Source organism: Verrucomicrobiaceae bacterium (assembly GCA_016713035.1).
Classification (GTDB): Bacteria; Verrucomicrobiota; Verrucomicrobiia; order Verrucomicrobiales; family Verrucomicrobiaceae; genus Prosthecobacter.
The window spans coordinates 1,324,140-1,439,482 of the sequence record JADJPW010000001.1; the positions used below are offsets into that span (position 1 = coordinate 1,324,140).

83 protein-coding genes, 4 tRNA genes and 8 pseudogenes (2 of these 95 cut by a window edge) are annotated in these 115,343 nt (G+C 57.6%); 44 read left to right on the plus strand and 51 right to left on the minus strand.

The window, feature by feature from the left end:
• The 7 genes from rpoN to IPK32_05750 form a co-directional block, all read left to right on the plus strand.
• Nucleotides 1-99, plus strand: the 3' end of a protein-coding gene (gene rpoN / locus IPK32_05720; GenBank protein MBK8091488.1) for an RNA polymerase factor sigma-54. It extends 1,320 nt beyond the left edge of the window; only the last 99 of its 1,419 coding nucleotides appear in the window; its start codon lies off the left edge, out of view; it ends in the stop codon at nucleotides 97-99.
• A 97-nt stretch (nucleotides 100-196) separates the two neighbouring features.
• Nucleotides 197-916, plus strand: coding sequence for a C40 family peptidase (locus IPK32_05725; GenBank protein MBK8091489.1), 720 nt, complete (start codon nucleotides 197-199; stop codon nucleotides 914-916).
• 203 nt (nucleotides 917-1,119) lie between these two features.
• Entirely contained in the window at nucleotides 1,120-2,028 is a 909-nt protein-coding gene (locus IPK32_05730; protein MBK8091490.1) for a DUF58 domain-containing protein, read from the plus strand.
• A 102-nt stretch (nucleotides 2,029-2,130) separates the two neighbouring features.
• On the plus strand, nucleotides 2,131-2,532 hold the full coding sequence (locus IPK32_05735; GenBank protein MBK8091491.1) for a BatA domain-containing protein: 402 nt from the start codon (nucleotides 2,131-2,133) through the stop codon (nucleotides 2,530-2,532).
• Complete coding sequence (locus IPK32_05740; GenBank protein ID MBK8091492.1) at nucleotides 2,435-4,132, plus strand: VWA domain-containing protein; 1,698 nt, start codon at nucleotides 2,435-2,437, stop codon at nucleotides 4,130-4,132. The genes IPK32_05735 and IPK32_05740 overlap by 98 nt, the downstream gene beginning before the upstream one ends.
• 61 nt (nucleotides 4,133-4,193) lie before the next feature.
• Nucleotides 4,194-4,439: a hypothetical protein gene (locus IPK32_05745; GenBank protein ID MBK8091493.1), complete on the plus strand. Its 246-nt coding sequence runs from the start codon at nucleotides 4,194-4,196 to the stop codon at nucleotides 4,437-4,439.
• Between the two features lie 42 nt (nucleotides 4,440-4,481).
• Nucleotides 4,482-8,336 (plus strand): hypothetical protein, encoded by a 3,855-nt coding sequence (locus IPK32_05750; protein ID MBK8091494.1) that lies wholly within the window; start codon nucleotides 4,482-4,484, stop codon nucleotides 8,334-8,336.
• Between the two features lie 271 nt (nucleotides 8,337-8,607).
• Here the strand turns inward: IPK32_05750 and IPK32_05755 are convergent, their stop codons facing one another.
• The 10 genes and pseudogenes from IPK32_05755 to IPK32_05800 all read right to left on the minus strand — a co-directional run bounded on the left by IPK32_05755 (nucleotide 8,608) and on the right by IPK32_05800 (nucleotide 17,703).
• Nucleotides 8,608-10,185 (minus strand): peptidase S10, encoded by a 1,578-nt coding sequence (locus IPK32_05755; GenBank protein ID MBK8091495.1) that lies wholly within the window; start codon nucleotides 10,183-10,185, stop codon nucleotides 8,608-8,610.
• Between the two features lie 165 nt (nucleotides 10,186-10,350).
• Nucleotides 10,351-10,761, minus strand: a complete 411-nt coding sequence (locus IPK32_05760; GenBank protein MBK8091496.1) for a hypothetical protein — start codon at nucleotides 10,759-10,761, stop codon at nucleotides 10,351-10,353.
• Nucleotides 10,758-11,564 (minus strand): iron-containing redox enzyme family protein, encoded by an 807-nt coding sequence (locus IPK32_05765; GenBank protein MBK8091497.1) that lies wholly within the window; start codon nucleotides 11,562-11,564, stop codon nucleotides 10,758-10,760. Before IPK32_05765 ends, IPK32_05760 begins: the two co-directional genes overlap by 4 nt.
• A 4-nt stretch (nucleotides 11,565-11,568) precedes the next feature.
• Complete coding sequence (locus tag IPK32_05770; protein ID MBK8091498.1) at nucleotides 11,569-12,231, minus strand: GNAT family N-acetyltransferase; 663 nt, start codon at nucleotides 12,229-12,231, stop codon at nucleotides 11,569-11,571.
• A gap of 84 nt (nucleotides 12,232-12,315) precedes the next feature.
• Nucleotides 12,316-12,939, minus strand: coding sequence for a GAF domain-containing protein (locus tag IPK32_05775; GenBank protein ID MBK8091499.1), 624 nt, complete (start codon nucleotides 12,937-12,939; stop codon nucleotides 12,316-12,318).
• A gap of 51 nt (nucleotides 12,940-12,990) precedes the next feature.
• Nucleotides 12,991-13,663: pseudogene (locus IPK32_05780) on the minus strand (ATP-binding cassette domain-containing protein).
• Between the two features lie 2 nt (nucleotides 13,664-13,665).
• On the minus strand, nucleotides 13,666-14,820 hold the full coding sequence (locus IPK32_05785; protein MBK8091500.1) for an ABC transporter permease: 1,155 nt from the start codon (nucleotides 14,818-14,820) through the stop codon (nucleotides 13,666-13,668).
• Nucleotides 14,821-14,823: 3 nt separating this feature from the next.
• The gene (locus IPK32_05790; protein ID MBK8091501.1) at nucleotides 14,824-15,693 is read right to left on the minus strand and encodes an HlyD family efflux transporter periplasmic adaptor subunit; all 870 of its coding nucleotides are present in this window, start codon (nucleotides 15,691-15,693) and stop codon (nucleotides 14,824-14,826) included.
• Nucleotides 15,694-15,812: 119 nt separating this feature from the next.
• Nucleotides 15,813-16,964 carry a GNAT family N-acetyltransferase gene (locus IPK32_05795; GenBank protein MBK8091502.1) on the minus strand — a complete coding sequence of 384 codons (1,152 nt, stop codon included), beginning with the start codon at nucleotides 16,962-16,964 and terminating at the stop codon, nucleotides 15,813-15,815.
• A 7-nt stretch (nucleotides 16,965-16,971) separates the two neighbouring features.
• Nucleotides 16,972-17,703 carry a hypothetical protein gene (locus IPK32_05800; protein MBK8091503.1) on the minus strand — a complete coding sequence of 244 codons (732 nt, stop codon included), beginning with the start codon at nucleotides 17,701-17,703 and terminating at the stop codon, nucleotides 16,972-16,974.
• A gap of 167 nt (nucleotides 17,704-17,870) precedes the next feature.
• Between IPK32_05800 and IPK32_05805 the strand changes: the two genes are divergently transcribed.
• Nucleotides 17,871-22,037 carry a protein kinase gene (locus IPK32_05805; protein ID MBK8091504.1) on the plus strand — a complete coding sequence of 1,389 codons (4,167 nt, stop codon included), beginning with the start codon at nucleotides 17,871-17,873 and terminating at the stop codon, nucleotides 22,035-22,037.
• 57 nt (nucleotides 22,038-22,094) lie between these two features.
• Nucleotides 22,095-22,826 (plus strand): sigma-70 family RNA polymerase sigma factor, encoded by a 732-nt coding sequence (locus IPK32_05810; GenBank protein ID MBK8091505.1) that lies wholly within the window; start codon nucleotides 22,095-22,097, stop codon nucleotides 22,824-22,826.
• Nucleotides 22,827-23,206: 380 nt separating this feature from the next.
• Here the strand turns inward: IPK32_05810 and IPK32_05815 are convergent, their stop codons facing one another.
• The 3 genes from IPK32_05815 to IPK32_05825 all read right to left on the minus strand — a co-directional run bounded on the left by IPK32_05815 (nucleotide 23,207) and on the right by IPK32_05825 (nucleotide 37,108).
• Nucleotides 23,207-35,779: a choice-of-anchor D domain-containing protein gene (locus tag IPK32_05815; protein ID MBK8091506.1), complete on the minus strand. Its 12,573-nt coding sequence runs from the start codon at nucleotides 35,777-35,779 to the stop codon at nucleotides 23,207-23,209.
• A 199-nt stretch (nucleotides 35,780-35,978) separates the two neighbouring features.
• Nucleotides 35,979-36,063 (minus strand) — tRNA-Leu (locus tag IPK32_05820).
• Nucleotides 36,064-36,364: 301 nt separating this feature from the next.
• A complete protein-coding gene (locus IPK32_05825; GenBank protein MBK8091507.1) occupies nucleotides 36,365-37,108 on the minus strand; it encodes an alpha/beta fold hydrolase in 744 nt (247 codons plus the stop codon).
• A 102-nt stretch (nucleotides 37,109-37,210) separates the two neighbouring features.
• Between IPK32_05825 and IPK32_05830 the strand changes: the two genes are divergently transcribed.
• Nucleotides 37,211-37,741 carry a septal ring lytic transglycosylase RlpA family protein gene (locus tag IPK32_05830; protein MBK8091508.1) on the plus strand — a complete coding sequence of 177 codons (531 nt, stop codon included), beginning with the start codon at nucleotides 37,211-37,213 and terminating at the stop codon, nucleotides 37,739-37,741.
• Between the two features lie 10 nt (nucleotides 37,742-37,751).
• Here IPK32_05830 and IPK32_05835 read toward each other — a convergent pair whose 3' ends face one another.
• From IPK32_05835 to IPK32_05845, 3 genes are read right to left on the minus strand one after another with little or no spacing between them, the layout of a single operon-like run.
• Nucleotides 37,752-38,144 (minus strand): rhodanese-like domain-containing protein, encoded by a 393-nt coding sequence (locus IPK32_05835; GenBank protein MBK8091509.1) that lies wholly within the window; start codon nucleotides 38,142-38,144, stop codon nucleotides 37,752-37,754.
• Between the two features lie 14 nt (nucleotides 38,145-38,158).
• Nucleotides 38,159-38,893 (minus strand): hypothetical protein, encoded by a 735-nt coding sequence (locus IPK32_05840; protein MBK8091510.1) that lies wholly within the window; start codon nucleotides 38,891-38,893, stop codon nucleotides 38,159-38,161.
• A 60-nt stretch (nucleotides 38,894-38,953) separates the two neighbouring features.
• Complete coding sequence (locus IPK32_05845; protein MBK8091511.1) at nucleotides 38,954-41,881, minus strand: insulinase family protein; 2,928 nt, start codon at nucleotides 41,879-41,881, stop codon at nucleotides 38,954-38,956.
• 284 nt (nucleotides 41,882-42,165) lie between these two features.
• Here IPK32_05845 and IPK32_05850 point away from each other — a divergent pair, with 284 nt between their 5' ends.
• From IPK32_05850 to IPK32_05885, 8 genes are all read left to right on the plus strand, one after another.
• The gene (locus IPK32_05850) at nucleotides 42,166-43,560 is read left to right on the plus strand and encodes a tyrosine-type recombinase/integrase (GenBank protein MBK8091512.1); all 1,395 of its coding nucleotides are present in this window, start codon (nucleotides 42,166-42,168) and stop codon (nucleotides 43,558-43,560) included.
• Between the two features lie 535 nt (nucleotides 43,561-44,095).
• Nucleotides 44,096-44,677: a JAB domain-containing protein gene (locus IPK32_05855; protein MBK8091513.1), complete on the plus strand. Its 582-nt coding sequence runs from the start codon at nucleotides 44,096-44,098 to the stop codon at nucleotides 44,675-44,677.
• A gap of 93 nt (nucleotides 44,678-44,770) precedes the next feature.
• On the plus strand, nucleotides 44,771-44,983 hold the full coding sequence (locus IPK32_05860; GenBank protein MBK8091514.1) for a helix-turn-helix domain-containing protein: 213 nt from the start codon (nucleotides 44,771-44,773) through the stop codon (nucleotides 44,981-44,983).
• A gap of 77 nt (nucleotides 44,984-45,060) precedes the next feature.
• Nucleotides 45,061-45,276, plus strand: a complete 216-nt coding sequence (locus tag IPK32_05865) for a hypothetical protein (GenBank protein ID MBK8091515.1) — start codon at nucleotides 45,061-45,063, stop codon at nucleotides 45,274-45,276.
• Nucleotides 45,273-45,713 (plus strand): hypothetical protein, encoded by a 441-nt coding sequence (locus IPK32_05870; protein MBK8091516.1) that lies wholly within the window; start codon nucleotides 45,273-45,275, stop codon nucleotides 45,711-45,713. Before IPK32_05865 ends, IPK32_05870 begins: the two co-directional genes overlap by 4 nt.
• Nucleotides 45,710-46,771: a hypothetical protein gene (locus IPK32_05875; protein ID MBK8091517.1), complete on the plus strand. Its 1,062-nt coding sequence runs from the start codon at nucleotides 45,710-45,712 to the stop codon at nucleotides 46,769-46,771. The genes IPK32_05870 and IPK32_05875 overlap by 4 nt, the downstream gene beginning before the upstream one ends.
• A gap of 14 nt (nucleotides 46,772-46,785) precedes the next feature.
• Nucleotides 46,786-48,336: a hypothetical protein gene (locus IPK32_05880; protein MBK8091518.1), complete on the plus strand. Its 1,551-nt coding sequence runs from the start codon at nucleotides 46,786-46,788 to the stop codon at nucleotides 48,334-48,336.
• Nucleotides 48,337-49,521: 1,185 nt separating this feature from the next.
• Nucleotides 49,522-50,136, plus strand: a complete 615-nt coding sequence (locus IPK32_05885; protein MBK8091519.1) for a recombinase family protein — start codon at nucleotides 49,522-49,524, stop codon at nucleotides 50,134-50,136.
• Between the two features lie 87 nt (nucleotides 50,137-50,223).
• Here the strand turns inward: IPK32_05885 and IPK32_05890 are convergent.
• Nucleotides 50,224-50,296 (minus strand) — tRNA-Arg (locus IPK32_05890).
• 92 nt (nucleotides 50,297-50,388) lie between these two features.
• On the opposite strand from IPK32_05890, the gene IPK32_05895 reads away from it, so the two are divergent.
• Together IPK32_05895 and IPK32_05900 are read left to right on the plus strand one after the other, a co-directional pair.
• Nucleotides 50,389-51,492: a site-specific integrase gene (locus IPK32_05895; protein ID MBK8091520.1), complete on the plus strand. Its 1,104-nt coding sequence runs from the start codon at nucleotides 50,389-50,391 to the stop codon at nucleotides 51,490-51,492.
• A 347-nt stretch (nucleotides 51,493-51,839) separates the two neighbouring features.
• Nucleotides 51,840-52,070 carry a DUF2188 domain-containing protein gene (locus tag IPK32_05900; protein MBK8091521.1) on the plus strand — a complete coding sequence of 77 codons (231 nt, stop codon included), beginning with the start codon at nucleotides 51,840-51,842 and terminating at the stop codon, nucleotides 52,068-52,070.
• A 3-nt stretch (nucleotides 52,071-52,073) separates the two neighbouring features.
• Here IPK32_05900 and IPK32_05905 read toward each other — a convergent pair.
• Nucleotides 52,074-53,001, minus strand: a pseudogene (locus IPK32_05905) (tyrosine-type recombinase/integrase).
• A gap of 298 nt (nucleotides 53,002-53,299) precedes the next feature.
• Here IPK32_05905 and IPK32_05910 point away from each other — a divergent pair.
• From IPK32_05910 to IPK32_05920, 3 genes and pseudogenes are all read left to right on the plus strand, one after another.
• A pseudogene (locus IPK32_05910) lies at nucleotides 53,300-56,372 on the plus strand (DEAD/DEAH box helicase family protein).
• A 1-nt stretch (nucleotide 56,373) separates the two neighbouring features.
• Nucleotides 56,374-59,158: pseudogene (locus IPK32_05915) on the plus strand (site-specific DNA-methyltransferase).
• 4 nt (nucleotides 59,159-59,162) lie between these two features.
• Nucleotides 59,163-61,241, plus strand: coding sequence for a DEAD/DEAH box helicase (locus IPK32_05920; GenBank protein MBK8091522.1), 2,079 nt, complete (start codon nucleotides 59,163-59,165; stop codon nucleotides 61,239-61,241).
• Between the two features lie 76 nt (nucleotides 61,242-61,317).
• Here the strand turns inward: IPK32_05920 and IPK32_05925 are convergent, their stop codons facing one another.
• Nucleotides 61,318-61,845 carry an ImmA/IrrE family metallo-endopeptidase gene (locus tag IPK32_05925; protein ID MBK8091523.1) on the minus strand — a complete coding sequence of 176 codons (528 nt, stop codon included), beginning with the start codon at nucleotides 61,843-61,845 and terminating at the stop codon, nucleotides 61,318-61,320.
• Nucleotides 61,832-62,185, minus strand: coding sequence for a helix-turn-helix transcriptional regulator (locus IPK32_05930; protein MBK8091524.1), 354 nt, complete (start codon nucleotides 62,183-62,185; stop codon nucleotides 61,832-61,834). The genes IPK32_05925 and IPK32_05930 overlap by 14 nt, the downstream gene beginning before the upstream one ends.
• Before the next feature lie 164 nt (nucleotides 62,186-62,349).
• On the opposite strand from IPK32_05930, the pseudogene IPK32_05935 reads away from it, so the two are divergent.
• The 5 genes and pseudogenes from IPK32_05935 (at nucleotide 62,350) to IPK32_05955 (ending at nucleotide 67,019) form a co-directional block, all read left to right on the plus strand.
• A pseudogene (locus tag IPK32_05935) lies at nucleotides 62,350-62,634 on the plus strand (DUF3892 domain-containing protein).
• A gap of 79 nt (nucleotides 62,635-62,713) precedes the next feature.
• A pseudogene (locus IPK32_05940) lies at nucleotides 62,714-63,864 on the plus strand (SAVED domain-containing protein).
• Nucleotides 63,857-65,055, plus strand: a pseudogene (locus IPK32_05945) (nucleotidyltransferase). Before IPK32_05940 ends, IPK32_05945 begins: the two co-directional pseudogenes overlap by 8 nt.
• Nucleotides 65,056-65,307: 252 nt before the next feature.
• Entirely contained in the window at nucleotides 65,308-65,799 is a 492-nt protein-coding gene (locus tag IPK32_05950) for a hypothetical protein (GenBank protein ID MBK8091525.1), read from the plus strand.
• Between the two features lie 95 nt (nucleotides 65,800-65,894).
• Nucleotides 65,895-67,019 (plus strand): Fic family protein, encoded by a 1,125-nt coding sequence (locus tag IPK32_05955; GenBank protein ID MBK8091526.1) that lies wholly within the window; start codon nucleotides 65,895-65,897, stop codon nucleotides 67,017-67,019.
• Between the two features lie 38 nt (nucleotides 67,020-67,057).
• On the opposite strand, the pseudogene IPK32_05960 reads toward IPK32_05955, so the two are convergent.
• Nucleotides 67,058-67,877 (minus strand): annotated as a pseudogene (locus tag IPK32_05960) (TIGR02391 family protein).
• Nucleotides 67,878-68,346: 469 nt separating this feature from the next.
• Between IPK32_05960 and IPK32_05965 the strand changes: the two are divergent.
• Nucleotides 68,347-68,709, plus strand: coding sequence for a hypothetical protein (locus IPK32_05965; protein ID MBK8091527.1), 363 nt, complete (start codon nucleotides 68,347-68,349; stop codon nucleotides 68,707-68,709).
• Nucleotides 68,710-69,177: 468 nt separating this feature from the next.
• On the opposite strand, the gene IPK32_05970 is transcribed toward IPK32_05965, so the two are convergent.
• Nucleotides 69,178-69,639: a hypothetical protein gene (locus IPK32_05970; protein MBK8091528.1), complete on the minus strand. Its 462-nt coding sequence runs from the start codon at nucleotides 69,637-69,639 to the stop codon at nucleotides 69,178-69,180.
• Nucleotides 69,640-70,199: 560 nt separating this feature from the next.
• On the opposite strand from IPK32_05970, the gene IPK32_05975 reads away from it, so the two are divergent.
• The 4 genes from IPK32_05975 to IPK32_05990 all read left to right on the plus strand — a co-directional run bounded on the left by IPK32_05975 (nucleotide 70,200) and on the right by IPK32_05990 (nucleotide 72,008).
• Complete coding sequence (locus tag IPK32_05975; GenBank protein ID MBK8091529.1) at nucleotides 70,200-70,586, plus strand: ArdC family protein; 387 nt, start codon at nucleotides 70,200-70,202, stop codon at nucleotides 70,584-70,586.
• The gene (locus IPK32_05980) at nucleotides 70,544-71,092 is read left to right on the plus strand and encodes a hypothetical protein (GenBank protein MBK8091530.1); all 549 of its coding nucleotides are present in this window, start codon (nucleotides 70,544-70,546) and stop codon (nucleotides 71,090-71,092) included. Before IPK32_05975 ends, IPK32_05980 begins: the two co-directional genes overlap by 43 nt.
• The gene (locus IPK32_05985) at nucleotides 71,089-71,283 is read left to right on the plus strand and encodes a hypothetical protein (protein ID MBK8091531.1); all 195 of its coding nucleotides are present in this window, start codon (nucleotides 71,089-71,091) and stop codon (nucleotides 71,281-71,283) included. Before IPK32_05980 ends, IPK32_05985 begins: the two co-directional genes overlap by 4 nt.
• Nucleotides 71,284-71,708: 425 nt before the next feature.
• Nucleotides 71,709-72,008: a hypothetical protein gene (locus IPK32_05990; GenBank protein ID MBK8091532.1), complete on the plus strand. Its 300-nt coding sequence runs from the start codon at nucleotides 71,709-71,711 to the stop codon at nucleotides 72,006-72,008.
• A gap of 145 nt (nucleotides 72,009-72,153) precedes the next feature.
• Here the strand turns inward: IPK32_05990 and IPK32_05995 are convergent, their stop codons facing one another.
• The 7 genes from IPK32_05995 to IPK32_06025 are packed head-to-tail and all read right to left on the minus strand — an operon-like array spanning nucleotide 72,154 to nucleotide 77,371.
• Entirely contained in the window at nucleotides 72,154-72,828 is a 675-nt protein-coding gene (locus tag IPK32_05995; GenBank protein MBK8091533.1) for a hypothetical protein, read from the minus strand.
• Nucleotides 72,829-72,833: 5 nt separating this feature from the next.
• Nucleotides 72,834-73,478: a hypothetical protein gene (locus IPK32_06000; GenBank protein MBK8091534.1), complete on the minus strand. Its 645-nt coding sequence runs from the start codon at nucleotides 73,476-73,478 to the stop codon at nucleotides 72,834-72,836.
• A gap of 12 nt (nucleotides 73,479-73,490) precedes the next feature.
• The gene (locus tag IPK32_06005) at nucleotides 73,491-73,928 is read right to left on the minus strand and encodes a hypothetical protein (GenBank protein MBK8091535.1); all 438 of its coding nucleotides are present in this window, start codon (nucleotides 73,926-73,928) and stop codon (nucleotides 73,491-73,493) included.
• 6 nt (nucleotides 73,929-73,934) lie between these two features.
• Complete coding sequence (locus tag IPK32_06010; protein ID MBK8091536.1) at nucleotides 73,935-75,641, minus strand: hypothetical protein; 1,707 nt, start codon at nucleotides 75,639-75,641, stop codon at nucleotides 73,935-73,937.
• On the minus strand, nucleotides 75,638-75,949 hold the full coding sequence (locus tag IPK32_06015; protein ID MBK8091537.1) for an AAA family ATPase: 312 nt from the start codon (nucleotides 75,947-75,949) through the stop codon (nucleotides 75,638-75,640). The genes IPK32_06010 and IPK32_06015 overlap by 4 nt, the downstream gene beginning before the upstream one ends.
• A complete protein-coding gene (locus IPK32_06020; protein MBK8091538.1) occupies nucleotides 75,934-76,704 on the minus strand; it encodes an AAA family ATPase in 771 nt (256 codons plus the stop codon). Before IPK32_06020 ends, IPK32_06015 begins: the two co-directional genes overlap by 16 nt.
• Nucleotides 76,640-77,371, minus strand: a complete 732-nt coding sequence (locus tag IPK32_06025) for a relaxase domain-containing protein (protein ID MBK8091539.1) — start codon at nucleotides 77,369-77,371, stop codon at nucleotides 76,640-76,642. Before IPK32_06025 ends, IPK32_06020 begins: the two co-directional genes overlap by 65 nt.
• 345 nt (nucleotides 77,372-77,716) lie before the next feature.
• Between IPK32_06025 and IPK32_06030 the strand changes: the two genes are divergently transcribed.
• The 3 genes from IPK32_06030 to IPK32_06040 all read left to right on the plus strand — a co-directional run bounded on the left by IPK32_06030 (nucleotide 77,717) and on the right by IPK32_06040 (nucleotide 80,144).
• Nucleotides 77,717-78,388 carry a hypothetical protein gene (locus IPK32_06030; protein ID MBK8091540.1) on the plus strand — a complete coding sequence of 224 codons (672 nt, stop codon included), beginning with the start codon at nucleotides 77,717-77,719 and terminating at the stop codon, nucleotides 78,386-78,388.
• Between the two features lie 149 nt (nucleotides 78,389-78,537).
• Nucleotides 78,538-79,272, plus strand: coding sequence for a TraM recognition domain-containing protein (locus IPK32_06035; protein ID MBK8091541.1), 735 nt, complete (start codon nucleotides 78,538-78,540; stop codon nucleotides 79,270-79,272).
• A gap of 554 nt (nucleotides 79,273-79,826) precedes the next feature.
• Nucleotides 79,827-80,144 carry a J domain-containing protein gene (locus IPK32_06040; protein MBK8091542.1) on the plus strand — a complete coding sequence of 106 codons (318 nt, stop codon included), beginning with the start codon at nucleotides 79,827-79,829 and terminating at the stop codon, nucleotides 80,142-80,144.
• Here the strand turns inward: IPK32_06040 and IPK32_06045 are convergent.
• Nucleotides 80,133-80,729, minus strand: a complete 597-nt coding sequence (locus IPK32_06045; protein MBK8091543.1) for a replication initiator protein A — start codon at nucleotides 80,727-80,729, stop codon at nucleotides 80,133-80,135. The two genes, IPK32_06040 and IPK32_06045, sit on opposite strands and share 12 nt — an antisense overlap.
• Nucleotides 80,639-81,232 (minus strand): replication initiator protein A, encoded by a 594-nt coding sequence (locus IPK32_06050; protein MBK8091544.1) that lies wholly within the window; start codon nucleotides 81,230-81,232, stop codon nucleotides 80,639-80,641. The genes IPK32_06045 and IPK32_06050 overlap by 91 nt, the downstream gene beginning before the upstream one ends.
• Before the next feature lie 604 nt (nucleotides 81,233-81,836).
• Here IPK32_06050 and IPK32_06055 point away from each other — a divergent pair.
• A complete protein-coding gene (locus IPK32_06055; protein MBK8091545.1) occupies nucleotides 81,837-82,460 on the plus strand; it encodes a ParA family protein in 624 nt (207 codons plus the stop codon).
• The gene (locus IPK32_06060) at nucleotides 82,453-82,857 is read left to right on the plus strand and encodes a hypothetical protein (protein ID MBK8091546.1); all 405 of its coding nucleotides are present in this window, start codon (nucleotides 82,453-82,455) and stop codon (nucleotides 82,855-82,857) included. The genes IPK32_06055 and IPK32_06060 overlap by 8 nt, the downstream gene beginning before the upstream one ends.
• 275 nt (nucleotides 82,858-83,132) lie before the next feature.
• On the opposite strand, the gene IPK32_06065 is transcribed toward IPK32_06060, so the two are convergent.
• A complete protein-coding gene (locus IPK32_06065) occupies nucleotides 83,133-83,873 on the minus strand; it encodes a haloacid dehalogenase-like hydrolase (protein MBK8091547.1) in 741 nt (246 codons plus the stop codon).
• 125 nt (nucleotides 83,874-83,998) lie between these two features.
• Here IPK32_06065 and trpB point away from each other — a divergent pair, with 125 nt between their 5' ends.
• Nucleotides 83,999-85,216 carry a tryptophan synthase subunit beta gene (trpB, locus tag IPK32_06070; protein ID MBK8091548.1) on the plus strand — a complete coding sequence of 406 codons (1,218 nt, stop codon included), beginning with the start codon at nucleotides 83,999-84,001 and terminating at the stop codon, nucleotides 85,214-85,216.
• A 6-nt stretch (nucleotides 85,217-85,222) separates the two neighbouring features.
• A complete protein-coding gene (locus IPK32_06075) occupies nucleotides 85,223-86,689 on the plus strand; it encodes a hypothetical protein (protein MBK8091549.1) in 1,467 nt (488 codons plus the stop codon).
• A 4-nt stretch (nucleotides 86,690-86,693) separates the two neighbouring features.
• Here the strand turns inward: IPK32_06075 and IPK32_06080 are convergent, their stop codons facing one another.
• Nucleotides 86,694-87,500 (minus strand): class I SAM-dependent methyltransferase, encoded by an 807-nt coding sequence (locus IPK32_06080; GenBank protein MBK8091550.1) that lies wholly within the window; start codon nucleotides 87,498-87,500, stop codon nucleotides 86,694-86,696.
• Between the two features lie 12 nt (nucleotides 87,501-87,512).
• Nucleotides 87,513-88,391: a YicC family protein gene (locus IPK32_06085; protein MBK8091551.1), complete on the minus strand. Its 879-nt coding sequence runs from the start codon at nucleotides 88,389-88,391 to the stop codon at nucleotides 87,513-87,515.
• Nucleotides 88,392-88,583: 192 nt separating this feature from the next.
• Between IPK32_06085 and IPK32_06090 the strand changes: the two genes are divergently transcribed.
• Entirely contained in the window at nucleotides 88,584-90,677 is a 2,094-nt protein-coding gene (locus tag IPK32_06090) for a hypothetical protein (GenBank protein ID MBK8091552.1), read from the plus strand.
• Between the two features lie 7 nt (nucleotides 90,678-90,684).
• Complete coding sequence (locus IPK32_06095) at nucleotides 90,685-91,110, plus strand: hypothetical protein (protein MBK8091553.1); 426 nt, start codon at nucleotides 90,685-90,687, stop codon at nucleotides 91,108-91,110.
• Nucleotides 91,111-91,354: 244 nt separating this feature from the next.
• Here IPK32_06095 and rpoC read toward each other — a convergent pair whose 3' ends face one another.
• The 11 genes from rpoC to IPK32_06150 all read right to left on the minus strand — a co-directional run bounded on the left by rpoC (nucleotide 91,355) and on the right by IPK32_06150 (nucleotide 104,702).
• A complete protein-coding gene (rpoC, locus tag IPK32_06100; protein MBK8091554.1) occupies nucleotides 91,355-95,473 on the minus strand; it encodes a DNA-directed RNA polymerase subunit beta' in 4,119 nt (1,372 codons plus the stop codon).
• 58 nt (nucleotides 95,474-95,531) lie between these two features.
• Nucleotides 95,532-99,401: a DNA-directed RNA polymerase subunit beta gene (rpoB, locus tag IPK32_06105; protein ID MBK8091555.1), complete on the minus strand. Its 3,870-nt coding sequence runs from the start codon at nucleotides 99,399-99,401 to the stop codon at nucleotides 95,532-95,534.
• A gap of 453 nt (nucleotides 99,402-99,854) precedes the next feature.
• Entirely contained in the window at nucleotides 99,855-100,232 is a 378-nt protein-coding gene (rplL, locus tag IPK32_06110; GenBank protein MBK8091556.1) for a 50S ribosomal protein L7/L12, read from the minus strand.
• A gap of 150 nt (nucleotides 100,233-100,382) precedes the next feature.
• Nucleotides 100,383-100,886: a 50S ribosomal protein L10 gene (locus IPK32_06115; GenBank protein ID MBK8091557.1), complete on the minus strand. Its 504-nt coding sequence runs from the start codon at nucleotides 100,884-100,886 to the stop codon at nucleotides 100,383-100,385.
• A gap of 21 nt (nucleotides 100,887-100,907) precedes the next feature.
• Complete coding sequence (locus tag IPK32_06120) at nucleotides 100,908-101,606, minus strand: 50S ribosomal protein L1 (GenBank protein MBK8091558.1); 699 nt, start codon at nucleotides 101,604-101,606, stop codon at nucleotides 100,908-100,910.
• 68 nt (nucleotides 101,607-101,674) lie between these two features.
• Nucleotides 101,675-102,100, minus strand: coding sequence for a 50S ribosomal protein L11 (gene rplK, locus IPK32_06125; GenBank protein MBK8091559.1), 426 nt, complete (start codon nucleotides 102,098-102,100; stop codon nucleotides 101,675-101,677).
• Nucleotides 102,101-102,166: 66 nt separating this feature from the next.
• Nucleotides 102,167-102,745: a transcription termination/antitermination factor NusG gene (gene nusG / locus IPK32_06130; protein MBK8091560.1), complete on the minus strand. Its 579-nt coding sequence runs from the start codon at nucleotides 102,743-102,745 to the stop codon at nucleotides 102,167-102,169.
• Nucleotides 102,746-102,832: 87 nt separating this feature from the next.
• Nucleotides 102,833-103,057, minus strand: coding sequence for a preprotein translocase subunit SecE (gene secE, locus IPK32_06135; GenBank protein MBK8091561.1), 225 nt, complete (start codon nucleotides 103,055-103,057; stop codon nucleotides 102,833-102,835).
• Nucleotides 103,058-103,140: 83 nt separating this feature from the next.
• Nucleotides 103,141-103,216, minus strand: a tRNA-Trp gene (locus IPK32_06140).
• A 153-nt stretch (nucleotides 103,217-103,369) separates the two neighbouring features.
• On the minus strand, nucleotides 103,370-104,554 hold the full coding sequence (gene tuf, locus IPK32_06145) for an elongation factor Tu (protein ID MBK8091562.1): 1,185 nt from the start codon (nucleotides 104,552-104,554) through the stop codon (nucleotides 103,370-103,372).
• Nucleotides 104,555-104,627: 73 nt separating this feature from the next.
• A tRNA-Thr gene (locus tag IPK32_06150) sits at nucleotides 104,628-104,702 on the minus strand.
• 559 nt (nucleotides 104,703-105,261) lie between these two features.
• Between IPK32_06150 and IPK32_06155 the strand changes: the two genes are divergently transcribed.
• Nucleotides 105,262-106,008 carry a hypothetical protein gene (locus tag IPK32_06155; GenBank protein MBK8091563.1) on the plus strand — a complete coding sequence of 249 codons (747 nt, stop codon included), beginning with the start codon at nucleotides 105,262-105,264 and terminating at the stop codon, nucleotides 106,006-106,008.
• Between the two features lie 81 nt (nucleotides 106,009-106,089).
• On the opposite strand, the gene lpxA is transcribed toward IPK32_06155, so the two are convergent.
• From lpxA to IPK32_06175, 4 genes are all read right to left on the minus strand, one after another.
• The gene (gene lpxA / locus IPK32_06160; GenBank protein ID MBK8091564.1) at nucleotides 106,090-106,887 is read right to left on the minus strand and encodes an acyl-ACP--UDP-N-acetylglucosamine O-acyltransferase; all 798 of its coding nucleotides are present in this window, start codon (nucleotides 106,885-106,887) and stop codon (nucleotides 106,090-106,092) included.
• A gap of 47 nt (nucleotides 106,888-106,934) precedes the next feature.
• A complete protein-coding gene (locus IPK32_06165) occupies nucleotides 106,935-108,254 on the minus strand; it encodes a bifunctional UDP-3-O-[3-hydroxymyristoyl] N-acetylglucosamine deacetylase/3-hydroxyacyl-ACP dehydratase (GenBank protein MBK8091565.1) in 1,320 nt (439 codons plus the stop codon).
• Between the two features lie 214 nt (nucleotides 108,255-108,468).
• On the minus strand, nucleotides 108,469-108,873 hold the full coding sequence (locus tag IPK32_06170; protein ID MBK8091566.1) for a YlbF family regulator: 405 nt from the start codon (nucleotides 108,871-108,873) through the stop codon (nucleotides 108,469-108,471).
• A 75-nt stretch (nucleotides 108,874-108,948) separates the two neighbouring features.
• Nucleotides 108,949-109,695 carry a 2-dehydro-3-deoxyglucarate aldolase gene (locus tag IPK32_06175; GenBank protein MBK8091567.1) on the minus strand — a complete coding sequence of 249 codons (747 nt, stop codon included), beginning with the start codon at nucleotides 109,693-109,695 and terminating at the stop codon, nucleotides 108,949-108,951.
• Between the two features lie 121 nt (nucleotides 109,696-109,816).
• On the opposite strand from IPK32_06175, the gene IPK32_06180 reads away from it, so the two are divergent.
• Nucleotides 109,817-112,519 carry a DUF1592 domain-containing protein gene (locus tag IPK32_06180; protein MBK8091568.1) on the plus strand — a complete coding sequence of 901 codons (2,703 nt, stop codon included), beginning with the start codon at nucleotides 109,817-109,819 and terminating at the stop codon, nucleotides 112,517-112,519.
• Between the two features lie 359 nt (nucleotides 112,520-112,878).
• Here the strand turns inward: IPK32_06180 and IPK32_06185 are convergent, their stop codons facing one another.
• Both IPK32_06185 and IPK32_06190 read right to left on the minus strand, forming a co-directional pair.
• A complete protein-coding gene (locus IPK32_06185; GenBank protein MBK8091569.1) occupies nucleotides 112,879-114,435 on the minus strand; it encodes an ammonium transporter in 1,557 nt (518 codons plus the stop codon).
• Between the two features lie 109 nt (nucleotides 114,436-114,544).
• A protein-coding gene (locus tag IPK32_06190) for a hypothetical protein (protein MBK8091570.1) crosses the window boundary here: on the minus strand, nucleotides 114,545-115,343 show its 3' portion. 281 nt of this gene lie beyond the right edge of the window; 799 of the gene's 1,080 nt are visible here — the last part of the coding sequence; its start codon lies beyond the right edge, outside the window; its stop codon occupies nucleotides 114,545-114,547.

Below are 115,343 nucleotides of genomic sequence, written 5' to 3' on the forward strand. Positions count from 1 at the left end.
CTACTCGAAAAACAGGGCATCCAAGTCGCCCGCCGCACCGTCGCGAAATATCGCGAAGCACTCGGCATCCTCCCCAGTCACCTGCGAAAGAGCTTCTGAGCTCGGACAAACTTCCTGCGAGTGCCTCTCAGCGAGCCGGCAAAGCAGACAGCGCCATTTTTTGCTTCCCGCACCGATTTGCCGCGTAGCATGAGGCATGAAAAAACGTGATTGGCTCATTCTCTCGCTCGCAGCAGCAGTCCCTCCACTTTGCAAAGCGCAGGAGGCCGTGAAACTGCCAGCGATGGTTTCCAGCTTGGAAGCAGAGGAATTGCAAGACTTCGCCCAGATGCCTCCACGGGTGCAAAAAATCATCCGCACCGCCTTAGCGCTCACCAAGCGCCAGCTCACCTACCTGCTAGCCTCGCACGACCCCGAGCGCGGAGGCATGGACTGCTCCGGCTCCATCTACCGCGTGCTCATGGATGAAAAAGTGCCCCAAGTGCCACGCCAGTCCGATGAGATGTGTCTCTGGACCCAGCAATCAGGCACCTTCCAGCGCACAGCGGGCGTGCAGAAGCTCGATGAGCCCATTTTTGCCAAAATGCAACCCGGCGACCTACTGTTCTGGGCGCGGCGCGATGGCGAAGTCCCCGGCCGCAAGTTGCCCGTCACGCATGTGATGCTCTACCTCGGCAAGCGGGCCAAAGACGGCAAACCGCTCATCTACGGCTCCAGCGATGGCCGCAGCTACGACGGCCAAAAGCGCCGTGGCGTCAGCGTCTTCGACTTCACCCTACCGAAGAAAGACTCCGTCACCGAGCTCTACGGCTACGGCACCATCCCCGAAATCAAGAAGCCGAAAACCGAGCCCAATCCCAAGACAAAAACCACCACCTCAAAGCCCAAGGCCAAGAAATCCACTCTCGACAGATAAATAGAGACAGGAGAACGACGCATCGGGCAGTGAGTCATCCGTTTTAGGATTTTATTAACCTGCTCCCAAACCGTCTGAATCAGCGTCCAATGAGCGTCCTATCAGCGGTTTAAAACTGTCCGCTTCAATTCTTCGCATTCATTTCCAATTTACCGCAACCTCATGAAAGGCCGGTGGCGGAACATCCGATCAGCACTTGCGACATGACCACCTTTCTTGATCCCGCCGCGCTCATGCGCATCAAATCGCTCGAACTGCGGGCCAAGGTCGTCGTCGAGGGGCTCTGGAAAGGCATGCATCGCAGTCCGTATCACGGCTTCTCCGTCGAGTTCTCCGAATACCGCGCTTACGTGCAGGGCGATGATCCGCGCTACATCGACTGGAAGGTGCTCGCTCGCAGCGACCGCACCTACATCAAGAAATTCGAGGACGAGACGAATCTGCGCTGCCAGCTCGTCATCGATCACAGCAAGTCGATGAAATATGGCTCGCAGGGCTACACGAAGGCGGACTACGCATCCACCCTGGCTGCCACGCTCGCCTCCTTCCTCATGAAACAAGGCGATGCCGCTGGGCTGACCACCTTTGCCGATGGCGTCGAAGAACACCTACCACCGCGCAATCGCCCTGGCCACCTACGCCGCATCATCACCGAGCTGGAGCGTCCCGCAAAGGCCGCTGGCACCTCGCTCGATCTCTCCGTCGGCCAGCTCGCCGATCTGCTGCGGAAGCGCGGCATGATCTGCCTCATCACCGATCTACTCGCCCCCATCGAGCACTTGGAGAAGCAGCTCGCCCTCCTAGGAGCGATGGGGCATGACCTGGTGCTCTTTCACCTCATGGACCGTGCGGAGATCGACTTCACCTTTGAAAAGTCCGCGCACTTCCGCGATGCCGAGACGGGCGCTGAGCGCTTCATTGACCCACAAATCGCCCGCGAAGGCTACTTGCAGCGCCTTCAGGCCCACCGTGACACCATCCAGGCCGCCACCGATCGTCACAACGTCGAGTACCACTTCTGCCCCACCGATCGCCCTCTCGAAGAAGTGCTCTTCGACTTCCTCAGTGTCCGTCAGCGCAAAAAAACCTCCAAGCGTCTTTCTGCCGCCTAATTCGACTCCTACTCTTCCTCCTACTCCTACTCTTCCTCCCTTATTTTGCTGGGAGTAGGAGGAAGAGTAAGAGGAGGAGAAAGATTCCATACAAAGTCATCCATGTCCTGGCTCTTTCCACTCTACCTCGCAGGTGCCGCAGCGGTCATCGCGCCCATCCTGCTGCACCTGCGCCGCCGCCCGCCGCAGGATCGCGTGGAGTTCAGCTCGCTGCTCTTTCTCGATGCCCAGACGCCGGTGCCCGTGAGCAAGCGTAGGCTCGAAAACTGGCTCCTGCTCGCTACTGCGCTGCCTTGCGCTCATTTTGCTCGCCTTGATGTTCTCGCGACCCTTTCTCCAGAGCGACTCCGCCACAACTGCATCGCCAAACAGCGCCACGCTCATCCTACTCGACCGCAGCGCCTCCATGCGCCGCGCGGACTTGTGGCCCCAAGCCCTCGCCCAGGCCGAAAAGCAGCTCCAAGCCGCCAAACTCACGGATCGCGTCGCTTTGGCTGTTTTTGACCGCGACTTCACCTCCGTGTGGTCTTTCGATGAAGATCGGCAATCTCCCGCGAATCGGCGCAGCGCCATCCAGAGCCGTCTTGCGGCCCTCACACCGACTTGGAGTGCCACGCAGCTCGACCGCGCTCTGATCGCGGCGGTGCCCAGTTTTGACTCCAGCACCGCCACGCTGCAAAAGCGCATCCATCTCATCTCGGATCTCCAAGAAGGCAGCAAGCTCGATGCCCTTCGCTCCATCGCTTGGCCGGCCGAGCTCACGCTGAGCGTCCATCGCCTCGATTTGGCCTCCAAAGACAATCTCAGCCTCGCACTCGCCGCGAGCGAGCCAGACGGAGCCTCCGACGCACGCATCCGCCTGCGTTTATCCAACACTCGCGACTCACAGCTCCGTGACTTCGCACTCTCTTGGGATGGCGCAGCGAAAGCGGACACCATCACTGCGCAGATACCACCCGGAGCCTCCCGCATCATCTCCGCACCGCCAAACACCACGCAGGCCACCACACTCACGCTCACCGGCGACACGCATGACTTTGACAATCGCCTCTTCATCGCCCCGCCACAGCCACGCAGCGTGCGCATCCACTTCCTCGGCAAAGACGCCACGCGTGATGAAGCTGCCGCGCCGCTCTACTACCTCGCTCGTGCGCTGCAGCCCACCGCCACACTCGCCCCCGTGCTCACGGCGGATGAAAAAATGCCCGCCCAGGCCCCGGATATGCTCTTCATCGTCGGCAGTGCACCAGCCGCTGGCTTGCGAGACTACATCGAGCGCGGCGGCTTCCTCATCACCGTCCCCAGCGATGCCGCTTTGCTCAAATCCCTGCTGCAAACTGATCTCACCATCACGCCAGACACCAGCGACGACTACCGCATGCTCGGCGATGTCAAAACCGACCACTCATTACTAAAACCCTTCGCCGACCCTAAACTCCGCGACTTCACCAAACTCCGCTTTTGGAAGCATCGCATCATCGCTGGACCGAATCAGGAATCAGGAATCCAAAATCTGGAATCCTTAGCCACCTTCGACAATGGCCACCCAGCCATCCTCAGCACCCGCATCGGCAAAGGCACGCTCATCGTCCTCGCCGCCGGTTGGCATCCCGCAGACAGCCAACTCGCCCTCAGCACGAAATTCGTCCCGCTTCTCTACGGTTGGCTCTCTGCCGCAGGTTTCAGCCATGATCCGACTGCCACGCTGCTCGTCGGCGATGCCTTGCCGCTCGCTGCCGATCAAGCCCACACACTCATCGACCCCGCAGGTAAAACCCACAGCCTCAAGCCCGGTGAAAGCTTCACCACCACGCAAATCGGCCTTCATCAGCTCCAGAGCACGCCGAAGCAGACCTTCGCCGTCAACCTCTCGCCCGATGAGAGCCGCACCCTACCGCTCGATCCGCAAAAACTCACCGAATACGGCGTCAAGCTCACCACCGATGCCGAAAGCACCGCAAGCGCCGCCACCTCCGCTCAGCGCCTCACCGCCACCGACACCGAGCAGCGCCAGAACCTCTGGTGGTGGTTCCTCATCGCCCTTTTAGCCATCCTCCTGCTCGAAACCGCCCTCGCCACCCGTTCCCAACCCGCCGCAGCCTAGCTCTTTCCCAATTTTCAGTTCTCAGTTTTCAGTTTTCAATCCCCACCGCTCCATCATCGCCATGAGCCTCACGCCCCATAGCAAGCCTCTACACTTCGGCTGTGGCTTCCTTTTCGGCATCGGCATCGCCACCCTTATTTGGCTCATCAGTATGGACACCTTCACCAGCGTCCCGTGGTTGCCACTCACCGCCGTCGGATTCATCACCGCCACGCTCGCCATGTTCCAAGGTGAAACCTTTTGGTCTGCCGCCTCTTCCATCATCAGCACCCTCTCCACCTGGTCCGGCAAACCACCCCGACACTAATCTTCTCTCCTCTATCTTCTCTCTTCTCTTCCCTCCGCCCCCATGATCGCCCGCACCATCCTCACCGCCCGCATCGACGAAGTCCGCGAGGCACTGCGTCGTGCACGGCTCCTGCGGCATCTCGCCGTCGTTCTCGTCATCGGCATCCTGGTGCGCGGGGCCTTTCTCATCGCCAGTTGGCAAGGCGTGCGCATCCCGCGTCACATCGACCGCTGGAGCATGCTCGCCCTCATCGCGCTCGGCCTTTTCGCTTACCTCAAAGGCCGCCGCAGCATCTGGAGTGACCGCGACATCGCCCGACTCATCGAGCAAAAGCACCCCACGCTCGACTCCCTCCTCCTCACCGCCATCGAGCATGAATCACCGGCCGCCGAGCCCGCCGGTTATCTACATGAGCGACTCATCGACCACGCCCTCGCCCGCAGCGCCACGCAGAACTGGCCCGTCACCGTCGCTGATGCGCCCTACCGCCGCGCCCTGACCGCCGCGTGGATCGCCGCCCTCGCATTCGTCGCCATCTTCCTCGCGCCGCGTCCAGGCGGCTCACTTCAAAAATCAGCCATCAAAAATCCTCCATCGGCGGTTCCTTCTTCGTCCACCTTCTCCGCCACCCTCACCCCCGGCGACACCGAGGTCGAGCGCAACTCCCGCCTCATCATCGAGGCACGCTTTGAAGGCCCCGTCCCCGCCGATGCCACGCTCGTCCTCAGCGACACCGACGGCAAAGAACGCGACCGCCAGCCCATGCGTCTCACCGTCGATGGCCAGGTCTATGGCGGCCTCATCGCCAAAGTCGAGCGCGACACCCGTTACCACGTCGAGTTCGCGGGCGAAAAATCCCAGCAGCACACCCTCACCGTCTATGACTTTCCCGCCCTCGTCCGCAGCGATGTGATCGTCACCCCGCCCGCCTACGCCAAGCTCCCGTCCAAAGAGACCAAGAACACCCAAAAAGTCACCGCCCTCGAAGGCTCCAAGATCGCCTGGAAGATCAAAGTGAACAAACCGCTCCTCGCCCCTGGCGCCACCACCACCAGCGTCTCCCCATTCACACCGCATCTCACCGCCGCCGAGCTTTTTGGCGAGGACAAGACCATCATCCCACTCACACCCAGCGCCACCGATCCCACACTGCTCGAAGGCACCCTGGATGCCAAACAGACGCAAAAATACCGCCTCCACCTCGTCGATGAAGCCGACCGCGCGAACAAAAATCCGCCTTGGTTCACCGTCACCGTGCAGAGCAATCAGCTCGCCAAAATCGAAGTCGTCTTCCCCAAGCGCGACCTCCAAGTCTCCAGCATCCAGGAGCTACCCGTCGAAGCCAAAGTCTCCGATGACCTCAGCGTCTTGCGCTCTGGTGCCGTCTTCAGCATCAACGGCAACACCCACGAAATCCCCTTCACCCACGCACCCACCGCCCCGCAGAAAAAGCAGGACGTGCAGACCCAGCTCGCGCTCGAAAAACACGGCACCCAACCACGCCAACTCGTCAGCTACTACTTCTGGGCAGAAGACACCGGACCCCAGGGCGAAATCCGCCGCAACATGAGCGACATGTTCTTCGCCGACGTGCGCCACTTTGAAGACATCTTCCGCGAGGCCGAAGCCCCACCGCCCGAGCCCGGCCAGCCCAAACCCAAAGCCGCCAAGCTCGTCGAGCTGCAAAAACAAGTCGTCAACGCCACCTGGAAACTCATCCGCGACACCAACGGCGGCCGCAGCATGGACAGCGCCGCACCCGATGTCGGCGTCGTCCACCAGAGCCAGGGCCTCGCTATGGAGCAGACCAAAGAAGCCATGGAAGAAGTCGAAGACGCCGAAATGAAACAGGCCCTCACCGAAGCCTGGAAAAGCATGAAGGACGCCCTCGACCCGCTCAACCAAGCCGCCGAAGAAAAAAAGCGCTCCCCGCTGAACCAAGCCCTCACCTTTGAGCAAAGCGCCCTCGAATGGCTCCACCGCGCCCAAAGCCGCGAGCACCAAGTCATGAGCTCAGATAAGGCGATGGCTGGGCAAACAAACAATGAGAATCAAATCATGGACTTGGAGCTCAAACAGAAAGAGCAGCGCTACGAAGAAGAAAAAGCCGCAACCGAAGAACAAACCGCCGAGCAGCAAGAAAACCTCCAAGTCCTCAACCGCCTCAAAGAACTCGCCCGCCGCCAAGAAGCACTGGCCGAGAAAATGAAGGAACTGCAAAACCAGCTCGCCAAAGCCAAAACCGAAGAAGAAAAACAAGAGCTCGAAAACCAGCTCAAACGCCTCCAAGCCGAGCAAGAAAAGCTCCTCAGCGACCTCGACGAGCTCAAAGAGCGCATGGAAAACCCCGAGAACGCTCAAACCATGGCCGAAGCCAAAGAGCAGCTCGAACAAACCCGCGAAAAGGTCAACGAAGCCGCCGAACAGCTCAAAAACCAGCAACTCACCGAAGCCACCAACGCCGCCACCCGCGCCCAACGCGAGCTGGAAAAAATGCAGGAAGACTTCCGCCAGAAAACGAGCAAAAAATTCGCCGATGAGGTGAAGCAGCTCAAACAGCAAGCCCAACAAGCCGCCGAAGCGCAGAAGAAAATCAGCCAAGCCATCGAAAACCAAAAACCAGAAAGCGAAGGCGAAAAAGACCTCTCCCAAGCCCTCAAAGACCAAGCCCAGGCCCGCCAAATCGCCGAGCAGCAGGAGAACGTCGAAAAGCTGCTCAACAACATGCGCCAGCTCAGTGAACAGGCCGAGCAGAGCGAGCCTATCCTCCACAAAAACCTCTACGATGCCGTGCGCAAAGCGCAGACCAGCGGCCTCGAAGAAAACCTCCAAGAAACCCGCGACCAACTCCGCTACGGCACCCAAGCCGAAGCCCAAGAAGCCGACCGCAAAGCCTCCAACGCCATCGAAGACCTGAAAAAAGGCGTCGAAAAAGCCGCCGAAAGCGTCCTCGGCAGCGAAACCGAAGCCCTACGCGTCGCCAAGAGCGAGCTCGACAAACTCATCGAAGAAGCCAAAAAAGAAGAAGCCAACGGCAATGCTCAAAAACCCGGCGAAGGCGAACCCAAAGGCCAAGCCTCCTCTCAAAGCGAAAAACCCGGTGAAGGCCAAAAACCCGGTGAAGGTGAACCCAAAGGCCAAACTGCCTCAAAAGGCGAAAAACCCGGTGAAGGCCAAAAACCCGGTGAAGGCGAACCCAAAGGCCAAACCGCCTCAAAAGGCGCAAAACCCGGCGAAGGCCAAAAAACCGGCGAGGGCGAACCCAAAGGCGAAAAACCCGGCCCGGGAGCCGCCAAGGGCTCCCAAATGGCCCAATCAGACCAACCCAGCAGCGAATCACCGCAGCCTGGTGATCAACCCGCTGAAGGCGAAGGCAAACAACCTGGCCAAGGCCAATCCAAAGGCCAAAACAGCAACCGCCAAACCGCTGACTCATCCGATCCCTCTGCCCCCAACACTGCACGCGGCCCCACCACCGACCGCGACAGCGACAACGACCGCCGCCGCCCGCAAATCAACGGCGGTGCAGTCTCCGAAGCCCTCTTCTTCGACGACACCCAGCAGCAGCCTGACAACACCATCTTCACCGGCGACGGCTATGACCGCTGGAGCGACCGTCTGCGCAATGTGGAGGAACTCCTCAACAACCCCGAGCTTCGCAACGAAACCGCCAAAATCCTCGACCGTGCCCGTGAGTTGCGCGTGGACCTCAAGCGCAGCAACGAAGCCCCCCAGGTCACCACTTTGAACGCCCGCATCACACAGCCGCTCATCGAGCTACGCGACCGCGTCATCGAAGAGCTCTCCAAAAAAGACGCCGGCAAAAATCTCGCCCCCGTGGACCGCGATCCCGTCCCCGCCGAGTTCCGCGACCTCGTGAAGCGCTACTACAAAGAACTCGGTGCCGGGAAGTAATCCGTGTATGATGTCGAGCTCCGCAGTCGCAATAGCGTCGTGGAGTGCGTGCGGCAAGCCTTAGCGCGACGCCGCTGTCGCGTGCCGGACGGTGCTCAATGGCCTGAGTGCACTCTTCATGCGATCGACAGCGGTGTCGTCGATGCAAGGTGCCCTTGCATCTCTGCCACCGCATTGATTCGCTTCGCTCCGGTTCCACGACGCTGTCGCGATTTTTGGAAGCCCATTCTTCAGGCAACATCATTCCGCCGACGCACCCAATGCCCCGCACTCACTGCAAGCAGCCCTGAATGAAGGCACGGATGTCTGCGTGCATCTTTTTCAGGTCCGGCAAGTTCGTGTACATCATGTGACCGGAGTCGTATTCGGCCAGATGGATGTTTTTGCGAAGGCTGGTAGGGATAGCTAGGTGGCGCAGGCTGTGAATCATGTTATCCGGCGGTGTGACGAGGTCCGCCCAGCCCATCAGCGCCAGCACTTGCAGGTGCGGATTGCCCTTCATGGCCTTGGAGAGATCGCGGTTCACGCTGGTGTAACTGTTGCCATCGCCGTGGTTCCAGCCGGGCTGCGGTTTCAGCGCTTCATAGGGCTGATCGCGCTCAAATTTCAGCACATCACGCAGGTAAGCATTCATGCTGGCGGCAGCGATGCCACCGACGACGTTCATGAAGGGATCAATCTCGGGGTGATTCTCGGCGATGTCTGCATCCTGGCCCGTGACGCGTGCATCGTAGGCACCCAGCACCAGTCCACGGTCACGCAGCAGATGCTCACGGAACAGACCGGCACTGATGAGCATGTCATGAGCGTCAATGAGCTTTTCCGGTAGGCCCGTGAGGCGTGCGAGCTTCTTCACCACCGTGGCACGCTCTGCGGCGGGTAAATCACGGGCCATGTGCAGTGCGTAAGCGTATTCACGGTAGGCAAAGGCGCGGGCCTCTGCCACGGCTTGATCACGCGTGCCATTTTGCAGATCTGGCGGGAGTTTGTGGTGATAGTGCGCCACCGCCGTCAGCGCGGGTAGCAGCACTTGATTGGGCAGATCGTTCAAGGTGGTGCCCATGAGCGTATCATAGTCCAGCAGGCCAGATACGATGATCAGGCCATTGAGATAGATGCGGTGCCTGCTAGCCAGATGTTCCGCGAGTCCACCGCCACGGATGCCGCCGTAGCTCTCACCCGCGATGAATTTCGGTGAGGGCCAGCGGCCCTCCCGCGTGATCCACAGGCGGATGAATTCTGCCACGGCCTGGATGTCCTCCCGCACCCCGAGGAACTCGCCTACTTTGCCGGGGTCCGTGGCTTGGCTGAAGCCGGTATTCACCGGGTCGATGAAGACGAGATCGGTTTCACTGAGGAGTGAGTATTCATTCGGCACGAGTCCGCCGGGTGGTCTGGGCGGCTGGAGACCATCAGGCGCTAATCCGACACGCTGTGGACCAAAAGCCCCGAGGTGAAGCCACACACTGCTGCTCCCAGGACCGCCATTGAAGCAAAAAGTGACTGGTCGCACCCGTGCATCCGCCCCTTCTGCCGTGTAGGCGGTGTAGAACATCTGCGCAGAGGGTTTCCCATCCGCTTTCAGCACCGGCAGCATGGCTGCGGTGGCCTTGTAGCGCACTTCCTTGCCACCGATGGTCACAGCACCGTGCGTGATGGAGGCATCCTTCGATTTCTCAGGGGCAGGGGTCGGCTTCGCGTCAGCCGCTGGTTTAGTGTCCTTTTTCTCGTGCTTTTCATCGGCAGCAGGTGCCACAGGCTTAGGAGTCTCCTTGGCGGCCTCCTGCGCATGCGAGTGGAGACATAGTGCGAGTGATAAAGCGGGTGCGAGAACACGTGAAATAGCCATAGAAAATCACGCTACTGGTTTGCTCCCGCAAAGTCGAGAGACGAATCAAATACCTAGCGAAAGAAGATGAAGCGGGGATGTCGATTAAACCCCAACCCACCTTGATCTCTGATGCTTTTCAATGTGGATGATTCGAGGAGGTGGGTTCGAGGAGGAATTACTTCACTAATCAAACTCATGAGATACTTCGACGGTCAAAGAGCCACTATTGTCTCCGAACCCATTCCCTGTTCCAGCTCCAGCCTCGTCGTTTGCAGTTAGCCATAGTTCACCTTTGAGGGCTTCTGGTATACTTGACAGGCCTCCCACAGCAAAAGGGGCACTACCACCGCCATTGTTTACTCCCCCGACCTTGCCTATCAACGAACCCTCTGGTGCACCAGGCAAGAGATAAGTCCCACCAGCAGAGTAGGCCGGATTACCTGCTGCTCCCACAGGACCCCAGTGTGGGTTCGTTCTCCATTCGCCATGCAAGAACTTTACGGTGACGCGGTCACCTTCTCGGATGATGACACCAGTTGCATTCCAGAAGCCCTCGGGACGGGCCTTTACTTCGCAGATGACAGTAGTTTTCATATCGTTTGGTTTGTGTGTTTCTGGTTTTGCGGGTTGAGGGGAATCTGGGTGGTCTGGGACCATCGGCCCAAGGCAGTTTTTGCTCGCTTATAAGCAGCGTTCCAGACGGGGAGGGGATAGACGGCGAGGAAGCGCTCCATGCCGTTGACGACAGAGTCGTAGGCCTGAGGGTAGCGTTTGACCGTCTCCTCGATCATGGCTTTGACCAGAGCGGCGTGCTTTTCATCCTCGGTGGAGTGGAAGGTGAGGTATTCCTTGGCTTTGTCGGGGAAGCCCTTCTTGGCCAGGATTGCCATGACTCGCTTCGAGACGATGGGGGTGAGGCCTTCAAACGGATACAAGGCTCCGAGATACGCGAAGGGATCCCTCAGTTTTGTGATCATCCACCACACGGCAGAGACGGAAAATGAGGCCGTGCTTATCGTGTGTCCGTGCTGTGCATATTCCGCACTCCCTCCGAGTGCTACGTAGTCACGCAGAGCCATTTCACCGTGGTCGAACTCTTCTGCCTGATGGCGTAGCAGTGCCTTGATCATGCGCACTGGCATTGAGCGGGGCATCTGGCCGATGCTGGCGATGGCGGCCTCAATGACGTGCTGCTGATAGGAAACGATTTCCAGATAGACCTCTCGTAGAAAGGCACACACGAACTCTGGCTTGGCCTTTGGGCTAATGAGTTCCTTCCAGAAAACAGTGGCTTCGATTTCAGTGAGCAGCAGCTCAATGCGTGCATCCAGGACCGAGGTAATACTGGGGCGTGCTTTGGCTGGTCCTCTAGCAGTAGGATTCTTGGTGTGTGTCATAAGGTTAGGCGGCGCGGGTTTGGGTTGGACTGGGGTGATGGGCTTGGATGGCGGGTTGCAGAAGCTGCTGAGCGGTGTGGTGGGGGCAGAGCTGGCGGCAGGCGCGTGCGAAGGGGGAGCGCACACTTTCCAGGTGCTGCAGATCCGAGAGCAGCAGCACCAGCGGCAGCACGTCACCGTATTCGGGGTGATGGATTCGGCTGCGATAGCGGCGGTAGCCTAGTCCCTCGAAGAGCGATTCCAGATGTGGATTGCAGTCGATGAAGTCGATTTGAATGCCCTCCTTGAGACCAAACCGATAGATCTCTAGGGCCAATCTGAGGCCGAGGAAACTGCATCGCAGACTGGGGGCCACCATAAACTTGGAGGTGATGCTGACGCGCGGCAGCGGGTAGTCCCCCAGGCACTCCAACCCATACAATTGGCGATAGATTCCAAAGTCGGATTCTCCACCAAAGTTTATCCTGCCGGTGCCCACCACACGGCCCTGCTCATCTTCTGCGATGAACAGGTGAGCCGTGTCATCCAGCGGCTCGATGATGGTGCGTTCATCATGGTTGGCATGATGCTGCGGACGCTGCATCTCTTCTACATACACCTCATATCGGAAACGATAGAGGCGATGGAAGTCGCGCTGAGAGACGGCCTTGCGGACAGTGATCGGCATGGGTAGTGGGAGTGTTCACGCCTTACTGTGCTGTCTGCCGATGGATGTTGCCGACCGAATCAAAAAGTTTTAGCGAACTGCGTTTCAGATCACCAGAGGCACTTCCTCGGCACTGCGTTGATGGAGAGTGATCCAGGTCTCCATGAGTGGGGACAAGTGCTCGGCTAGTTCGTGAAAGTGCTTCTGATCAGCGGAGTCGAAACCGGCGTTGTGGGCCTTGTTGATCAGTTGGACGACGGCGAGCACGTTGCCAGCCCGGCCAAGCAAGGGCATGCACAGGATGTTTCTGGTGCGATAGCCGGTGCGCTGATCCACCTCACGATGGAAGGCGGGTTCAGCATAGGCGTCTGGCACGATCATGGGCAGGCCGGTGGCGGCGACGCGCCCGGCGATGCCTTTTCCCACGGAGATACGAATCTCGACTGGCTGACCATCTCCCCCGACAGATGTGAGCGACCAGAGTTCTTGGTTGGGTGCATCCAACAAAAAAACGGTGCCTCGGTCCGCACTAAGGATGCGGCTAATCTTGGTGCCGAGCACTTCCAACAGTGTCCCCAGGAACTCCCGCAGGGAGGTGTGTGAGAGCAGTGACATGGCATCCAGCATATCGGCCATCTGCTCGGAGAGACGCTGGAGGAGAGCGGTAAAGTCATGCACGGGCAGTTGGCTGACTTGGGCGGTTAACTCGTCCTTCCGACTGTATCGCATGAGAGCAGCGATTGTATTGCGGCTGCTGGTGAGGAACTCCTGTGAGAAGGAGGCGAGACGCCCTTCCTCCAAGCTGAGGATGCGGTCTGCGATGTCGAGGATGCGCTGATCGTGTGACGATGAGGATGGGAATGCCCTGCTGCTTGGCCAGTGTGCGCAGGAGTTCTACCACCTCTCGGCCACTGGTCTTGTCCAGCGCAGCGGTGGGCTCATCGGCTAGCACGAGACGGGGCTTGGCGGCCAGAGCGCGGGCAATGGCCACGCGCTGGCGTTGCCCGCCGGAGAGTGATGCGGGCAGGTGATGCCGGCGATGCTCCAGGCCGACGACTCGCAGCATTTCGGTTGCTCGTGCGTTTGCCTCGCTGCGGCACCACTCGGGCTGATGAGAGAGGGCCATCACCACATTCTGCTGGGCAGTGAGGGCTGGCAGCAGGTTGTGCGCCTGGAAGACAAAACCTATCTGTCGTCTCACTGCCATGAGTGTGGCTGGCGTGGCCCCATGCAGCTCCGTGCCCAGCACACGCAGCGAACCTGTCTGCACGGAGCGCAAGGCACCGATGAGGGAGAGTAAGGTGGTCTTCCCCGATCCGCTGGGGCCAGTCATGAAGACGATCTCACCGGCGGCGATCTCGACATTCACCTCATGGAGAACTGGGGTGCGCAGCTCGCCGGAACCATAGGCATGACCCACACCTGAACCGACGATGACGGAGGGGACATTCATGTTCAGAAAACCTCCGCAGGGTCAGCCCGATGAACTTGTCGCAATGCCAGCAGCGCAGAGATCACGCTCATCAGTAGGGACAGTCCGAGCACTGTCGCGGCACGCGCCCCCGTCATGGCCATGGGCACGCCAGTGGACTGCACTGCGGCGTGGTAAATGACGAGAGCAGCGAGGAAACCAGGCACAAACCCGAGCACGGAGAGGAACAGGGCCTGATCGATGACCACGCGACTCAGGGCTGCGCTGGACCAGCCCATGGCCTTGAGCGTGGCATACTCGGAGAGATGATGAGACACATCGGTGTAGAGGATCTGATACACTGTGACCGCCCCGACAATGAAGCCCACGACGGTGCCTAACAAGAAGACGAAACCAATCGGTGTGGCACGTGCCCAGAAGTCCGTCTCTAGCTGAACGAACTCGCTGCGCGTCAGAACCTGGGTGTCTGCTGGCAGCACTGCGGCGAGGCGGGCCTGCACTGCTGGCACATCTGCGCCGGGACGCAGCTTGATGACACCCGCGTCCATGCGGAACGAATCAAGCTCTGGGAACAGCCGCGCGTAGTTACGTGTGCTGACGATGACGTTCCCATCTGCCACGAAGGAGCTGCCTAACTGTGTCAGGCCCACCACCTCGAAGTCCTGCTTCTGCAACTCCACTAGCAGCTCCCGCCCACTGCGCACCTCCTCGGCTACAGGACCGTATTCGGCTCGTGATCCGGTATCAAACACCAGGGTCCGTGGCAGTTGCAAGACGGACTGATGGTGCCTGATGTCTGGCAACTGCAACGCCTCCGTGTTGGGATCAAAGCCAATGACCAGGATGCTGCGTAGTCGTTGGGTCCATGGGTTCTTCCAACCAGCAAGGGTCCAGCGAATGGGGGCCACGGCTACGACCTCCTCCATGGCCAGTGCTTGCTGCAAGCGGCGCTCAGGTAGGCCTTCGGTGGATAGCATCGCTTCATAAAGCGGACTAATGAGCACCAGTTCTCCGCCGAGATTCCGATGCAGCAGGGTGGCGCTGACAAACAGGGCGTCCTTGAAGCCCAGTTGCATGAGCATCAGCGTGACAGCGAAGGCGATGCCGGCGACTGCCGCGAGCAGCTTCTTCTTTTCATGGGCCAGCTGTCGCCAACCGAGGGGCTGATAGAAGGCCATAGATCAATCCGGTGCTTGGATCACTACGTCACATTCCAGGTGGGTGAGGCCTGTCACGGGTGTGGGATCATCCAACCGAACGGTGACCTCAACGACGCGCCCATCGGAGCGTGCGGCGGGGTCGGCATTCAGGGCGTCCCGACGCTTCACCCGCAGGCCAATGTCGATGACCTTCCCAGTCAAAGGGTTGGCCAACGCGCGACTCGTCACCTTCGCTGAGGCACCGATCTTGATGAAGCGAATGTCCGTCTCATCGACTTCGGCCAGGACATTCCGCAAGTCTGATCCTGCGAACTCCAGCAGCGGGGTGGTGGCGATTTCTCCGGCGTGAAGGAGGGTCTTGAGCACTCGACCGTCGCGGGGCGCGATCACGTAACCGAGAGTCATCTCAGTCTCCGCGCGTCGCACGGCTGCCATGGCCGCCTCGACTGCGGACGTGGTCGTTTTAATCTCCATGTTCAGAGAACTTTCCAAGGCACTTTGAGTGCGCTGCATCTGCTGATGGACGGACTTCTTGATTCTCACTTCGGATTCCCAGCGATCCAAATGGGTCTTTGCCACGGCGGCCTGCGTATGGAGTTGTTCGTTGCGGTGGAGTTCGAGCGCGGCGTAGTCGTGATCTTCCTGGGCACGAGCAGTCGCTGCTGCTGCGGCTTCCACCTCTCCAGCCGTGAGCCGCGCCTGGGCCTGTGATTGACGACTGAGGGCAAGTTTGTGCTCCGCCTGCGCAGTTTCCAGAGCTGCTTGGAATCGCGCGGCGGAATCCAGGGTAGCCAGCCGTTGACCCTTCTTCACATGATCGCCGCTTTTCACATGCAGATCCGTGACGATTTGAGGGGCGCTGAACGCATAAGATGCAGCGATCTTGACCACGCCGCCCTCAGGTTCAATGCGACCCATAGCTGAGACCGCGCGGGCCTCTGCCAGCGCACTGACCTCAAGGGCACAAAGCAACCACAGAGCACCCCATCGCAGCCAAACAGGAATCCTTTTCATGAGGTGGTGTTGAGAGGCTCGGGTGTTTTCTGGGTGGCCAATAGCCAGTCTGTTGTGTCCCTCAGTTTACCGGCGAGCACCTGGCATAGGTTGTAGAGGAAGAGGATGGCCGTTTCCGGCAGAGCTTTCATCGCTCGCTGGAGGAACTCTCGTGAGATCACGAGGACTTTGGCATTCGTGATGGCCTGCACACTGGCGTTGCGTCGCGCTTTGGAAACGAGGGCGAGTTCTCCGAAGATCTGACCACTGCCCAATCTCGCGATTTCCTTCTGTCCGCCTTCTATCTGGCTGCAAGTGAGACTCAAGACGCCCTCCAGCACGAGGAACATTTCATGCCCTGCCTCATTCTCTTGGATGATCAAGTCTCCCGCTCGCAGTTGCAGCACAGTTCCAGCTTGTAACAGACTCTGAGTCTGCTGGGGAGTGAAGCCGTTAAGCAACATCATATCTCCCTCCTGCATCCGTGCAGACCATTGCCGCATGAGTTCATCTACCTCGACTGTGTGTCGGACTGAAGACGTTCTGGCTTCAGGGAAGGTAAGGTCAAACCACTCAGCCGCTTTCATGGACGGCGTGTGGGCACGGCAGACACGTAGAAATGGAGAGCGCACCCTATGAAGGTGCTCAGCGTCTTCATTCAGCATGACCATGGGTGTGACGTAACCTTGTGCCGTGCCGGAGATATTCTCTTTGTAGCGCAGAAAGCCAAGTCGCTCATAGATCTCCACCAGCCGAGGGCGACACCAGCAGAAGCTGAAACGGATGCCATGCCGCCAACCATCCTCATAGCAGCGGGTGAGTAAACGTATCATCACGGTGGAGCCGCGATGCTCAGGTGCCACCACGAGGCGGAAAATGAAGGCGCAGGCCGAAGGAGGACAATGATCGATAAAGCGATGTAGCCCGAATCTCTCCCTCGTGACCTCATCGATCATGATGTCTCCAAAGTGCAACCGACACGTAGCGATCACCTTTCCATCACACTCCGCGTAGTAGAGCGTGGCGTGATCGTCTGCCGCATCCCGCAGATGATGGCGGGCTGTGTCGGCGTGCTGGTAGTGCCATCCCAGTTCCTCCACATAACAGGCATACCTCAGCTCATAGATGGCCTGCTTTTCTTCCAATGAAGTGGCAATGCGTATCTCCATGTGAGTCTTATTCTCCCGAAGTAGTCAGTTCTTCCAGGTTCAGGTAGCGACCGTCCTCATGGCGTTCGATGGTCGAAGAAGGATTGAAGTGCTCACATGTGAGGTCGTCGAGTCCCATTGCCCACTGGGCCATACGCAGGTAGATGATGCTGCCCACGTTAGCGCCTTCCACCAGTTCCACGATGTCTAGTGGATCAAGTGGGGCCTGCTCCAGCGCGTCGATGATCTGATCCCCATGCGGTAGCAGCTCATGAAAGTGAATGGTGAGGAAACGTGTATTCGACTTGGTTAAGAAGGGGGCGCTGTCCAGCAAGTGATGACCTAACGCTCCTGCACCCGAACCCAAGTTCTCCAGCACGCACGTCGCTCCCAATCGCACAAAGGGTCGATGCTCTACAATTTGATCGAAGTATGCCCACCACATGCTCACATCCAGCGGGCAGGGTAGCGGCTGCTCCCCCATCCTCTGCAGATCCACTTCTGCCACTTTGTAGTGAGGCTCTTCCTCCAGACCGAAGCGGAATAGGAACTCCCTCAAGAGGTTCTTGTGCGCGAGTCTTGGGTGCGCAGCCACCTTGAGAAAGTGCCGCTGCACCCCTTTGGTGAGGTGATACTGGAAGGACAAGTAGCGGATGTATTGATCACGCTTCAATCCCCCCTGATCCTGAATGCACTGCAGTTTGGAGCGAAAGACGGTTTTAGCCTTTTCGACGACTTGGAGAACGGGAGCGAGCTTCATGCACTCCCTGCTGCGCTATTGAGTGCAAAATGTTACCGGTGGGATGAAAAAAATACAATTGATGTTCTTAGGGCATCCTTCCGCAGAAAGTTTGTGTCACATTGGCTGAAACAATTGCGTGCAAATGGCGCAGTTATTGTAGTAGAACTACTAATGGTCCTTTTCTGATGGCTTCTGAACTCCCACGCTCCTGTCCTGTTTGTCATTCGGGTATTCCTACCGGATTCCCAGAGGGGCTTTGTCCCAAGTGCCTGCTGGGAGCGCAGGCTGCGCCGAAATCTCCCGTGCCTTTAGATGCTGATTTGGACAAGACAGTGCCTGTTGCTGCACCATCGCCATCGCAAGGGGGGCGTCCCCCAGGTATTCCCAGTGTGGAGATGCTGCGGCGGATGTTCCCAGACTTGGAGATCCTAGAAGTACTTGGTGTGGGCGGCATGGGTGCGGTTTACAAGGCGCGGCAGCCGAGGCTGAACCGATACGTGGCACTGAAGATCATGGTGGCCGCCCCAGGGCATGAGGTGGCTTTTGCGCTGCGTTTTGAGCGTGAGGCGCAGGTGCTCGCCCAGCTCAGCCATCCGCACATCGTCATTCTATATGACTTCGGTGAACTGGGACCGGAGCGCACGGGCGCAGACCCGCTCTACTACTTCCTCATGGAGTATGTGGACGGCACGGATCTGGGGCGTCTCATCAAATCGAACGAGCTACGCTCTACGCAAGCCCTCGCCATCGTGCCGCAAATCTGTGAGGCTCTGCAATACGCTCATGATCAGGGCATCACTCACCGCGACATTAAGCCCGCGAACATCCTGCTCGACAAGAAGGGCACGGTCAAAATCGCCGACTTCGGTCTTGCCAAGATGGTCGGTAGCGGTGCAGCCGATGCGATGATGACGGGCCTGACGCAGACAGGCACGGCAATGGGCACTCCGCATTACATGGCTCCAGAGCAGTGGGAGCACCCCGATCAGGTGGACCACCGCGCGGACATCTACGCCCTCGGCGTGGTCTTTTATGAAATGCTCACCGGCGAGCGCCCGGCAGGTGTCTTTGAGCTGCCCTCGAAGAAATCCACTCCGCCCGTGGATAAGAAGCTCGATAGCGTAGTGATGCGTGCGATGGAGAAGGATCCCGGCCGCCGCTATCAGCACGCCGGGCAGATCGGTGATGAGGTGAGCCGCATCTCTGGGGCCAACAGCGGGAAGCACAAGCCCAGAGACGGTGAAACGGAAACCGCCCCCCGGAATCTCAAGCCCGTGCTCGTCCTGGGTGCTGCTGCCTCTCTCGCTCTAGGCGGTTGGGCACTGTGGCCGGAGGAGGAGAAACTAAGCACCAAGTCTTCGCCTTCTGCCTCCGCGGCCACCTCTTCTGTCAGGCCTGGCCGTCTCCGTGCCGCCGGGGTAACATGGCGGGGGCAGCCACATAATCTCACGAAGTTCGCACCCTATACAGACTTTGTCGATGTGACCGGTGGTGGAGACTCCTGGGTGGCCTTGCGCGAGAACGGTGAGACCGTCTCGCTGGACGGTGGCTCTGACCGCAAAGGCATCAAGCGCATCGTTAGAGCGGTAAGCATCTCTGACGACTTTGCCTTTATCGACCATGCCGGCCAGCTCCTTTTCCGCGCTGGGCGTGAGCATGAGCTGCCCCCTGGATTGAAGAAAATGGTCGTGGTGGATGCGATCCTCGGATCCGAGCATGGTGTAGCTTTGACGGAGTCGGGCGTGGCGGTGCCCTTTGGCAGACGTTACCGTGAAGTCGTGGGTGATCCCGCTGAATCCGCCCGTTGGGGCACACCAGAATGGCCGCAGCCGCCGGAACAAGCACTGCAAAAGGTGAAGGCTGTGGCTGCTACCACCACCCACGCGGCCACCCTGCATCATGATGGCACGGTATCCGTCTGGGGTTGGGAAGGTCTGGTAAAATGGACTGCCGATCCCAGGCAGAAACCCATTCGGCAGGTGGCTTCTGCCTTGGACAGTTTGTGGATGCTCGACGAGGCCGATCAAGTCTGGACATTATCCTTGCCTAGAAATCCGTCACCCCAACAGCCCGTCGGCTCGCTGGGAAAACCCCGCTTGATGGAATCACACCGGGCTCTGCGCATCGGCAATCGCTGTTGGATGCGTGCTACGGGGGGCTGGTGCGCGGAGGATTCTGATTCCAGGTGGATTCTACAACAGAATTCTCTTGGGCCTGATACGGTCTTTTCCCTCATCACCGGAGGCTTTTCAGAAAAGGGGCAGGCCTCCCTGCTGTGGATCGAGCCGGTGAATAAGGCCACGACTGCGGTGGCGGCGGCAACGCCTTTCACCGACCGCGAGGCAGCGGAGTGGGGGCTGAAATATATAGAGGGTATTAATACCAAAGCAGGCGGTGTTCCGTTTGGTGTAAAAGTGCGCGTGGGCAACGGGCCGGAGAAGTTGGTGAAGAACGTGGTGGAGTTGCCAAAGGAAGCCTTCTCTGTGACCGCGATCTATTGTGAGCCGCCCGATGAGCAAAATGGAGATGCCACCATCCAGGGCCGTCTCGCCGATGCTGACGTGCTGCGCTTCGCGGGTCTCAAAGCCGTGAAAGAGCTGCGTCTATTCGGGAAGCTCACCGGACGCTCCCTGGCGGCAGTGATGCGCATACCGGCCTTGGAAGTTCTCTCTATTTCCGCCGACTCCCTCGTGCCTGCCGATCTCGACGCGCTCAAAGACGCCCGCCTTTCCGAGCTGGGCTTCTTTAATCTCAGGGCGCGCGATGCGGGAGCGCTCCAAGTGCTGAGTTCACTGCAGAGCCTGCGCACTCTGATCTTCAATGGCGCGGCGGACCCGGCGCTGGTGGCCGCGCTGCCATCCATACCGAAGCTGGAGCGCCTGCGCCTCATGTTCAGCCCGGCACTGACCGACGAGGCAATCTCCCCGCTCGCCACCAAATTCCCGGCGCTCACCGAGGTCAACTTGGCCCGGTCCCGGAACCTGCATGGCACGACACTCGAATCATTGAAGAGCCTGACCAAGCTGGGGCTGATCGACCTGATCGACACAAAGGTGGACGACGCGGCGCTGGCCACCCTGAGCGGAACGCAAATCCCCCGGCTCAAGCTGGCCTACACCCGCATCACGGATGCCAGCCTGCCTGTGCTCACCAGCCTCCCGCTACTGGAGCTGGACCTCTCTGACACGATGATCACCGACGCCGGGCTGGCAAAGCTGGTGCTGATCAAGACTCTGAGACGACTCGTGCTTAACATCTACCGCAACGCCGGCTTCTCGGCAGAGGGCATCGCCGCCTTCCAGAAGCTGCGCCCGGATGTGGAGGTGCCCAGCATCAGGTATGCGCCGGGTGGGATAAAGCCCGCCACGCCCAAGGGTAAGGCCAATCCTTTCCCCCTACCACGTCCGCAGCGTTCGGCGAAAGGTGGCAAAGTGTCCGCCTGGCATTACCGGGATGGGCCGATCTCCCGGCCGAATGGTGTCCTGGCTGTGCCGCCCGGTTTGGATGATGTGGTGGCGCTGGAACTCGGCCACATGTTTGGCTACGGGCCTGCGGAAGTCCGGCCCACTCTGCAACACGCACTGGCACTCCGTGCTGATGGAAAGGTCATCGGCTGGGGGCGGGACGAGTTTGGGGAGTCGAAGACGCCTCCAGATATGAGGCCAGCGATCGCCATCGCCGCAGGGCAGCGCTTCTCGCTGGCCTTGCATGAGGATGGCACCGTCACGGGGTGGGGAGACGGTCAGAGTTTCATTTGGAATGCGGCCTTATCATGGAGTGATATAGTGGCGATCGCCGCAGGGAGAGGGCATGTCCTCGGGTTGACATCAAAAGGACGTGTCCTAGCCACTGGCGAGAATACTGAACGTCAGACTGACGTTCCTGCGGAGGTACAGGGCCGGGTGATCCGCATCGTCGCGCGGCAAAACACCAACCTTGTGCTGCTGGATGACGGCACCGTGCGGGTGTGGGGCGATGTGAAAAAGGTGGACGTGGACTCGGCCAACCAAGCGCGTGGCGTGGCAGCTATCTTCCTCTCCAGGGAGCGGGTCTTCACAACAGATGCATCCGGCAGGTTGACGGCGCATTTCCTGGCGGGAGACGTGATGTCACCGCCAGAATCCATTCTTGAGCTGCAAGGGGTCTCTCAGATCAGCACAGCTACGGCGGATGACCCAATTGTGGGCGTGTATTCAGATGCCACCCACCGCTGGCACTTCTGGGGTACCAATGAATGGGCATTGCCCGAGGTGCAGAAGCATCTGGAAGCTGCGGGCAACCCAAAGTGGTTGGCTATTCCCTCGCCGCAGCACATGCTTGGCATCAGCACGGCTGTGCAGATCGCGAAGTGAGTCGATTCAAATTTTGGTCTTGGCAGCGTCTCACCGTTCGGTTAAACCATCAGCCGCATGGACGCAGGAAACAGTCGGCTCAAGCCATTCCCCACCACCCAATGGAGCCTCATCGTCCGGGCAGCGGCTGCTGATCCTGCGGAGCGCGACAAGGCTCTGGCGGAGATATGCACGCTCTACTGGCCGCCCGTGTACGCTTTCATCCGCTCGCGCGGTCATGCGCCACACGATGCGGAGGACCTGACCCAGGCGCTCTTCGCCGTGCTGCTGGAGCGCAACGACTTCGCCAAGGCCGACTCCACCCACGGCAAGCTGCGCTCCTACCTGCTCGCCGCCGCCAAGAACCATCTCAGCAGCGAGCACCGCAAGGAGCACCGTCTCAAGCGCGGTGGCGACGCGGTCATGCTCTCCTTTGATGCCGTGGATGCCGAGGCGCGCTGCCTGATCCCCGAACCGATGGATGACATGACGCCGGACAAGGTCTTCGAGCGCCAGTGGGCCATCACCATCATGGAAACCGTCGTAAGCCAGCTCGCCGCCCGTTACGCCGAGAAGGAGCAGACCGATCTCTTCACCGCGCTCAAGCCCTTCATCAATGCGGACGACGCAGCCGCTCCGCAGAGCGAAATCGCACGCAAGCTTGGAATGACGGATCAGGCATTCCGAGTGGCCGTCCATCGATTGCGCCAACGCTACGCCGAGGTACTACGCCAGACAGTGAAATCTACTCTAGGCTCTGGCGAGGATGTGGAGGCAGAGATCGCACGCATGATGAGCGCATTTGGCTGACAGTCGGTCATCCCTCATACCACCAGCTCCAGAGCAACCTGGGAGGAATGCTTCACACTGGGACTGTTTTTTGCCCGCTTTTCAGAAAATTGATCTCTCTGCTGAAGGAAATGTCCGTGGGCTTTTCTTGACAGCAGCGATCTTTCTTCGTGAAGCTCTTCGGGATGAACCGCTAAACCTACTACGGCCAGGCATCTGGAGTCACCATCAGAGCAGGAGCGAAACGGACCGCTTGATCGTCGTGTAAGATCTGGAGCACGAGTGCAAATTGGATATCGCTGGCGTGGTCATCCATCGACTTTCGAACATGCGGTTGAGGTTGTCGCAAAGAAGCTCTACTGGGTGGCATGCCCCTGACAATGGAGGGTGATGTTCTTACTTCATGGAGCAAGTGTCACCTGCACACGGCCAAAACACTTCAGAGTGATCGTGGCGTCATAAGTCTCTTCGTAGATCACACGCTCCCAGGTTGCGTCGATGGGGATAGCGATGGGGGTATCCGTCAACGGTGTCCAGGAGGCGGGATTGGTCAGCTCTCCAGATTTCTGTGGCGTGTAGATCAGATTGCTGTTCTTCCGGCGTAGGAACTCATAGCGGAAGATGCTATTGATGCCGTTTGGATGCACGGTGATAGCCGGCAGGCCACTGGTGCCATTGAGAGACATCGTTGTGGCATCCGGGCCGCCTAAGTTCATATTGAAGGCATATTTGAGCAGGTTCTCCACGCCGTCGTTGTGGGGTGTTGCGTCAAAAGTCGCGTCCGCGCCACTCAGTCCTGCTGCAGCTACGGCCGTGGCGAAGGACTGCCCACCTGGCAAATCTCCGATTTGAATGGGAACAGTTTGGGAGAAGGTGGATGTGTTAATCAAAGTCAAATAATAGGTGTGGCCAGCCAACCAAGGCCAACTCCCCAGAATTTGATCGAGTTGGTTTCCTGGTGTCGTTTCCAGATAATGAACATTAGTTCCCGTCGCCAAGGGAATAGTTCCATTTTCAATTCGCAACTCCACCCCCGCAGGTCGGGAAATCGAATGTTTCCACCTCATCGCGTCAGCAGGGACTCGCACCAGATAGGTCACGTGCCCACCCGCCGGAATGGACGGAGTGTCACTGCCCCCCATAAATGGTAATTCCGGCAACACGCCCACACTTTCACTTGCCGTGGCCGAGGTGATGGAAAACCTAGAGTCGTCTTTGGCTCTGAAACCGGCAAAGTAAGTATGGCCGGGGCGCAGAGGCGGAAGAATGAAATCATAGCTACCCGCATAATCGTAACCTGCGTCAGAATAGGGGCCCTGATTTTTGCTGTCGTCATAGGCATTGAGGATATCAAATTGCGAATTGGAGCTTCGATCATCATGTCCCGGCGGAACAGTGTCGCGTAAATGCATGACCACATCACCCATCTGCTGGCCGAAGCTCAGGGTCCAGCTCAGTGGCGCATCCTCTGGAACAGTGAAGCGGTAATAGCGCCAGTCCCCGCCAGCCTGGACCTGCGAGGTAAGATTACCTCCGACCAGCGCGAGGTCGGCGACCACGCCCGTCGAAACGAGCAAGCGGTAGCGCGCATGGCTGCTTTGTGCCTTCACGCCCAGATACCAGCGCCCAGAACGCAATTGCTTCTCTGTGCGTCCATTGAGCGGCACCCAGTTACCGTATTCAGTTCCACCACCATCAAGTTCCCGGTCAACCAAAGTTCCTCCGGTACTGCCATTGCGCTGGTGGGAGAGTGTGGGCACTCCATCTTCGCGGATGTAGAGTTGCGGATCACCGTTTGGAGCTTCGAGCACGGTGCGCATCAGCCCCAAGTTCCCGCCGGGCACATCCACCGCGTAGAAATGCCATTCGTCTTCGCCGATGTCCACGTCCGCTGAGTCACCAAACTGCGTGTTGAAGGTCAGCGGCATCTGCCACGGTGCCACATTGCGCCGCGTGATATTAGAGCTGGTGATCTGATACTCGGTGAAGCCGCCACCGATCACCTCGACATACCAGCGGGTTCCCGGCGTGAGATACGGCGGCACCAGGATCGCGCTGCGGTTGGTCACGGTGATGGCGTTGGTGCCAGGCTGGTTGAGATCTGGAAAAATGCGCAACGTGGGATTGCCGAGTAGCGCATTAACATCGAGCCGCCATCCAATGACGTTATTGCTCGATAGGACCATCGGCACATCCACGGCATAAAGCGTGCTCTCTCCGTCGAGGAGCGAGCGCGTGTCGGTGTGGCTTTGACCGTTCCCGTTGAGGCTCTCCGTAAAGTTCAGTGTGCGCAGCACCTTCTGCCGGATCACCAGATCACCAGTCGCAGGATCAAGCGGGCTGGCTGCCCGGAGGCTGATGGTGTAAATACCAGGCGTTGGGTTGTTCAGTGTATAGACACCGGCACCTTCCGCCACCGGGGAGACTCCGCCCTCGAAACCATAATTGTCAGTAGGGGAGGCCTTTGGAGGCCTCAGGATGGCGGAACCTTGTTTGATGGCATACAGGAGATTGCCCACTCGGTTCTCCAATAGGAGGTCAAACGCTACAGTGCCTGCGGGCACATCAAAGGAATAATGCCTCACTTCGCCGCCTGCCAGACTCACGGCGCTGGTCACACCCGCGGTGCTAATCGGCCCCAGTGACGTGACAGGCATCGCACCCAAACTGGTAATCACGCCTGAGACCACTCCTGTGCCGATCTGTCCATTGACGGGCCCAGCGCCCTCGCTGATCACGGCAAAGTAATAGTCGCCAGGAGTGATGGTGCTCTGACCCGATGTCGGGAAGAGGTGATACCATTCCTCGCCTACCTTCTTCAGCTTGATACCACCGCCATCTCCTACCCCACTAGGCAAGTAAGCATTGTTGGGGATGCCGCCCAAGCGGCCCGCCAGCATCATGTCGCCCTGCGTAGGCTGGAGCCGCACTTGCCAGGAAGGCTGGCCCGGCGGCACAGTTACTTTGAAATAGGCAGCCTCACGCGGTGGAATCCCGGGGGCGCTGGCTGATCCGCCAGCGAACGCCACAGTGTCTGCAACCTCAATTTCAAGACCGCTGCCCGCCTCGCCAATGCCACGACTTTGCAGCGTATAACTCGTTGCGGATGCCCCATCGGCACGCACTCCGATGCAATAGGTTCCCGGCTCCAGTGGCCGGCCCATCGCCGCCACCATGCGACGATCCTGATAAGATGAACCGTCCGACTGCAACGAATAGCCGGTCCAATCCAATCCTGCGTGGAGGTAATGGCCTGAGGGCCATTGCGAGTCCGAGAGCGACACAACGCTGGCGAAGTTGTCGCCCGGCATTAGATCGCGCCTCACCTCCAGCGTGGCACTTCCAGAGAGATTTTTCAGCCAGAGGTCCCAGCCCAATACGCCAGAGGGCACTGTCACGCGGAAGTATCTCCAAGTGGTCGGCTCTTGGTCGCTCACAACCGTGGAGGAGCCGTCAAAGGAGATATCTGAGACCGGCAGCGCTTTGAACACGATATTGGCAGAGGCTGCTGGATAGCCTCCCGTGTCCGGCCCTGCTCTCATGCTCATGGTGTAAGTGCCTGCTGGTGGATTGGGCAGCGTATAGATGCCGGTACCCATCACCCCGCCCCATTCTCCACCTTCGAATCCATAAACATCGCCGGAGCTTTGCATGAAAGGCACCGGTAAACTGCTCCCCCGAATAAGCGCATAACCCGGGTTCCCTTCTCGGTTGGTGAGTCGAATCTCAAAAGCAGGCGTTCCTGCCTCGATATCGAATTGATAAAGCTTCACCTGCCCGCCCACTAGGCTTACGGCCGTCGTTGTCGGGGTCGTGCTCGCTGTGCCGAGGGATGTCACGGGAATGGGTCCGAGGCTCTGAAAGAGTGCCGATGATGTGCCCGTGCCGACTGTCGAGCCGTTGGCTGGGGCTGTGCCCTCGCTGATGATCGCAAAATTATAGTCGCCGCTAGGTATCGTGGTGCCCGTCGTTGGAAACAGATGAAACAAATCATCGCCTTGTTTCAGTGCGGTTATGCCCGCTCTTTCGATGGACCCGCTCTCAAAACCACGCTGACCCGCGTAGCTGTTCGGGATCGCGCCCCTGGCCAGCGCGAACATCATCTCACCCGCGCTCGGCGTCAGCTTTACCTGCCACGATGGTTGCCCGGCAGGGACTGTGACCTTCACATAGGCAGCCTCGCGAGGCGCTAGATTGGTGACGGTCGTGCTTCCGCCGTTGAAGGCCACCGTACCAGCCAGTTCGACGTTCATGCCGCTGCCCGGCTGGCCGATGCCCCGGCTTTGCAAGTTGTAACTCGCGCTGCTGCCGCTCAATCGCACCGCCACATAATAAGTGCCAGGTTCCAGCGGTCGTCCCATGGATGCCACCATGCGCTGCTGCTCCACAGAGCGTGAGCTTGGCGGATCATAGCTTCGGTGCGTCCAGTCCGCGCTCACCGGCCACTCTGCTCCTGGCGACCAGGTGCTTCCATACGGCAGGCTTGAACTACCTGAGCCTTGGGGCAGCGTATCCCGGGCCACCATGAGTTCCGGATCACCGCCCGTCACGTTCTTGATCCACACATCCCAGCCCAGCAGGTTGGCGCTGGTTGGCACCGTGGTTTGGAAAAGTCGCCAAGTTCCAGCCTCCTGGTTCGTGACCGAGATCGACCCGCCATTGAAAGCCAGCGGCTCTACGGGTAGCGTGCGGAAGACCAGATTCGCCGTGGAGTTTCCTGCAATGCTGTGCGCACCGCGTATCGCCACGGTGTACGTGGTAGCCGCCACCGGGAAATTCAAAATGCGCGTGTAGATGCTGCCAGACTGACCTGATCCGTTCCAACTGGCCCCTCCTTCGTAGCCGTACGAATCTCCGACATAAAACGAATACGGAGATGGGATGGCCGCACCCTCCAGGAGCGTGAATCCGGGCTGACCGGTAACATTGCTCAGTTTCACCTCCAAACCCGCCGCGCCTGCGGGCACGGCGAATTGATACATTGTCACCTCACCCGGAGCCACGCTCACCGCCGTGCTGACGGGCGTGGTGCTGGCATTGCCCAGATTCGCGACTGGCATCACACCGACACTTTGAAAGACAGCGCTTGCCGTTCCTGTCTCGCCCACCGCTGCAAAGTAATAGTCGCCATCGGGGATCGTTGTCTCCCCAATACCCGGGAAAAGGTGGTAAAACTCATGTCCCGTCCTCTGCATCACGATGCCGCATTTGCCGCTAAGTCCCGCATCGCTGTTGGGCAGCACACCCTTCAGCACCACCAGCATCATCTCCCCGCTGGAGGGCGTTAGCTTCACCTGCCAGGATGCCGCCCCGGCAGGCACGCTCACCTTGAAATACGCCGGCTCACGGCTGACGAGATTCGTCAGCGGCGCACTGCCACCAGCAAAGGTCACATCCGGCAGAGTTTGGATAGCACGCCCGCTCCCATTGCGGCCGATCGCTCGGCTTTGGATCGTATAGCCATTGGCTCCAGAACCCTGCGCCAGCACACCGACATAATATGTCCCCGGCTGCAAGGGCCGCCCCATCGAGACCACAATCCTTTCCGCGCTGCCGCCCGTCCAGTCCCGGCTTGCCGCCCATTGCTGACCGCTGCTCCACGACGAGTTGCTCGTGAGACCGCCGGATGTCCCGTTGCTCAGCGGCAGCACATCGCGCGCCACCACCAGTTGCGGGCTGCCCGCCGTGATGTTCGTCAGCCGCAGATCCCAGCCCAGCACATCCGCCGCCGCAGGCACGTCGATACGGAAGTACCTCCAGGTGTCCAAGGCATGCCCGCTCACCGCCTCCGCCGCGCCGTCAAAGGCCAGCCCCGGCGGCTCGATCTCCCGCCGCGTCAGCGTGAAAGCGCCCAGCGCCTGCAGCGGCGAATACACCCCGACATACCAGATGTCCGACTGATGCCCCGGACGCTGGAGCAGGCCGTTCGTGCTGCTGTGGTCCACATGCCCCTCAGTAAACCCCGTGCTTGAACTCTGCGCCGTGGCCCCCCAGCGGTAGCTCCACCGCCCTGGCACCGCATTGCGTCGCAGCGCGATCTCCGATCCGCCCACCTGATTGCTTAGTTGCAGTTCCCAGCCCAGCGTGCCCACCTGCGAGAGAATGTCCCGCACCTGATAGTACCGCCAGCCGGCGCGGTTCGTCAGGTCGTTCGTCACATCCGCAGCGTTCGCGCTATAAAACGGGATCGTCGTCACCTCGGGATGTCCCTGCTTCAGTGTCGCGGTGAAAGCACCCGCGCCATACACCGTGATGAACCACGTCCCGTCCGTCAGCGTCTGCGGCACCAGCGTGACACTGTCCGTCACCGCACCCACCGCCTCAGAAAAGGCCGTATTGTAGAATTCATTCGGCACCCCACTCACCACGGAGCCGGAGCTGTCCGAGTTCAAGGTTCCCACCGCCACCTGCGCATCCCCAGAGCTCGGCGTCACCGCCACATCCCAGGCCAGCGTGTTATTCTCCACCGTCACCCGGTAGCTGCGGTAGGGGGCGCTCGTGCGACCGCCCGTCGCCCCGGCAGGCGTCGTGTTCACCGCCACCCCCGCCTGGTCAAAGGTCAGCGTCTCCACCACCTGGATGCGCGAATCCAGGTTCACCACCTCGCCGGGATTACCGGAAACGCTCAGGAAATACGTCTCCATCCCGCTCCCCAGATACGGCGGTACCACCAGCATCTGCCGCTCTTGCAGCAGGTCATACACACCCGAGTAAGATGGAGCCACTGTCGGCTGATGCGGCACCTGTCCGCGCCGCAGCGCGACCGAGCGCGGCCCACCATTCAGCCACAGCGCCCAGGCAGGTGCCCCCGCTGGCACCGCTTGGCGAAAAAATCGCACCCCCTCCGGTGGTAGCGTCCGTGACCCGCCCGAGCCAGTCACCTCCTCTCCAATGTCATACACATTGTCACTGTCCGTGTCCGTGAATGGTAATGGCCCCAAGTTCTCCACGTAGATCTCCCCGCTCGTCAGGCTCCAACTCCCCGCGCTCGTCACCTCCACCAGTCCGTACCAGACATCATTCTCCACATACTGCTCCGGCCGCAGCACCAGTCCATCCGATCCCGCCAAGTTGGAGCGATGATCGTAGTTTGACGTCGTGGGAAAGTCCGACTTGCGCAGATACAGATTCGCCTCCCCCGCCGCCACTCGCAGGCTCGTGCGCCACCCGCCCTGCACCGTCGGCTGCGTCTGGATGCGGAAATAGTAGCTCCCCGCCGCCGTCACCAGCGAGTGATACGTGCTCGTCCCCAGGTCTGTCTGCCCGTCATCCCAGTCCAGCCTCACTAGGTCATCATCGATCACCGTCACTGTTGCACTGCTATCCGTGATGATCGTGTTAGGGGCGCTGGTCAGGCTTACCAAAAAATACTCATCCAGCTCGGGCACCGTATTGTTGATCAGTGTCACCGGTATGTTGCCGCTCAGTTGTCCCGCCGGAATGGTCAGCGTTCCGCTGGCGTGCGTGTAGTCCGATCCGCTTGAGGCGCTCCCGGAGCTGGTGGACCAGTCGATCATCGTATCCGCCGATGTCGCCTGATTTAGCGTCACCACCACCTGCGCTGTGCCATCGTTCTCGTTCACAGTCAGATCACTCACCGCCGCCTGTGGTGCGCCGTAGCCAGTGATCGGAATATCAAAGGGATTCTCGTCTGTGTCATTGCTCGCGATGTGCAGCGTGGCACTGCGAGGGCCTGTGGCCGCAGGCGCATAGCTCACTGTGAAACCCGCGCTGCCATTCACCCGTGGCAGCGTGGAGGGCACCCCGGACGAGTTTAACTCAAAGTCCGCTGAGTTCGTCCCGCTGATGGTCACAATCAGGTCGTCAAGATCAGCATAACCGAGGCTTTGGATGGTGAATGGTTTCGTAACTGATGGAGACCCCGGCTCTAGAAGTCCGAAATCAACCGTCGTCACACCATCCACCAGATTGGTTCCCGCAGGCTGCTGGATACCGATCTCTGGCGTGGCTGGAATGCCGGTGCCGGTAAGCGTGATGCCGAATGGGTTCTCATCGGAATCACTGCTCGAGACCAGAATAGTGGTTGTCCTAGTGCCCAGAGCAGTGGGCGTGAACGACACACGAAAAGTCGTGGATGAGCCGGGTGAAATTGTTCCGGATGGCAACTGCAAGCGGCTGAAATCCACGACATCACCGCCGCTGATGCTGAAATTCACTCCCGTCAGCGATGCTCCTCCGGTATTGCGGATCGTGAAAGTGTAAGCCGCATCCGAAGTCAACTCGGCGCTCCCAAGACTCACGTCGGACACTCCATCCGTCAGACCATTCCCAGCATACTCCACCACGATCTCCGGCACGGTGCCAGTGCCGTTGAGTGTAATGTCGAAGGGGTTTTCATCCAGGTCATTGCTTGCGATCCGAAGCAGCGCCGTGCGTGGACCTATAGCGGATGGCGTAAACTGTACAGTCAAGGCCGTGCTTTGTCCGAGCTGCAATAAGTTCGCGGGCTGTTCGATCACGCTAAAGTCACTGGCGTTGTTGCCGCTCACAGTGGCCGAAAGTCCGAAGAGGTTCCCTGAGCCTGTATTCAGCACCACAAAATTAAGCGCAACACTACTACCAACCAGACTGCCCCCAAAATTGCTGCTCGAAATTCCATCAGTGAGATTTGTTCCGACGGGTTGCTCAACAGCGATCTCTGGAGTGGTGCCAGTGCCATTCAGAATGATGTCGAAGGGATTCTCATCCGAATCATTGCTCGCGACCCTCATGGTAGTCGCGCGTGCCCCCAAAGCGGTTGGAGCAAAGGAGACTGTGAAAGAGGCTGCCCCAGAAACTGCCAGACTTGACGGGGAAGGTGCCGTTACCACGAAGTCACCCGCATTCCCGCCATTAAATGTTACCGCGATAGTGGTCAACGCGTCATTTCCAGTATTGTTTATTGTGAATGTCCGCGTGGCGTTGTTTCCGATTTCGATACTACCAAAGCCCACTGCCGCAGCGCCGTCTGCAAGATTGGTTCCCACGGGATGTTCAACTCCAATCTCAGGTGCCAAGCCAATTCCATTGAGCGTGATCTCAAAGGGGTTTTCATCAACGTCATTGCTTGGGATCCGCAGCGTAGTTGCGCGCGGTCCAAGCATGGGCGGGGCAAACGCAACGGTAAATGTGGTTGAAGCACCCGGAGCCACCGTTGCTGCCGGAGGTGAGGTGACGCTGAAGTCGGTGCTGTTGCCTCCACTGAAGCTGATGCTGCCGAGGTTCAAGTTGCCATCCCCAGTGTTGCGGACAGTGAAAGTTCGGGTGTCGCTGGTTACTGTCGCCACAGATCCAAAACTCACACTTGTGCTACCATCGACCAGCGAGGTGCCTGCCGGTTGTTCCACACCAATCTCAGGTGCATAGGCTGTGGTGAAGGAACCACCTGTCGTGCTTGCCGTGCCCCCGGAATTGGTGGCCGTGAGCCTATAGTAATAAACCATATTCACAGTCAAGCCGGTGAGGTTCGCGCTCACATTCTGAGGTACGCCACCATTGTTTGGTGACAAAGTGACGTTTACAATGCTGCCATAAGCAGTGGTGAGTCCATACTCGAATCGCGCCGTGGTCGCGGCATCATTGGGATTGGCGGCCCCATGAACAGTGGCACGAGTGCCATAAATGGAGGAGGCGGCACCTAGCGTGAGAATGGGTCTGGGCTGGCCGATATTGGCATTGGCGGCATAGTTTGAAACTTTGCCACCAGCTGTGTAAAATTGCCCTCCGGCGTAAAGATTGGTGCCGCTTATCACTAGTGAATGGACCGCGCCATTCACTCCCGCCCCCAAGACGGACCAAATACCTCCGCTCCACTTTGCGACGTAACGGGCATCATTGACTCCACTGGCGCTCGTGAAGTTCCCTCCAACATAAACATTATCATTGCTCACGGCCAACGCATTCACTACGCCATCGGTCCCAACATAATTGCCTGAGCCGTTAAGTCCCTGCCAAGTCCCTCCTCCTGTCGACGTGGTCCACTTTGCAACTCGATTCACTGTAACGCCACCTGCACTGGTGAAACTTCCCCCAACGTAAAGACTCCCGCCGCTGGAGACCAGTGCCCGCACAGAGCCACTGCTCACACCTGCGCCGAGAGCGGACCAAGTGCTGCCGTTCCACAGAGCGACGCGGTTGGCCTGCTGTCCGCCCGCCGTTGTGAAATCTCCTCCGGCATAAAGATCAGTGCCGTTTACGGCCAGGGCATAAACCCAATAGCCCACTCCTCCACCGGGTTCTGACCAGGTGCTGCCGTTCCATCTGGCAATATAATCGGCTCCGAATCCTCCAGCATTGGTGAATGCCCCTCCTGCGTAGAGATTGCTGCTGCTCCCAACAAGCGCATAGACCGTGTTATTCATCCCTGTGCTCAGTGCCGACCACGAACTACCATTCCACTTGGCAACGCGATTTGCCAAAACTCCCCCGGCGCTGCTGAATTCCCCCCCGGCGTAAACCTCACTACCACTAATTACCAACGCATGTACAGTGCCGTTTACCCCCGTGCCGAGAGCTGACCATGAACTTCCATTCCACCGTGCGACGCGATTAACCTCTTGTCCGCCTGCTGTGGTAAAAGTCCCGCCAGCGTAAAGTGTGCTGCCGCTCAAGGCCAGCGAATTGATGTAACCGTTCATTGTTAACCCGACTATTTCCCAGCGGCTGCCCGGGAAATTATTCCATTGTGCGAGGCGATATGCCGGCCCTGTGGGAGTGTAGGTGAAATCTCCACCGGCATGGACTTTGCCACCGAACACGGCAAGTGCATACACCGTTCCCCCACTCAACTCATGAATACCTCCCCAGCTAGCCCCATCCCACTTGGCAATACCACGATTGGGTGAAGTGAACGTACCTCCCACATAAAGAGAGCCGCCAGTATACACTAACGAATGCACGGTATTACTTACCCCGGACTCCAGCGCAGACCAAGTCGTGCCATCCCAGCGGGCAACTCGATTCGCATCCAGCCCGCCTGCTGTGTTGAAACTTCCGCCGACAAAGAGAATGCTGTTTTGAAGTGCGAATGCATTTACTGAGCCGTTCATTCCAGAGCCTAGGGCCGACCAAACACTGCCGTCCCATTTTGCAACGCGATTGGTTGTCACCCCGCCTGTACTGGTAAAATCTCCTCCAGCGTAGAGAGTGGTACCGCTGACAATCAACGCGCGGACTATGTTGTTTGTTCCAGAGACAAGCGCGGACCACGCACTGCCATTCCACTTTGCAATGCGATTATATGCGGTCCCATCTAAAATGGTGAAATCTCCTGCAACGTAAAGATCGCTGCCACTTACAGTCAAAGCGCGAACTGTGTTGTTTGCTCCAGAACCAAATGCTGACCATGCACTGCCGTTCCATTTTGCAATGCGACTGGCCGCCACCCCGCCCGCCGTCGTGAAATCTCCTCCTGCGTAAATGGTGCCGCCGCTAACGGCAAGCGCACGAACCGTGGTGTTCATCCCAGAACCAAGAGCCGACCATGCACTGCCGTTCCATTTCGCGATGCGATTGGCCGCCAGACTGCCGATGAATGTGAAGTCTCCGCCTATATAAAGGCTGCTGCCTGCGTCCACCGTGAGAGCATAAACGGTGCCGTTTGCGCCTTGGATGTCGGGATTCAAGCTCGTCCAATCCGCATCACTGAATGTCGGATCAATGCGGATGGGATATATGGCGACAGAGTCATCCACCGTGATGTGCAGGCGATTTGGCGCTGGCACTTCCATTCGGGCTGTGAGTTCCTTTCCTTTCGCGTCGGTCACTCGCAGCCTGTTGTAAGCCAGTTCGCGGCGAGTGGCATCAACAGTCAGATTAGCTCCATCCCGCGCGGTCTGCGCTTGCGCACCAGTGACCTCGAGCGCAACCCGAAGCGCGCCCGCAATCGCCGGACGCTCCAGGATGATGAAGTCCTGCCGCACGCCATCCGCACTCACGCTATATTCCTCCACCAGCCCAGGACGAAGCCAGGCCACCACTTCCTGAGTGGCGCGGACGGTCCCATGATCCGCAAGACGGCGTGGAGCGTCTTTGCTTCCTTCTCCCCCTATCTCAAGAGCCTTGATGCGGAAACGGTTCGGCTTCCCCGCATCCTCGTCAGAAGTGGACATCAGCCACAAACCCTCACGCGTGGCCTCCGCCTCCAAGTCCTGCATGACGGCTTTCAGGCTGGCCCCATCCTTTGTCGGAGTGATGCTGATGCCATCCCCCGCATACTGCTTCTGCGCCTCCGCGCCGAGCTGATCCATGCGAATTGGCTGCATCTGTGGCTGCGTCGGCACCTCTGGCTCGCCAGCGGCGGCATGGGGCATTGCGATCAGCAGCAAAACAGCGGCGGTTAGGAGGCGCGATTTCATGCCAGAGTATCTGTGCTTTTTCCCACGCGACGTAATCAGGCAGCACAAATAAACAACCAACCAATCACTGACAATGATAGCCACAATTACACCAAAAGATGCCAGACAGGTGGTTAAATTGATTGTTGAAGATTTAATCCCCTCACCCAAGAGCGCGTCACCTTTATTTACCTCGCCCACCTTGCCGTAGCTATTGTCTCCCCAGGCCCACAGCATGCCATCCGAAAGGATGCCAGCGATGTGAGAGGCCATCGCCGCCATGGAGATCTTCACAAACCGCTGCGCTGCATCCACCACCAAGAACGTGCGATACACCACCGCCGCAGGATCGTAGGTGCCATTGCCCGGCTGGCTAGCCTTCACTGTCACCGCTCCCGCTACACCCGTCAGCGTCAAAGCGCTACCTGACACGGCCGCCACACCTCCCGCGCTGGCCAGCGCGTAACTGATCGGCAGCCCGCTGGATGCCGCCGCTACCAGGGCAAAGGGAGCATCCGTGGACAGCTTGTCAGGAATGGCAGGAAAGTCGATCGTTTGCGGACTTCCGGCCTGAAGCGACAGAGCCTGTAAAACGAGCGCCAGACCCAGGAGGAAGACAGTATGAATGGATGTGTTCATGGCAGCATCTGCGCTTTTCCAAGACAGATGTTACCCGCTTTTTCCGCCCCCCCGCTTTTTCTCCATCGGGGGGGGCATATCCGATGACCAAAGTCTCAAGCACGCTGGTAGAAGAGAATGCCTTGGAACTAGCTGGGGTGGAGGAGCGGAATGTCCTTGAGCGCTCGGATGATTTCGCGATTTCTAATCGAAAACCCCGTGGTGCCTGAGACAGGACTCGAACCTGCACTGATTTCTCAACCAGATCCTAAGTCTGGCGCGTCTACCAATTCCGCCACTCAGGCATGCATGAGCTTCGGCCGGCGGAGAATCCGCGATGCGGCCCTGCGTGCAACGCTTTTTCTGCACATCATCACAAATGTCGCAGGAACCAGTCCGCACAGGTGGCGTAGAGCGGAAAATCTGTCACCAACACGTCATGATGATCCGCTCCGGGCACTTCAATCCACTTTTTCTCCAATGTTGATGGCAGCGCGGCAAAAAGAGCACGCCCCTGATCCACGGAAATCACTCCATCTGCGTTACCGTGAGCCATCAATACTGGACACCGAAGTCGCGATGCCAAAACGCAGGAATCCACTTCGGTCAGAGCATGCTGCGTATGCCGCTGAAAGTCCTGAGCCAAGCCAGTGAACCAGATTTACCGAGGCTGCTCCCCACCCGCTCCTGCGCTTGGTTTTCTAATGTCTTCCCCAAAGAATCGAAGGTGGATACGAGTACGACAGCCTTCCATGCCGATGGGCTAGAAGCAGCCGATCGCACACAGACTGCGCCGCCCATCGAAATGCCCCAAAGAAAGGCATTCGCTTCATGAAAACGGAATTTCTTCTCTGCATCACGCAGCGCCAACGCGGGTATTTCTGCTTCACGGATGCCGTAGGTGGCGATCAGACCTGGATGGTCACCATGGGCGGGTAGATCAGGCATCACACAGCGCAGACCTACTGCACAGAATCGTTCAGCTAAGGGCAGGAGGTCTTCTTTTCGCCCGCGCCTGCCGTGGATGAGCACCACCGTGCCCACGCACTGCCCAGCAGGTCGCAGGGCGTGACCGCGTGATTGGAGCTGTCCACGCAGGACTTCTCCGCGCCTGCCGACTCGCTCCGATGGGGCACCAAATAGGCAAGGCGTGCCGTCAGGTAAAGTCCACGCCGTTAGGTGCATGCCGTGACCGACCGGGTCACTCAGAATATCCAGATGATAGAGCTGCAACGGCCTACGAGGCGGCGAGATGACCTCCGAACAAGCCATTTGGCAGGCCAATAACCAAAGAATCGGAAGTCCCAGCAAGAAGCAAGCGGCGGTGATTTTGAAGAAAGTTTTTCTCACGTCACAAGATCGTCTCACACTATCGCAAGGGCTAATGAACACCATGTGAAATCCAGTTTCACAAATCAGGAAGCAGGCGTTAGTTCGCGTAAGAAGACTCCCATGAAAAATGATCGTTCCATCCTCTTTGCCATCACGGCGGCGCTGCTGCTAGCGAGCTGCTCGCAGGCTTACAAGGAGCGTGGTTGGGCATCTTACATCGCAGATCAATATGCGGGGAAACGCACCACCTCTGGCGAGCCCTACAATCCCTACGGCTGGACAGCAGCCCATCATACGCTGCCTTTTGGCACCATGGTGAAGGTGAAGAACAACTTCAATGGCCGTGCGGTGAACCTCGTCGTCAATGACCGCTTCCCAAGCTACCCCGGACGCATCATCAATGTCTCCCGAGCTGCGGCAGAGTACCTAGGCATCGCACCTTCGCAGATGGCGGATGTCACCGTCAGTGCCAAGAAGCTGCCCGCAGGTGCTGCGCCGATGCCACAGGCCAGTTACAGCGCTCCACCAGCACCAGCGAGCTATGCCCCAGCCCCACCGCAGCAGCAGCAGCCAAATTTTAGCACTCCGCCTCCACCACCGATGATGCAGCCGCCGCCCATGATGCCACCGCCGCAACCTCCGGTGCACTGATTCCGACAGATCACGTATCCGGCTTCCACGACATGTAGCCGCGGTGGATGTGCTGGATGTTTTGAAAACCGAGCTCCTTCAGCTTCGCGGCGGCTTTGCGGCTACGAAAGCCACCTGCACAATAGACCAGGACGGGCTTCGCGCTGTCCAGCGCGGATACTTTACTCTCAAAGGCTGCATCTCCGATGGAGATGTTCACCGCTTTCGGCAGTGCACCGCCTGCGAACTCGCTGGCGGAACGTACATCGAGCACCTGAGTCTCTGGATGCTCGCGGAGCCAGACATTGGCTTCGATGGCGTTGATGTTTCTGCAACCATCCGTGAAGAGGCTCCGGTCCCAACTGCCTTCATAAAGGTACCATCCAGCGACGGCGACGATCAGGATGATGAAGGGCCAAAGCATACGACGCATGGAGCTTACTTTGCCGGAGTGATGATGAGCGTGACCTTGGTTTCCTCCGCAGGGATGTTGGCGGGCATGCTGATCCACAGGTCGTCACGGTGATTGCCTGCGGCGGGGGAATTGATGACGGCACCGGGATCGACATAGACGGAGATGAAATTCCCCGTGGCCTCCGCGACGAAGCCTCGCTCGTCGATCTGTGAGCCATTGAAGACCCATTCACTGAGATCAGGCGGGACGCGGCGCTTGTCGATGTCCTGGATGAAATCAGACAGCGGCACACGCTTCACGGCATCGCCCTCCTTCCACTCACAATGGATGGCGAGACGGTTCGCACGCGGGGTGGCGGGCACGGTGTCTTCCTTCCAGGGGCGTTCCTCCTGGGCGGGGAGTTTTTCCAGGATGCCCTGCGTGGCGGGTTGGTAATTGGCCAACAATAAGGCGAGTTGGAGGTGAATAGGCCGTGCAGTGGTCTGCAGGATGGTCTCGTGGACTTTTTCTCCCGCTTCATGGCAGAGAGCGTATTCGATGGGGAGTTTTTGGTGGAGGATGTTGCAGGGCACACGCAGCTCGCGGGTGGCCACGGTGATCTGGATGCCTCCGAGGTCAAAGACGCCGGGCGAGGTCTGCTTGATGAGCTTTTTGGCCTCTTCGATCTGTGCCTGGGCATCGACTTTCTGCTCGGGGGCAGTTTGTGCGAGCAAGGAGGTCAAACCGAGGGCGGCGAGGAAAAGAGGCAGGAGGCGCATGATGGAGCGAGACGGATGACTAGCGGGCTTTCTTGGCTTTTTTGATTTCGAGGGGCTTTTTCACTTCCTCGGCTGGAGCAGACTGCGCGGAGCTAGGAGGCGCGGCGGTGGTTTTTTCGGCTTTTTCGCTTTTTGGAGCCTCTTTGGCACCAGCGGCGTCAGGGGCAGCTTCACCCTTGGTATTTGGGATGATGTTGGCGGTGATGGCGCGGGCTTTGCCGAGGTATTTTTGGCCAGCGGGATGATGTCGGCCTTTTTGATGCCAGAGATGTCGCTGACGAAGCTGCGAGCCCAATCCAGGCGCTGTGGATGCTCCTGGGAGGCACGCAGGACGGTACTGGACCAGTAGCGATTATCGCGGCGAGTCTGCTCGATCTGCGCTGTCATGGGCTTGAGCGCACGCTCGAACTCATCATCACTGATTTCACCAGTAGCCAGATCATTGGCGATCTGGATGCTGAGCTTGGCGAGCTTTTCCACCTGCTCAGGCTTGCACTCGATCATCACTACGACGTGGCCGTAGCCGGTGAAAGTATCGCTGGCTAAGTGGTAGCAAGCGGGGCTGTAGGTATCTGCCAGCTCCTCACGGATTTTCACGCGGAGGCGATCATCGAGGATGGCCCCCAGGAGCATGAGGCGGCGGGTGCGCTGGATGTCGCTGAACATATCTGTCGTAGGCCAGTAGATGGTGGCGATGGCCTTCGGTATCTCCGTATCAAAGTGGAAGTCTTTGCTGTCTGCGGGTGCAGGCATGGTGATCTGGCGCTGCTTTTCATACGTGGGCTTTTTGTCCGAGCGCTTCGGCATGGTGCCGAAGGTCCATGCGACATCTTCGACGGCTTTTTCGAAGTCGGTGTCGCCGAGCACGGTGACCTCCATAAAGCCCTCGGTGAGCTCTGGCGTGAGCCAAGCGCGGACTTCCTCGAGATTCCGTGCAGTGAGCTCCTCCTTCGCTGGGAAGCCCCAGCGTGAGTCACCACCGTGCATGAATGCCATCACTTTGTCATTCATCACGCCTTCAGCGGTGTGCTGGAGCTGCGTGTAGAGCGGATCGATGCCCTTGGCGAACTGGCGATGCGCCTCCTCGCGATAACCAGGACGGATCAGGTAGGCAGCGAGGAGCTGGCACTGAGCACGCAGATCGGCAGGGGTGGTGCGGCCTGCGAGTAGGAAGGCCTCATCGCCGATGCTGAAATCCGCGCTCACGGTCTGCCCTGCAAAGATGCGGCGCAGCTCATCCACACTATGGCGCTCCAATCCACCGGCCTGGAAAGTCGATCCGGCATAGACCAGCAGCCCAGGCTTTGCCGCAGGCACGGTGAGCTTCCCACCGCCGAAATTCACCAGCACGCGTAGAGTGCCTTTTTCAAACTCCGTGTGCTTGAAGTTCAGTCGCACGCCATTTTCAAAGACGGCCTGCTGCACTTCGAGATCTTTGGCCTCTTTTTTGGAGACGATCTTTCCTGGGGGGCCAAAGTCCGTGTAGAAGAAGGCGATCTTCTCTTCTTTTGCAGGCGGAGTGACTTCCTTGGCGTGGCTTTCATTATAGACGGCGATGATTTGCTTCGCGGCATCGCCATCCAGCTTCAGATTCCCTCCGACGAAGACTTGGATGTCCTCGCCCTTCCACTCTGCTTTCAAGGCGGCATGGCAATCCTCTTTGCTCACGGTCTGGATCGTCTTGGCCACGCGGGCCAGATCGTCACGCGGATGTGTGATGACTCGACCAGCCGCGAGCTGGCTGACCATCACGCTGGCCAGATCACGTGACTTACGGCTTTCTGCCTGGTCAGCGCGGAGCTTTGCCCCCTGGAGAGTCTGCGCCTTGGCTTCATCAAATTCAGTGTCGGTAAAACCATGCTCGATAGCGCGGCGGATTTCTGTTTCGATGAGGGCGAGTGCGGCCTTCCAGTTCTTCGGGTCACATTGCGCCTGGATGCCGACGGTGCGGACAAAGTCGAACTGCTCGTAGCTATAACTCTCTGCGCCCATGATCGGTGCACCCTCCGCCTTCGCCAGCTTGGAGAGGCGCTGATTGATCATCGCATCGGCCAGATTGCTCACCAGCTTCTTGCGGCGATCTGCCGTGGTATCCGGCTCCTTCGCAGCGGGGACGAGGCGTTCGATAGAAAGAGTCAGCGCCTGCGCCTCCATCTCCGTGTGCATTGTGGCGATGAGGCCATGCCCACTGCTGATTTTGCCCAGGGATGGATCTTCCGCACGTTTGGCGGGTGCCTTGGCATCACCGAAGTGCTTCGCGATCTCTTTAGCCACCGCAGCAGCATCTGGGAAATCCCCCACCGCCACCAGTGTGGCACGATCTGGCGTGTACCACTTTTTGTAGAAGTCCACAAAGCGTTGCCGCCCCATCGTCTTCAGCGTTTGTTCGATGCCGATGGGCAGGCGCTTCGGCAGTAGCGAGTCTGGCAGCGCAAAGCGGTAGCCCGCCAGCATGGTGCGGTAGTCGATGCTATCCCGGCTGAGCTTTTCGCTGAGGATGATGCCGCGCTCTTTATTGATCTCCTCTTCACCCAGCAGCATGCCATCGAGATTGTCGCGGAAGAGCTTCAGGCCCTCATCGAGGTATTTGGTATCCACCTTGGGCAGCTCCAGCATGTACACCGTCTCTTTGAAGGAAGTGTGCGCATTCGTATCCGCACCGACTCCCATGCCCAGGCGCTGGAAGAAGTCCACCATCTCGCCGCCCTTGAAGTGCTTCGAGCCATTGAAGGCCATGTGCTCCAAAAAGTGCGCCATGCCCTGCTGGTCATCCTCTTCCATGAGAGAGCCCACATCCATGTAGATGCGCAGGCTAGCGCGGCCCGGAGGCTCCGCATTCGGCAGCACGAGGTAGCGCAGACCATTTTCCAGCGTGCCAAAAGTGATCTTGGCATCCGGTTTCAAATCAGAGCCCTCATGCGGCCAAGTAGCAGCCAGGAGCGCGTGTGTCAGGAGCAGGGAGGTGGCAAAAAGCGTGCGGAACATCATAAGCACCCAGATTCAAGCCGGGAAACCCTCATTCGGAAAATGGAATTCCGCGAAATCACGCGGGCTGTCTGATGGTACAGCCAACCGAAGCGCACCCGGCAGGGATCGAACCTGCGACCGACGGATTAGAAAAGCGAAATTGGACGATTGCGCCTGATAGGGGCTGATTGCCCCTGAGATGGCCCACGTTCGCAAGTCTGAAAAACAATAATCCAGCACCCGCTTTGACACGCTCAGTCCATATCAGGCATGAACATCTAAACCGTTTCAATTTCGTCCAAAAAATGACCACCGATAAAAACAACGGATTTCCCGCACAAGTCAGGTATGCAAAGTCGGATGCACGCTACTGGCGGACTCGCATTTATCGCAACTCCTACACCTACAAAGGCCAGCTCCGCGAGAGTCTTCACTGGTGCATGAAGATCGAGCACGCGGGACGGCGGGAGACGCTGAACCTACGCACGGGGAATCAGGCGGCAGCGGCGCAGAAGGCAGCGGACATCTACCGCACCCTTATGAGCCTGGGATGGGATGCCGTTTTGGAGAAGTGCAAACCAAAGCCTGTCCAGGCTCCGAAGGCGGCCACTGTGGGCGAGTTCATCACGGCGGCCTTTGCTGTCTCCACGGCGCGGCCTGTGACGCTCTGGGAATATGCCGGGGCTCTACGGCAGATTGTGGCCGATGTGGCAGGCGTGAGGCGTGATGATCGCACCAAATGGGGAGGCCGCAGTGGCGGTGCAAAGGCTTGGCGTGACAAGGTGGACGTGCTGCCGCTTTCCTGCCTCACGCCGGATGCGGTGCATGCATGGAGACTCGCCACGCTGAAAAAGGTAGGTGCAAACATGGCTGCGCAGCGGGCCGCGAAGGTGACGATCAATAGCGTGATCCGTAAGGCGGCCTGCCTCTTTGCCCGGAAAGTGCTCCGCCATCTTGACCGCGCTTTGATCCTCCCGGCCAATCCCTTTTCAGAGGTGGAGTTTTTCGAGCGGCAGAGTATGCGCTATGAATCGAAAATCGACACGGGCGCATTGATCGCAGCGGCGCGTGAGGAGCTGGGGGGCGATGCTACGAAACTGGAGCTGTGGAAAGCTTTTGTGCTGCTGATGTTCGCGGGCCTGCGCAGGAATGAAGTGGATAAGCTGCGCTGGGCATCGGTGGACTTCGCCGCTGGTGTGCTGCGGATTGAGGAGCACGAGCACTTTTCGCCGAAGTGCGAGACGAGCAAAGGAGCCGTAGAGTTGGATGCGGAAGTGATCGCCATGATGCGCGGATGGCGTGCGAAGGAACCCGGCCTGTATGTGCTGCGCTCCCGTGTGGCCCCGTTGACGGATGCGAACCAGCGCCATTACCGTGCAAACCGCACCTTCGCTGCGCTTACCCGCTGGCTTCGTGAGCATGGCGTCACGGCTGACAAGGCGCTGCATGAGCTGCGGAAAGAGGCTGGTTCCGTGGTAGCGGATAAGCACGGTATCTTTGCGGCCTCGCGCTTCCTTCGTCACTCAGACATCAAGCTGACGAGTGCTCACTACGTCGATAAAAAAAGCCGCGTCACAGTGGGCTTGGGCGGCCTGCTCACGCTTTCGCCGGCGAATGATGAGCCAGCATCGAACATCACTCCTTTTCCCGCGCCGGTGCATCTGGCCAGATCACACGAACCCGAACGCAAAACCGCATGAGAACAACTCAATATGTATTCCCGGATTGGATGGTGGCAGAGCACGAGGCTGCGCATGCAGTGATGCGTTGGATTCGCATGTTTCATCTTCCGGCAACCAGTGTGATGCTCACAGAAACGGGCGGGCTTTGCGAAGGCACCGGGAGACCTGCAAACCCCGACGATGCACTGTTAGTTCTTCTGGCTGGACCCGCTTGGGAGGTGGAGCGTGGTTATCTACCTGACGACGGTTGTGTCACATGGGAAGCGGAGAATTATGACGATTTGGACAGTGCCCTAAAGATTCTAGAGCGTTGCCCGCGCCTACGCCTCCGAATGAAGGATGACGGCGATATGGTTTGCGATGATGCCATGACCTCGCTTCAGAGGTGGTTGCTGGAAGCGAGGCAGTTATTGCTTCCTCATCGTGAGGTTATCGAGCGGATTGGGTTTCGACTTGAGGGATGGCGCGTTCTATCAGCTCGCTCTGTCGGGAGCATGTTGCGAGAACACAATAAACGGATGGCCGGATCACACGAACCCGAACGCAAAACCGCATGAAATCGAAAACCATTAAACTGTCCGGCCTGGGGTGCTTTCGTGTGGAGAAAGTAGCGGAGGCTCCATTTCTGCTACCACAAACATCGCGCTGCCTTGAGCGTTATTGGCGCAAAGTGATAGCTCCGAGTCCTTTCATCCACTCGGACAAGGAAAACATGGTTGTAGTGGCCTTTAACCGCCGGATGAAAGCGATTGGCTGGCATCTTGTCTCCATCGGCGACGTGTGCGGTGTGTATTGCGGTGCTCGTGAAGTCATGCGCCCGTTGATTCTTTGCGCCGCTTCTTCGTTCGTGCTGATGCACAATCACCCGAGTGGCGATCCGTCGCCAAGTCAGCCTGATAGAGAGGTGACGAAAAACATGCGTAGCGTGGCAAAGATTATGGGGATAGGCTTCATGGATCACATTATTCTAGGTGATGGTTCCAGGCGCTATTTCTCCTTTCATGATCATGGCTTGATGGATGTTGACGAGCTTGCTGGAAAGCCACTGCCGCGACCAGCGGTGCCTTGGGCTGTCGAGGTTCGTGGTGTTGGAAAAATCCTGATGAATCCTACTTTTATCGCAACGTCGGAGTGAGCTGGCTACCGTCCTGGCTGGAAGGGGTGACGTTACCCTGATAACCGTAGCGTTATCAGGAGCACGTTTGACACGGCGGGGCTGGTGTAGCCCATGAATCCGCATACACCACCCCCACCATCTGAAACCGTCGCTGAAACCCGCTCGCTAACCTATCAGCAAGCCTCCGCCCGTTTGGGCATCTCTACAATGACGCTCCGCCGATGGCGTGCGGAGGGCCGTTTTAAAGTGCGGGTTTTCTCTCCTACCCTTATTCGCATTCCGCTTGAGGAGATCGAGCGCATGGAAAGTGAGGCGCTGGTATGAGTGCGGAGTCGCCATTGCTTCCCGGTGAGCCTCCACCGGTAAAGGCATTCGAGGCGTTCAAGTTATCCCGCCCGGATGTGAAGCCCGCGCTTATCAAGGCGGCCCGCGCCATCAAGGCCGCGTTCCTTGTCGAGTGCGACATTCACACGGCCTATGGCCTCGCTGCGGAACTCTACGGCCTAAAGTGCTGCCGCTCTTGGCTTCCCGCCTTTGCCCGCGAGATCGAGGCCGAAACAGAGCTGCGGTTTAGCACACGTCCCAGCGCCTTTGATGGAATGGAGGCGCTGCTGTGAGTGCGACCCTTGCCGACATCCTACAAGATGCCCGTGCCTTCGCTGCCGCGTGTGAGGAGCTGGCAGAGCATCTGGAGGCTACGGCGACCCGGATCAAAGCGCCTGGCTTGGAATCGCAGGAAATGGCCTTTCTGCGTGTCTTGCCGCTGATGTGCGCCTTTGCCTCCCCGGAGGCGATGGCGGCCTTTGCGGCGCATCTGCGGGGCCTTGCGGCCCGGCTAGATGCCTTGCCCGCCTCTGCCGATGACCTGGCTAAGGTGATGACCGCGCCCGCTGCCGAGTTTGAGGCATTCGAGGCGCTGCTTTTCAATGATCGCCACATGGCGATCATTCCGGGGGAGGAACGCAGACGCCTGCACTCTGGTGGCAACCAGAAAAAAGAGACTCCCCCTACCGGAAATCCGGGAGGGGTGGACCAAAAGGAGGGCGCAGCATGACACGGCTCGAACTCGCCAAGCAACGGCTGACGATTCCAGACCTCGCCGCGCTGCGAGGCTGGCAATGGGAGCCGGGGCGTTCGTGCCGTGTGCCGTATCGGGCTGATAAATCGCCCTCTGGCAGTGTGTATGCGGATGGCCTCTTGATGTTCGACCATGCCACCGGCGAGACGCTGGATGCACCGGCCATCCTCGCGAAGGTGGAAGGGCTTTCACCTCAAGACGCCTGCCGCCTGTTTATCGAGCTGGCACGCATCCGCCCCGAGGAATGCGACGACGACCGCCACCGCGCCCGCATGCCTGCGCAGCGACCTCCAGAGACTCTACCGCCTTTGTCAGCCAAGCCGGAGCTTCCCGCGCTGCATGCGCCGCGTGACGGGCATCTGAGAGCGATTGCGCGGATTCGCGGCCTTGACCTGGCTGCGCTGGAAATGGCCGTTTCCCGTGGCCTGCTGTGGGTGTGCCAGTGGCACGGCTTGGCTTGCTGGGCTGTGACGGATGTGGCCCGCTGGCTGTGCCAAGTGCGCAGGCTGGATGGAAAACCCTTCACGCGGCAAGACGGCTCCACGTTCAAGGCATGGACGCTGCCAAAGTGCTGCGCTCGCTGGCCGCTGGGCATCGGTGAAGCTGTGGAGCTTTCGGCGGGTGGCTCCGGATATCCAGAGCCACCCCAGCTCATCGCCATCTGCGAGGGCGGGCCGGATATGCTCGCCGTGCTGCACCTGGCTCATGCGCTGGGCTGTGCGGATCGTGTCGCGCCGGTGGCGATGCTGGGGGCCTCCACGCGGATCGTGGCGGATGCACTGCCGCTCTTTGCGGGGAAGCGTGTGCGTATCTTTCCCCATGCAGACGCCGCGCATGAAGACGGCAAAGCGCCCGGCCTTGAAGCCGCCGCCCGCTGGCAGGATCAACTGACCGCCGCCGGGGCTGATGTGGATGTTTTCGACCTGGCAGGCATCCCCGGAGCGGATGGCGTGCTGTGCAAAGACCTGAACGACCTCGCCCGCGTGCCGGTGGCGTCACTGGATGACGATGTGGCCGCGCTGTTTGAACCTTGAACCCTTTCCCGCCTGTGAGTGACACCAAAAAAACCGCGCCCGCCGATGATGGCGGCGACTACATCACCGATGCACCGCCCCCGCCTGCACCGCTGAAGAAACCGCGCTCCCGAGTAGGCCGCGTGGTGAAGACCGCGAAGAATCAGCCCGCCCGTTTCGAGGATAAGGCCGCGCCTGGTGCTCCGCCTCGTAAGCGTCCCGCCAGTACCAAGCCTGGCACGCCAGCCGCGCCCGCTGCTGCACCTGCACCGCCGCCCTTCGATCCAGCACCCATCGTGGAGCAAGTAGGGCTCTATTGGCTGAACGGAAAAAGCTATTGGTGTCCATCTCCATCAAGTGTCTGGCTGGAATACACCGAAGCCCACGCCGGAAAGGAATTGCGTGCCTGTGGAGTCTCCGCACAGCGGCCCGAAGGCGGAGGGCTGTCACAAGTGGAGCTGGCCTTGCGTCACGTCCGGCAAGCCCGCGTGCTCGATCTGGTGATGAATCTCGCTGGCCTCGCCGCCGGTGTGCATGATCTGGATGGCCGCCGCATTCTGGCGCGTGAATCGCCGCGCCTCATCACGCCCGTTGCCGGTGATTTCCCCGTGATCGAGGCCATGCTCTACGGCCTGCTTGGAAAGGAGCAAACACCGCGCTTCGTGGCCTGGCTCAAGAACGGCCTGGAATGCCTCGCCTCCGGCATCCCGCGCCCCGGCCTCGTGCTCATCATTGTGGGACCGGCGGGCGCTGGGAAATCGCTGCTACAGCATCACATCATCACGCCGCTACTCGGCAGCAGGCATGCAAACCCTTCCGGCTTCATGTTTGAAAAGAGCGACTTCAATTCGGAGCTTTTCGGCTGTGAGCATCTGCTGATGGAAGACCCCGCCACCTCGACTCGCACAGAGGCCCGACAGTTCTTTGGCGAGCGATTGAAGGCCATCGCCGCGAATGTGACGCACCGTTGCCACCCGAAGGGACGCGAGGCTATCACGCTTCGCCCGTTCTGGCGCTTGAGTTTGAGCCTGAACGATGACCCGGACAAGCTGCGCATCCTGCCGAATCTGAACGCGCCAGACCTCGCGGACAAGGTTCTACTGCTTCGCATGCTGAAAGCCGTCCTGCCCATGCCCACGGCCACGAATGAGCAAAAGGACGCATTTGCCGCCGCCATCGTGGCGGAGCTTCCCGCCTTCGCCGCTTATCTGCTGAATGTGCAAGTGGCCGCGAAGCACTTCGATACTCGTTTCGGCTGTCGCGCCTGGCTGAACCCTGAGATTGCCGCCATGCTCTACGATGATTCACCGGCGGGCCGCTTGCTGGAGCTGATCAACCTCGCCGTTTTTGATGACGACGAATCGAAGGGCAAGGCATGGGAAGGCGGTGCTGATGAGTTGGAAGAGGTTCTTGTTTCGCCCGCCTCGCCGATTGAGCGAGAGGCCGTGCGGTTCTGCAATCACAACAACGTTGCCCGCTTGCTCGCCCGCCTGGCAGAGGACATGCCGGAGCGTGTGACGAAGCATCGCACCATGCACCGCCGCCTGTGGAAGATCACGCCGCCGCCGGTGGAGACTGTGGAGTAGTATCCAACTGTCCTTTGCAGCGCCTCCAATTTGAAGGCGAGCCATGCTCAGGCCGTATCACTCAGAGTGATACCGCTCCCTTGGCTTGCCTCCCGTTTCCGTGGGCCGCCGTGCTGAATGATCGCCACGTGGCGGTCATTCAAGCCTTGGCTTGCCTCCCGTTTCCGTGGGCCGCCGTGCGGTGTCTCCGGAAATCCAGAGACACCCAACCCTTGGCTTGCCTCCCGTTTCCGTGGGCCGCCGTGCCTTTTGTTTCCCTTCGCGCTTCCCCTCATTTGCCACACTCGCCGGGGTGTCAGGACGGTAGCGGCCTTGATCTGAACGGGCTTGGAAGGAATGACGGCAGTGACATCATGGGTGGAAAGGTGGTGTCATGCTGGAAGCCTTGTATTTCCTTGGCTGTAGGACGGCATGACGCATATGACGCTTCTTTTTCATTTCATGGGAAAATAGTGTCACTGCTTTTACCCCACCCCACCGGGATAAGAAATCTCTTGCCCCTCCCTGACACCTGGAACGGGCAACCCGTCCCTTTACCTCTGCCTGGGATGTGGAGGGAAAAACTTTTTGTCCCCGGTTTTGTCCCCTGCCTACTGCACCGCCGGGAGATTGAGCGGGGCCGCCGCGCCCGGCTGGCCTGCCGCCTTGCTCACTTTACCAGCTTGCCAGACAGCGGCCCAGAGTGGCCGCGTGGGGAAACGGGGCGGCTTCACGCCCGGCATTCTCGCCCTGGCTCTTTTGTCGGCCTGCCACCAGCGGCGCAAGGCGGGCCGCTGTGGGAAGCCGGGGTTTTGACCTGGCTGCGGGCTGTGTCGCCGACTTCATGCGTTGCCGCGTTTTTCGGGCAAGACATCAAAACAAGCGTCATATGCGTCATGCCCGTCATTTGCTGGGCTTTCCCCTGGTGAAGCCCGGCGGCAGGCATGACGGCTCTGGGCCGGGATGTGTCATGGGTGCTTGATGATGTGTCACGCCTGCCCCGGTGCCTCGATCTGCGGGCTGGGTGCTGAATCGGGGCCGGGAGTGTATTCGGGAAATCGTTTGGCCGAAAAACGCCGGTTTTGCCCACGAAGGGAGGCCGCCGGATGCCTCGAAATGGTGTATCCATAAAATCATTTGATTATTTGAATACACTCAGCACTGTGGAACACATGAAGCCCGCCGCCGCTCCCGTCCCCCGTCGCCATCCTCGTTCGCGTCTCCACCGCCAAACAGGAAACCACCCGCCAAGTCTCCGAACTCCGCGCCCTGGCTGACTCGAAGGGCTGGCAGGTTGTGGCCGTGTGCGAGGAAGAAGGCGTTTCAGGCCGGGCCGATGAAAGCGAACGTCACGGCCTGCATGCAGTCGAGGAACTGGCCCGCGCCGGGAAGATCAAGAAAGTGCTGGTGCATGAAGTGTCCCGCCTTGCCCGCCGTAACTCCATCGTTCACCGTTTTGTCGAGACGCTGGAAGAGCTGAACGTGTCCCTTTACTGGCATAGTCAGGCCGTGGAAACCCTTCTGCCATCTGGCAAGCGTAACCCTGCTGCTTCGGTGATGCTGGCCTTACTCGCTGAGATGGCCCGCAGTGAGACGGAAACACTCCGCGAGCGTATCAATAGTGGACTCGCGGAGGCCCGCCGAAAGGGCGTAAAGCTGGGCAGGCCATCCGGCACAATCCTTTCCAGTGACGATCTGCTCACGAAGCACCGCGACGTGGTGAAGGCACTAAAAGCAGGCCAGAGCGTGCGCAATGCCGCCAAGATCACCGGTAAAGGCCCATCCACCGTCCAGCGAGTGAAAGCCGCTCTGGCCGCCTGAAAGTGTCCAAGAGGTGTCCAAATGGGGGCCAAATGAAGATTTTTTTCAGAGGGCCGAAAATCGCTGGAACCCTTGATTTTACAAGGGCGCACCCGGCAGGGATCGAACCTGCGACCGACGGATTAGAAATCCGCTGCTCTATCCACTGAGCTACGGGCGCTTTTACTTGGGAATCACGACGGCAAGCGATGCTTTTCCTTGCGTTTTATACACTGCTGTTATACACTCACGGACAACAACCCTCCGCAGGCCGTGAGCACAGCCCCGAAAACTTGGTTCCCCACAAAGTATCAGCATCTCTACCGTCATAAATCAGGCACCTACTATGCCCGGATTTTGATTGGCGGCAAGAAAACGTGGCGCAGCCTCAAAACTGCCGTTCTCAGTGTTGCCAAAGAGGAGTGGGACAAGCTCATTGAAGACGCAGCCAACCAGAAGGAAGTCAGCCAAGAAGGCATTGTCGCCGAGCGGATGACCGGAGCGCAGGCCATCGAGATTCGGAAGCGTCAGCTTGAAAATGACGCCTCCATCAAGAAGAACACCCGCCGTTACTGGAATGAAATCATTGCCTCACTGGAGCGCACCTGGCCCGAATTCGTGACGGCGGAACTTCGCCGCGTTACCGAGGAGCATTGCCAACGCTGGGCCGGAAAACACAAGGAGGCGATGTCGCCAACCCGCTTCAACAATTCTCTGAGCCTCATCCGCCACTTGTTCGAGATTGCAATCAAGCGAGGTGCTCGCCGCACCAATCCTGCAAACTCTCTGAAACGTGCGAAGGTGCGGACGAAAGACCTTTCAAGCCGTTTACCAGCACGCCAGAAATTTGCGGAATGGGTCAAGGAGATGCGACGGCCAAATGCGCGCTTCTCTGGCCCATGTGCTGACTTCGTTGAATTCCTCGCTTACAGCGGTGTCAGGAAAGGGGAGGCTGAGTGGATTCAATGGAAGGACTGTGACTTCGCTCGTGGCGAAATTTTGGTGAGGGGTGAACCCGAAGAAGGAACCAAAAACAGCGAATTCAGGCGAATCCCGATGATTTCTGCTTGCCGTGAACTTTTGATGCGCCTGAAAGCCAAGCGCCCCAATGTCCAGCCGACCGACGGAGTGATGAGGGTGCAGGAAGCCCAAAAAGCTATGGATCGCGCCGCTAGTGTTGTCGGAATGGAGCGCATTACTCACCACGACCTTCGCCACCTTTTCGCGACGGTTTGCATCGAGTCAGGCGTTGATATACCGACTGTCGCGAAGTGGCTTGGTCACAAGGACGGGGGAGCGCTTGCGATGAAGGTTTACGGCCACTTGCGGAACGAACACTCTCTTGCTGCGGCAACCCGCGTGTCTTTCGCTGCTTGATGGCTTCTGCCCAATTCTTGGCACTAGGGGAGGGCTTGTTGCCGTTCGTGCTCTGTGTAACTGCCTTGCTCTTTTTGACTTTCGCACCAGCTCCGACGTAGCGCCCCGCCTCTTTGAGAAGGCGGTCCACCTCGCTCTTGGGGATGAGCGTCCGTCCCAAATCCGTCACTGCCTGCACCTTCCCAGCGTAGAGCTGCCGATACGCCCAAGTGCGCTCCTTGCCAAAGACGGAGGCGAATTCAGAGGGCGTGTAGGTCACTTTTTCCATGTTGTCAGAAGTCTATCAGCAGTGTGAAATCTCGCAGCAAATTGCTTGAATTGCATCACGCCATCCTTAACATGTTCGCATGAACAGAAAAATCTACCATGTAACAAAAGGGCAAGATGGAGAGTGGAAGGGTAAAGCCGTGGGTGCGGCACGAGCCTCCGTCTCTGGTGATCGGAAAGAAGATGTAGTTCGCAGAACTGCTGAAATCGCAAAGGCTCAACCTTTGGGCCAAGTTGTGATCCACAAGGAGAACGGTGTCATCCAGAGCGAGCGCACTTATGGAGACGATCCCGGCAGATACAAGAGCTAGGAATTAGTAGCTCACTTTGAAAGTGGGTGAGTCTTCCGGCTTCGTTTTGCGCCTGTCATAGAGCCGTGTCGTCGAAATGCTGGCGTGTCCCAACCACTCCTGAACTTTGGCAATGTCAGCCTGATGGTCGAGGGCATTCGTCGCAGCCGTGGCCCGCAGCCCGTGAACACAAACTGCCTTTGGTTCAAGACCGAGTTGCCTTGCGTATTTTTTCACCACATCTTTGTAGATGCCGTGCCCCGTCAGTGCGTTCTCAAGACTGCCAGCAGGATTCTTCACTGGTCGAAAAAGCGCGTGTGTGCCGTCATCGCCATGACCAGACCGCTCCAAATACTCACTGATGAGTTGCGAGCTGTGAGGATGCACCGGTATGAACCGAATCTTGCCTCCCTTCCCATGCACGCGAAAATGAATCACCCCCCGACGTGATTGCACATCACCCACGGTCAAAGAACAGACTTCGGCGCGGCGAAGTCCATGAAAGAGCAGAATGGAGAGAATTGCACGATCTCGAATCCCTTTGAGCGTATCCGAAGGGGGAGCCTCCAAAATCGCTTTTGCTTGTTCGTCGCCAAGCGCAGGAGACTTGCCTTCGTTCGCTCCCAGATTCAGGGCGCTTCACTCCATCGGCCGGGTTGAAGGCAACCGCGTTGCGCTCGCACAGGTAATCAAACAAAGACGCCACGGCTGAAAGTTTGCGCCGCACCGTTGCCGCCTCCAAAGCCCGATTCTCAAGCTGCCGCCTCCACGCAATGAGATGTGATCGCTTCACGAGGCGAAATTCTTCCGCCTGTCGAATGCCGGCGAACGCCATGAACTCATGCACATCGTTCCGGTATGCTCGCCGAGTGTTCTCGTTTTCAATGTTCGCAAACCATTCGACTTCGGGTGGCACATCTGCCAGTGCTTGAAACTCCGCTGCCGTCAGCATCCGACTTTCGGAACCCACGACCAAACCACTTGAACCATCCTTCACATAAACCCCTCTGTATCAGCGCATTGTAGTAGTGATAAAATACATTATCAATACTTATGGGGGACGGTTGTTGCAGATGCACCGCAAATCCGTTCGAGTGGCGTTTTTACATCACTTGGCAGCCAAAATGACTATAAACTATATACTTGTGTCCGATTCTTTGTAAAACGAAGGAACGTCTTGTCGATGCGGCGAAACCGAAAACGCTCTTTGGCATTTGGAACAACAGCAGGCACGATACCAGGAATTGAACATGTCCAACCCGTTTTTCGAGCACCCAATCCTCAATTCCCCATACGAACGCCCGCAGCAGCACTGGGAGCTGGACGATTCCGGGCAGCCGACGCAAAAAATCATCGCGAACCGAAGACGAGCGGAGTTCATCACGCCGATTCCCAAACCGAAGAAGCGCAAGCGCACTGCCCAGCAAGAGATCGTCTTCGACGAGGGGAAAGGACTCTCCACCAAGCAGCAGCAATACGACGCTACATCCATCATCAACCAAGTCCGAAACCATGTGGACTCGTGGCGGCTGTTGCCCGAGCCAAGTCAATGGCAGGTAACGCCGGAAACCGCCCGGCTACTTCAACACTGGCGTCATCACAATTTCAGCGGCGTGCGCCCATTTTTCTGCCAAGTCGAGGCTGTCGAAGTTGCAATCTGGCTGACTGAGGTGGCTCCCCATTCCAAGAGCGGCAAGGCAATCCTCGACCATCTCGCCGCAGCGAACAAAGATGCGAACCCTGAGCTGATGCGCTTTGCTCTCAAACTCGCCACTGGTGCAGGAAAAACGACTGTGATGGCGATGCTCATCGCATGGCAGACCATCAACGCGGCGCGGCGACCGACGAGCAAGAATTTCACGCGGGGATTTCTAGTTTGCGCCCCAGGCTTGACCATCAAAGACCGTTTGCGTGTGCTCCAGCCGAATGATCCTGACAGCTACTACGCAAGCCGTGAACTCGTTCCGGGCGACATGCTTGACGATGTGAATCGCGCGAAAATCGTCATCACAAATTATCACGCATTCAAGCTCCGCGAGCGCATCGAGCTTTCAGCAGGAGGACGTTCTCTGCTCAAAGGCAAGAACGGCGAAGACCTCAATACAGTCGAAACCGAAGGCCAGATGATTCAGCGTGTGATGCCTGACTTGATGGGGCTGAAAAACATTATCGTCTTGGAACGACGAAGCCCATCACTGCTACCGCGAGAAGCCCAAGGACGAAGACGATGAAGACCTAAAAGGTGAGGAGAAAAAGGAAGCGGAAAAGAACAGCGAAGCTGCACGGCTTTGGATCTCCGGCCTTGAAGCTGTGAATCGGAAACTCGGCATTTCCCGCGTGATGGATTTGTCTGCTACTCCGTTTTTCCTCAGTGGTTCCGGCTACGCAGAGGGCACTTTGTTTCCCTGGACGATGAGTGACTTTTCGCTCATGGATGCCATTGAATGCGGCATCGTGAAGCTGCCCCGCGTTCCTGTCGCCGAGAACATACCAGGCGATGAAATGCCAATGTCCCGCAATCTCTGGGAAAACATTCGGAAGGACATGCCGAAAAAAGGGCGTGGCACGTCCGGAGGACTTGGACCCTCTCAAACTTCCCGACTCGACTCCAAACAGCCCTTCAAGCTCTCTACGGCCATTACGAGAAGACATTCAAGCTTTTGGCAGGACAACGGCATTCGCGTTCCACCATGCTTCATCATCGTCTGTCAGAACACGGCGATTTCAAAGTTGGTTTACGATTTTATTAGCGGCTTCCATCGCACGAACGAAGACGGCACTACAACCCTCGAAAACGGACGGCTGGCTCTCTTCCGCAATTTCGATGAGACGACCGGCAATCCCCTCCCGCGTCCGAATACATTGCTCATCGACAGCGAACAGCTTGAAGCAGGCGATGCTCTCGACGCCAATTTCCGCAGCATGGCAGAGGATGAGATTGACCGTTTTCGCCGCGAGATTACCGAGCGCACAGGAGACCAACGCAAAGCAGACAGCATTACCGACCAAGAGTTGCTTCGTGAAGTGATGAACACCGTTGGCAAACACGGCCAACTTGGCGGTTCCATTCGCTGCGTTGTCTCCGTGTCCATGCTCACCGAAGGTTGGGATGCGAACACCGTCACTCACGTTCTTGGCATCCGTGCGTTTGGCACGCAGCTTCTCTGCGAACAGGTCATCGGGCGAGCCTTGCGCCGCCAGTCCTACGACCTCAATGAAGAAGGTCTTTTCAATGTTGAATACGCCGATGTCTTCGGCATTCCATTCGACTTCACTGCGAAGCCTGTCATCTCCACTCCACAGCCGCCGCGCGAAACCATTCAGGTTAAGGCCGTCCGTCCTGAACGTGATGCGCTCGAAATCCGTTTCCCTCGCGTGGAAGGCTATCGCGTGGAACTGCCAGAGGAACGCTTGACCGCTGAATTTACCGACGACTCGATTCTTGAACTCAGCCCCGACATTGTCGGTCCGTCCGTCACGCGGAATTCCGGCATCATCGGCGAAGGTGTTGACCTCGGCCTGAAACATCTTGGCGACATGCGCCCTTCGACATTGCTCTTCCATGTCACGCAGCGCTTGCTTTACACAAAATGGCGCGACCCAGGAGAGGAACCGAAGCTTCATCTCTTTGGACAGCTCAAGCGCATCGCAAAGCAATGGCTAGACACCTGCCTTGTGTGCAAAGGCGAAACCTATCCGGCTTTGCTCATGTATCAGGAATTGGCGGATATGGCGTGCAATCGCATCACGGCAGGAATCACACGCGCTTTCGTTGGTGAGCGCCCAATCAAAGCCTTGCTTGACCCATACAACCCAGAAGGCTCCACGAGGCATGTCCGGTTCAACACATCGAAGCCGGACCGCTGGGAAACCAGCTCTTCACACTGCCATATCAACTGGATTGTTCTGGATAGTGATTGGGAAGGCGAATTCTGCCGAGTTGCGGAGGCGCACGCAAAAGTGCGGGCCTATGTGAAGAATCACAACCTCGGCCTTGAGGTGCCCTATCGCTACGGTTCCACAACACGGAAGTATCTGCCCGACTTCATCGTGCTGATTGATGATGGTCATGGTCCCGACGACCTCTTGCGTCTCATCGTTGAAATCAAAGGCTACCGGCGTGAGGATGCAAAGGAGAAAAAGAGCACGATGGAAACCTATTGGATTCCGGGCGTGAACCACCTCAAAACTTTCGGGCGTTGGGCATTCGCCGAGTTCACGGAAGTTTACCAAATCGAGTCCGACTTTGCTGCCAAAGTCGCGAGCAACTTTAACAAGATGATCGAGTCCGCCACAACCGCGACTACGACCAAGGAAAACTAGCATGGCAAAGAAACCGACTACCACCAAGTCTGTCGAAACTCTCACGCACGACGAAGCGAAGAGGAAGAACATTCCTACCGCAGAGTTTCAGTCTGTCCTCAAACAAGAGGAGCAGCATCCGGTGCGCGTTGCCTATGACAGACGCAACCGTGATCTTGATCCGCAGCTTGTCTGGCGCGGCAAGGATGAGCAGGACTGGAGCGACCTCGTTGTCCATGCGCCCCCGCTCTACATTCAGGAGAAGGTTCATCCGAAAGCTTTGATTGATGATCTGTTGCGCGAGACGAAAGAGCGTGAACACGAAGCGGGACTCACCACCGCCGACCTCTTCGCCGACTTCAACGGCATCCCGAAGGGCGCGGACAAAACCGAATTCTATGCCCACGACCAGAACTGGTCCAACCGCATGATCCTGGGCGACTCGCTCCAGGTCATGGCCAGCCTGGCCGAGCGCGAGGGCCTGCGCGGGCGCGTGCAGTGCATCTACTTCGACCCGCCCTACGGCATCAAGTTCAACAGCAACTTCCAGTGGTCCACCACCAGCCGCGACGTGAAGGACGGCAAGGCCGACCACATCACCCGCGAGCCCGAGCAGGTCAAAGCCTTCCGCGACACCTGGCGCGACGGCATCCACAGCTACCTCACCTACCTGCGGGACCGGCTCACCGTCGCCCGCGATCTCCTCACCGATTCCGGCTCCATCTTCGTGCAGATCGGCGATGAAAATGTCCACCGCGTCCGGGCGGTGATGGATGAGGTGTTTGGGGAGGACAACTTCATCTCAGTAATCGCTTTTCAGAAAACTGGAGGATTCTCCAGCAGCAATTTGGACAACGTGCTCGACTTCATTGTCTGCTACTCGAAACAGAAGGAGCGTTTCAAATTCCGGCAACTATTTGGGTCTAAAGAGAGTTCAAAGAGCGGGGTCAAGAACTACTCGACCCTCGAACTTGAACTTGGCGTCACTCGCCCGCTTTCACGCGAGGAGCTAAATGATCCGTCAACAATTCCGGCTGGTTTGCGCCATTACGGCGTTCACGCAATCACAAGTTCTGGTTCAGGAAATGAACCTCAACCATTTCATTTCAATGGGAGCCAGTGGGAGCCGAAAAAGAACGAGCACTGGAAGGCACAGTATCCAGAAGGAATGAAGCGGCTTGCTGAAGGCTGGGAGAGTCAAAGCGACGCCAAAGCGGATTGGCTACAAACGCTACTTCGATGACTTCGCGGCGTTCCAATTTCAAACCTATGGAACGACACTCGCGGAGAGATGGACATCGTTTATGTAGTTCAGACAAGCACTCGCATAGTCGAACGCTGCCTCCTCATGGCCACCGACCCCGGCGACCTCGTGCTCGACCCGACCTGCGGTTCCGGCACCACCGCCACCGTCGCCGAGCAATGGGGCCGCCGCTGGATCACGATTGACACCTCGCGCGTGGCGCTGGCGCTGGCCCGTGCCCGCATCATGGGCGCGCGTTATCCCTTTTTACCTGCTGGCCGATTCCCGCGAGGGCCAGCTCAAGGAAGCCGAAGTCACCCGCACCGCGCCGAGTTCGCAGCCCGTGCAGGGGAACATCCGCCACGGCTTCGTCTATGAGCGCGTGCCGCACATCACGCTCAAGTCCATCGCCAACAACGCGGAGATCGATGTCATCTGGGACCAGTGGCAGGCGAAGCTGGAGCCGCTGCGCGAGAAGCTGAACGCCGCGCTCAAGACGATCTGGCAGGAGTGGGAGATTCCGCGCGATGCCGACGCCAAGTGGGCGGACGCTGCGAAGAAGCTGCACGCCGACTGGTGGCAGGCGCGCATCGCCCGGCAGAAGGAGATTGACAAATCCATCGCCGCCAAGGCCGAGTTTGAATTTCTCTACGACAAGCCCTACGAAAACAAGAAGAGCGTTCGCGTTGCCGGTCCTTTCACCGTTGAAAGTCTTTCGCCTCACCGCGTCCTTGGCGTGGATGAAAATGACGAGTTGGTTGATACCCTGAAGGAAGACAGCGCCGAATACGGAGCGAAACAGTCCTTTCCCCAGATGATCCTTGAGAACCTGAAAGCCGCCGGTGTCCAGCAGGCGCACAAGGAGGACAAGATTGTCTTCACTGCCCTCAATCCTTGGCCGGGCGAACTCGTATGCGCCGAAGGCAGCTACATGGAAGGAAGCGCAGAAAAACGCGCCGCGATCTTTATTGGCCCTGAGTTTGGAACCGTGCAGCGTCAAGATCTCGTGCTTGCCGCACGAGAGGCCGGAGATGCTGATTTCGATGTTTTGATTGCCTGCGCCTTCAACTACGAAGCGCACACGACCGAGTTCAACAAGCTGGGAAGAATCCCTGTGCTGAAGGCTCGCATGAATGCCGACCTTCACATGTCCGATGACCTCAAAAACACCGGCAAGGGCAACCTCTTCGTCATCTTTGGTGAACCCGACATCACCATCCTGCCGGAGAAAGATGGGAAGGTCCGAGTGAAGGTGAACGGCGTTGACGTGTTCCATCCCAACACTGGTGAAGTTCGCAGCGACGGCGCAGACGGCATTGCTTGCTGGTTCATTGACACGGACTACAACGAAGAGAGCTTCTTCGTGCGCCACGCCTATTTCCTTGGTGCCAACGACCCCTACAACTCCCTGAAAACGACGCTGAAGGCTGAGATTGATTACGAAGCCTGGGCGACGCTGAACAGCGACACTTCACGTCCTTTCGAGAAACCAAAAAAAGGCCGCATCGCGGTGAAGGTCATCAATCACCTCGGAGACGAAGTGATGAAGGTATTCAAGGTATAGCATCATGGAATTCAGAATCGCCGACACTTTCACTGACAGCCTCGCCCGATTGACGGGCGATGAGCAGAAGGCCGTGAAGACGACGGCATTCGATTTGCAGCTCAATCCCGTCAACTCTGGCATGAGCTTTCACAAGCTCGACAAAGCAAAGGACAAGAATTTCTGGTCCGTGCGAGTCAACCGCGACATCCGCCTCATAGTTCACAAGAGCGCAGCGAATCTGCTCTTGTGCTACGTTGACCATCACGACAAAGCATATAGCTGGGCGGAACGCCGCAAGCTGGAGACGCACCCGAAGACCGGCGCGGCTCAGCTCGTGGAGATACGCGAGACGGTTCAGGACATCATCGTTCCCAACTACGTTCAGCTTGAGCTTCCCGCCGCGCCGAAAGCCCGCAAGATTCTGTTCAGCCACATTTCGGATGATGAGCTTCTTGGTTACGGTGTCCCTCCTGAATGGCTTGCCGATGTCCGCCAAGCAGATGAAGACAGTCTGCTAGCGCTGGCTGACCGTCTGCCAAGTGAAGCAGCCGAAGCGCTTCTGGAGCTGGCAACAGGCGGTAAACCCCGTGTGCCGCAGCCCGTGCCGGCCACGACAGACCCATTCGAGCATCCCGACGCGCAGCGCCGCTTCCGCGTAATGTCGAATGTGGAAGAACTGGAACGCGCCCTCGAATTTCCGTGGGACAAGTGGTCCGTCTTCCTGCATCCCGACCAACGCCAGTCCGTTGAGCGCAACTACAACGGCCCGGCCCGCGTCTCGGGCTCCGCTGGAACTGGCAAGACAATTGTCGCCGTGCATCGAGCTGTGCATCTCGCCAAGCAGAACCCAAACACCAGGGTATTGTTGACGACCTTTTCTCACATCCTCGCCAACTCGCTCCGGCTCAAACTCCGCAGGCTCATCAGCAACGAGCCTCGCCTTGCCGAAAGGCTCGAAGTCCATTCCATCAACACGATAGGAACCCGCCTCTACAAGTCGCACTTTGGTGCAGCAAATCTTGCCACCCGTGAGGACATCTCACAGTGCATCGCTGCCGCCTCGAAAGAAGTCGGCGGACACAAGTTCAGCAATCAGTTCCTTTTCACGGAATGGGAACAGATCGTGGATGCCTGGCAATTGAACTCATGGGAATCTTACCGCGACGTGACACGTCTTGGTCGCAAGACACGCCTCCCTGAAGCACAACGCGCCGTGCTCTGGCAAATCTTTGAGCGCACCCGCGCCAGCCTTTCCAGCCGCAAGCTCATCACTCATGCCGAGATGTTCACCAAACTCGCCGGAGCGATCCAGAAGGACAAGAACCCGCCATTTGAGTTTGCAGTGGTGGACGAGGCGCAGGACATCGGCATTGCCCACCTGCGGTTCCTTGCCGCCATCGGCGAGCGCCGACCGGATGCCCTGTTTTTCGCCGGTGATCTTGGGCAGCGCATCTTCCAGCAGCCCTTCTCATGGCTCGCCTTGGGCGTGGACATTCGCGGGCGCTCCCGCAACCTCCGTGTCAACTATCGCACTTCCCACCAAATTCGCACCCAGGCCGACCGGCTGCTTGGTCCCGAAGTCTCGGATGTTGATGGCAACACCGAGCAGCGCGGCGACACGGTTTCCGTGTTCAACGGCCCGCCTCCTGCCATTCAGGTCTTCAATTCCAACGAGGAGGAAATCAATGCCGTTGCCGAGTGGCTTTCAGCCCGCACCAAGGAGGGTGTCGCGCCGCACGAGTTCGGCGTGTTTGTTCGTTCCGACGCCGAAATTCCACGCGCCCGCGAGGCGGTGAAGCAGGCCGGACTTGAACACAAGATTCTGGACGAGAATGTCGAGACCACGACCGGCTTTGCTTCCATCTGCACCATGCACCTCGCCAAAGGTCTTGAGTTCCGCGCCGTGGCAGTCATGGCCTGCGACGATGAAGTTCTGCCATTACAGGAGCGCATCGAATCCGTCGCCGACGACGCCGATTTGGAGGAGGTTTACAACACCGAGCGCCATTTGCTCTATGTCGCCTGCACTCGCGCACGCGACCAGCTTCTCATTACCGGCATCGCGCCGGCTTCGGAGTTTCTTGAAGATTTGCGAGTATGATCGCTTCCTCCCATGTCCGTTAGCAGCTCCCTCAACGGGAGGAGACACAGCCTACGGCGCGAATTGACCCCGGCCCTCATTCTTGGATGTAGCCTAGATTCTTGAGTCGGTTGACGAGAGCCTGAGTGCTCACACCATATTTGCGGGCGAGACCATGCAGGAAATCATCATCCAAAAGATCGACATACTCTTCGTTCTCCAAATCCTTTTTCAGAAATTCTCTCGGCATAAGTAGTGACGCCGCGAAGAAATTGGCTTCTTGCTCTGCTTCATCTGTTCCCTGACTCGACACGTCATTTCTCAGTCGAACGCGGAATTCATGATCGACATGTAGCTGCTCCTGATCATGGAGAAGCAAATGGCCGAGTTCATGCGAAATTGTGAAGTTCTGCCGCGCTGCGGAATGGCGTGTATTGACACCGATAACAGATTGCGCTTTGTCGCGATATAGAAAGCCTGACAAGTCACCTTCGAGCGCATCGACAAAGATTCGCGCGCCTTTAGCCTTGGCTATCCGTGAAACCCCAACTGGAGCCTCAACGATATTGCTCTCAGCAAGCAAGGCTTCGACCATTGCTTCAATTCTTCTTTTACGAATTGCCATTTGATCCTCCTGTTTTGATGCCAATGCCGCTTTCAATGAACGCTAGTTCCTTGTCTCCACGCAATTGCATTCCGACCATCGCCTTCACATCGACTGGTTCTGTTGCGGCAATAGCACGCGGAAGCAATTCCAACACGTCAACCTTCAATTGCTCGACGATATCACAGAACGTATGCAGAGGAGGATGCTGCCGACCGCTTTCAATGTTGGTGAGTGAAGTGCGAGTCAGGCCGATCAGTTTGGCTAAAGCATCTTGAGAGAGCTTGTGCCGTTTACGACATTTTCGGATATTTTGTCCGAGCCTATGATAAAACATCGCTTGCTGTGGTGCATTCTTCATTTCTCATCCATGCCAGAAGGATAACTGGACTTCTCTCCAATGTCAACAGTAAAAACATGTTTGCGGTGCAAACATACAAATAAAGATTGCATCGGCAACTTTATATGCTAGAATCGTCCTCGAAATGGCAGCAGAATGCTCCAACCCAAGGAAGGAAATAATTTATGGCAGACGCCCAGATTACATGTATCACCAAAACAAATCCGCAGAGTCCCCACGAGCACATCACTCATGTTGGAAATCCGGCCGCTGGATGGAAATGGACCCGCGAAGCGGTCATTTATCAGCATTGACGACAAGACCAATACTTTTTCGTCATTGATCCTCACAATGGCAAGCGCTCAAACGTCGGTGTCGTGCGCCCGACTGGCAGGCCCGCATATTTGCGCACCCACGCAGATGGAGACTGGAACGACAATCTGCTTTCCCTCAATCAATGTCCGCTGTGATACATTTCAGAGGAACGTGTGACTGCTCAGGTCCACTCAGGGCGATTGCGAACGAGCTAACCCGACGGATTATTTGAAAATGGCTAAGGAGGTTAGCAGAAAAATCAATCCGAAGGTCGAGCGTGAGCTGTGGGGCCGCGCCGCCGCCCGTTGCCAGTTCAGCGATTGCAACCGCCTTCTCTACAAGTCTCCAGTAACGCAGGAAAAGGTGAATGTGGCCGAAATGGCTCACATCTACTCTTTCTCCGAAGACGGTCCGCGCGGTTGGGGCCCCTTCAAACTCAAACCAAAGGGCTTGAATGACATCCGAAATCTCATGCTGGTCTGTCATGATTGCCACAAGACCATTGACCAGGACAAAGGCGGCAAGCGCTACTCAGCCGCGCTACTCAAACAGTGGAAAGAGGAGCACGAGACAAGAATCCGAGTAGTGACCGGAATCTTCCCCAGCAAAAAATCGCACGTCGTTCTTTACGGTGCGCGAATCGGCTCAGAGCTTTCCCCGCTTCAAAACGACGCCGCCATTCAAGCCATGTTCCCGAACTGGAACCCCGCCGATGAGAGGTCCGTCAATCTCTCAATGACTTCTGCCCTCGATGATAGCACACCTGAGTTTTGGAGTGCCGAGGCAGCGCCTCTGAGAACAGAATTTGCTCAGCAAATCCGAACCCGAGTTGAGGATGCAAAACCAAACCACTTTTCGATTTTCACGCTTGCCCCCAGCCGTTGCTAATCCTGCTTGGCTCCTTGTTCACTGAAAAGGTGCCCGCGAATGTTTTCCAACTTCACAGAGAACCAAAAACATGGGAGTGGCAGCCTCACCCCGAGAACTGCAACTTCATCATCAATCAGCCGGCCAGCACGTCCGGCCAGCCCGTTCTCATCATTTCCCTGAGCGCCCGCATCGCTCACGACAGAATCACAAATGTTCTGCAAGGAGAGCATTCAATCTGGGAGTTGACAATTGCAGACCCCCACAACGATTTTCTGAAATCAGAAGCACAGTTGGCAATGTTTCGCGAAGCAACGCGAAAGCTCATGGTGGCTATCAAATCAGCCCACCCTTCCGCGACTGAATTACCAATTTTCCCCGCCATGCCCGTCGCCTGTGCTGTCGAGCTTGGCCGCATCCGAATGCCTAAAGCAGAACTGCCTTGGGTGCTCTTCGACCAAAATAACAAGCACAACGGATTCATCAAAACCTTAACCATCGGACACAGCCATGAGTAACAGAAGCATCAACCACATCATCGCGGAAATCGCGAAGACCCTCGAAATTCCACCATCAGCCTATGACAAAGCGGAAGCCCGTTACAAAGACCTGGGCGAGTGGCTCAACAGGCCGGAATCACACTGCTATAAATTCAGTCCTCACATCTACCCACAAGGCTCATTCCGATTTGGGACGGTCGTAAGACCACTTCATGAAGACGCGGAATATGACCTCGATCTAGGCTCGCGATTGCGCACGGGCATCAGCAAAGCAATTCACACGCAAAAACAGCTCAAGTCCATCGTCGGCCTCGACCTTGAAGCTTACCGCAAGGCAAGACAGATTGAGAGCAAGTTGGAGGAAAAACATCGTTGCTGGCGTTTGCAATACGCTGACGAACTCAGTTTCCATTTGGACGCCGTGCCATCCATCCCCCAAGACCAACAGCAGCAAAGATTCCTCAAAGAGGCAATGGTTAAGGCAGGCTCGCTGGACACGCTTGCTCAAAGCGTGGCGAGCCACGCGGGTGCAATTACCGACAATCGCCATCCTGATTACGATAAAATCACCCCCAATTGGCGCATCAGTAATTCCGAGGGCTATGCCCTCTGGTTTGAATCGCGAATGAAACTCGCGCCGGAGCTGCTGCAAGAACACGCATTCATGGCAAAGGTCGCAGAGTTGACGATCTTCCTGCGCGCAAATGGAATTCGCCTCTTCAACAGTCCGTCAAGATTCTAAAGCGTCACCGCGACGTGATGTTTTCGGATGAACCTGATGGGCAGCCCATTTCAATTATCCTCACCACTCTCGCGGCGGCGGCATATCGCGGCGAGCAGGATGTTGCAACAGCGTTGGAAAGAATCCTGACGGACATGGGCAACTACGTCCTACCGAACAAGCCTCGTGTGCCCAACCCCGTCAACCCGTCAGAAGATTTTGCCGACAAGTGGTATGACCCCAAATACCGGCACCTCAATCTGGAGAAGAATTTTGGGGATTGGCTCCACCAAGCACGGGTGGATTTCAACATCCTACAAAACGCCCACGATACAAAGGTCATCCTTGAGCAAGCCTCATCCAAGTTTGCGACAAACCTCAATGAGGCAAACGTCCGTGATGCGCTCGGCATTTCTTCAGTCAATGTGGTGACAACGCCAAAGGTTCATTCCATTCAGGCACCCGCAAAACCTTGGATGGCCTGTTAGCTGATGGGAAGAAGAAACATCAATGGCCTATCTGAGTTTTTACATGATTACCCAAAGATGGCTTTGCGGCCATCTACGGGAACATCCACTTTGATTAAAGGCGATTTTAGCTTCGTGGCGAACCACGAAGCCGCCGGTGAAATCCAGGATTCCTTCGCTTTGCGTGTCGAGATCCCGCCCGCCTTTCCAAAAGACTTACCCAAAGTAACCTAGATCGGGGGACGCATTCCCAGGGATGACGACACCTTCCATGTGAACAAAACTGACGGCTCGCTCTGTCTCGGTTCGCCAATCGGGTTGCTAAAAAAACTTGCGCGCTCACCAACTCTCGTCGGCTTCGCAGAGCACTGCCTCATCCCGTATCTTTACGCCATTTCTCATAAACTGATCCATGGAGGACCGTTGCTTTTCGGCGAGTTGGCACATGGCAGCCCTGGAATGTTGGCGGACTACATCAACATTTTTAGGCTCAAAAATCCGTATCAGGTGCGCGAGGCTCTTCTGCTTTTAGGCATGAAAAAGCGTCGTGCGAACAAGCTTCCCTGCCCCTGTGGGTGCGGACTCCGCACAGGAAAGTGCAAATTCAATTGGACCTTGCGCGAGTTTCGACAAATGGCGGGCAGACGTTGGTTTCGGACCCAGCTTGAGGGCTGGAGTCTGCGCCCTCCGATTCAAAAAATAGACCCCAAAGATTTCAGCAAGGACAGGCGACTGCGGAGCAAAAGCTCGACTCCAATCTTGTAGCAGGCTTTCTTGAGAACCTGCTTGAGCAATAAAAGCTAGATTTATAGCTCAAAATATGAGATGATTGTGAGGTATAAACAGAGGAGCTTTACATCATGCCGCACATACCCACCTGGAATTGGCAACAGGAAGACTGGCCGCGATTTCGCTACGACAGCACGAAGCTGGACGCTCTGGAGGATGAATTCCTCCGGCAATCCGGCGTCTTCATAGGTGCCGTCAAGCACGTCTCCGACGACGACCGCCAGCAGCTCACCGTTGAACTCATGGGCGACGAAGCGTTCAACACGTCCGAGATCGAGGGCGAAATTTTGAACCGCGACAGCCTGCAATCATCCATCCGCCGCAACTTCGGCCTCACGACCGACAACCGCAAAATTCCACCCGCCGAGCAGGGCATCGCGCAGATGATGGTGGAGCTTTACCGCCAGTTCGACAAGCCGCTCTCAAACGAGTTGCTGTTTCACTGGCATCAACTGTTGATGAACGGACGCCGCGACATCAAAGACGTTGGTCGCTACCGCACTCACGAGAGCGCAATGCAGGTGGTGTCAGGGCCGCTCCATGCCCCGAAGGTCCATTTTGAAGCGCCACCTTCAAAATACATTCCTGCGGAAATGGAACGCTTCGTGCAGTGGTTCATCCGCACTGCCCCAGGCGGCAAATCGCCGCTTCCCATTTTGACCCGCGCAGGCATCGCGCATTTGTATTTCGTGTGCGTGCATCCCTTCGAGGATGGCAACGGGCGGGTTGGCAGCGCCGTCGCCGAAAAAGTCATATCCGAAGGGCTTGGGCAAGCCACATTGATTGCCCTCTCGCAGACCATCAACCGCGCTCGCAGGCACTACTACGAGACGCTTGAGTGCAGCAACAAGCACAATGAGATCACGGCTTGGCTGGTTTACTTCGCCAAGACAGTCATAGAAGCGCAGGCGCAGGCGCAGTGCATGGTGGATTTCATCATCGCCAAGACCAAGTTCTACGACCGCTTCCGCAGCCGGTTCAATGAACGCCAGGACAAGGTGATTGCGCGTATGATGCGTGAAGGGCCGGAGGGCTTCAAGGGGGGGCTCAGTGCCGAGAACTACATCCGAATCACCGGGACATCCCGTGCTACCGCAACCCGTGACCTGCAACACTTGGTGGAGATGAATGCGCTCGTTCGCACCGGCGCTTTGAAGAGCACCCGCTACCATCTTTACATCACTACCAAGCCGTAATTTTCCCCTCAGTCACCATCTGCGGCGACTCTGGCCGCTCATGTTCTCGGGGTGCGCACCGCGCTATCCAGCCGACGATGCAGCAGTGAGACGAGCGTCAACAAATCGAGGGCATCTGTTTCACTGATGTTCCATGAAATCTTCGCGCCGTGAGCTGTCACATTTCGGAAAGCACCAAACATCCCGATGAACAAATTCATCAAGCCAGACTGCTCGCTTTTTTCGGTGTCATTCTGCAACGAATTGAAGGCAAGAAATGGCATTCCAACTTGCCCAAGCGAAAATGCTTTCGAGGCAAGATCACCCCCATCTCCAGGTAAGCCGGTTTTCGCACGGATCTTCTCAGAAACACTTTTTGTGGCTTCCAGCACTGCATGGAAATAGTTTTGCTGGAGCAATTCGCTGCGACAAAATTTGAGCACGTCAGGATGCACCTGACGCCTCCGCAGTTCGCTTTGAAGTCTGTCAGCCCCTCTCCTCGGCTTCCGTTAACGTTTGCGCTGCCGAAACCGGGACAATTTCCCCGCGCTCATTGACCTGATACCCGCAGAATGCCAGCGGGGTGTTAAGCCGTGATCGAAATGTAGGGTAGTAATCTGGCATCGCATGATATAGCACCGGGTTCATTACCTTCTTGATGAAGGCGAACACGTTGTTCGCGCACCGATCCTGCCTCTGTTTCTCCCGCAGGGCTTCTAAAAGGCGATACCTCTTCGTGAGATTTGGAGATGGGTCTGGAATTCCACACTGTTGAAGATAACGACCGATTTCCGAGCCTGTCAGACCTCCACTCGTTTCCCCCAGCACTTCGCAGAGTGCTTCAAGATGTGTTTCGTCAAGACAAGGGACAGCAGCCATTTGGTTTCTCCCTTCACTCCATATACCGAATTCGAGTCTGCATGTCCACCACAGCGTCCGTGAGCAACAGTTTGTTCACTTTCACCCTCTCTGATTTCTTCAATATCACATTCAAAGGGAAATGTCTTTCCCTTCGCTTCTACTTCGTGCGGCGCTACCCATTCAAGCGGGGACACCCCGCAACGCCCGTCGCTCCGCACCGGCATTCCAGCCTTTCGGTGTCTGACTTGCCACCGTCTTACCTGTTCGGGTTCACTGGTCGGCATCGCTTCGTGATTCTGCGCAGCTCCTTGTTTTGACCACACCGCAGGGGATGGCTCGGTTATGGCGGAAACCGTCTGGCCGTCAACCCCCGGCCCGCTCCATTCGCTCTCGCTCCCGTGTTGGGGGCATGACCGCCAGCCTAATGGTCCCCGCCTTTGCACCGTCGCCCCCGCAGTGGGGTGTAAACACAAACAGGAGCAATATTATGACGCAGAAAACACTCACGAAAGAAGACCTCAGCCAGTTCACCGGCACCGAACAATGGTATCGCCACGGCATCGCACGAAACGTGCTCTACACCGACGGCGCGAAACACGTCGCCGAAAGCGGCGGAGCCTATTGGCTCCTCGATGAAATCGCTTTCGCTCAATCCATCGGCCAAGTTGCCGCAGAAGCATTCCAAGTCTGGAAACTGAAGGTCAATCCTGACCATTCTGCTACGCTCACCTGTGATGATGGCGATTCAAATATCCGCTTCATGAAGCACATCGAATTCACAGACTTTCCGCTCGAAGAGATCGCCTTCTACTTCACAGACAAGGTCATCATGCTGCCCAGCGAATACTAGCCAGGCAGCCTGCCCGCCCAAGGAAACTTGGGCGGGTTTTCTCTGCTAATTCCTGATTCTCTGATTTCAGCTTCACCCGTGGGGAAAGGACTTTCCCCCGCGCCTACTTCGTGGGGCGCTACCCTTTCTAACGGGAGGTGTCCCGTAACGCGCTCGCGAATCCGCTCCGCACTGCCACCACGAGCAATCCCGCCATTCGTCGGCTCAGTCGGGACAAGCCCTCCACTCACCGCCCAACGGCCAGCTTGCTCCCCGCCTTCCCCTTGGACCAAACCTCCGCCATGCAAGACAGCGACCACTTTGCCCCCCCTTCGCCCACCTTTCTTGTCGCCAGTCTTTGCATCGGCTGCGGTTCCGTCCGCTTTTGAAATGCCCGCCCTACAGGGCGGGGAAGCGCGTTTCTGCGCAGGCTTGAAATCAATTAAGCATCCGCAGGCGAAGCCTCGCCTGAGCCGCTTCCCCTCGCCATCACATCTCGCCAGTCAGATCAAGAATATAATGCCACGCCTCGTGATACTTCTTGGAGTGCTCTGTGAAATCGCCCTTCACGTTTGAATAGTAGGCAATAAATTTGTAGAGGGTTTTGGGGCCGCTCTTTGCCGGAATCAAATCCGTCGTCGGAATGATGAAGTAGGCAGACCTGTCAAACCAGTAAGCAATCACAAACTGAGCTGATTCACGCTCTGAAGCCGTCAGGGTGAAATGAAGCGTGTTCCGTCCCTCTCTTGTCTTGATGACATTCTGTCGTGTCTTCACTTCGATTTTTATCTGCTTGTTCAGACCAACCAACACCAGATCGCAGCCATGTTCTGCGTAGTTGCGATATACTCGCCAATTCGCGTTGCCGTGCAGTCTCATGCAAAGCTGAAGCAGTGCCGATGATTCTCCAATTTCTTGCAGGAGTGCTTTGAGGTTTTGTGTCAGTTCCATGCGATGTTTTTCATACTATTGGATTTTGTGATTGAAGACAATGGTGATGAAATCTGGTGGAGGGAAATGTCTTTCCCTCGCGCCTACTTCGTGCGGCGCTACCCATTCTAACGGGACGTTTCCCGTAACGCCCTCGCCTGCCGCGTGACGCCGTTCGTCACGCCTTCAGCAAGCCTTGAAGTGTCAAGGCGCGGCGAGCCAAACCACGTCACTACCTGCCACGATACTGAACACCGAAGAAAGCCGGACGCTGCGCTACAGCCTGACCCTCCGCTGCGCTACCGGCTTCTTCCGTGTGAATCTTCCCGCCTTGCGGCGGTGAATTACGCCGACCGCTTGTGCCTCGCTTGTCGGCTCTGATGCCTCCCGGACGTTCGTGCCGTCAAGGGCATCCAAAGGTTTCCCCAAATTGTCCTCTCTCGTGCCTCGCTGCGGGACTTCGGGGATGCCCCTCCTTCGGAGCCTCCCTGTGACTGCCGTCCCGTCCTACGGCGGTTTGGTCGTCATGTTTTGCGCGCGCCCGAGTGCTTTGCGCAAACCCGCAACAGGAGGAAACATACATGAAACCAGACATCTACGAACAGGTCACAGACCGCATCATCACGCAGCTTGAATCAGGGGTTGTCCCTTGGAAATCGCCAAACTTCTCGAAGGTTGGTTTTCCCCGCAACTTCGCAACCAACAGAGCCTATCAGGGCATTAACGTCTTTTTGCTTGGAAGCCTGCGCTTTACATCGCCTTTCTGCCTGTCCTTCATTCAGGCCAAGGTGCTTGGCGGATACAACCGCAAAGGTGAGCACGGTTCCCTTGTCGTGAAATACGGCACCTACACGAAGGAGGGACGAGCAGGCGGCAGTCGAGGAAGCAGAGACGCGCCGCTTTTTGAAGGCTTACACCGTGTTTCATGCTTCGCAGATCGAAGGCATCGAATTTCCGCAGCCCGATAATCTGCCCGGAGCTTTCCATCACGCAGAAGACCGACCGCGCCCGCGAGATCGTCGCAGCGATGCCCAACGCTCCCGCCATCCATGACGGGAACGCGGTTCCCTGCTATCGGCCCAAGACTGACAGCGTTCACATGCCTGAGCGCGGCTTTTTCGACAGTGAGGAAGCCTATTATTCCACCCTCTTTCACGAACTGAGTCACAGCACCGGTCACGCCTCACGCCTTGCCCGGAAGTCCCTGCTTGAGAACAAGGGCATTGATGCCGCAGGCGACACCGCTCGCAAAGTCTATGCAGAGGAAGAACTGGTTGCAGAAATGGGCGCCTCATTCCTGAACGCTCACGCCGGCATCATGGAGGACGAACTCAGCAACTCCGCAGCTTACCTGCAAAGCTGGATTGATGCCCTCAAAGGCAAGGACGCCAAAGGCTGGATTGTCCGCGCTGCATCACAGGCGCAGAAGGCAGCCAACTACATCTTGAACATTCAGCCGGAGGTTCTGCCATGAGCACCTTGCTTGCCCTCTCTGATGCCGAGCTGATCGAATCGGCAGACCTCACCGATGCGGAATTTGACGAGCTGGAAAACCAGCTCGCTATCCGCGTCGCGTGCCTTGGCTGGACTGGCGACCCCATGCGCCAGCCGCTCGAAACCGTCGCCGCGACCGTGCGCGGCATCATCTCTAAACGCACCCGCTAAAAGCGCAGACCATGAACTCACTTGTCAAAGTCACCCGGACCCCACGCCGGAGCCGTCAGAATCGAAGGCAAGCCCCGCGCCGCTTGGCGTGTTGCCGTGATCGAATCGCAGAACCGGAAACCACAAGGCAAGGTTTATCACTGCCTCAGCTACCGCCGCGCCGTCTCACTATCCTGCAATATGGCTCATGACCGGAAGTTGCATCTTCACCTTGAGGCATTGCCCCGATAGGGGCGTAAATCAGGGCAGCGTTGCCGTCAATCTGGCAGTCTCCCGACCTTCGGAGGGTGCGCCCTGCGCCCCCTGAAGGTCTCCCCCAATTTTCGGCTGTGACCGGTTCGCTTCGCTTCGGCTTGAAGGGACTTTGTTTTGCTTTGCCATCAGGCAGCGAGAGGCGCAGCCCAACATAAAAAGGAGACAGAGCCATGAACGACAACACCAACAATCAAGCCACTGATTATGAAACGCCCCTTTATTCAGGGCACGCAGAATCGATGGAATGCATCGAGCAAATGATCGACTTCACACCGGATATTGATTCCGAGTATGCGTTGCTGATGACTCGCGATTTGTTCCGCGGCGCACCCGACCTGCTAGACGCTGCAAAGTTTGCCATCCTAGAACTTCAAAAGATATGCGATGTGCATCCTTCACTTTCCGCAGTTTCCAAACGGCTCAACGCTGCGATTGCCGCAGCGACACCGCCGCGCCCTCTGATGGCGTAAGCAGCCACGCCGCCCGATCCAATGCCATGAACCAGAAGCGCCGCTCTCTTTCGCTCGCTCTGCGAATACTATTGGAAGTCCCCGCCCTGCCCGTCCCTGTAGTTGCCGCCTCTCGGCGGCTATTGACTTCGCGAAGCGAAGTCGGTCAATGCTTCCACTTCTCGATATAGACGAAGCGCGTCAGCGGCTTTGAAAGCGGCGCAAACATCTTTGCTTCAGTCTCGCCCAGCTTCATCTTGAACAAGCCGCCCCGTGTCGCAAAGAAAACGATTCCAGCCTCTTTAATTGGCAGCACACTCGCCCCAGCTCCACGCCTTGCGAAAGAGTAGGGTTCAGTGCTCACCCTCACCTCTTCCTGTCCATTTTTCTTGAGCCAGCTTCCGCGCTGATTCGTGTCCGGCACATCACGCGCCAGCAGCAGTGTCTCATCATCAATCCACTCGTAAGCTTGCGCCGGATTGGAAAGCGCTTCCACCTTGCCGCTCACCACGTCCGCCAGCACAACGCCTTTGAAGCTGCTGCAAAAGATGAACCTGCCGCTTGGCGATGGGTTGCTCATTTCTTGGCACTGAATCGGTAATTGCCCCAGTTGCCGAATCTCCTGCTTCTCGCGGTCATAGACGCCAAGCCCAACACCGGCAATCAAGTAGGCGCATGTATTCTGATTCATCCAGGCGAACTCAGTGACTTTCATTCTGGCCTCAAGACCGAAAGTCTTTGCCTCATCCTTCTCGACATCATAAGCGAAAAATTTCTGGCCTCCACGCTCGGTGATTCCGCCGACCAAAATTGCACCGTCCGGCGACCGCTGATTCTTCAAGCCAGTCAGAGGGATTCGCGTCGAAGTTGCTTCTCCGTCACCAGATCGACGCGAAGCAGTTGATTCATATTTCGCACAATCAGCATCTTGTCAGTTTTCAAGATGATGTTTTCCACGAAGAACTGCTCCATGAATGCTGCCGTTGAAGTGACCCTTTGCTCGTTTGCCAGTTTGAAGCCACGCAAATCAATTTCCGCTTTCCAGATGTCCTTGTCCTTCACGAACAACGCGGAATCCATCGTTTCGTTGACCGCCAAGCCGTAGCGGCCACTGAGGGCGGCATCCCTCTTGCCATCAAGATTGAACCGCACCAGCCCCTTGTCATAGCGGGCAATCAACTTGCTGTTCTCAGCATCAAGGAAGAGCTTCAAGGGCATCCCTTCCTTGAACCAGCTCTTGAGCATCAGCTTCCCCGAGTCGAGGTGATACAAGTCACCGTCGGCGACTAGCAAATTGCCCTCCATTGAAGGAATCGCGACGGCGACTTCCTCGATTTTCTTTTTCACATCGTCATTGGCAACGACCGCAGCTTTGTGTGTCCGAGAGCGCTGGAAATACCACCAGAAGCCAAACAATCCGGTGCTGACCACCAACACTCCCAAGACCAGCGCGATCTTCGGGAACTGCTTAATGAAGCGCCACTTAAACATGATGTGGTGAGTCTATTCTTGGGGAGTCTCGGTTGTCGCTTCTTCCACAAAGTCTTTCGGCCAGTTGATCTCTATGCCCTCCACGAAGCAGTCATTGCCCTTGTGGTCCTGCATTTCGGAATCGGCTTCCTTCACCCACGCAACGCGCTTCTGTTTGATGCCGGTGAAAAGAGGTTGAAGACCACGGCCTTTGATCGTTACAAGAAATCCGCCGAAAGCGAGGTCGATGCAGCCGCTCTCTGGATCATGATTGAACCAAATCAAATCGGTGTAGCTGAAGCATGTTTGCAGCCCGGTGCTGAATTGCAGTTCAAGGAAGTGTTCCTGCATCGACTCACCAACCAGAATCGAGAAGAACTTGTCTCCATCCGGTTGCAACGAGCCATCCGCAGGCTTGTCAGCCTTTTTGCGTTTCTGTTCAAGAATTTCGTCGATTCGGTCTTGTCCCATAAATTATCACTTCCTTGGTGCCGGTGGCGGCGGTGGAGGCAATTGCTGTGCCTGTATTTTGTGCTGCAATGCTGCCTGTTTCTGAGCAGCGGCACCAGCATCAATCGGTTTTTGCTTCGCGGCATGATCCGCAATTTGAGGTATGTTGTTTTGCTGCAACGGCTTGATTTGAGTGTTACCCATTTTGACCTGCCGCTGCGCACCCTGCCCCTGCTTGTGCTGCATTGACTGGTTCGCTTGCTGACCTTGAGTTTTGCCGGCCTGATGGTCTTTGCCCTGACCCTTGACCTTGTCCGCCACTTTGTTGAAGTGGCTCGTTGCCGACTGATACATGTTCGCCGCCCAGTTTTTTCGCGTGTTCGACTGTTGTGGCAACGCTTGCTGCTTGAGACTCGCCTCTTGCTGTTTCGAGTCAGCCCCGCCTTTGCGCGGTTCTTGAACCGGCTTGGCAGGCTGCTCGACCTTGCGATTTTCAGCGGGTTTATCTGGCTCCGCTTTGGCTTTGTCGGGCGCGGACAATACTTTGTCCTCAACTCCCTTCTTCGCTTCGTGAAGTGCGAGCATCTTCTCACGGAAAGGAGCAGAATGCAGATTGGTTTTCGGCAAGGTTCGCCCGCGCGGCTGCCCACCTTTATTCTTGCCCAACGGATGCCCCTTCGACCGGCTCTTGCCATCCGGCCCCGCGAGATTGCGCCGCATCTCGACATAGCCCTTCCAGTTTGCTCCCGTGCCCTTTTTGAGCGGATCTTGCTGGCGCTGCTTTGCCACCGTCTTCACCCAGGATTTGGATTCGTCCAAACCACGACGGCTCTGAATCGCATCGCGCCATTGTTTTGATCCATGTTCGGTGGTCATCGCGGCAATTTCTTTCTGATTCAGTTCTGCCAGCTCGACACCTGCCATGCGGGTTGACGAGTTTCCGACCGCCTCTTGAAGACCTCGGCGGTTGTCGGTGTAAATGTGAATGGTTTCCTTCCCACGGCTGCACGAGACATAAAACTGTTCTCTGGAACTGGCAACAAACGACGACTCACTTTGCGCGACCAGGACATGCCGGACGCTCTTGCTCTGGGAGGAGTGCGAAGTCTGACAATACCCGTGGGCAAAGTGTCCGTGATCTTTGTCGAGAACCGCCCCCGTGTTCAAGACAATCCTCCCCTTTTTGTCGAATTTCTCGACACTGAACAGATTGCCATTGTTCAGACGCTTACCGTCCGCGCTCTCGCCGTTTCGCGTGATGCGAATGCGGTCCCCCTTGCCCAGCGAAATCTCCCTCCGCTCAAACACTTGGAACTTCTGCGCATCCTTCATGGAGAGGATTTTGGCACTGCCTCCATCGCTTTCGACCTGCACCCCGCCATTGGCATCATGGCCGAGAACTCGCAGGATTTCACCGCGCTTCACCCCCTTGGCGTTTTGATGATACTGGACGACCTGCCCAGGAGCATAGTTTTCAGGAAGCGCCCTCGCCGCTTCCTCCCACTGCAAGTTCTGAAACTGGATGAACTGCCGCTCCGGCCCCAACAACTTGGCGTCCCGTTTCGCTCCCCGAATCGCATCTGTCACTTTCGCGCTCTCCGCATGGGTTGGAGACACCACCAGCGGGACATCCCCGCGCTTCGACAGCGCGAGGAAATCACTCGCAAGCTGCCGGTAACGATCCGCTTCATCGGCGATCTCGACAAAAGCTCCCAGCTTGTCCCGCCTCCTCAAGCCCGTTCGCAGTCTCCTTTGCTCAGAGCCTCAATCGCCTGTTTGTAATCCTCAAGCTCCTGCCTGCGAATCAGCGTCACTTCGGCGATCCGCAGTCCCGCATGTTGTTGAAGCAGCCGGAAGGCATCGCCACGGGCGACCGGCGCATGTTGCGCCGTGTCTCCAGTCAAAATCACCCGCGTTCCATTGCCGGCAATCTCCATGATCCGCCACATCTCGCGCACCCCAAGCAGCCCTGCTTCGTCAATCCAGATGACCTGCCCCCGAACCTGCTTTCGCATCTTCAAGTTTGTCAGCAGGTGAGCCACCGTTTCAGCACCTCAAAACCGGCTTCGCGCAGTGTCTCACGAGACGCAGACGCCGAGGGAGCGAAGGCGAAAACTTTACCCCTCGCCTCAATAGCGGCGACCGCCTCTTTCATCAGCGTTGTCTTGCCGACCCCAGCCCCTCCACGAAGCGCAATCACTTGGTCACGAGTCGTCAGGATATGCTTCACCGCCGCCCGCTGTTCATCTGAAAGCATCGCCCCCAGGTTCATCTTGCCGCGTCCGCCGAGCGGCATCGCTGAATTGCGACCCACACGGGCGAAGCTGATGAGTGCCACTTCCTCAGCCAGCACGTCAATTGTCGTGCAGAGATGTTCTTCCCCGACCAGCCGCCCGATCAGCGCCCTCTTTTCAAACTCAGATTTGATCGACTGCGGTGTCGTGTTGCCGATGCCATAGCGCATCGCCTCCGCGAGAATCCTCCCCCGCTCCACGACCGACTGTTTTTCAAACAGCTTGGCGAGGGCGTAATCCACCGCTTCGGAAGCCGTCACCCTCGCCCCGCGAGGCTGATCCTTGTCATAGCAAACCTTCGAGATGGTGACTTTTTCCTCATCGGTTAGCCGGACGCTCCAAGCCGCCATGAGGTCCGTGAAGGTCAGACCGTGCCGCTTGCCCTCACGAGTCAGCGCCCCCAACGTCTCCTTTTCTTTCGGGTCCGTGATGCCTTTTTCATGCGCCAGCCGCTCGATTTGAGCGGTGCGCCTTGAAAACTTGGCAAGCACACTGGCAGGCATCCCCTTGATTTCCCAGCCCTGCTTTGTCCGCTGGATGGAATATCCTTGCGCCGCAAGCGCCACCGCCAGACGGGAATGAAACGCCGCTTCGCTGTAGGGTGCGTTCCGTTTGATGTCGCGAAACTTCGCCGCCTTCCAGCGCTTCTCCTCCCCGTCGAAAGTGGCATTGAAAGGCGAAGCAGTGGACGATGCAAATGCGGGTCTGAATCCCCCCGACCGGACGCGCCGTGAAGTGAACGAACTCCGCCCACGCCAGATTCCCCGTCACCCGATTGCTCGACTCCCCGCGCTTTCGCACCCGCGTCGCTGTGCTCTCTTCGATCTCCACCATTGTTTCCTGAACCGCCTGCCGGAACGCTTTCAGGACGCCTTTGTCCAACGTCATCGCATACAGAACCGAGAGACTTTTTGGCGCGTGAAAGTTGAGGTCGTAGCCGACGATTCTGTCCGACTTGGTATGGGGCGTCAGCCTCCCGCCATCTACCGGATGCCGGTTCTCAACCAGTGCGGCAAACGCATCACTGGTGACGTTTCCTGACAGCCCCATCCGTTCGGCGGCTTTGCCATGCCAGTTGCCCACTACCTCCTGTTTCTCGGTGTAGTAGTCCTCACGTTTGAGACCTTCCGTGTAGTATTGGCGGGCAGCAGCCGCACTTTTGTGAGCCACTACCCTGAGCATAAAATGATTGTATCACAGTTTGGGACGGCACCCAAGTTTCGTCGGGACATGGGCAAATCTTGCCTGCTTGCCAGCAAAAAAGCCAGCTTTCAATCATCCTTGCCAGCGAGCAAACAGCCATGCAAGCCATCGAGCTTGCGGACATGCGAGCAAGTCAGTTTCCAAGCAGTCTTGCCGCCTTGCGTGCCGTCTTTCTTGCGTGCGAGCTAGCTTGCTAGCAACATTGCAATATGACATTCAGACATCTGCCCTATGCAGTGCATAGGGACGGTTTTTGCTCGCCTGCGAGCCGCCTACCGGCTAGCCTTTAGCCACCTCAGCAGACCGCCCCACATGGAAGATTATTCCCTCACCAAGCCCACTCCACAGCCCCAAAAAGGAGGCGGTCACTCCGCTGCGAGAGACTGGCCGGATGATGAAGAGGCAATTCTGGAGCTGGGCAAGGGGAGGGAGCCGCGACCTGAAAACTTCTGGTGTCTGAAGGACGCCTTTGAGGGAGTGCAGATTTTCGGGGGAACCGGTTCCGGCAAATCATCGGGGAGCGGGCGGGCGCTCGCCCGAAGTTTCTTGGAATCGAATCTGGGAGGACTGGTTTTGACCGCCAAGCTCGATGAAGTGCTCACTTGGAAGCAGATGGCGAAGGCGACCAAGCGTGAGTCAGATTTGCTCATTGTCGAGCCAGGCGCTCCCCACCAGTTCAACTTCCTGCGCTACGAATTGAAGCGCCCAGGAACGGGGGCAGGGCACACCGAAAATCTGGTGAACCTGTTTTGCAGCGTGCTCGAAGCCGCCGAGCGAAAACAAGGACAAAGCAGCGGAGGCGGGAACGACGCATATTGGCAGCGCACCCTGAAACAACTCCTGCGCAACTCCATCGACCTCGCCATCCTTGCTCTTGATGATGTGAGCCTGCCATCCCTCTACCGCATCATCACCACCGCCCCAGAAGCGCCCAAGAGGCAACCGCAAAAGACTGGCAGGACAGCTCGGTTTGCTTCGCCCTGATCGAAGCCGCCGAAGCCAAGGCAGAGCAGAAGAAGCGAAAATCCGACTTCGAGCTGACCCGCGATTACTGGCTCAAGGAGTATCCGAACCTCGCGCCCGAAACCAGATCCGTCATTGTTTCGACCTTCACCAGCATGGCGGATTGTTTCATGCGTGGCCTGCTTCGCGACCTGTTCTGCTCTGAATTGACCTTCGGCCCAGAAGATACATTCAACGGCAAGATCATCATTCTGAATCTGCCGGTGAAGGAGTTCAACGAGTTGGGGCAGTTTGCCCAGGTGCTTTTCAAATTCGTTTGGCAGAGGGCGGTGGAACGGCGAATTCCCCCCGGCATCGGCCGAGCCGAATCTCACGCGACGATCCGCCCCGTTTTCCTCTGGGCGGACGAGTCGCAGTTTTTTGTGAATTCCTACGATGCACTGTTCCAAAGCACAGCTCGCAGTTCGCGAGCCTGCACAGTTTATCTGACCCAGAATCTCCCCAGCTACTTTTCTGCCTTCGGCGGCCAGAACTCCCGATCCGACGCCGAGAGCTTTCTTGGCAACCTCCAGACCAAGATTTTCCACGCCAACGGCGACCCAACCACGAACAACTGGTCCGCCGAATCCATCGGCAAGACCCAACAGGCAAGCTTTTACGGCGGCCTTTCAGAAGCCATGGCAAAGGCTGGCGGCGGCTCGAACAATGCCGGAGGCAGTCTCATTCTTCAATACTTGGTGCAACCCCAAGAGTTCACCATGCTGCGAACTGGAGGACCGGAATGCGATTTTCAAGTCGATTCGATCATCTTCCAAGGGGGCAGGCGATGGCTCGTCACCGTGAAAGAAAAGGACGTAACCAAGAACTTCATCCGCCACGTCTTCCCACAGAATTATGAAGGATAGGCAAATCCACACAGCAGGCGCGCAGCCAAGGATTCCCATCGTCAGCCCGGTGCTTCACTGGCTCGCAATCCCTGCGATTGTCTATTTTCGCTCTGGATTCGGCTTTTCCTTTCTCAGCCCCAAAAGCGTCTTCCTTGCCTTCTCGTGGGCCACCATCCTTTTCGCGATATACGCATGGGCGGAGGAGGGCGCTTGGCAGTCCTATTGGGCGCTCAGTTGTTTTGGCATCGGTGCTGTCATTCTCTATGTCACCCATCTGATTATCGCATTCACACGAGAAACGAGGGTGACAGGAAAACACGATTTTTATTCCGGCACGTCCCACATTCTCAGGCTCCCCGGATTGAAACAATTTCGCGGCGTCACTCGAATCGCAGTCGCAATCCAATTGTGGATTGAGCCGTTCATCGTGCTTGTCATGGCGACGATTCTTCGGGGCTTTTTCGCAGAGCGATTACTCTCCAAATGGCTCCTTTTTGTCGCCATTGCGATGTGGTGCAAAGAGTTCATCAACTACTGGTATCAGGCTCCGTCATCGCAAGAAACAGGAGGACGTGTTCTCCGATGCCGAGGAGACGATGGAAGGCAGACCTTCAGCAACGCAGTTCGCCGCACCCAGCGGCAAGGGACGCAAACCTCGTGAGAAGCGCCAGCGTGCCAACGGAGCAGGCGGGCAGGGCGACGATGAAAAACGCTTTGCAGAAGTTCTGCGACTGATGCCGCCATACAGCTTGCAGCAGGCCGAGCAGAATTATCGGGCACTGATGAAGACCTGCCATCCCGATCCGAACGACGAATCAGTCGAGAACAACCAGAGGGCGGCAGAATTGAATGATGCGATTGAGTTTTTTCGCCGAGACTCAGGCAGCTAGCTTGCGCTTGGCACTCTCGATTTTGATTTCATCAACGGGATGCCCCACAGACCGCCAGGCATCCATGAGCTTGAATCTGTAGTGTGTTTCGACCCACTCGCCGATGAACTTCGTCGGCGCTTGATAGGTGAGGGTGGTTCCGTCGAGTCCTTTCAATCGTAACTTCGCAAGCCACGAGTTGACGACCGCTTCGCCGAGATGTTTCCGCATCACTTCGAGCACGATTTCCCAAGCCTCCTCAAGAGGCGTCTTTTCAATCAGCGCAATCTGCTCAGGTTGAGGTTTCTCGGTTTTCGATTCGATCACTTCGCGTTTCGCAGTGCGCTCCATCAAAAGCATGTCGTCACCGCTGGTTGATTTTGTCTGTTCAAGTCGCAGTCCAGGCAATTCGTTTTTCTTCACCAGCTTCCTGAGTGCGCTGGCGTAATGCTTGTATTCCTGTTGTGACGCTGACTTCCGATACAGGCTCTTGAACGTCTCTTTCCACATGCCGTTCACACCGCCGGTTGCTTTTCTCGCGTAGAGGTAAAGCCAGCGCTCCACGCTGCCAGGAATATCAAAATACCGTTTGTCGAGCGTGAGCACATGGAAATCCTGCACGCTTTCAAAAGCCATTCTGCAAGAACCACTTCTACACCTCGAATCTCTCCGTTCTCTTCGGTGATTTCCCATTCTGAAATCCACGAAAACTGTCTGATGCGGTTGCGCGTGCGTTTGCCGGACTCAGAGCGAATCGTTGTCTGAATGCTGGTCATCTTGAGTCTGTGCAGCGCATCCTTGAGACGCTGATATTGTCCGCCGCCAGGTTCGCGATTGATCCATGCGAGGAACTGATATGGGGTGAAGTGAATCCTTCGAGAAGGTTCCAGCCCCATGCGTTTCGCGTCAATCCATTGCGAAACAGCAAAGATGAGCAAGTCTTGATCGTGGATTGTGGCGATGCCGTGTTCAGCGCTTCCACTGATGCGGACCGTCTCGGTCTGTCCGGTTTTCGCATCCACATACTCATGTTGAATCGGCTCTGTGCGCCCAGCAGTTAGGCTGAACCAGCAGCGTGCCATCAAATCAATCTGCTCTTTAGGGGCCACATCGGCAGAGGAAGCGGTGAACCGCGTGAGATCCTGATGCTCTTTAATTCCTCCCTCAATCTTCCTGCCCATGCCTTCGGCATAGCACACCTGATTTTATAAAACAATATCGTCAGAGCAGCGACCTTTTCACCCTTTTGGTATCGACTCAGGAATTAGCGGCAGGCAAATAACCCTTTGTATCGTCAAGGGAACGACCGCATCGACAGACCGCCGACCAGCCATCGTCAGACCAGCGACCACCATATCGACAGACCAGCGACCGTGCATCGTCAGAGCAGCGACCGGAACATGCTCCAAAGCCTGTCTCACTGGGCATCTTCGCTTCCTGAAACCTTACTTAAACCTTCTTTATTAAACATCTAAACACCGCTGGCAGGCAGCGAGCCATAAATGAGGCTCGCCTGCCATGCGGCTGAAAGTGTGGATTCACACACAACGCAGCCGATTGATATGAGATTCTGCAAGGTTGCTTGCAAGCTAGCAAGCTAGTTGTGTTGCTAGAATGCCACCATCGCTCAGAAAAATGCAGCGCAGAACATCACGATGTTCGCATTTTTACCATGCTTTGAATCAACCCTCTATTCTCCAGTTCGGAGCAGGGATGATTTACGGACTCACAAATTCAAAAGGCGGTGTTGGCAAGACAACCATAGCGGTTCACTTGGCGGCATGGCTCGCCAAAAAGAAGCGCAATGTCATCTTCATTGACGCCGACCCGCAATCATCGGCCTCGCAGTGGATCAAAGAACTTGGACTTCCCATTCAACTTGAGCAGGTTGATTCGCCGGAAGCGATAATTCATCGGCTGGCGAAAATCGCCAGCGATGCAGATGATGTAGTCATCGACGGACCCGCAGGGCTTTCAGCCACAACACGAGCAATCATGCTTCGTGCAGACAAAGTTTTCTTCCCGTGTGGACCGTCCATTCTCGATCTCCGTGCTGCTTCCAAAGCTGTGCAGCTTTTTCGTGAAGCGCAGAAGACCCGCAAGGGCAAACCGTCTGGTGCTTTGATTCCCAACAAACTGCAAAAGCGTGGCCGCTTGAGTCGAGAAATGATGGAAGCCGCCAAGAAACTTGGCGTGCCTTTGCTCGCCGGGCTTTCGCTTCGTCAGAGTTTCGCGGATGCGGCAGGGCAGGCGAAGGTGGTCTCACAAATGGGCGCATCTTCACTTCTCGCGGCTCACGAGATGCAGCAGCTCGCGAAGGAGATGACCCGTGGTTAAACGACGCTCCCTTGATGACGCGCTCACTCCCGAAGAACAAGCGTTCATGGATAAGGGCTCGACTACGCCGTCCAAGGCAAAGCCAAAGACTCGTTCAAAGCCAGCGCCCAAACCAAAATCAACCACGACAAAAGAGGAACCCGTTATGGCACGACCAGCATTGAAAGACGACTTCACTCAAAAAATTGCGGCACCCATTTCACCAGCACCCATCTTGGCGGGGTTTTCCATGCCCGGAGTGGTGTCCTTGAACACCCGCATTGAACCTGAAATCAGCGCCGCGCTCTTGACGGCATCCATGCAGAGAAAGATTCAACGGCAACAACCTTTCACTCAGCAGGACATCGTAGCCGTAGCTTTGAGAGACTGGCTGAAAAAGCACGGCTACATGGCCTGATTGCCGTTTTTTAGCTCACAGGTTTTTATACCGTGTTTTATACACTTGCGTCCCAAAATCACGCAAAACAGCACAACTGACCGCAACACCGTGCAACGCTCCAAGCCTTGTGAATGCTTGATTTGCAACGCATTGCAACACACTGCAAATCCATGCAAACGGTTCATTTGCAATTAGAAATCCGCTGCTCTAGTCCACTGAGCTACGGGTGCCTGGGTTTCTCGGAAGAGAGGGGGTGATCTTAGGATGCCTGGGACGGATGAGCAAGGGCGCACTCATTCAGAGTGCAGGCCGCAGACTTGGCGGGCCATGCGGAGGATGTTCCCCAGGCGGGTGGTGTAGGGGCGGGCGGGGCGGAGGATGGGCCAGCTACGCTGCTGCGCCACGGGCTCCAGACGCCGCGTGGGGTGGATGACGATGGGATTGCCGGTGAACTCTAGCAATGGCAGGTCCGCGTGGCTGTCGCTGTAGCTCCAGCAGGCGGCGCGGTCGCGGTCGGTGAGCTCCATCACGCCGGGGACGTCTGCGACCATGGCGGTGATTTTGGCGTCGCGTTTGTTGTTCCCATACGGAAGGCGGGGCAGTAGGGGAAAGCGCTCATGCTTTGGGAAACGTGTCGCGACGCAGTGATCAAAGCCCAGCACGGTGGCGATCTCATGCGCGTAGAAGTCTGGACTGGCGGTATTGAGCACCAAAACGCGGCCCTGATGCCGGTGGCGGAGGATTTCTGCCCGCAGGTCGGGGTAGGTCCATTTTTCGATGCCGGTGGCGGCGAATTCGTGGGCGAGCCGCCGCAGGTCCTCGTCACGCATGCGCCAGAGGTAGGCATTGAAGGCCCGTTTGGCCGTCTCAGTGCTCACCAGCCCGCAGGCGCGGCCTAGGGCAAAAGGCAGAAACAGCAGATGCAGGCATACCCGCCATGGCCGCCGGTGCAGGACGTAGTTGCAAAACAACGCCTGCGTATCAAAAGGCAGCAGCGTGTGATCGAGGTCAAAAAAGGCAAACGAACGAGCCACGGGGTCAATAAGAGAAGATGAGGGACAGGATAGACAATAGCGCCAGAAAGGTGCAAGTCTGCCTCTATCCTCTATCTTCTTTCATCTCCTCTCTTCCCCCGTCTCCCCTACCCTTCCCCGTCCGCATGTCCGCTCGCTCTATCCCTACCCTACCTGACATCCACGGCCATTTCGGCAAATATGGTGGCATGTTCGTGCCTGAGACACTCATGGCCGCGCTGACGGAGCTGACGGAGCACTATGAAAGGGCGAAGGCCGATCCCGCTTTTCACAAAGAACTCGATGGGCTGCTGCATGAGTATGTGGGCAGGCCCACGCCGCTCTACTTTGCAGAGCGATGGACTGAGAAGCTCGGTGGGGCGAAAATCTACCTGAAGCGTGAGGACCTGCTCCACACAGGAGCGCATAAGATCAACAATGCGCTGGGCCAGATCCTGCTGGCACGCCGATTGGGCAAAAAACGCATCATCGCGGAAACAGGTGCCGGGCAGCATGGCGTGGCCACCGCGACGGTGTGTGCTCGGTTTGGCTTCGAGTGCGTGATTTACATGGGGAAGGTCGATATGGAGCGCCAGGCGCTGAATGTCGCCCGCATGCGCTTCCTGGGGGCAAAAGTCGTGGCTGTCACGGCGGGTCAGGCCACGCTGAAAGAGGCGGTGAATGAAGCGATGCGTGATTGGGTCACGAATGTGCGCTCCACGCACTACATCCTGGGCTCCGCGCTGGGCTCCCATCCTTTCCCGATGATGGTGCGTGATTTTCACCGCGTCATCGGCGTGGAGGCACGCCGCCAGATCCTGGAGCGTGAGGGCCGCCTGCCAGATCTACTCGTGGCCTGCGTGGGTGGCGGCAGCAACAGCATCGGCCTTTTCCATCCGTTTTTAAATGATGAGTCCGTGCGCATGACAGGCGTGGAGGCCGGTGGGGAGGGCATCCTGCCAGAGAAACACGCTGCACGCTTCCAGGGTGGCCGACTCGGTGTGCTCCAAGGCACCAAGACATGGCTGCTAGCCAATGCAGACGGACAGATCGAGCTCACGCACAGTGTCAGCGCCGGTCTGGATTACGCAGCGATCGGTCCTGAGCATGCCTACCTGCACGAGCAGGGCCGTGTGACGTATAACTACGCCACGGACTCCGAGGCGCTGACCGCCTTCCAGGAGCTCAGCTCCGTGGAGGGCATCATCCCTGCACTAGAGAGCTCCCACGCCATCGCCGAGGTGCGCAAAGTGGCCCCTGCGATGAAAAAGGACCAGATCATCCTCGTCAACCTCAGCGGTCGTGGTGACAAAGACGTGGCGCAGGCCGCACGGATGATCTTTGGCGAGGAATTGAAGTTCTAACACGCCATGAATCCGCGTGACCTGGTGCAAGACACGCTGCGCAAGCTCGCGGCACTCGGTGTGCGTGAGGTGTGCGTGGCCGCAGGGGCGCGGAATGCGCCACTGGTGGCTGCACTGGCGGAGAGTCGCAGTGTGCGGCTGTGGCACTTCTTTGAAGAGCGCTGTGCGGCCTTTTTTGCGCTGGGGCGTATCGGCGTCACGCGGAGGCCGGTGGCTGTCGTGACGACCAGCGGCACTGCGGCGGCGGAGCTGCTCCCAGCCTGCATCGAGGCCTATTATCAGGCGCAAAGGCTTGTTTTGGTCACGGCGGATCGCCCCGAGCGATTTCGCGGCAGTGGGGCTCCGCAAGCCATCGAGCAAGTAGGGCTCTTTGGCAGCTATGCGCGGACTTCAGACGACGCGGATCACGCTGAATGGTCAGACATGCCGCTGCATCTCAATGTCTGCCTGGATGAGCCACTGACCTGCGAAGCCGCAGGCATCGACTTTGAGTCGTCAAAGGACTACGAGGAGCGAAAGGACGCCGAAGCGACCGTAACCAGCGTGGATGCATCTCTGGTGCTCGCGGCAGGTCTGACAGCGAGTGACGCAGCGCACATCGCACCCGTTTTGGCAGCGAGTGGTCTGCCCATCGTCGCGGAGGCCACGGCGAATCTGCACCTCTTCCCGGAGTTGCACGAGCAACTCGTTTTCGGTGGCGAGAGAGCACTCCAGCAGCTCGATGCGCGGCGGGTGCTGCGCATTGGCGCGGTGCCGAGTTGGCGCTGGTGGCGTGATTTGGAGAATCGACCCGAAGTGCAGGTCACGAACCTATCGCGGGCTTTTTTCCCAGGATTGGCGCGGCGGGAGAATGTGACCACCCTGCGTTGGGGCACGGATATACGCTGCACGGCGCTCGGAGCACCTACACGGCCAGAGATACCACTCTTAGTGCCTTCGCCGGGCTCGGAGCTTGATTGGATGCTGCATCTACAACGGGCGATCCCAGCGAGAAGCCGTGTGTTTCTTGGCAATAGCCTACCCATCCGCGAATGGAACATGCTGCATCGCATACCGGCAGCAGCGGATACGCATTTTTTCGCCAATCGTGGAGCCAATGGCATCGACGGGCTCATTTCGACCTTCCTGGGCATCGCGGCGGATCATGTGGATGAATCGTGGATGATCGTGGGGGATCTCTCTGCGCTGTATGATCTAGCTGCGCCGTGGATTCTGGCCCAATTGCCCGCAAATCGCCGCATCCGCATTGTGATCATTCACAATGGTGGCGGGAAGATTTTCAGCCGCGTCGCCAGCCTGCGCGATCTACCGGATCGAGCCCGCCAAATCATCGAAAACCGGCATGAGACGAGTTTTGAGCCCTTCGCACAGCTATGGGGCATCCACTACCGCCGCGCCGAAAAAGCGGATGATCTCCACACCCTGCCCGATGCGCCCGTGGTGATCGAAATCCGCCCAGAGGCCGAAACGTGACCCATTAGCGATCTGCGGCGGTTTTTCGCAGGACGAGGAGGACATCGGCGTAGCTGTCGTCGAGCTTGCGGGGATCACTGAGGTCGTAGGTGAAGTCGTAGCATTCGACGAATTCGAGAGAGGGGACGCGGCGTAGGAGGCGGCGGAGCTGGGCGGCATCGTAGGTGCGGAACTCCCAGTGCGTCTCCTGGAGGTGCTGGCGGCCGGAGTCGGTGATCTGGAGGCGGGTGCGGAGTTTTTCGAGCCGCAGTTTGCGGTCGGCGGGCCAGGTGTGGGTGTTGCAGGTGACTTGGATGCGATCACGGCGGGCGACCCAGCGCTCGTGCTCTTCTTTACCGGCGTCGTAGTTGGTCAAATGCAGCCCCAGGAAGAATAGGCCGCCTGTGCGCAGGGCGTCTGCGACGCGTTGGAGGCACTCGGTGGCGTCTTTTTCCGTGTGCAGGTATTTGAAGGTGCTGACCAGGCAGTGCGCCATGTCGAAGCTGCCCCGGACTCCACGCGGTAGGGTGAAGCTCTGCATCCAGTCTTCCCAGAGTCGTGCTTTCAGGCCTGCGGAGGCGAGGCGTTCCTTGGCGAAGGCGATCATGTTCGCATTCCCATCGAAGCCGGCGACTTCCCAGCCGCGGCGGGCCATTTCGAGCGCTAGTCGGCCACTGCCGCAGGCGGGCTCGATGAGACGGCGGCCCTTTGCTGGTGATGCATGCTTTTGATAGGCACCTTCGAGGAAGTCTGCCTCTGCCACGGTGCCGTCATCAAAGATGATGTCGTAGTAGAGCGGCGTGTCGTACCAGTCGCGTTGTTCGGTAGGCATGGCGGGAGGGGTTTATTCCGCGTTCTGCACCTGCTCGCGGATTTTTTCGAGCTCGGTCTTTGCGGTGACGACATGGTGGGCGATGTCGGCATTGTTCGCCTTGGAGCCCATGGTGTTGAACTCGCGGAAAAACTCCTGAAGCAGGAAGTCGAGGCTGCGCCCAGCGGGCTCCTTGGAGTCGAGGTAGGCGCGGAACTGCTTCACATGGCTGGCGGCGCGGGAGAGCTCCTCAGAGATGTCGGTGCGATCTGCGAAAAGGGCGATTTCTTTGACGAGGCGCTCATCATCGAGCGGGAGCGGCACACCAGCCTCCTCCAGCCGCTGGCGCAGCACACGGCGCTGGTGCTCTGGCACGGTGGCGGCACGCTCACGGATGGAGGTGAGGATTTCCTCGATGTGCTGGAGTCGGGATTCGATGTCGTGACGCAGATGGGCACCCTCTGCCTCGCGCATGGCCATCATTTGCCTCAAGGCGATGCCGAGGGCCTCCTCGATGGCGGGCCAGGCGGTGTCGGCGCTGGTTTCGGTCTGCTGGAGCGATACGACGCCGGGCTGGCGGATGAGATCCTGCAGCGTGACCTCTGCTGGCAGCTCCAGTTTGAGCGCGAGAGAATGCAGCGCACGGTGATACTGCCGCGCTAGCGCTTCATCCACCTGCACGGCATTTTCACCGGTGGAGGCGGTGGATTCACTCCGCACGATGATATTCACACGGCCACGGGATACGGCAGCGGCTACGACACCACGCACGCTGCCCTCCAGCTCCGCGAGGTCTCGCGGCAGATTCACGGCGAGCTCCAGTTGCTTGCGGTTCACGCTGCCACACTCGACCATCCAGGTCACACCGTCACGGCGTGCCTCACCCCTGCCAAATCCAGTCATGCTTCTCATGGCCGCGCTGATAGAGCGGGAAAAAGCGGCAAGCAAGGCCCGTGCGGTGTCCAGGAGGTGGTTTTCTAGCCAAAGGGGGCCTTGCCAAGTGGGGTGCGAACACAGCCTTGACGCCCGTTCTGCGTGCCCGCATCATGCACCGTCGCTGAGTCAGTGAGAGGTAGCCTCCTGAGTAGCGACCCGTCCCCCCCCATGAATCGCATTCTGGTCATCTGTCTCTCCCTCCTGCTCGGGCTCGGCCTAGAGCACTCGCTCACGGCTCAGGTCGTTCTCAAGGCGCAGCCCGTCTCTGAGGATGAAGACGCCAATGGAGCCCCAAAACCGCCGCCGAAGGCCGCGCTACCGGTGGATCTCGATGCTTCCTGGAAAACTCAGCGTGAGGCACGCTCGCTCTCGCTTTCCGTGCCAGCGCCCCGTGGCCAGATCACGGACCGCAATGGCGTGCCCTATGCGCAGAACCGCGTGGCGAACTACCTAGCCATCATCCTGCCCTACATGGAGGGCGCACCAGACTCCAAGATCCTGGAATTCGCCCACCAAGTCATCTCCACCTCCAACAAAATCCTCGGTAAGCAATGGACGCTGACCAATGACCGCATCCTCACGCATTATAAAAACCGCCGCTGGCTGCCACTGGTCTTTTCCACCACCGCAGACGGCATCAGCGAAGAAATCACTCCTACGATGGAGAAGAAGATCGAGCCCTTTCTGAATGACAACCTCGTGCTCCAGGGCGTGTATCTGCGCCATTACCCACAGAATCAGCGTGCCTCCCACATCATCGGTTACACAGGCCGCACACGTAGCCTGCCTACGGGCCCCATCTCTGATGGCGACTCCATCTTTGAAGAGATGGAGGGCCGCTCCGACATCGAAAAGGCCTTCGATAGCGATTTAAAAGGCCAGCCGGGCATCGTGAACGTGCTCTTCAGCCAAGACGGTAAGCGCCTCGCAGAAGACGTACGCCGCTATCCCGTGCCAGGGCGCAATGTGGTGCTCACGATCGACTCCAGCTTTCAGATGTTCGCCGAGCAGGCACTGGCCAGCCATGCCAAGAACGGCGGTGCCATGGTCATCATGGATGTGCAAAACGGCGACATCCTCGCCATGGCATCTTACCCCTACTTTGACCTCAATAACTTCATCCCAGGCATCACCGAGCAGAAATGGAAAGAACTCCAGGAAGACCCGAAGAAGCCCCTTTTCGGCCGTGCCCTGCGTGGAGAATACCCACCCGCATCCACCTTTAAGGCAGCCACCGCACTGGGCATCCTCGATAGCGGGAAAGTGACCACCAAATCCTACTTTGGCTGCCCACCCTCGATGGTGATCGGCAATCGCACCTTCAAAAACCACAGCACCTCAGACTACGGCTCCATGACCGTCGTCAATGCGCTCAAATACTCCTGCAACACCTGGTTCTACGCCGCTGCCATCGAGGCAGGCGCAGACAGTGTGACAGGGATGTGCTCACGCCTCGGGTTCGGTGAGCGGACAGGACTACCCATCCCTGAGGCGGAGGGCTTTTTGCCCACCAACAGCATCATGATCCAGCGTCGCGGCAGTAAACTAGCCTCTGGCGACATCGCGAATACTGCCATCGGCCAGGGCCAAGTGCTCTCCAGCCCACTCCAGGTCGCACAGGCCATGGCGGGCATCGCCAATGGCACCTACCTACCTCAGGCACGGCTGGTCAAACAGGTGCAGGATTACAACGACAACGTCTTCATGGCCTACGATCCCAAACCCCGCAAAACCATCAACCTCAATCCCGTCCACCGCGACGCCGTCATCAAAGGCATGGTCGCAGTCGTCTCTGGCGATGGAGGCACAGGCACCGCAGCAGACATCAAACACGCTCAAATCGCAGGGAAAACCGGCACCGCACAATGGAAGCTCGATAAGGATCAAAACCTCGCCTGGTTCTCTGGCTTCCTACCCGCAAAGAACCCCAAATTCGCCTTCGCCGTCGTGTATGAAGGCCGCCCAGGAGAAAACATCAGTGGTGGCAAAATCGCTGCGCCCATCGTTCGCCAGGTCTTCAATAAAATCTTTGAGCAGACACCGAAAGACGACCCGCTGCTCCTCGCCATGAACAACAAACCAGCTGATGGCGAAAAGGCGGAAGGTGAAGAAAATGAGGATGAAGAAGAAGCGGATTCAGACCGCCCGAAACGCAAGCCCACCGAACGCGTCCGGCCCGCGCAGCCAGTGCAGGTCCGCCCAGCCGAACAGCCAAAGAAAAGCGGCATCGGCGGCTTCTTCCGCCGCCTGTTTGGCAAATAACACGCTCATGACTCTCCAGCTCTCCGTCCTCTGCGACTTCGCCTCCGACTATCAGGGGAAGCTCTGCGTCCTAGGTGCCTTTGACACACTCTGCGCCACCACCTTTCCCGTCGTCCATCCGCAATGCAGCATCGCTGTGAGGCTCACCTTTCAACCAGAAGATGCAGGGAGGCATGAGTTCCTCATCCGCTGCGTCGATCCCACTGGGGCCGATTGCATGCCAGCGATGCCTGCGCATGTCGATGTCAGCTTCAGCTCGGGATTCACGCCCTTCGTGTCGCGGAACATCGTCTTCACCCTCCAGCGGGTGAAATTTGATCGCCAAGGCCTCTACCGCTGGCTGATCCAGCACAAGGAACAAATGCTGGCAACGATCCCCCTGCGCGTCACTCAATATGACGGCTCGCGCGGTGCCACAGGGCCAGCGGGCTAGCATGGATTTCTTGCTCTCCGTGCGGGGGCTGGCACTTCGGTCTGTCTTCGTGTCATCATCGCCAAAAAATGATCTCAGCTCTCAATGGCGAGCACTGGGCACTTTTGCTCATGACAATGGAGTGAGAAGTCCAAGCCAGCGCTGACTCCCGCTCTCACGATGGGTGTGGGGTATACAAAAAACCGCCTCCGGCTTTTGAAGGCACGGAGGCGGTGTGGAGATGGATTCTCGATGGAGGAGACGCTTAGGCCGCTTCTTCTTGTGGAAGGACGGTTTCTGTCTCGTGGATGTCGAAGTTGCGGTTTTTGAGGAAACCGGTTCCGGCAGGGATGAGATGCCCCATAATGACGTTCTCTTTGAAGCCACGCAGCAGGTCGTTTTTGGCCAGTGTCGCGGCTTCGGTGAGGACGCGGGTGGTGTCCTGGAAGGAAGCAGCAGAGATGAAGGACTCGGTCTCGATCGAGGCCTTGGTGATACCGAGAAGCACGGGCTCGGCCTCAGCAGGCTTACCACCTTCGTCGGAGACGCGTGCATTTTCCTTCTCGAATTCGCCACGGTCGATCTGGTCGCCCCAGAGGAAGCTGGTATCGCCCGGATCGGTGACTTTCACTTTGCGCAGCATCTGGCGGATGATGATCTCGACGTGCTTGTCGTTGATTTCCACGCCCTGGGCACGGTACACTTCCTGGACTTCGTTGACGAGGTGCTCACGGAGGGCCTGCGGGCCAAGGATTTCCAGGAGGTCATGCGGGACGACAGGTCCATCGGTGAGCTGGTCACCTTTGCTGACGTGGTCGCCATTGGTGACGAGGATATGCTTGGAGCGAGGGATGAGATGCTCTTCCTGCTGGCCAGTGGTCGGGTCGGTGATGATGACGCGGCGTTTGCCACGGACAAGGCCACCGATTTCGATCATGCCGTCAATACGAGCGATTTCGCAGGCGTCCTTGGGCTTGCGAGCTTCAAAGAGCTCGGCCACACGGGGAAGACCACCGGTGATGTCCTTGGTCTTGGAGGCCTTACGAGGCGTCTTGGCGATGGTCGTACCGCCTTCGACTTTCTCGTTGTTTTTGACGTTGATGTGAGCGCCGGCTGGAATGGTGTAGCTGGCGAGGACTTCGTGCGTTTTCGGGTCGGAGATGACGATCTGCGGATGCAGGTCTTCTTTGTGCTCGATGACGACGATTTCTTCGTTGCCGGTGGATTCGTTCTTTTCCTTGGTGAAGGTAATTCCGGCGATCATGTCGCGGAATTCCACTTTACCGGCTTTTTCGGTGATGATCGGGATGCTGTAGGGGTCCCAGATGACGATCTGCTCGCCTTTTTTGATGTGGGCACCTTCGGGCTTGGCGATGATGGCACCGATGAGGAGCTTATGGCTCTCTAGTTCGCGGCCGTCTTCGTCGTGAATGGTGAGAGCACCATTTTTGGTGAGGGCGATCGAGTTGCCTTCGACAGTCTGCACGGTGCGGATGTCGGTGAGGCGCAGGATACCAGCGTTTTTGACGACGATGAAGGGCTGTTTGAAAGCACTCATAGCAGCACCACCCGTGTGGAAGGTACGCATGGTGAGCTGAGTTCCAGGCTCGCCGATGGACTGGGCAGCGACGATACCGACGGCTTCCCCGATGCGGGCGACCTTTTGAGTACCGAGGTGGAGACCATAGCACTTGGCACAGCAGCCGCGCTTGCTCTCGCAGGAGAGGACGGAGCGGATTTTCAGCTTCTCGACGCCGATCTTCATGAGGTGATTTGCCTCATTTTCCTGGACGAGCTGACCTGCCTTGATCACGACGCTCTTATCCACGGGGTCATGGATGGTTTCGCAGCTTGTGCGGCCATAGATGCGGGTCTTCAGATCGACGATTTCTTCATCACCCTGATAGATGGAGGACAAGGTAATGCCATTGGCAGTGCCGCAATCCTGCTCAGTGATGATGACGTCTTGGGAGACATCGACGAGCTTACGAGTCATGTAGCCCGAGTCAGCGGTCTTCAGCGCCGTGTCAGCGAGGCCCTTACGAGCACCGTGCGTGGAGATGAAGTATTCGAGCACGCTGAGGCCTTCACGGAAGTTCGAGATAATGGGGCGCTCAATGATCTCACCGGAGGGCTTGGCCATGAGGCCGCGCATGCCAGCGAGCTGCTTGATCTGGGTGCGGTTACCACGGGCACCGGAGGTGACCATGACGTAGAGCGGGTTGTGCTGCTTCTTACCGTCGTTGTACTCGAGGGTGCGGAAGAGCTCATTGGTGACCTGCTCACCGACCTGGGTCCAGATGTCGATGATCTTCTGATAACGCTCACCCTGGGTGATGATACCGCGGCGATGTTGCTTATCGACTTCTTCGATCTCTTTGTAGGCTTTTTCGACGCCGACTTTTTTGGCGTCTGGGATGACCATGTCGGTGATACCGATGGAGCAGCCAGATTTTGAGGCTTCACGGAAGCCGAGGGATTTCAGACGGTCGAGTGCGAGCACCGTGCCATGCTGGCCGACGGTCTGGAAGCAGCGCCAGATGATGTCGGAGATCTGTTTCTTGCCGACGTTGGTGTTGATGAAGCCGAGGCCTTCTGGCCAGATTTCATTGAAGCGTACGCGACCAGCGGTGGTTTCGATGACGGGCTTGGAGGGGTCTCCGTAAGCACGCTTTGGCTGATTGTAGTCTGGATTGCGATAGAGGATCTTATCGTTGACCAGCATGCCGCCTTCTGTGAGGGCGAATTCGACTTCTGCCGGGTCATTGAACATCGGAATGCGGTCTGGATGATCGCTCTTCTTTTTGTCATGGTTCGGCATCTCACGCAGGTAGGTGAGGAAGAAGCAGCCGAGGGGAATGTCCTGGCTGGGGTTCATGATGGGCTTCCCGGATGCAGGCGAGAACAGGTTGTTCGGAGCGAGCATGAGGAGGCGGGCCTCCATCTGTGCCTCTACGGAAAGAGGGACGTGCACAGCCATCTGGTCACCGTCGAAGTCAGCATTGTAAGCCGTACAAACGAGTGGGTGGACACGGATAGCCTCACCTTCGATAAGTTTCGGCTCGAAAGCCTGGATCGAGAGGCGGTGGAGTGTGGGAGCGCGGTTGAGGAAGACAGGGTGACCGCGGGTCACTTCGTCCAGGATGTCCCAGACTTCCGGCGTACGGCGCTCGATCATCTTCTTGGCACTGCGGACAGTGTGGACGAGGCCCATTTCCTTCAAGCGACGAATGATGAAGGGCTCGAATAGGACCAGCGCCATCTTCTTGGGCAGACCGCATTGGTGGAGGCTGAGTTCTGGACCGATCACGATAACGGAACGACCAGAGTAGTCCACGCGCTTGCCGAGTAGGTTCTGACGGAAGCGGCCAGACTTGCCTTTGAGCATGTCGGAGAGGGATTTGAGCGGGCGATTGCCTGCGCCAGTGACTGGGCGGCCGTGGCGACCGTTGTCAAAGAGGGCATCGACGGCCTCCTGGAGCATGCGCTTTTCATTGCGGATGATGACATCCGGTGTGCGGAGCTGGAGGAGGTTTTTGAGACGGTTGTTGCGGTTGATGACGCGACGATAGAGGTCGTTGAGGTCAGAGGTAGCGAAGCGGCCACCTTCGAGCGGAACGAGCGGACGGAGATCCGGCGGGATGACGGGGAGGACCTCCATGATCATCGCCTCTGGGCGGCTGTGTGCCTCGGCGAAGCCTTGGCAGAGCTTGAGACGCTTGGCGAGCTTCTTGCGTGTCTGCTTGGAGCGGGTTTTGCCCATCGCTTCCTGCAGTTCCTTGATGGCATCCGTCAGATTGATCTGAGCGAAGATGTCACGGATGGCCTGGGCTCCCATGCCGACGCGGAAGGCGTCTGCGCCGTATTGCTCTTCAGCCTCACGAAGCTCGACTTCACCGAGGAGCTGACCGCGCTGGAGCGGGGTGCCGCCTGGATCGACGACCATGTAGTCTTCGTAGTAGATGACGCGTTCCAGCGAGCGGGCGGTCATGTCGAGCATGAGGCCGATGCGGGAAGGCATGCACTTGTAGAACCAAATGTGCGTCACCGGGACGGCGAGCTCGATGTGGCCCATGCGCTCACGACGCACGCGGGAAAGAGTCACTTCGACACCGCAGCGGTCGCAGATGACGCCTTTGTGCTTGATGCGCTTGTATTTGCCGCAAGCACACTCCCAGTCACGGGTAGGTCCAAAAATACGCTCGCAGAACAAGCCGCCTTTTTCGGGCTTGAAGGTGCGGTAGTTGATGGTTTCCGGATTTTTGACTTCGCCGGAGGACCAGCCGCGGATGCGGTCTGGTGAGGCGATGCAGATCGACACGTAGTCGAATTCGCTCGCCGGTTTGGTTTCCCCGAAGATTTCTTTCAAGCTGGGTTCTGACATATTTTTGAAGGAGTAAGGTGGTTAGCTGGCTTGGTTCTCTTTCTTGTGGGAATACGGATTACATGCCTGCGGCGGTGGCGAAGCGCTCGAGACCTTCCAGTTCAGCGACGGGCTCTTCTGAGCCTGCACGCTTGTGGACTTTGATGTCGAGTCCGAGGGACTGCATTTCTTTGATGAGCACGTTGAACGACTCTGGTGTGCCAGCCTGGAGGGCGTGGTCTCCTTTGACGATCTGCTCGTAAATACGTGTGCGGCCCTGCACGTCATCGGATTTGACGGTGAGGAGCTCCTGCAGCGTGTAGGCGGCGCCGTAGGCTTCAAGTGCCCAGACCTCCATTTCACCGAAGCGCTGGCCGCCGTATTGCGCCTTACCACCCAGCGGCTGCTGTGTGACGAGCGAGTAGGGACCGACAGCACGGGCGTGAATCTTGTCGGCGACAAGGTGGCCCAGCTTCAGCATGTAGATGTAACCAACGACGGTGTCCTGTGCGTAGGGTTCGCCCGTGCGGCCGTCGTAGAGCCGGGATTTGCCGTTGAGGCCCATCCACTCGTAACCAGGCTGCTTTTTGGCGTCCTTGATGAAGTCCATGATCTTGGACTCGTGGATACCGTCGAAGACCGGCGTGGCAATCTTGAGGCCGAGGGCCTTGGCAGCGATGCCGAGGTGGGTTTCAAGCACCTGACCGACGTTCATGCGTGAAGGCACGCCGAGAGGGTTGAGGCAGATGTCCACCGGCACGCCGTTTTCGAGGAAGGGCATGTCTTCTTCTGGGACGATGGTGGCGACGACGCCTTTGTTACCGTGGCGGCCGGCCATCTTATCACCGACGGAGAGTTTACGTTTCGCGGCGACGAAAACACGGACTTGTTTGACCACGTTCGACTCGGTAGCCGTTTCGGTGCTCTCGATTTTATCGAGGTTACGCTCACGCTCGGTGTCAGCATCGCCGAATTTCTGCTCAAAGGTCTGAATGGCATCAAAGACCTTGTTGCGCATGGGCGAGGCATCCATTTCGATGCTGTCGTAGTTTTCTGCGACACGGCGCAGCATGGCTTTGGACACTTTTTTGCCCGCAGCGACGATGATTTCACCGGTCTGGCCGTTGACGATGTCATTGTCGAGCTTGTCCTCGCCGATGATTTCTTCCAAGCGGTCGGTGAGCTGATCGGAGAGCTCTTCTTTCTTCTGGCGATAATCTTCTTCGATCTGCTTGATCTGGCGCTTGTACTCAGCTGGGCTGAGTTTTTCCTTATCGGAGTCTTGACCGCTGGTGCGGTTCGCGACGCGGACATCCATGACGATACCGGCGCAGCCTGAGGGCACGCGAAGGGAGGTATCTTTTACGTCAGCAGCTTTTTCACCGAAGATGGCACGCAGGAGGCGCTCTTCAGGAGCGAGCTCGGTCTCGGATTTTGGAGTGATTTTACCGACGAGGATGTCGCCAGGCTTCACTTCAGCACCGATACGCACGACACCCTGGGCATCGAGATTCTTCAGAGCCTCATCACCGACATTTGGAATGTCGCGTGTGATTTCTTCAGGCCCGAGCTTCGTGTCACGAGCGATGACTTCAAAGTCCTCGATGTGGATGGAGGTGTAGATGTCCTCCTTCACGATGCGGCGGCTGATGACGATGGCGTCTTCGAAGTTGTAACCGTTCCAAGGCATGAACGCGACGAGCATGTTCTTGCCGAGGGCGAGTTCGCCATTCTCGGTGCAGGGACCATCGGCGATGACATCGCCTTTTTTGATCTTCTGGCCGTCTTTGACGAGTGGGCGCTGATTGATGCAGGTGCCGGCATTGCTGCGGCCAAACTTACGCAGCGGATAGACATAGACGCCTTTTTCTTCGTCGGTGACGACGGATTTGAGAGGGTCTGCGAGGAATTTGTCTTCTTTGCAGGGCAGATCGCCGTCTTTGGTGACGATGATCACGTCTGCGGTGGATGCGGCGACGGTGCCGTTCGCATCTGCGACGATGACGGCGCGGGAGTCGCGGGCGGCTTTGCCCTCCATACCCGTGCCGACGAAGGGTGCCTCCGCTTCGAGAAGCGGCACGCCCTGGCGCTGCATGTTCGAGCCCATCAGAGCGCGGTTGGCGTCATCGTGCTCAAGGAATGGGATGAGTGCGGCGGCGACAGAGACGAGCTGCTTCGGAGACACGTCCATGAGAGTAGCTTTCTCCGGCTCGACTTCGATGAAGTCGCCACGATAGCGCACGGTGATCTTGGCCCCAGTGAAGCGGCCTTTTTCGTCCACAGGGTTGTTCGCCTGGGCGATGTAGTGATTTTCTTCCTGATCGGCAGTGAGGTACTCCGTTTTTTCTGCGGCGACACCGTCTTTGCACGGGCGATACGGTGTTTCGATGAAACCGAATTCGTTGATGCGGGCGTAAGCGCCGAGGGAGTTGATCAGACCGATGTTCGGACCTTCAGGCGTCTCAATGGGGCAGATACGGCCATAGTGAGAAGGATGCACGTCGCGGACTTCGAAGCCAGCGCGGTCACGATTGAGACCACCAGGCCCGAGAGCGGAGAGACGGCGCTTGTGGGTCAGTTCCGCGAGCGGATTGATCTGATCCATGAACTGGGAAAGCTGGCTGCGACCAAAGAAGTCACGGACGACGGCAGCGAGAGCCTTCGGATTGACGAGCTTCGAGGGCGTCATGGTATCCATCTGCACATCAAAGAGAGTCATGCGCTCTTTGACCAGACGTTCTGTGCGGGAGAGGCCCACACGGCACTGATTGGCCAGCAACTCACCCACGGCACGGACGCGGCGGGAACCGAGATGGTCAATATCATCAAGGAGACCTTCACCACCGCGCAGTTTGAAGAGGTAGCGCATGGCAGAGACGACGTCCTCAGCACCGAGGACACGCATGTCGCTGTCCACTTTGAGCGTGAGCTTCTGATTGATCTTGTAACGACCGACACGAGTGAGGTCATAACGCTTCGGATCAAAGAAGAGGCGCTTCACGAGGGCGCGGGCATTCGGCGTCGTGGGCGGATCACCAGGGCGGAGGCGGCGGTAGATTTCTTTGAGCGCTTCGTCTTCATCACGAGCGGTGTCTTTACGCAGAGAGGTGATGAGGAGGTCTTCCGGGGAGGCATTGACGATTTTCACCGACTTGTGGCCGAGCTGCTGGAGCTGGCGGCACACGCCAGAGGTGAGTGGCTCATAGGCACGGGCTACGATGAGCTCGCCATCGAGCACGTCTTTGAAGAGGATCTTATTGGCGAGGTCTTCTTCGGTGAGGGACTCTTTGATTTTGAGATCCTGGATGTCGTAGAAGAGCTTCAGGATGTCCTCATCATGCGGGAAGCCGATCACACGCAGGAGCGTGGTGGCCAGGAATTTACGGCGGCGGCGGCGACGATCGAGATAGACGTAGAGGAGGTCATTCGTGTCGAACTGGACTTCCAGCCAAGTACCACGGTCTGGGATGATACGGAAGCCATGGAGCCAGCGGCCATTAAGATGCTGTGTCTGCTCAAAGCAGATACCAGGGGAGCGGTGGAGCTGGGAGACGACGACACGCTCAGCACCATTGATGACGAAGGTGCCACGGACGGTCATGATGGGGATTTCACCCATGTAAACACGCTCTTGCTTGGCACCGGCTTCATCCTTCAGCTCATAAGTGACGTAGAGAGGCGCGGAGAAAGTTTCTGCCTCACGGATGGCTTCGAGGGCGGTGAGCTTCGGCTCGCCGATTTCGTACATGACGAAGTCGAGGGACATCTTCTCATCATAGCTGGAGATGGGGAAGACCTCGCGGAACACGGCTTGGAGACCCACGTCTTTGCGCTTGGAGGGGAGGACGTTCTTTTGAAGGAATTCCTCGTACGAGCGGAGCTGGATCTCGATGAGATTCGGCGGCTCGGCGACTTCGTGAATCTTGCCAAAGTTAGTGCGCTGGGACATGGGACGTGAGGACGGGTTTAAGGACGAGGTGGGGTGGCAAAATGCGCTGTGCGCGGCGGAATTCAGGCGATGAGTCTGAACTCGGCCGCACACGGCGCGAAAGACGCCTGGCGGCAAAACGGCTGAGGGGCCGAGATGCTGCGGGAGGCGAGATGGGACGCAGAAGAGGCCATTTCGCACGAAAACCCCGCCACGCAGCCTTCGCCGCGTTGAGTGAGGAATTCGAGAAAAGTGCCTATCATGCTATGTTTGGGAGATTTTTCAGCTTTTTGCTCTCGCTCTTGCCCTTCGTCTCTGGTCTCTCCAGTGGGAGAGTGAGAGGAAGAGCAAGAGCAGGAATCAAAAAGGAGGGGAAAGATTTGCTTATAGGGCCGCTCAGGGCCGCGTGGTGTAGTCTTAAAACTGCCGCCACGCGGCCAAAGAGCGTATGTGAGTTGAGGAACGAGGGTGAGATTACTTGATCTCGACCTTGGCGCCGGCGGCTTCCATCTTCTTCTTGATTTCTTCCGCCTCTTCCTTCTTGACGCCTTCCTTGAGGGTCTGCGGAGCGCTCTCGACGAGCTTCTTCGCTTCAGCCAAGCCGAGGCCCGGGACGACGCCGCGGACTTCTTTGATGACGCCGATCTTATTCGCGCCGCCATCGGTCAGGATGACGTCGAATTCGGTCTTCTCTTCAGCAGCAGGTGCAGCAGCAGCACCTCCACCACCAGCGGCAGCGACAGGAGCAGCAGCGCTCACGCCCCACTTGGTTTCGAGGGTTTTGACGAGTTCAGAGACTTCGAGGACGGTCAAGCCGCTCAGTTCTTCAACGATTTTATTTAGGTCAGCCATGTTAGTTTGTCGGTGTCGCCGCTTTCCGAAGCATCGGATGATTTAAGAGCAAAAGCTTTCGCTCCGGCGAGGAACCATTGGGTGTTTATGTGTTCAGGCCGTGTGACGGGCCATCTGGTCAAATTGGGTATCAGTTCAGATAATGCGGGATTAAGCAGCGGCTTCGGTAGGAGCACCTTCCTTCTCTGCTTTGGCCTTGAGGGCACGAGCGAGGGAGGAGGCAGGAGCTTGGAGCACGCCGAGGAGCTGCGAGTAGAGAGCTTCGCGGGAGGGCAGATCGGCGAGCACCTTGATGGTGGCGACGTCGAGGAGCTTTCCTTCAAGGATGCCGGCCTTCATGACCGGTTTTTCGAATTCAGCGGCGAAGTTTTTCATAATCTTCGCGGTGGCGAAGATTTCCTTCACGCCGGTGACGAAGGCACTCTGACCAGTGAGGTGAGTGCTGAGATCGCTGGGGAAACCGGCCTTTTCAGTGGCCTTTTTCACCAGGTTGTTTTTGAAAACGTGGATCTCGGCTCCGACGGCGCTGAGGCGCTTGCGCAGCTCGGCGAACTTATCGACCTTCAGGCCGGTATAATCGACGACGAGCAGGAACGGGGATGCGTTCACTCGGCGCAGAGTGTCTTCGATGAGCAGTGTTTTTTCAGCTTTCATGATTCAGGGTCTGCGCAGGGGTTAGAGTTTGATGTATTTAGCGACGTCGATGCGCACAGCGGGCGACATGGTCGAGGCGAGTGTGATGGTTTCCACGTAGCGGCCACGGGCAGAGGCGGGCTTGGCACGGACGACGGCTTCGATGAGGCTGCGGGCGTTGTCAGCAAGCTGGGTAGTCTCAAAGCTCATTTTGCCGACGCCAGAGGCGATGTTACCATTTTTGTCGAGTTTGAAGTCCGCACGACCCGCTTTGACGGCCTTGATGGCTCCAGCGGTGTCGTCGGTGACGGTACCCGTACGCGGATTGGGCATCAGACCACGGGGACCGAGCTGCTTACCGAGTTTACGCACTTCGTTCATGGCTGCTGGAGTTGCGATGGCGACATCGAAGTCGAGGAAGCCTTCTTTCACCTTGGCGATGAGGTCTTCAAATCCGACGATTTCTGCGCCAGCGGCCTTGGCGGCCTCAGCGGCGTTACCAATGGCGAAAACGGCGACACGAACGGATTTACCAGAGCCGTGAGGCAGCGGGCAGGTGCCGCGGACCATCTGGTCGGACTTCTTCGGATCGACACCCATGCGGAAGGAAAGGGTGACGGTCTGGTTGAACTTGGTGCCAGGGAGCTTGCGCAGGAGATCGGCGGCTTCTTCAAGTGAGAAGGCCTTTCCTGCCGGGATCATCTCGGCGGCTTTTTTGTAGCGTTTGCTGCGGGTTTGCATGGTGGTGGTGCAGTGTTGACGAACGGGTGTTCTCCTGCGCTGGGTTGGGGGTGAAAGAGGAAGGGGGATTAATCGAGGATTTCGATGCCCATCTGACGGGCGGTGCCGGCCATAATGCGGGAGGCACGCTCGAGGTCAGTGGTGTTCAGGTCAGCGAGCTTGGCCTTGGTGGCTTCGAGGAGCTGCGCCTTGGTGATTTTCGCGACTTTCTTCTTGTTCGCTTCGCTAGAGCCGGAGGCGATGTTTGCGACTTTTTTCAGCAGGTTCGAGGCCGGCGGCTGCTTGGTGATGAAGGTGAAGGACTTGTCTTTATAGACAGTAATGACAGTGGGGAGCACATCGCCGCCGGCTTTCTGGGTCGCTGCATTGAACTCTTTGCAGAAGGCCATGATGTTGACACCAGCCTGACCGAGCGCGGGGCCGATGGGCGGCGCGGGATTGGCGGCGCCGGCTTTGATCTGCAATTTGATTTGTTTGACGATTTCTTTGGCCATGTGCGGGGTTCCTTAGGTTGTGTTTTTTGGGAAAATGAAGCTGCGAAGCAATGCGGGAGAAGGAAATTATGCGGCGTCGGCTTTTTCGACCTGCCAGTACTCGAGATCGACTGGGGTAGAACGTCCGAAGATATTGACTGAGACTCGTAGGACTCCGCGCTCGGGGTCGATCTCCTCGACGGTGCCAATCTGGCTTTCGAAGGGGCCATCGGCCACCCGGACGCTGTCTCCGGGGCTGAAGGCGATTTTTGGCACCGCGCTGTCTTCTCGCTCACGGGCCTGGGCGAGCATGGCCTCGACTTCCTTTGCCCGCATGGGGATGGGATGGTCTTTGGCACCGGCGAAGTTGAGGACGCCGTCTGTTTCTTTGACGAAGTACCAGGTTTTGTCGACAAGGCGATTGTGCTCGTCGAGCAGGTGGCAATTGCAGATGACGTAGCCGGGGAAGAATTTACGGTTGGTCTCGCTGCGCTTGCCCTTCTTCACCTCGGAGACACGCTCCATGGGAACGAGCACTTCAAAGATGTAGTCGCTCATTTCCTCGGTCTGGATGCGGCGCTGCATGCTTTCCAAGACCTTTTTTTCAAGGCCGGAACGTACGTGGATGACGTACCACTGATCTCGTGCTGCTGGAATGGCGCCCATAGGAGTGAGGAAGAGTAAAAAAGGAAAACTGAAGTCGCGGGATTGCGAGGCCGACGGACGGCGGGAAAACAAAAATGGGAGGTCAGGTCACTTGGCGAGCCAGATCTGGGCGGCCTGGAAAGCCTCACGGAAGGAGACGTCAAACACGGCGACAAAGGCACCAAGTAGAATCATGGCAATGAAGACGATCACGGTGGACTCGTTCAGTTCGCGGTACTTAGCGAAGCCTTTTTCTTTCGAATCCCAGGGCCAGTTGGCCTTGCGCAGTTCGAGGAAGACCTCGGAGATGTATTTGCGGATGCGGCTGATCATGGATGGAGCGTTCGGAAGGGCTGCTGGATGTGCGGCGAAATGAGAAACTGACTGAAAGGAATCCGGCAAAGAAAGTGACACGCTGGCAGGCCAGGAGGGACTCGAACCCCCAACCAACGGTTTTGGAGACCGCTACTCTACCAATTGAGCTACTGGCCTGTGTATGGCGTGGAACGCTTCCCGGATGGAATAACAAACGATGGACGGTTTGGCAAGTCCGCGTTCCCCTTCCCTGTCACCAGAGATGAAATCACCGCCGGGTCTGTCGCCAGACCCGGCGGGATTTCGGAACAAACGAACCTGCAAGGTGGACTAGTCGAGGATGTCAGCCACACGGCCGGCACCGACGGTCTTGCCGCCTTCACGGATTGCGAAGCGGATAGTCTTCTCCATGGCGATCGGTGTGATCAGTTCCACGGTGATGGAGACGTTGTCGCCAGGCATCACCATTTCGACACCTTCAGGAAGGGTCACAGAGCCAGTCACGTCCGTCGTGCGGAAGTAGAACTGTGGGCGGTAGTTGTTGAAGAACGGCGTGTGACGGCCGCCTTCGTCCTTGGAAAGGACGTAAACTTCTGCCTTGAACTTCTTATGCGGAGTGACGGAGCCTGGCTTCGCGATGACCTGACCGCGCTCGATGTCGGTCTTCTTGGTGCCGCGGAGGAGGAGACCCACGTTGTCGCCAGCGCGACCTTCGTCGAGCAGCTTGCGGAACATTTCGATGTCCGTGACGGTGGTCTTGGCGGTTGGACGAATGCCGATGATTTCGACTTCGGACATCTTCTTGACGATGCCACGCTCGACACGGCCAGTGCAGACCGTACCACGACCTTCGATAGCGAACACGTCTTCCACAGGCATGAGGAAGTCTTTGTCGATCGGACGCTCTGGCAGCGGGATGTAGCTATCCACGGCATCCATGAGCTTATGGATGTTGGCTTCGTGGGTGGCGTCTCCTTCGAGAGCCTTGAGGGCGGAGCCCTTCACGATCGGGATTTCATCACCTGGGAAGTCGTATTTGGAAAGGAGGTCACGCACTTCCATCTCGACGAGGTCGAGCAGTTCAGCGTCGTCCACCATGTCCACTTTGTTCATGAACACGCAAAGGGCGGGCACGCCGACCTGACGAGCGAGCAGGATGTGCTCACGAGTCTGGGGCATCGGGCCATCAGCAGCGGAGACCACGAGGATAGCTCCGTCCATCTGGGCAGCGCCAGTGATCATGTTTTTGACGTAGTCAGCGTGGCCAGGGCAGTCCACGTGAGCGTAGTGACGCTTGTCGGTTTCATACTCCACGTGGGCAGTATTGATCGTAATGCCGCGCTCTTTTTCTTCAGGAGCTGCGTCGATTTGATCGTAAGCCTTCGCCTGGGCGAATCCCTTCTTGGAAAGGACCGTGGTAATGGCGGCGGTGAGTGTTGTTTTGCCGTGGTCAACGTGGCCGATGGTGCCGATGTTGACGTGCGGCTTGTTGCGTTGGAATGCTTCTTTGGCCATGGAGTAAGATGAGTAGGGGGTGCGTGTTCGTTTGTTTGTTCGTCGGGAACCCCTCTCGCCAAAAGCAGCCGCATGGAGCTGTTAGAGGGATTTGAACCCTCGACCTCGTCCTTACCAAGGACGTGCTCTACCACTGAGCTATAACAGCGTATTCCTAGCGGCGGCCCTGTGGAAAAGGAGCCTCCTCCTCTTTCGACAAAGAAACCGGGACACGGTGAATCTTGACCTAAACGTCAAGAGACAATGCGTCCCGGCAGCCTCACGAAAAAGTGGCCGGAGAGTAGGAGGTCTCCCCCAGGTGTCAAAGTGTTTTTCCAACTTTGATACCAACTCCTTCAAACGAGCTTCGTTAGCTTCCATTGTATGCAGTACAGCTACCGATTTCCAGGGGTCCTGACAGCCTAACATTTTCTGCGCTGAGTCTTCCAAGCTTTAAGCAGGTATTTCTGACCAGGCATTCAGCCTCAATCGACGCAACTACCATGCTTTTTCAGGGATCGGACAAATCCATGGCCCCTGCAGCAATTCTTCATTTTTGGGCAGAAATGCTCAATTCCACTACCAGGCATAGGTGTAGGAAAGTCGTTAAAAACAGGCTTCAAAAGCAGAAACTGGCGGTTTTTTGTTAAATTTTAACAAAAACGAAATATTATGCTTGCAATACTTTCTATAATTAGCACAATGGCTGTGCAATTAAGCATCCAACTATGAAAAAGCTGATCCTCATCCAAAACGACTATCCTGGCACCGGCAAGAGCACGCTTTCCCTCTGCCTCACTCGCTATCTCGCCGAATATGGCGTTGATCATCGTCTCCTGAGCCTTGCTGAGGAAGACGCCACCCCCACCCCAGGCAGCAAGGTTCTGGATGTGGACACATTGACTCCACGTTCCTTCATTTCCCAGGTGGATGCTTCCGATGTCACAATCTTGGAAATCGCCACTGGTTTAGGGGAGGCCTTCAATGCCTTTTACGAAGCGAATGAGCTGGAGAATGTCCTGCATGACATGGGGGTAGCTGTAACGGTCGTGCTGCCAGTCACAGCAGATCGGGAAAGCTTTGAAAGCGTCACAGAGGCAGCAGAGGTCTATTCTGACAATGCAGAATACCTCATCGCCCATCTTGTCACGAGCAGTTACGATGAGGACGACAAAATCTGGGATACCAGCTACGCGGCACGCGTGATGGACATGTTCGAGGCCGTGGAATTGCATATCCCCGAGATCACCTTTCACTTGGAGCTCAGCACTGAGCACTTGAGCCTAGATGACGCCCTCCAGATTTCAGATGCAGAGGAGCGACTGGGTAAAGAATTCTCGAAGTGGCATCGCCGAGTCTCTGGCCAGGTGGATAGTGCTCGTGCTTATCTCTTCGGCGACGCGTTCCGCCCCACGATCATTCCAAAAACCAATTCCAAGCCAGTCCGCAAATCCCGCGCAAAGACTCTGGCCTAAACTCTCCCCCCAATAGCCTGAACCTCTAAAAAACACCGGCAGGAAGCATGGAATGGTTGCCATGCTTCCTGCTTTTTCTTGTTACGCATCATCATCTCCAGATGATTTTCCACCTGGAGTGATGCCACGCTTTGTTGAGGCAACGAATTCGACAAAGGCTGCTGATTCTGGTGTGAGTTCGCCATCGGCACGCAGTTCTTCGATGGCTTGAGCATTGTTCAAGCCGCTGCGATAAATTTTACGGAAGGTGCCGCGAAGAGCATGCATCTGCTCACGGCTAAAGCCAGCACGCTGGAGCCCGACGATGTTAAGCCCCCGCGCACGAGCAGGATTCCCATCCACCGTGCAAAAAGGCGGGATGTCTTGCACGATTTTGGCACAACCACCGATGATGCTGCGCTGGCCGATACGGCAGAACTGATGCACCGCACTGAGGCCTCCGAGGATGACGTGGTCCTCCACCGTGACGTGGCCCGCTAGCGTGCCGTTATTGGAGAAAATCACATGGTTCCCGACTACGCAATCATGCGCGATGTGGACGTAGCTGAGGAAGTTATTGTGACTGCCGATCCGCGTTTTGTCGTTCGGGGCTGTGGCACGGTGGACGGTGCAAAATTCACGAAAGGTGTTGTTATCGCCCATTTCGAGCCATGTGGGCTCTCCTTGATACTTCAAATCCTGCGTCTGCTGGCCGATGCTGCCATAGGCGTAAAATTTATTCCCTTTCCCGATGCGGGACGGACCCATGATCGTGACGTGATGCTGGAGCCAGCAACCATCTCCAAGCACGACGTCTGCACCGATGATGCAGTATGGGCCGATGTGGCAGTCTGCGCCGATTTGGGCGCTAGGATCAATAATAGCGGTGGGATGAATCACAGAGGGAAAGAAATAAAAAGACGCGTGACGGAGGCTCTCCAGACGGCTCAGCGATCGACGACACTGAACATCAACTCCGCCTCAGAGACGACTTGGCCATTGACGAGGCAGCGCCCGATGGCCTGGGCCACGCTGCGCTTCACTTTCGTCATCTCTGTCTCGATCACGAGTGTGTCGCCTGGCAGCACAGGGCGCCGCCATTTCACCTCATTGGCACTGAGGAAGTAGCCGATGCGGCCCTGATGCTCCGGCATGCGCAGGAGCACGATGCTGGCGACTTGAGCCATCGCCTCCAGTTGGAGCACTCCGGGCATGACGGGATGGCCGGGGAAATGGCCTTCAAAGAAAGGCTCATTGATCGTGACGTTCTTGATGGCGCGGCACTTCGTGCTGCCCTCAAAGCCGATCACGCGATCTACCAGTAAGAAGGGGTAACGATGCGGCAGGATGCGCATGACCTCATTGATGTCGAGGACGGCCTCCCCGCTAGGGATATGCATCGGTGCGGGGACCATGCTGCGCATCGTCTCGTATTGCTTCACGATGGCTCGTGCCAGCTCCGTATTCGGGCCATGACCAGGACGCACAGCGATGACATGGCCAGTGATGCGCTTGCCTGAGAGCATGAGATCACCCACGATGTCTAGGATCTTATGCCGCACGAATTCATCTGGGAAACGCAGCGGCTGCTTGGAGAGTAGCGCATCGCCACGGATGACGATCGCAGCCTCCAGCGTGCCGCCTTTGATCAGGCCCTTTTCCATCAGCGGAGCGATGTCTTCGTAGTAAACAAAGGTCCGTGCAGCGGCGATTTCCTTCTCATACGTCTCTGGATTGATCTCCACGCTGAAATACTGCGTGAAACGACCATCTGGCCCCACATTGGTGCAGGAAACGCGGAATTTCTTGTCCGGCACGATGGTCAGGATGGTGCCGCCACGAGTTTCCTGGTAAATCGGCTCCCGAACCTCAAAAACACGCCGCGCCTCTTTTTGCTCTGCCAGACCGGCAGACTTGATCAGCTCGACAAAGGGCAGCGCACTGCCATCTGCGATGGGCGGCTCATTCGCATCCATTTCGATGATGCAATTATCCACGCCCATGCCAGCTAGCGCGGAGATCACATGCTCCACGGTATGCACATTCACACCGCCCTCTGCGATGGTGGTCGCACGCTCCACTTTCTGCACTTTTTCGACCAGCGCAGGGATGAAGGGCTTGTCCTCCAGGTCGATGCGCCGGAATTTGAAGCCGAAATTCTCCGGCGCAGGCTGGAGAGTGAGAGTGACCTCCTCGCCGGTATGCAGCGAGGTGCCTTTCATCGAGACAGGCTTGGCGAGGGTATGCTGGCGGTCAGAATCGGCCATGAGTTGGGTGGGGAAAGGAGGGTGAGAAAGAACGCGGTTGTTAGCGTCCAGCCCTCCCAGGGTCAAAGGGAAATGCTCCGAGGCACCATTCGCCACATGCCCGCACCTCATGAAACAACCACAACAAACCGCACAGCGGTCTCGAGCCGAGTGCTTCAACTCACGGCTTTGTTGGATGAGGAACTAGCAGTCTGATCTGCTGCTGCGATTGCCATCAATGGCAGCCACAGCCTTCTCCACAGCCGCCTTTTTTCTCCATTTCCTCCGCTGCGGGCACCCGGCCACTTTCCAGGCTGCGTGCGATCCAGGCATTCAGCGTCTCGGCCACGCCACTGAGAGTCTCTTGAGCCCCCAGAAAGCCGACGATGACCGGATTCGCCTCGCAGCGCTCCTGCTGGGCATTGAATTGAGTGATTTCTTCCCCTGTCGGCTCTTCACCATGATGCTGCTTCTGGTGCAAAGCGCGGCCCAGCGTCGCCATCTCACGGTACTGCTTCACGGCCGCTTCATCGGCGAGAAAGGACTCTGCGCATTGACGGGCATTTTGCACCTCCTCATCATTGATGAGGGTCTGGCAGAGCTCGACGATCTTAGATTGAATAGCGGGGGATACAGTCATGGTGGGTTGGAAGATAAAAAAGGAGCGCCGAGAGTAGGCCGAAAACGCCAACGCACAGAAAAATGTCGGTTTATTTCACCACGATCGAGCCTCTGCCAAATTCCGCCGAAAACCCTCCCGCACCAGCGAGAGATCCGAGTCCATCGCCAGCCACTCAAAGCCCAGTTTCTTCAGTTTTTCGCGATCATCGGCATGACGGACGAGGATGCCGCAGCCCTTCCCCTGCCCTTTCGCCGCATCCACGATGCGGCTCAGGCACTCGTCATACTTCAGCGGTGACTGGCGTGCTTTCAGATCGAAGGACAAATCTGCCGGACCGATGAAAAGTGCATCAATGCCCTCCACCGCTGCGATTTCCGCTGCGCGGCCCACAGCCTCTGCCGTCTCGATTTGAGCGAGGATGATGGGGCGCGGTGGCGGTGCTCCCTCCGCTGGCAGGCACAGCCCATAGCCATAAGCCCTCACCGTGCGTGAGACACCGCGCAGCCCCAGCGGCGGGTAAGTAGCCGCACTGACACAGTGCCGGGCCTCCTCCGCGCTATTCACATGCGGCACCATGATCCCATCCGCCCCAGCATCCAGCACACGAGCGATCAGATCTGGATGCGGAGCCCCCACACGCACGATCCCCAGCGTATGGCTGCCCCGCAGCCCACGGAGCTGATCTGGCAGCGCTACCTCGGTGGCGCATCCATGCTCCAGGTCGATCAGTACCCAGTCAAAGCCACAATCCGCAGCCAGCTCCGCCACAGCAGGCGATCCGAGTGAGAGAAAGGGGCCGATCTTTGGCTTCCGCGTAGTGGATGAGTCAGGTGCAGTCATAGCAGGTGTCATTTATACAGCCACAGCGGTGGCAAAAGGGAGAAATCACGCTTCTGGGCTTCTCTCCAGTGCGATGACTGAAAGCTGCCCGCTCCAGCCTGCGCTTATATCTGACCCCCAAATGACCAAATACCTCTTTTCACTCCTTCTGGCTTCCAGTTGTGCTTTCGCAGCGCCGCGTGGCCAAGAACAGTATGAAAAACGCATCCGTCCCATCCTCCAAAAATACTGCTACGACTGCCATAGCGATGATGTGACGAAGGGGGACTTCGCCCTCGATGAATTCAGCGACTACAGCACAATGATCGCTGATAAAGTCCACTGGGACCATGTGAGGCAGCAGGTCGCCACTCACGTCATGCCGCCAGAGAAGAAGGCGAAGCCCTCCCTGGCCGAGCGGGACGAAGTCATCGCCTGGCTCGATGACAGCGTCTTCTGGTTTGACCCTGAGCGGCCAGATCCAGGCCCGGCGAACTGGCGCAGGCTCAACCGCACCGAGTACGACCACACCATCCGTGATCTCCTACTCGTCGATCTGCGCCCCTCCAGCGACTTCCCGCCAGATGACACCGGTTACGGTTATGACAACATCGCCGATGTGCTCTCCATCTCGCCCATTTTGATGGAGAAATACATCCGCGCAGCCACCAACGTGGCCGATAAAGCCCTCGATACCTCCATCAGCGAGCGCCTAGAACTGGAAGTACAGGCCCGCAAATTCTGGAACCACAAAGGCAGCACCACAGAGGCGAGTGGGCTGCGCTGGTTCCACTCTGAGGCAGAGGCCGCCACCAAATTCACTGCGCCTGCCACCGGCGACTACCAGCTCCAGCTCCGTGTCTCTGCCACCCAGGCAGGACCAGACGCCGCACGCATCGCGCTGCTCCTGGATGGCAAAGAACTGGCGCAGTTTGATGTCACCGCACGTTTCCGTGATGAGAAAGGCCCCTGGCAGACGATCAAACACAACCTCACACTCTCCAAAGGTGAGCACCGGGCCTCCATCCGCTTTCTGAACGACTTTTCCGACCCGCAGAATCCAGATCCGGCAAAGCGAGACCGCAACCTCGCCCTCCAAAGCCTGCAAATCGACGGCCCCTACGGCCTCCTACCACCCAGCGGCACACGACTCCTGCAGTGGCTAGTCGCGGGCAAGCCCGTCGGTCATCCAGAGCTGAAACTCAGCGGAGAGGACTTCCTCCCTGGCGAAGGCCAGTCCAACCGCGACACCGGAGCGATCTCTCTGCCCAGCGCAGGCTCTGTCATTCACCGCATCGACATCGCCAAGGCCGGCAAATACCGCATCACGGTGAAAGCCGGAGCACAACAAGCTGGCAATGAACCCGCGAAATTCGATGTACGCATCGCAGGCAAAAACGCGGGCTCTTTTGCCATCACGGCCAAAGAACAGGCCCCGCAGTGGTTTCACGCCGAGGCGGATCTCCCCGTCGGGAAACACGAAATCCAAGTCTGGTTCCTCAATGACTTCTACGACCCCAAAACACACCAAGATCGCAATTTCTGGCTCCACCAGCTCTCCGTCTCCGGCCCCATCAATGAACCCGCAGGTCTCACCACGGCTGAAATGCCGCTTTTGGTCGAAAAGCTCGGCACACGGCTATTTCGCCGCCCTTTGACCACCGCTGAAAAAGAAAAATGGACCACCCTCGCCTCCCTCGCCGCGAAAGAGGGAGAATCCCCTCTGGACTCACTCGCCCTAGTGCTACGCGGCATGCTCGTCTCCCCTTCCTTCCTCTTCCGCGCTCCGCCGCAGCCGATCGGGGCAGTCGAGCATGACACGGCGCTCATCGATGAGTCCTCACTCGCCACACGGCTCTCCTATTTCCTCTGGTCAGCCCCGCCGGATGAAAAACTGCTCCAGCTCGCATCCAGTGGCCAATTGCGGAAAAACCTCCGCACCGAAATCCAGCGTATGCTGGGAGATTGGCGAGCGGAGAGCCTCGCGACTGACTTCGCAGGTCAGTGGCTCCAGCTCCGCGACATGAATATCGTCGCCCCAGACACCCGCCGTTTTCCAGAGTTTAAGTATAGCCTCTCCTCGCTCATGAAAAAAGAGTCCGAGATGCTGTTCAGCCACATTTTGCAGCAAAACCTACCCGTCGTCGAATTCCTCCAAGCGGACTATTCCTTCCTCAATGAAAAGCTCGCCCGCTTTTACGAAATCAAAGGCGTGAAAGGCGATAAAATGCAAAAAACCTCCCTCGCAGGCACCCCACGCGGTGGCATCCTCACCCACGGTAGCATCCTCACTCTCACCTCCAATCCCACGCGGACCTCACCCGTGAAACGCGGCAAATATCTGCTGGAAAACATCCTCGGCACACCTCCACCGCCCGCTCCCGGCGGTGTGCCACCGCTCGATGAGAAAAAAGCCCGCTTTGGCAATCTCACGCTGCGCCAACAGTTCGCCGAGCATCGTAGCAATGCCTCCTGCGCGGGCTGCCATGCCTTTCTTGACCCACTAGGTTTCGCTTTTGAAAACTACGACGCCATTGGCCGCTGGCGCACGGAGGAGAAAAAGCAGCCCATCGACGCCAGTGGCGCACTCGTGCGTGGCCAGACCTTCAAAGACCTCGCAGAGCTACGCAGCATACTCGTGCGTGACATGAGCGGGCATTTCACACGCAACCTCGTGGAAAACCTGCTCACCTACTCCCTCGGACGCGGCCTGGAGTTCAGTGACCGCCCCACTGTCGCAGCGATCTTGAAGAAGACCGCAGAAAAAGGGCACCGCTTCCAAGACCTAATCATCGCCGTCTGTGAAAGCGCCCCCTTTCAGCGCATGCGAGTGCAGAAGCCTTAATCAGCACCCAGAGATCCCGGACCACCCACAGATCCGTGACCTCTCTTGCCGCCAGTTTGCCACTTTCTAGCACTCAGAGCTGGCAACACGGAATCTTAAGCTATGCGCCGCATCATCATGTTTTGTGAAATCCCAGTAGCGGACTGGCAACAGAATGAGGACAACAGAATGCAGTGATTCTGTTGTTTTCATTCTGTTGCCAATAATCACAAATCATGGAGGCGGGAGATACAGAAGTAGGATTCTAGGCTTAACCTGATGTTCAGCGTAGAGACCAAATACCACGAAACATCAGGCAACAAAAAATCCGCAGCTTCACCAACGGCAAAGCTGCGGATTGTGGAGAGTAAACTCAGGGATTAATGCTCGTAACCAGCCTCACCATGCTCGCTGAGGTCAAGGCCGACAGATTCCTCCTCGGCACTCGGGCGGAGTCCAACGACCACCTTCACGATGAGCGTGATGACCACCGTAGCGACAATGGAGATGGCGATGGTGATCAGTGCGGCTTTGAGCTGGGCACCGACGAGGCCACCTTCCGTCACCAATGTGGCGAGGCCGTTCTTCTTTGCATAAGCATCGCTCACGAGGTTGGCATTCATGCCGCTGTCGGCAAGTAAGCCAGTCACGATCGCACCGAGCGTGCCGCCGATGCCATGCACACCGAAGGTATCCAGCGCATCATCATACTTCAGCAGTGGTTTCAGCACCATGACACCCAGATAAGGGATGATACCAGCGAGCACACCGATGATCATAGCACCCTTTGGAGTGACGAAGCCAGCCGCAGGTGTGATCACCACAAGACCAGCCACCGCACCCGAGCAGAAGCCGAGAACCGAGGGCTTGCCACGATGGATTTTTTCCACCAGTGCCCACACGAAGCATGCCGTAGCAGCAGCCAGTGTCGTCGTCATAAAAGCACCCGCAGCGATACCGTCAGCAGCAAGAGCGGAGCCCGCATTGAAGCCATACCATCCAGCCCACAGCATGCCGGTGCCGACCATGCAGAGCACCATGCTATGCGGAGCCATTTTCTCTTTTCCGAAGCCATTCCGCTTGCCCAGCATCATGCAGAGAACCAGGGCACTCCATCCCGAGGACATGTGCACCACCGTGCCACCAGCGAAGTCGATCGCCGGGATGGCCGCGCCACCATTCCACACACCATTCATCAGCCCGTCAAAGCCCCACACCATGTGAGCCAGAGGGAAATACACCACCAGCATCCACAGCGTGATGAAGAGCATGATCGCAGAGAATTTCATGCGCTCAGCGATAGCTCCAATAATAAGAGCCGGCGTGATGATGGCAAACATGAGCTGATACATGCAGAAAACCGAATGTGAGGGCCAAGCCGTATAATTCGTGTTCGGAGCCGCACCCACACCATTGAGGAACATGTACTTAAAGTCACCGACATAAGCCGCCCACCATGGAGCGCCCTCAGCCGGATGCTCACCGAAGACCATCGTGTAACCGACAAAGTACCACAAGATCGTCACCAGTCCGGCGCAGCCAAAACACTGCGCGAGCACAGAGAGCACATTCTTTGAGCGGACAAGGCCACCGTAGAAAAGTGCTAGGCCTGGCAAAGTCATGAAGAGCACCAAGGCGGCACAGATCATGAGAAAGGCATTGTGCCCAGGACCAGCGATACCGCTGAGCTTGTCCGATGGAGCGAGGTTGTTGAAGTATTGAAAGTGGTCACCGAGCTGCTTTTCATGCGCTTCGATTTTCTTTGCTAGCTCCTCCAGACTCGGCGCGGCTGGCGCAGGCGCAGTGGCCGTCGCCGGAGCGGCTGCCGCATCCTGCCCACGGACTTCACCGGGGAGTATTGCGAGGGTGGTAGTAACGGCGAAGATCGCAGCCGTAAAAAGACTGCGCCATGTTCTGGGTGGGTTGTATTTCAGCATAGGACGTGTTGGAAAGGGGTTCCAACACTCTCTAAGCAATGCCCGTGCCAAGTTTTTGAGCTTCCTGTTTTCGACGCCACGCAGCGGGCATCCCACCTGCACATTCTCGTCACTTTACCTCACAGGTGAGCCGAAAATGTTTTTCCGCAGGCACATCTTTTTGCCACGGCCGCTTGTATTCGAGTTCGATTTCCGCACGACCAGGCCCGGACACGCCGAATAGTATCTCAAATACTTTATCCACATCCTCCCACTGAGCCTGTCCTTCGGGCTGAATGCTTTGTTGAGCTGGCACCTTATCCTCGGCCTGCATCGGCATCCAGACTCGGCCATCATTTTTATCTCCAGGCAGACGCAGGAGGAGTTGCTTGCGGTTGATGACTTCGATGGTTTTCCCATCTGCCTCTATACCAACAACCAACGGAGCAGGCCAATCAGGTGCCGCCTCGGTAACTTTAAACGCCATCACCAACTTCATCGGTTTAAGCAGTCCAATTTCCTGCGCGATGACCTGTACGGCTCCATTTTTTCTCGGCAATGAAATACGCTTCGGCTCACCACCACTGATCAAAATATCCAGCGACTCTTTCGAGCGAGCGGGCAAGCGGCGCACGGCGAGTGTGCCCATGAGTTTGTTGTCTTCGAGCGTTACGGACTGCTCACCCAGGGCAAACCACGGCAGTCTCACAAACATCTTATCCGCCGCTGGCAATGCCTGGAGTATCCAGGACTCCAGCTTGGGGGCTGGCGTTTTACTTTCGATGAATTCTTCATCTTGGAGCACCATGATCATCACGATTGGTTCCTCAGCATGCTTGTTGCCCGGTGGTTTCAGTCGCTTGCCCTTTTCCACGAGCGGATTGCGCAATATCCAACCGTGTTCGCCCCAGAGTTTTCCAGGATTGCCC

What these genes read in the sequence shown, in the direction of transcription:
- IPK32_05725 (MBK8091489.1), top strand. Translation starts at nt 197, where the DNA reads ATGAAAAAACGTGATTGGCTCATTCTCTCGCTCGCAGCAGCAGTCCCT.
- IPK32_05730 (MBK8091490.1), top strand. Translation starts at nt 1,120, where the DNA reads ATGACCACCTTTCTTGATCCCGCCGCGCTCATGCGCATCAAATCGCTC.
- IPK32_05735 (MBK8091491.1), top strand. Translation starts at nt 2,131, where the DNA reads ATGTCCTGGCTCTTTCCACTCTACCTCGCAGGTGCCGCAGCGGTCATC.
- IPK32_05740 (MBK8091492.1), top strand. Translation starts at nt 2,435, where the DNA reads ATGCGCCGCGCGGACTTGTGGCCCCAAGCCCTCGCCCAGGCCGAAAAG.
- IPK32_05745 (MBK8091493.1), top strand. Translation starts at nt 4,194, where the DNA reads ATGAGCCTCACGCCCCATAGCAAGCCTCTACACTTCGGCTGTGGCTTC.
- IPK32_05750 (MBK8091494.1), top strand. Translation starts at nt 4,482, where the DNA reads ATGATCGCCCGCACCATCCTCACCGCCCGCATCGACGAAGTCCGCGAG.
- IPK32_05755 (MBK8091495.1), bottom strand. Translation starts at nt 10,185, where the DNA reads ATGGCTATTTCACGTGTTCTCGCACCCGCTTTATCACTCGCACTATGT.
- IPK32_05760 (MBK8091496.1), bottom strand. Translation starts at nt 10,761, where the DNA reads ATGAAAACTACTGTCATCTGCGAAGTAAAGGCCCGTCCCGAGGGCTTC.
- IPK32_05765 (MBK8091497.1), bottom strand. Translation starts at nt 11,564, where the DNA reads ATGACACACACCAAGAATCCTACTGCTAGAGGACCAGCCAAAGCACGC.
- IPK32_05770 (MBK8091498.1), bottom strand. Translation starts at nt 12,231, where the DNA reads ATGCCGATCACTGTCCGCAAGGCCGTCTCTCAGCGCGACTTCCATCGC.
- IPK32_05775 (MBK8091499.1), bottom strand. Translation starts at nt 12,939, where the DNA reads ATGCGATACAGTCGGAAGGACGAGTTAACCGCCCAAGTCAGCCAACTG.
- IPK32_05785 (MBK8091500.1), bottom strand. Translation starts at nt 14,820, where the DNA reads ATGGCCTTCTATCAGCCCCTCGGTTGGCGACAGCTGGCCCATGAAAAG.
- IPK32_05795 (MBK8091502.1), bottom strand. Translation starts at nt 16,964, where the DNA reads ATGGAGATACGCATTGCCACTTCATTGGAAGAAAAGCAGGCCATCTAT.
- IPK32_05800 (MBK8091503.1), bottom strand. Translation starts at nt 17,703, where the DNA reads ATGAAGCTCGCTCCCGTTCTCCAAGTCGTCGAAAAGGCTAAAACCGTC.
- IPK32_05805 (MBK8091504.1), top strand. Translation starts at nt 17,871, where the DNA reads ATGGCTTCTGAACTCCCACGCTCCTGTCCTGTTTGTCATTCGGGTATT.
- IPK32_05810 (MBK8091505.1), top strand. Translation starts at nt 22,095, where the DNA reads ATGGACGCAGGAAACAGTCGGCTCAAGCCATTCCCCACCACCCAATGG.
- IPK32_05815 (MBK8091506.1), bottom strand. Translation starts at nt 35,779, where the DNA reads ATGAACACATCCATTCATACTGTCTTCCTCCTGGGTCTGGCGCTCGTT.
- IPK32_05830 (MBK8091508.1), top strand. Translation starts at nt 37,211, where the DNA reads ATGAAAAATGATCGTTCCATCCTCTTTGCCATCACGGCGGCGCTGCTG.
- IPK32_05835 (MBK8091509.1), bottom strand. Translation starts at nt 38,144, where the DNA reads ATGCTTTGGCCCTTCATCATCCTGATCGTCGCCGTCGCTGGATGGTAC.
- IPK32_05840 (MBK8091510.1), bottom strand. Translation starts at nt 38,893, where the DNA reads ATGCGCCTCCTGCCTCTTTTCCTCGCCGCCCTCGGTTTGACCTCCTTG.
- IPK32_05845 (MBK8091511.1), bottom strand. Translation starts at nt 41,881, where the DNA reads ATGATGTTCCGCACGCTTTTTGCCACCTCCCTGCTCCTGACACACGCG.
- IPK32_05850 (MBK8091512.1), top strand. Translation starts at nt 42,166, where the DNA reads ATGACCACCGATAAAAACAACGGATTTCCCGCACAAGTCAGGTATGCA.
- IPK32_05855 (MBK8091513.1), top strand. Translation starts at nt 44,096, where the DNA reads ATGAAATCGAAAACCATTAAACTGTCCGGCCTGGGGTGCTTTCGTGTG.
- IPK32_05860 (MBK8091514.1), top strand. Translation starts at nt 44,771, where the DNA reads ATGAATCCGCATACACCACCCCCACCATCTGAAACCGTCGCTGAAACC.
- IPK32_05875 (MBK8091517.1), top strand. Translation starts at nt 45,710, where the DNA reads ATGACACGGCTCGAACTCGCCAAGCAACGGCTGACGATTCCAGACCTC.
- IPK32_05900 (MBK8091521.1), top strand. Translation starts at nt 51,840, where the DNA reads ATGAACAGAAAAATCTACCATGTAACAAAAGGGCAAGATGGAGAGTGG.
- IPK32_05920 (MBK8091522.1), top strand. Translation starts at nt 59,163, where the DNA reads ATGGAATTCAGAATCGCCGACACTTTCACTGACAGCCTCGCCCGATTG.
- IPK32_05925 (MBK8091523.1), bottom strand. Translation starts at nt 61,845, where the DNA reads ATGGCAATTCGTAAAAGAAGAATTGAAGCAATGGTCGAAGCCTTGCTT.
- IPK32_05930 (MBK8091524.1), bottom strand. Translation starts at nt 62,185, where the DNA reads ATGAAGAATGCACCACAGCAAGCGATGTTTTATCATAGGCTCGGACAA.
- IPK32_05955 (MBK8091526.1), top strand. Translation starts at nt 65,895, where the DNA reads ATGCCGCACATACCCACCTGGAATTGGCAACAGGAAGACTGGCCGCGA.
- IPK32_05965 (MBK8091527.1), top strand. Translation starts at nt 68,347, where the DNA reads ATGACGCAGAAAACACTCACGAAAGAAGACCTCAGCCAGTTCACCGGC.
- IPK32_05970 (MBK8091528.1), bottom strand. Translation starts at nt 69,639, where the DNA reads ATGGAACTGACACAAAACCTCAAAGCACTCCTGCAAGAAATTGGAGAA.
- IPK32_05975 (MBK8091529.1), top strand. Translation starts at nt 70,200, where the DNA reads ATGAAACCAGACATCTACGAACAGGTCACAGACCGCATCATCACGCAG.
- IPK32_05980 (MBK8091530.1), top strand. Translation starts at nt 70,544, where the DNA reads ATGCTTCGCAGATCGAAGGCATCGAATTTCCGCAGCCCGATAATCTGC.
- IPK32_05985 (MBK8091531.1), top strand. Translation starts at nt 71,089, where the DNA reads ATGAGCACCTTGCTTGCCCTCTCTGATGCCGAGCTGATCGAATCGGCA.
- IPK32_05990 (MBK8091532.1), top strand. Translation starts at nt 71,709, where the DNA reads ATGAACGACAACACCAACAATCAAGCCACTGATTATGAAACGCCCCTT.
- IPK32_06000 (MBK8091534.1), bottom strand. Translation starts at nt 73,478, where the DNA reads ATGTTTAAGTGGCGCTTCATTAAGCAGTTCCCGAAGATCGCGCTGGTC.
- IPK32_06005 (MBK8091535.1), bottom strand. Translation starts at nt 73,928, where the DNA reads ATGGGACAAGACCGAATCGACGAAATTCTTGAACAGAAACGCAAAAAG.
- IPK32_06020 (MBK8091538.1), bottom strand. Translation starts at nt 76,704, where the DNA reads ATGCCTGCCAGTGTGCTTGCCAAGTTTTCAAGGCGCACCGCTCAAATC.
- IPK32_06030 (MBK8091540.1), top strand. Translation starts at nt 77,717, where the DNA reads ATGGAAGATTATTCCCTCACCAAGCCCACTCCACAGCCCCAAAAAGGA.
- IPK32_06035 (MBK8091541.1), top strand. Translation starts at nt 78,538, where the DNA reads ATGCGTGGCCTGCTTCGCGACCTGTTCTGCTCTGAATTGACCTTCGGC.
- IPK32_06055 (MBK8091545.1), top strand. Translation starts at nt 81,837, where the DNA reads ATGATTTACGGACTCACAAATTCAAAAGGCGGTGTTGGCAAGACAACC.
- trpB (MBK8091548.1), top strand. Translation starts at nt 83,999, where the DNA reads ATGTCCGCTCGCTCTATCCCTACCCTACCTGACATCCACGGCCATTTC.
- IPK32_06075 (MBK8091549.1), top strand. Translation starts at nt 85,223, where the DNA reads ATGAATCCGCGTGACCTGGTGCAAGACACGCTGCGCAAGCTCGCGGCA.
- IPK32_06080 (MBK8091550.1), bottom strand. Translation starts at nt 87,500, where the DNA reads ATGCCTACCGAACAACGCGACTGGTACGACACGCCGCTCTACTACGAC.
- IPK32_06085 (MBK8091551.1), bottom strand. Translation starts at nt 88,391, where the DNA reads ATGAGAAGCATGACTGGATTTGGCAGGGGTGAGGCACGCCGTGACGGT.
- IPK32_06090 (MBK8091552.1), top strand. Translation starts at nt 88,584, where the DNA reads ATGAATCGCATTCTGGTCATCTGTCTCTCCCTCCTGCTCGGGCTCGGC.
- IPK32_06095 (MBK8091553.1), top strand. Translation starts at nt 90,685, where the DNA reads ATGACTCTCCAGCTCTCCGTCCTCTGCGACTTCGCCTCCGACTATCAG.
- rpoC (MBK8091554.1), bottom strand. Translation starts at nt 95,473, where the DNA reads ATGTCAGAACCCAGCTTGAAAGAAATCTTCGGGGAAACCAAACCGGCG.
- rpoB (MBK8091555.1), bottom strand. Translation starts at nt 99,401, where the DNA reads ATGTCCCAGCGCACTAACTTTGGCAAGATTCACGAAGTCGCCGAGCCG.
- rplL (MBK8091556.1), bottom strand. Translation starts at nt 100,232, where the DNA reads ATGGCTGACCTAAATAAAATCGTTGAAGAACTGAGCGGCTTGACCGTC.
- IPK32_06115 (MBK8091557.1), bottom strand. Translation starts at nt 100,886, where the DNA reads ATGAAAGCTGAAAAAACACTGCTCATCGAAGACACTCTGCGCCGAGTG.
- IPK32_06120 (MBK8091558.1), bottom strand. Translation starts at nt 101,606, where the DNA reads ATGCAAACCCGCAGCAAACGCTACAAAAAAGCCGCCGAGATGATCCCG.
- rplK (MBK8091559.1), bottom strand. Translation starts at nt 102,100, where the DNA reads ATGGCCAAAGAAATCGTCAAACAAATCAAATTGCAGATCAAAGCCGGC.
- nusG (MBK8091560.1), bottom strand. Translation starts at nt 102,745, where the DNA reads ATGGGCGCCATTCCAGCAGCACGAGATCAGTGGTACGTCATCCACGTA.
- secE (MBK8091561.1), bottom strand. Translation starts at nt 103,057, where the DNA reads ATGATCAGCCGCATCCGCAAATACATCTCCGAGGTCTTCCTCGAACTG.
- tuf (MBK8091562.1), bottom strand. Translation starts at nt 104,554, where the DNA reads ATGGCCAAAGAAGCATTCCAACGCAACAAGCCGCACGTCAACATCGGC.
- IPK32_06155 (MBK8091563.1), top strand. Translation starts at nt 105,262, where the DNA reads ATGAAAAAGCTGATCCTCATCCAAAACGACTATCCTGGCACCGGCAAG.
- IPK32_06165 (MBK8091565.1), bottom strand. Translation starts at nt 108,254, where the DNA reads ATGGCCGATTCTGACCGCCAGCATACCCTCGCCAAGCCTGTCTCGATG.
- IPK32_06170 (MBK8091566.1), bottom strand. Translation starts at nt 108,873, where the DNA reads ATGACTGTATCCCCCGCTATTCAATCTAAGATCGTCGAGCTCTGCCAG.
- IPK32_06175 (MBK8091567.1), bottom strand. Translation starts at nt 109,695, where the DNA reads ATGACTGCACCTGACTCATCCACTACGCGGAAGCCAAAGATCGGCCCC.
- IPK32_06180 (MBK8091568.1), top strand. Translation starts at nt 109,817, where the DNA reads ATGACCAAATACCTCTTTTCACTCCTTCTGGCTTCCAGTTGTGCTTTC.
- IPK32_06185 (MBK8091569.1), bottom strand. Translation starts at nt 114,435, where the DNA reads ATGCTGAAATACAACCCACCCAGAACATGGCGCAGTCTTTTTACGGCT.